This window comes from Bradyrhizobium sp. Arg816, assembly GCF_029989365.1.
Lineage (GTDB): Bacteria > Pseudomonadota > Alphaproteobacteria > Rhizobiales > Xanthobacteraceae > Bradyrhizobium.
On sequence record NZ_JAPRAQ010000023.1, the window covers coordinates 54837 to 137986 of the forward strand.

Here is an 83150-nt window from a genome sequence, read left to right on the forward strand (position 1 = left end):
TCGCGACCATCGCCAACATCGTGCGCTACATCACCGCGCCCGACGGCACGCATCACATCGTGTGCCAGGGCGTGCAGCGCGCCCGCATCCTCGACTTCCTGCCGGGGACGCCGTTCCTGGCCGCGCGTTTCCAGCAGATCCCCGAGCCGACCACGAGTTCGCCCGAGATCGAGGCGCGCGCGCTGAACCTGCAGCGCCAGGCCATCGAGGCGATCGAGCTGCTGCCGCAGGCGCCGCCCGAGCTGGTCGCGATGTTCCAGAGCACCACCGCGCCCGGCGCGCTGGCGGACCTGGCGACCTCGTTCATGGACATCAAGCCGCAGGACAAGCAGGAGGTGCTGGAGACCATCGACCTCGCCTTGCGCGTCGAGAAGGTGTCGAAGCACCTGGCCGAGCGGCTGGAGGTGCTGCGCATCTCCAACGAGATCGGCCAGAAGACCAAGGCCTCTTTCGACGAGCGGCAGCGCGAGGCGATCCTGCGCGAGCAAATGGCGACCATCCAGCGCCAGCTCGGCGAAGGCGACGGCAAGGCGGCCGAAGTCGCCGAGCTGACGGCTGCCATCGCCAAGGCCAACATGCCGCCGGAAGCGGAGGCGCACGCCAAGAAGGAGCTGCGCCGCTACGAGCGCATGCCCGAGGCCGCCGGTGAGTCCGGGATGGTCCGCACCTATCTCGACTGGCTGATCGAGCTGCCCTGGGCGCTGCCCGCGGAGAAGCCGATCGACATCAAGGAAGCACGCCGCATCCTCGACGCCGATCACTTTGGCCTGGAGAAGATCAAGGGACGGATCATCGAATATCTGGCGGTGCGCAAGCTCGCTCCGCAGGGCAAGGCGCCGATCCTGTGCTTCGTCGGCCCGCCCGGCGTCGGCAAGACCTCGCTCGGCCAATCCATCGCACGCGCGATGGATCGCCCCTTCGTGCGCGTCAGCCTCGGCGGCGTGCATGACGAGGCCGAGATCCGCGGTCACCGGCGCACCTATATCGGCGCGCTGCCCGGCAACATCATCCAGGGCATCAAGAAGGCGGGCACGCGGAACTGCGTCATGATGCTGGACGAGATCGACAAGATGGGCCGTGGGGTGCAGGGCGATCCCTCGGCCGCCATGCTGGAGGTGCTCGACCCCGAGCAGAACGGGACGTTCCGGGACAACTATCTGGCCGTGCCGTTCGACCTGTCGCGCGTGGTGTTCATCGCGACCGCCAACATGCTGGACCAGATTCCGGGTCCGCTGCTGGACCGCATGGAGCTGATCAGCCTCGCCGGCTACACCGAAGAGGAGAAGCTGGAGATCGCGAAGCGCTATCTGGTGCGGCGGCAGTTGGAGGCCAACGGCCTGACGGCCGAGCAGGCCGAGATCGAGCCGGAGGCGTTGAAGCTGGTGGTCAAGGGCTACACCCGCGAGGCCGGTGTGCGTAACCTCGAGCGCGAGATCGGCAAGCTGTTCCGCCATGCCGCGGTGCAGGTCGCGGAGGGCACGGCTGCCAAGGTCGTGGTGAGCCCGAAGGACATCGCCACCGTGCTCGGCCAGCCGCGCTTCGAGGGCGAGATCGCGCAGCGCACCAGCATTCCGGGCGTGGCCACCGGGCTCGCCTGGACGCCGGTCGGCGGTGACATCCTGTTCATCGAGGCTTCGCGCGTGCCCGGCCGGGGCGGCATGATCCTGACCGGCCAGCTCGGCGACGTCATGCGCGAGAGCGTGCAGGCTGCCATGACGCTGGTGAAGAGCAAGGCGACACAGCTCGGCATCGATCCGTCGGTGTTCGAGAAGAACGACATCCACGTTCACGTGCCGGCGGGCGCAACCCCGAAGGACGGACCGAGCGCGGGCGTTGCCATGTTCACGGCGTTGACGTCCCTGCTCACCAATCGCACGGTGCGCAGCGACACCGCGATGACCGGCGAGATCTCGCTGCGCGGTCTGGTGCTGCCGGTCGGCGGCATCAAGGAGAAGGTGGTGGCTGCGGCCGCCGCCGGATTGAAGCGGGTGATGCTGCCGGCGCGCAACAAGCGGGACTACGACGACATCCCGAAGAGCGCACGGGACAACCTCGAATTCATCTGGCTGGAGCGCGTCGACGAGGCCATCGCCGCAGCGCTCGAGCCGGCTGATGCCAAGGTCGAAGCAGCGGAGTGAAGGCGATGAAGAAGTTGCTGGAAAAAGCGAAGCGATCGCGGAAGACGCAGCGGCTGCGTCAGCTGCTCGACCGTGCGATCGACCGGGTTCGCGATGCGCTGGCGGCACCAGGGCCGCGGCTTCAGCCCGTTCCGGTCCGGGTGAAGCGCCGCAAGGGTTGAGCCCTCCGTCTCAAGCCCTCGCGGCAGCCCCGAACAAAAGGCCCCCTCCTAGCCGAGGGGGCCTTTGCGTTGTTAGCCCACCGCGTCCTTGGCGGCCTTGACCGGGCGGGCGCGGACGATCTTCCGGGCCGGCTTGGCCTTGAACATCATCTCTTCACCCGTGAACGGGTTGGTACCCTTGCGCGCCTTGGTCGCGGGCTTCTTGATGACCACGAACTTGGCGAAGCCCGGCACCAGGAACAGGCCGTTCTTCTTGAGCTCCTTGTGACCGACGTCGGTCAGCGTCTCCATGACGCTCTTGACGTCGCGCTTGGAAAGCTCGGTGGCGGTCGCAATCTTTTCGATCAGCTGCGATTTGGACATTTGGGTTGGCATCGTGTCTCCTCTGATTCGTTGCCGGTTGCATATTAGACCAACCGTTGAAGGCCCAGAGCCTTCTGCACAGTTTTGTCGCGATTTTACGGGCTTTTTTGGCCCTCTGTGGCAAAAAACCCTGCTTTTCAGCGGCTTCCAGAGCGGAAGGAGCCTCCGGCAGCGGTTTTTGCCTTGTTTCAAAGGCCCGCACGCCGCCTTGCTAAAGCTGATTCGCTGCTTTCGACAAGCGACGACCGGCCTCTTTGTGGGAGGCCGGTCGCGATTCACCCTGAAAAATAAGGCTAGATCGTCGTGTTGCGGCGCCTCAGCTGCTCTCTCACCCCGTTCCTACAGGGGCGCGACGAGCTTCGCTCGCGCTAGATACGCTCGATGATGACCGCGGGAGCCATGCCGCCGGCGGCGCACATGGTGACGAGACCGCGCTTCAGGTCGCGCCGTTCGAGCTCGTCAAGCACGGTGCCGATCAGGATCGAGCCGGTGGCGCCGATGGGATGGCCGAGTGCGATCGAGCCGCCATTGACGTTGACCTTGGCGCGGTCGAGCTTGAGGTCGCGGATGTACTTTTCCGCCACCACCGCAAAGGCCTCGTTGATCTCGAACAGGTCGATGTCGTCGATCGAGAGCCCCGCCTTCGCCAGTACCTTGCGCGTGGCCGGCACCGGCGCATTCAGCATCAGGGTCGGCGAGTCCCCCATGTTGGCCATCGCGACGACGCGAGCGCGCGGCTTCAGGCCGTGCGCGCTGGCATAGGCGGGCGATGCCAGCAGGATCGCGGCGGCGCCGTCGACGACGCCGGACGAGTTGCCGGCGTGATGCATGAAGTCGATGTTCAGGTCCGGATATTTCTGCAGGATGAGGCCGCGATAGGTCGTGCCCTTGTCGTCGAGCGCATAGTCGGCGATCGCGGGGAATGCGGGCTTCAATGCGCTCAGCCCCTCCATCGTGGTCTGCGGCCGCGGATACTCTTCATGGTCGAGCGCGAGGCTGCCGTCATCGCGATGCACGGGCACGAGGCTCTTCTCGAAGTGGCCGCCGGCAATCGCCTGCGCTGCGCGCTTCTGGCTTTCGAGACCGAGCGCGTCGACGTCGCTTCGCGTGATGCCTTCCAGCGTCGCGATCGCGTCGGCGCAGACGCCCTGATGCGACTGCGGATGCCGCGCACGCAGGCGCAGATTGCCGGAGTCCATCATCATCGGACCGCCGCCGCGGCGTCCTTCCATCGACATCATCTCGCAGCCGCCGGCGACGACGAGGTCTTCGGTGCCCGACATGATCGAGGCGGCCGCCATGTTGACGCTGGTGATGCCGGAGCCGCAAAAGCGATCCAGCGTCACCGCGCTGGCGCGCACGTCGTAGCCGGCATCGAGCGCCGACATGCGGCCGAGGTCGCCGCCTTGGGTCGCGACCTGCGCGCTGCAGCCCCAGACGATGTCGTCGACATCGGCGGTGTCGATGCCGGTGCGGTCGGCGAGCGCGCGCAGCACGGTCGCGCCGAGCTGCTGCGGATGAATGCCCGAGAGTGCTCCCTTGCCGGCCTTGCCGACGCCCCGCGGGGTCCGGCAGGCATCGATGATCAGCGCGTCAGCCATTGGCGTTGTCCTCTTGTTTATGGGTGTTGATGTCGTTTCTGAATCAGGGGAAGAGTGGAGTCAACGTGCGGTGCCGCGCGGCCTCCTTGCAAAAAACTGAAAAACAACCCCATGCACAGTAGAAGCGCGGGTTCCGCATGAGGCGCGGTGATACCGGTGAAGCGATTGGCTTGTCAGGCTAAACGGCCGTGGCCGCGCGATCTTGCGTCACCTCGCCCCGCCTGCGGGAAGAGGTCGGATTTTACGCGCGGCGGAAAATCCGGGAGAGGGAGAGAAAGCTACGCCCCCGCCGCGTTCTTCGCGATCACGTTGCGGTAGAAGGTCGCGCTGAGCTTCGGCGTGCGCACCTGGGTGTCGAAATTGACGTGATAGAGCCCGAAACGCTTGTTGAGCCCGAACACCCATTCAAAATTGTCCAGCAGGCTCCAGAGGAAGTAGCCGCGCACCGGCACGCCTTCGGCGGTGGCGCGCTGGAGCTGGGCGAGATAGTTTCGCAGGTACATGATGCGATCGGTGTCGTAGATCTTGCCGTCGGGCGTCACCACGTCATCGCCGGAGGTGCCGTTCTCGCTGATGTAGATCGCATCCGTCTTCCAGATCTTTGCGGCCAGCTTCGGCACCCAGTAGATCGTCTCCGGCGCGACGCGGAGCCAGTTCGAGTTCATGTGTGGGAACGATTTCGGGATCGGCAGCGGCATGAAGCCCGCGCCCTGGTCGGAGGGCACCACATAGTTCTGCGGCGCATAGATATTGAGACCGAGGAAGTCGACCGGCGAGGAGATGACCTTCAGCTCGGCGTCGGTGTATTTCGGCGCATCGGCGCCCGCGTATTTCAGGAAGGCGTCGGTATACCGGCCGGTCATGATGACGTTGAGATAGCCGGCATTCATCTCGCGCAGCGCGATCTCGGCTGCACGGACATGCTCGGGCGTGTCGATGGCGGGAACGCAGACGTCGATATTCTCGGCCGGCCCGACCCTGGTGCCGCGGCGGCCGTGCGCCCGCACCGCCTGCACCGCGAGCCCGTGCGCGAGCGCGCTGTTATGCCTGACCTGGTTGACTTCCGCTTGCGGCAGCGTCACGCCGGGCGCGTCGATGCCGAGGCCATAGCCGAACTGGACGAAACGTCCGCTCTCGTTCAGCGTGAACACGTTCTTGACGCGATCGGTCAGGCGCTCGGCGACATAGCCCGCATAGTCGCCAAAGATCTTGCAGGTCTCGGTCGAGCGCCAGCCGCCGAAGCGATCCTGGAGCGATTGCGGCAGGTCCCAGTGATAGAGCGTCAGCCACGGCTCGATGCCGTTCCTGAGGAGCTCGTCGACGAGACGATTGTAGAAGTCGAGCCCCTTCGGGTTCGGCTTGCCGTCGCCGTCCGGAAACACCCGCGGCCATGCCACCGAGAAGCGGTAGGCCTTGCAGCCGAGCTCCTTGATGAGCGCGATGTCCTCCTTGTAGCGGTGATAATGCTCGACGGCGCGATCGCCGGTGGTGCCGTCCTCGATCTTGCCGGGGATGCGCACGAACTTGTCCCAGATCGAAGCCCCCCGCCCGTCGACGTCGACCGCACCCTCGACCTGATAGGACGAGGTCGCCGTGCCCCAGACAAAGCCCGCCGGAAAGCCGTCCACGCCCCGCGGCGCCGGCGCCGGCTTTATCTCGGCGGCCTCCAGCGGATTTGCGATACCGGCTGCGGACAATCCCGCCAGCTTGGCAAACTGGCGACGCGAGACCTTGTCCGACATTGATACTGCCCCTTGAGACGATTGTTGCGGCGGCACAATGGCGTGTCGGAAGCTGCTTGAAAAGCGGGAGTTCCGGGACTTGCGGATGCAAAAATGCAGAAGAACGCCCGGATTTGCCCCTGCCCTTCGTTTTGCCTTTCAGGCCCTGAGCCGCATCGAAGCACGCCAGCAGCGAATTGATCACAGCTCGCGCGCCCAGACCATCCACCACGAAGTCGCGGTCCTTGCCGTTGGGCGGTATGATCTTCAGCTTCGCGCTGCGAACGCTGGAGCGATCGTCCGAAAACATCGAATTTCTGGACGATAGAATGATCCAGCGCCGGCCTGACAAGCTGGCGACGCGAAGTCTTGTCCGACATGATGCTGCATTGAACTGAGCACGCCGAGCGACCCGGCTCCCTCGATCAGCGCGAGCGCTTGGGCAACTTCGGAAGCTTGTCAGGATTGAACGCTGATACCTGCCCGGTTTGCTCAAGTGCCGGCGACGGCTGTTCCGCCAGAATGAGCGTTCCCCGAAGGACGACGCCTGGCGCCTGTCCTGCCGTCGCGGTGTAAGTCGCGATCTTGCCGGGGCACGTCCCCTCGATCTCCAGCGTGAGCTCATCATCGACACCGAAGACCGTTGCACGTCCATCGGTATGACGCTTCGTCGACACGGTAGCGGTGAAGCGATCGCCGTCGACCTTACAGGAGCCGTGATAGGTCATCAGGCTATCGCGGCCCCAAATCTGGCCATCTGCGACATGGACGATCCCGGTGCCCTGGTCCAGTGGCGTCTTGTACCACGCCGCGTAGGTGCCGTCCTTCAGCATGGGAGCAGTCTCCCTTGACATTCCCTCGCGAATAATCCGCATGATCAGCGCTAAGAAACGGTTAATCGCGCGGCCCGTGCGAATCCGGTCTGTCTCTTCGCAACTCGGCTTCCAGTTCCTCGATGATGCTGTGAAGCAGGCACGCGGCAAGCGGATCGGTGACTTCGCGCTCCAGAAGCCTGTAACGCGCGATCTGGAATTCCTGCTCTCGCAACTGGTGCTCTGTCATCGGACGGGCCCTCCGGCAAACCTACCCGCAAACAGCCAAGTCGTTTCGTTACAATTTTCAGATCATTTGCTATGGTTTCTGATCGGTAAAGGAACGCGGCGCCAAGCAGGTCGCGGGGTTTGCAATGTCGATCGTTCAAAGCTATCGCGCCTTCGCCTACAACAATGCTTGGGCGAACCACCGGTTGCTCCGCGCGTGCGCCGAGCTGAGCCAAGGCGAATTTGAGGTCGAGCGGACGGGCTTCTTCCTGAGCTTGCAGCGGACGTTGAACCATATTTATGTCGTTGACCTCTTTTACGTCGATGCACTCGAGGGCGGATGGCTTGGGCCGAAGGCCTGGGAGGATCCGATCCCATTTCCATCTCTTGCAGGGCTCTCGGAAGCTCAAGCATCGATGGACCGCCGCTTCATCGGCGTCTGCGCTGCTCTGACACCCGCCTCGTTGAACGAAGACGTGCGGATCAATCGAGATCCCAGTGTCCAGATAGAGCGACGTGACCGGCTGCTGATGCATCTCATTCAGCATCAAATTCACCACCGTGGGCAGGCGCACACGATGTTATCGGGAACGCGCATCAAGCCGCCGCAGCTCGACGAGTTCTTTTCAGCTGCCGAAGCGCCGTTGAGGGCATCCGAGTTTGCCGATCTGGGCTGGACGGAGGAAACGGTTTGGGGGCCGCCCAGCTCCTAGGTCGCCTATGGCTTATCAGCCCTCCCCCCGGGGAGAGGGCAAAACCTGCGCCGGTGCCCGACGCTGGTGGCTCAACGGAGCTACACTCAGAACGTCATCCGCATGCCTGCATAGAACGCGCGCGGCCTTGCCGGGCTCAGCGATCGCGGGTCGGTGAATTGCGCACCGCCATTGGTGAAGTTGGGCAAGGCCTCCCTATCGAAGAAGGTGCCAAGGGTCGAGTAGCGGTTGTCGAAGATGTTGTTGACGCGACCGTAAATCTGCAGGTTCTTGGTGATCTGGTAGGAGGTGTGGAGATTGAACACCGCGTAGGATGGCAACTGCGGAAACTGGTTGGACTCGTCGCCGACGAAATACTGGCTCGAGACAAAGAGCGCGTCACCCCCGACCTTCCAAACATCGGTCACTGCATATTCGACGCTGGCCTTGAGGAGATGGCGCGGCAGGCGCGGAATCTGGTTACCCGGCAAGACCTGGATATGGCGGTCGGCGTCGGCGAACGGGCTCTCTGATCCAAGCGTCAGCGCGTCGAGGAAGCGCGCGTCCAGGAACGCATAGCTCGCCTGGAACTGAAGCACATTCGACTTCAGGCTCACCTCAGCTTCGACACCTTGCCTGCGTGTTCGGCCGACGTTCTGGAAAAAACCGAAGCCGGTCAATCCAGGAATCGGAGTCGCGAGGATGTCGTCGTAGTTGGTGGCACGGTAGGCACCGATCTTCCAGCCGAGCGAACCGATGTTCAATTCCTTGGTACCGCGGAAGCCCGCTTCGAAGGTCTTGGATACGACTTGCTGCAGTGGGGGGTCAGCGATCAGGAACTGTCCGATGATGCATGGCCTCGCCGGATCGGCGCAGCCGAGTTCGAGCGGCGTCGGCACCCGGTTGGCTTCGGAATAGCCCGCATAGGCTGTCACTTCAGAGGTGATCTTGTAGGTGCCACCGATGATCGGATTGAATCGATCATAGGTATGATCGCCATTGAGTGCGGTGCCGAGCTGGTCCATCAGCGTGACACGGGCCGCATTGAACCGGCCGCCTGCCGTCACCGCAAAGCGATCGTCCACGTTGAACGTGTCGAGCGCATAGAGCCCCTGATATTGGTTGACGGTGCGAAGCGACACGGGACCAACCGATGTCGGGTCGCCGGAGGGACCCAGGAATATGCCGCTGCCCGTGACGACATAGTTCGTGCCTATGGTACCCAGCTCGGCGCTACCGGTGAAGCGAGTGCTGCTGACGTCATAGCTTGCGCCGATCACGAGGCGGTTCTCATGACCGAACAGCTGATCGCTGTTGGTCGCCTGCCCGGATATTCCAAAGGTGGTCGATTTCGTGCTGGTGCGATCGATCTCGCTGAGGATGGCATCCGGCGCAAAGGTATTGGCGAGCTGAGCGCCATTCAGGCCGTTGGCCGGCGCTTGGAGACCAGTCAAAGGGTTGACCTCGCCAAAACAAAGGAGCGTCGCATCAGCGTCGCAGGGCTGCGTATTGGTCGGGTTTCCGTCCACGGTGCTCTGTTTGAAGCTCCGCACATGCGCTGTGCCCTCAAAGGTCCAGGTCGGCGTCGCCTCCACCTTGCCGGTCAGATTGAGATAGCCGACCTTGTTGGAGATGGTTTGCGGCGTTGTGTAGGTCGCCCCCCAATATTGCTGGAGCAATTCGGCCGGAACGGTGCTGGGGCCTGCCAGGGAATTGTTGGCGACGCCGCCATTGAGGTGGAACTCGTTGCCTTCGAAGCGATACCCGACATCGCCATAGAAGCGCCGGACATCCGATTGCGAGAAATTGCGGAAACCATTGTCGTGAACGCCTTCGAGCGCTCCGTAGACTGCCCAGTTATTGTCGACCTTCTTGCCCCATTGTGCAGAGCCCTGGATGCGGCCGAACGAACCGCCCATGATGTCGATTTCGGCACCTTGATAGTTGAAGCCGTTCTTCATCTGCAGATCGATGGCGCCGCCGAGCGCGTTAAGGCCGTATGCCGGATTGTTAGTTACGACCACTGCCGATCGGATCGCAGCCGTCGGGATCAGATCCCAATTAACAGTGTCGGAAAACGCCTCGTTGATGCGTACGCCGTTCTGGTAGACGGCGAGGCCCTGCGGCGTGCCGGCCAGAGGTGAAGCGACGAAGCCGCGAAACTGCACATCGGGCTGGAATGGATTGCCGGTCACTTCATTGATGCTGAGACCAGGCACGTACTGCTGCAGGGCAATGGCGATATCTGGCGAGCCGGTACGCCTGATCTGGCTGGCATCAACCGCATTGATCGCGGACGGGACCTTGTCGACATCGAGACCTCGGCCGGTGCCCGGCGAGGTCGGGTAGACGTAAAGGCGCGTCTTGGGGCTGGCAGACGCCGGCGCTCCTATGCGCGCGACCGGCCGCGTTGGCGCACTACGCCTCACGGCCGTCGGCGGAGGTGCCGTCACCTCGACCGGCGGCAGGTTCTGGACGTTAATTTCCTCGTCCTGCGCGGCTGCGGCGGGGCCTGCAAGGACCAAGCCCGACACCAGCCCCGTCGACACCGAGGCCATCAACAAACGACGCTTGAACCAAAGAGGCTTGCCCATCCCTGCCTTCCCATCCGTGACCACCGGCTGTTTTGATTTTCGCCGTTTGGTTGAGATGAGTGTATTCGGCGGCAGTGAGTCCGCCAGCCACAAAAGGTCTGGCACTATCCGCACCCGTTTTCCCGACAAAATCGGGAATTTTTCCCGATGCAATCAGGACGCCGCCGTCGGAACCAGCGCCTCCACGGTCAGGCCGCCGTCGCCGGAGACGACGTTGAGCGAGCCGCCTAGCGCCAGAATGCGCTCGCGCATGCCGACGAGGCCGAAGCCGAGCTTCTGGCCCGGCTCCATGCCGCGGCCGTTGTCGCTGACCCGCACGCGCGCGTAGCCGCGGCCGCCGGCCTGCTCGACGGGCTCGATCACGACATTGACCGAGGTCGCGCCGGCGTGGCGGAACACGTTGGTGAGCGCCTCCTGCACGATGCGGTAGATGGTGAGGTCGGCCGTCTCGCCGGTGACCCCGAGCGTGGTGGAGATCACGGTTTCGATCGCGACGTCGGGATGCGACTCCCGCCACAGCCGCGAGAGCGATTCCAGCGCCTGGCGCAGGCCGAGCTCGGCAAGGCCGACGGGCCGGAGCCGCTCCAGCACCCGGCGCGTGAACTGCTGGAGCGCGTTGATCTGTTCCAGCAAGGCGCTGCCGTGTTTCCGGACCGAGTCGGCATTCGGCGCGCGCCCGTCCGCGAGCTTCGCCAGCGCGCTCGCATGCGCGCGCAGCGAGAACAGATACGGCCCGAATTCGTCATGCAGCTCGCGCGCGATCTCCTTGCGCTCGACGTCCTGGAGCGACACCGCACGCTCGGCCAGGAGCCGCTTTTCCTCCACCGCCTCGCCGAGCGCCGCCGCGAGATGATTGAGCTTGCCGCAGATCGCGGCCAGCTCGGGCGCACCGCCCGGCGTGGCGCGCGCGTCATAATGCCCGCCCTCGATCGCGGTCATCGTCTGCGCCAACGACTGCAGCGGCGCCAGAGCGCGGCCGACCACCGTCATCATCACCAGGAACAGCGCGAGCGCGATCACCGAGCCGACCTCGAGCTGGGTCACGATGGCGTCCCAGATCTCGGCGATCTCGTCGTCGGGATGCGCGGTGATCACCAGCGAGCCCGGCTTGCCATGGACCGAGACCGGCACGCTCACCGCGGTCTGTTCGGGATGAACCAGGCTGACGAACCAGGCCGGCGGTCCACGCGCGTCGTCGTCGGAAGGCCGGGGCGGCGTCAGCGGGTTACCGCCGGCGTCCTGCAGCGCGATGCTGACATGGCGCAGGCGGCTCAGATCGCGCGCGATCTGGTTCAGCCTGGCATCCGGGTCGGGTGCCTCGTTCAGATCCGCGACGATCATCTCGATGAATTCGCGCGCAAGCCGGATCACGCTCTGGTCCTCGGCCTGCACGCGAGGCCCGGCTTCCGCGGCTTGGCGGCCGATATTGACGGCGAGCCCCAGCGCCAGCAGCAGCGCCAGCAGAAGGTTGATGCGCGCGCGCAACGATAGATTTTGCCACATTGGTGCCGCCCGTGCCTCGCGAAGGTTGGCCCGCGCCTGTCCGATGACGTTGACAGAGGCGAAGCGCCCGATATCTAATCGAAACCGTACAGCAATCCCGGCCGGGTTGCATGAGGCGACATGAGACGCGCGCAGCGTTCTTGTTCCGATCATGCGGCGGAAAAGCAGGCCGAGGCTGTCACGGGGAACGCCTATGCGCATTCTGATCGTCGACGATCATCCCATTGTCGCCTCCGGCTGCCGTGCCGTGCTGGCCGACGAAGGCGAGATCGAGATTTTGGAGGCCGCCGACGCCGAAGACGGCGAATGCGTCTTCATTGTCGAGCGCCCCGACCTCTGCATCATCGACATCAACCTGCCGACCGTCTCCGGCTTCGAGCTCGCGCGCCGCATCCTCGAACGTGCGCCCGAGGCCCGCATCATCATGTTCAGCATGAACGACGACCCTGCGTTCGCCGCGCGCGCGATCGAGTGCGGGGCCAAGGGCTACGTCTCCAAGACCGGCGACCCGGACGACCTCGTCGAGGCGATCCGCGCCGTCGGGGGCGGCGGCACCTATCTGCCGACCGCGATCGCGCGCAGCATCGCGTTTGCAGGACCGACGCTGGCGCAAAGCCCGCTGTCGAAGCTGAACGCGCGCGAGATGGAAATCCTGCGACTGCTCAGCGCCGGAAAGAGCCTGTCCGAGATCGCCTGGCTGGTGCAGTCGTCCTACAAGACTGTCGCCAACACCTCCTCGATCATGCGACAGAAGCTCGGCGTGAAGACCTCGGTCGAGCTGGTGCGGCTGGCGATCGACAGCGGCGTCGCCTGACGCGCACACCGCCACGAGTTCGGTCACACAAGCGTTGCAATCTTGATGTGGTTAGATGCCACGGAGCATATCGGCATGACGATCCAGACTGTCTCGACCAACACTTCCTATGGCGGCGTGCAGGGCGTGTACCGCCATGCCAGCCAGGCGACCGGAACCGACATGGTGTTCTCGGTGTATGTTCCCCCACATGCCGCCGACGCAAAGCTGCCCGTGGTCTGGTATCTCTCCGGCCTCACCTGCACGCATGCCAACGTCACCGAAAAGGGCGAATTCCGCAAAGCCTGCGCCGAGCTCGGCCTGATCTTCGTCGCGCCGGACACCAGCCCGCGCGGGCCCGACGTGCCGGGCGACGCCAACAATGCCTATGATTTCGGCCTCGGCGCCGGCTTCTATCTCGACGCGACGCAAGAGCCGTTTGCGCGCAACTATCGCATGTGGAGCTATGTCACCGACGAACTGCCCAAGCTCGTGGCAGAGAACTTTCCCGTCGATGCCAAGCGGCAATCGGTGATGGGCCATTCGATGGGCGGCCACGGCGCGCTGACGGTCGCGCTGCGCAATCCGCACCGCTATCGCGCGGCCAGCGCGTTCGCGCCGATCGTGGCGCCCTCGCTCGTGCCCTGGGGCATCAAGGCGCTGACCGGCTATCTCGGACCGAACAAGGAGACCTGGCGCAACCACGACACCGTGGCGCTGATCGAGGACGGCGCGAAATATTCCGGCTTCCTCGTCGACGTCGGCGAGGCCGACAATTTCCTGAAAGAACAGCTCAGGCCCGAGCTGCTGCAGGCCGCCTGCACCAGGGCGGGCATCCCGCTGACGCTGCGGCGGCAGGCGGGATATGACCACAGCTATTATTTCATCTCGACCTTCATGGGCGATCATCTGCACTGGCATGCGGAAAGATTGAAGGGGTGATTTTCTTCTTACCCTCCCCTGGAGGGGGAGGGTCGATCGCGCGAAGCGCGAGCGGGGTGGGGTGACAGTCTCTCCGACGAGGCGGTGCCCGAGTGGAGAGATCACCCCACCCCGCTTCGCATTGCGCTTCGCTCCATGCGAAGCGACCCTCCCCCTCCAGGGGAGGGTAAGAGCGCCCTACTCCGGCTTCCCGTAATTCGGCGCCAGCAATCGATTGCGGATCAGGTAGCTCATGGTGCGCGACCACGATTCGTCCGTGTTGCCACGCATGTCGGCGCTGGCGGCGGCGATCATGTCGCCGGTCTTCACGTCGCGCAGATAGATGTTGAGATTGATGATCAGGTTCGAGACCTTCTGCACCATGCCGGTGATCTCGAGGTCGGCGCCAAGCTGGCCGGCAAGCTTGAGGTCGCAGCCGCCGCAGGCCTGAAGATTGGCGTGGCGGGCGGCATCCCTGACCGGCGCGATATCGAGCAGCTGGAACCTTCCTGACTCCGCCAGTTCCTTGCGCAGCTGCTCGCCGATGCGCTCGAGCCGCACCTCTTCCGGCTTGGAGCCGTAGAACTCGCCGGGAAGGCTGGTGTCGATCAGCTCGAAATCGAACACCGCGAGCTTGGGCGGATCGGCCAACGCGACCGAACCCGTCAACAGCAAAGCTGCGAAACAAATCAGCGCTCGCATGATCGTGATTCCGTGCCTCGCGCGCGCGGGGACGAAATGCGGGGTTGCAAGCCGGGCCAAATCGGTCATGCTTTAGCAGAGACAATTCTCCACCGGCGGTCAAGCCAGGGAGAACATCTGGAGGAAACATGATCCGATGGTTGGTCGGCCTGATCGGCCTGGGTCTTGCCGCGACGAGCGCGCTCGCGGCCGACCCGGTCCAGATCGGCGTCGGCTATCTCGGCGTCGCCGGCACCAGATCGACGCTGTCGCTGGTCGAGCAGCCCGCGGACAATGACGGCGTCGCCGGCGCGCGCCTCGCCATCGAGGACAACAACACCACGGGAAAATTCCTCAACCAGCGTTTCACGCTGGAGGAGCGCCGCATTAGGGAAGGCGAAGATCCGGTCGAGGCTGCGGCTGCGCTCGCCGAGAAAAACGGCTTCATCATCGCCGACCTGCCGGCCGACGCGCTGTTGAAGGTCTCGGATGCCCTGCGCGAGCGTAGCACGCTGCTGTTCAATGCCGGCGCGATCGACGAGCGCCTGCGCGAGGCTGATTGCCGCGCCAATGTCATCCACACCGCGCCGACGCGCGCGATGCTGGCCGATGCGCTCGGCCAATATCTGGTGTGGAAGCAGTGGAAGCGCTGGCTGCTCGTGGTCGGCTCGCATGACGAGGACAAGCTGTTCGCCGATGCACTGCGGCGCACCGCCACGCGGTTCGGCGCCAAGATCGTGCAGGAGCGTACGTTCGAGGACAAGGGCGGCGCGCGCCGCACCGATAGCGGCGTGACGCTGATCCAGCGCCAGATGCCGGTGTTTACCCAGCAAGCCCCAGCCTATGATGTGCTGGTCGCCGCCGACGAGAGCGAAGTGTTCGGCGCCTATCTGCCCTATCGCACCTGGGATCCGCGCCCCGTCGCGGGCTCGGCCGGCCTCGTGCCGCGCAGCTGGGACGCGGCGCAGGATCAATGGGGCGCGATCCAGATGCAGAACCGCTTCATCAAGCTGAATTCGCGGCGCATGACCCCGCTCGACATGCAGGCCTGGACGGCGGTGCGCATGATCGGCGAGGCCACCTCGCGCACCAATTCCGGCGACGTCAAGAAAGTCACCGACTTCATCAAGGGGCCGGACTTCTCGGTCGCGGCCTTCAAGGGCACAAAACTGACCCTGCGCGACTGGAACCTGCAGCTGCGCCAGCCGATCCTGCTGGTCGACGGCCGCATGGTGGTGTCGGTGTCGCCGCAGGAGGGATTTCTGCACCAGGTCTCCGAGCTCGACACACTCGGCTACGACCGCCCGGAGAGCAAATGCAAGCTGAAATGAGGACGCGAATGTTGCGCATGTGGCGTGTGGGGTTGCTGTCCGGACTGGCGCTTGCGGCCGCGCCCGCGCATGCGTTCATTGCCTATGTCTCGAACGAGAAGAGCAACACGGTCTCGGTGATCGACACCGACAGCTGGACCGTGACCAAGACCATCAAGGTCGGCCAGCGCCCGCGCGGCATCGACTTCACGCGCGACGGCAAGTTCGTGATGGTCGCGGTCGGCGACGACGACACCATCCAGGTGATCGACGCCAAGACGCAAGCGATCGTGGACAGCCTGCCCTCCGGGCCCGACCCGGAATTGTTCGCGCAGGATGCGGCCGGAAAAATCCTCTATGTCGCCAACGAGAACGACAACACGGTGACCGTGATCGATCTGGAGAAGCGCGCGCGGCTCGGCGACATCCAGGTCGGCGTCGAGCCCGAGGGCATGACCATCAGCCCGGACGGCAAGACGCTGATCAACACGTCCGAGACGACCAACATGGCGCATTTCATCGACACCTCGTCGCGCCAGATCGTCGCCAACGTGCTGGTCGACGCGCGGCCGCGCTTTGCCGAATTCAAGCACGACAGTTCGGAGCTGTGGGTATCCTCGGAGATCGGCGGCACGGTCTCGATCATCGATCCCAAAAAGCACGAGGTGACCGGCAAGGTCACGTTCGAGATTCCGGGGTTGCGGAAAGAGGCGATCCAGCCGGTCGGCATCGGCATGACCAGGGACGACAAGACCGCCTTCGTTGCGCTCGGCCCCGCCAATCGCGTCGCCGTGGTCGACGTCGCCTCGCGCAAGGTGACGAAATACCTGCTGGTGGGACAGCGCGTCTGGCACATGGCGTTCACGCCGGACGAGAAATATCTGCTCACGACCAACGGCGTCTCGAACGACGTCTCCGTCATCGACGTCGCCGCGCAAAAGGTGATCAAGACCATTCAGGTGGGCGAACTGCCCTGGGGCATTACGATCGCGCCATGACCAGCCCTGCTCCCATCGCCGAGCCACAGGGGATGCCGAGGCTGGAAGCGGCCGCGGTGCCGGCGATGTCGATCGACGGCGTCAGCCATTCCTATGGGCCGCGCCGGGCGTTGATGGACGTCTCCTTCAATGTACAGCCTGCGAGCTTCACTGCGCTGCTCGGGCTCAACGGCGCCGGCAAGAGCACATTGTTCTCGCTGATCACGCGCCTGTTCGGCATCCAGTCCGGCCGCGTCGGCATTTTCGGCCACGACATCAGCAAGAGCCCCGGCGAGGCGCTGCGGCTGCTCGGCGTCGTATTCCAGCCGCGCACGCTCGATCTCGATCTGTCGCTGACGCAGAACCTGCTCTATCACGCCGCACTCCACGGCATCAGCCGGCGCGAGGCGGCCGCGCGCAGCGGCGAGCTGCTCGGCCGCATCGGCCTCTCGGAGCGCGCCGGCAGCAAGGTGCGCGATCTCTCGGGCGGCCAGATGCGGCGGCTGGAGATCGCCCGCGCCCTGCTGCACCGGCCGCGCCTGCTGCTGCTGGACGAGCCGACCGTCGGCCTCGACGTCAAGGCGCGCGCCGACATCATCAGCCATGTCCGCCAGCTCGTGACCGAGCAAGGCATCGGCGTGCTCTGGGCCACACATCTGTTCGACGAGATCACGGCCGGTGACGACCTCGTGGTGCTGCACCAGGGCAAGGTGCTGGCGCAGGGGCCGATGAGCCGCGTCATCACGGATGCCGGCGCGCAGGACGTCAACACCGCCTTCATGCGCCTGACCGGTGCGCAGACGATGCCGGGAGGCGGCGCATGAGCAGCATCACGACGCGGGATTCACCGCGCGGTTTCTCGGCCGCGGAATACATGACCTGCCTCACCGGCATCGTCTGGCGCGAGGGGCTGCGCTTCCTGCATCAGCGTGAGCGCTTCATCTCGGCGCTGGTGCGGCCGCTGGTATGGCTGTTCATCTTCGCCGCCGGCTTCCGCCAGGTGCTCGGCATCTCGATCATCCCGCCTTACGAGACCTACATCCTCTACGAGGTCTATATCGCGCCCGGGCTGATGGCGATGATCCAGCTCTTCAACGGCATGCAGTCCTCGCTCTCGATGGTCTATGACCGCGAGATGGGCAATATGCGGACGCTGCTGGTGAGCCCGCTGCCGCGCGGATTCCTCTTGTTCTGCAAGCTGCTGGCGGGCACCGCGGTGTCGCTGCTCCAGGTCTATGCGTTCCTGCTGATCGCCTGGTTCTGGGACATCACCCCTCCCGCGATCGGCTATCTCACCGTGCTGCCGGCGCTGATCCTGTCCGGGCTGATGCTGGGCTCGCTCGGCATGCTGATCTCCTCGGGCATCAAGCAGCTCGAAAGCTTCGCCGGCGTGATGAACTTCGTGATCTTTCCGATGTTCTTCGCCTCCTCCGCGCTCTACCCGCTCTGGCGGGTGCAGGAGGGCAGCCCCTATCTCTACTATCTCTGCCAGGCCAACCCATTCACCCATGCGGTCGAGCTGATACGTTTTGCATTCTACGGGCAAATCAACTGGATCTCGCTGGCGGTCGTGGCGGCCTGCACAATCGTCTTCATGATCGGCGCGATTCTGGCCTATGATCCCTCGCGCGGGCTGGCGCGACGGGGCCCTGCGGGAGGCGAATGATGAGATCAGGGATCGTGATCGTAGGCGCTGTGGCGCTCGCTGTTGCGGGCACGGCCGCACGCGCGGCCGATCCGCGCTATCCCGACTGGCCCTGCACGCAGGCAAAAGTGCCGGTGATTTCTCTCGCCGCGGTGTGGGCCGGCCCGGCGCTCGACGACGCCGAGACCAAGTGGAAGGACGACGCCAAGATCAGCGCGCTGGTCTCAAAGCTGTCGGCGCGCAAGACGCCGCTCGACGAGGCGGAGAAGTCGGTCAAGGAATTTCTGGCGGGCTCCGCCACTGACAAGACCGCGAACGCAAAACTCCTGTTCGCCGGCCTGTTCGACACACTCAACGCGCAGCGCTCCCAGGTCATGAGCGGGCTCGAACGCGTCAGCCGCAAGCAGCGCGAGGCCGCCGACAAGATTCGCGAGGAGACCCTGGCGCTGCAGACGCTCCAGAGCGCAACGCCGCGCGACGAGGCCAAGGTCGAGGCGCTCAGCAACGAGCTGATCTGGAAGACCCGCATCTTCGAGGACCGCCACAAGGTGGTGCGGTTCGTTTGTGAAGTTCCGACCACGATCGACCAGCGCCTGTTCGCTCTCGGACGCGTGATCCAGCAGGGAATGGAATAGCGTCAGCCTCGCTGACAGCTCACCAAAAGTTCCCGCGATCGCCTCGGGATCGTTAACCTTTTGCCGCGCTATCTGCCGGAACTAAATCCATTCAAGATGGCTTGTCGAAGTGGACTTCAAGACGTCGGGAGGCCTCGATGGGAACAACAAAATTCATCTTCGCATGCGCTGCAGCCATCAGCACGCTCGCGTCCCCCGCTTTTGCTGACGACATGACCGGGATGGTCACCAGAATCGACCGGCTCAACAGCACGATCTCGATCCAGCAGACACAGAAAGGCACGGTCGGCGGCAGCGCGGGCGGCGCCGGCGCGCTTCAGGAGTACAAGGCCAAGGACGCCGCGATGCTGGATGCCGTCCATGCCGGCGACAGGGTGACGTACTCGGCGACCGACAACAACGGTACGGGCACGCTGACCAAGCTGCAGAAGCAGTAGGCCGAAATCTTCAGCCTCATTGCGGCCATCCTTCGAGACGCCCGCCTTGGCGGGCTCCTCAGGATGAGGTCTGGTTTCGCGGCGAGATCCTAGGACCCTCATGGTGGGAGACCGCGAAGCGGTCGTCTCGAACCACGAGGCCACGCTGTTGCGACTTGCTTGAACTACTGCTCCGGCCGCGGCTGCGGCTGCGTCTCCTCGGTCGGTAACTTCGCGCGCTCCCAACCGTCGGTGCCGTCGGGGTACCAGGCTACGTTGGCATAACCGTAAGCCAAGGCGCGCTTGGCGGCGTTCCAGGACATCCAGCAGTCGGCCAGACAGTAGATCACGAGCAGCGCAGCCTTGTCGCCGCGCGCGGCGCGGGCGAGGCCGCGCTGAAAATAATCGTCCATGGCGGGCGCCAGCACGCCGTAGCCGCTGTCCGGCAGCCAGATGCTGCCCGGAATGTTTTTCCGCGGCTCATCCCGCCACACCGTGCCTTCGGGAAGGTTCTTCGGCTTCGGCGCGCGCGGCAGCACGTCGATGAATGCGCCGCTCTTCGTACGCCAGATCGCTTCGGCCTCCGCAGTCGTCAGCACGCGCGCGCCAGTGAGCGTCGCCGGCACCGGCGCGCGGTAATTGTCGGCGCGATATCCCTCGGGCTCGAACGGCTCCTGCTGCTGCGCCAACGCCGGCACCACCAGAATGGCGGCGAGCAGCGCGGCGGCAACGCGCCGCCTCATGGCGTCTTCTTGGCCGTCTCCGCGCCGAGCGGCTTGTCGCTCTCGTCGAGCAGCGGCACACCAAAGTCGATCAGGATCTTGTTGATCTCGCCCTGGTTCTCCTGGATCAGCTTGTTGAGCTGCCGCTTCCAGTTCTGGTCGGCGGGGCGCACGCCCATGCCGATGCGATAGACCAGCTTCGGCCCGGTCGTTTCCTTCACCAGCGGCGTGACGTGCAGCGATCCGGCTTTCTTGGCATAGAACCCGGCCATCGGCCCCCACAGCACGCCGGCGTCGATCTTGCCGACGACGAGGTCGTCGACCATTGCCTGCGCGGAGTTGTCGAAGCGCGTGTCGATCATCAGCGGATAGGGCTTTGCATCGCCCATCAGGCCGGCGATCGCCATGTTGGTGGCCGGCGGCGTGCCGGCGACGATGCCGACATGCTTGCCCTTCAGGCGCGCGTCTTCGAGCGTATCGACGTCCTCGAGCCCGCTGCCGGTCTTGGCGACCAGCGCATAGGTCGTGCGGTAATAGGGATTGGTGCCCTGCACGAGGTCATCACCTTGCGGAAATCCCATGATGACGTCGCAGCGATGCGCGCCCAGCGTCATGCGCACGAAGCCGGTGGCTTGCGGGAAGAAGACGTAGTCGAGTTTCTTCTGGAGCTTGTCCGCGAGCAGCTCGGCGAGCTTGTTCTCGAACCCCTCGCCCTTCTCGTTCGAGAACGGCAGATTGCGCGGGTCGGCACAGACGCGCAGCACTTTCGGGTCGACCAGCTCGAACGAGAGGTCGCCGGTCTCGCTGGTCTGCGCGATGGCGACGTCGCCGAACGCGCAGGATGCCACCAGGATCCACAGTGAAAACAACCAGCGACGATGTCGTCCGGCCTCCGTCATCGCGCTTCCTCCTCGGTTTGTTTGAATGCTAGCCATGCAACGCATGACACGCCATGTTTTGCTAAACTTTGTGCTGGCTTTGCTTTGTTGCAGTGCAATGCGCGCAACCCTTTGAACTGAGGCGGAAAAGTGTCTCGCATCGCTCTCGTGATCGCAGCCTTGTCCCTGCTGGGGATAGCAACGCTAGCACGCGCTGCGGCGGCCGAATTGCCTGTGAGCGAAGTCGCGCCGGGAATCTTCGTACACTCCGGGACCATCGCGCTCATGACCCGCGAGAACGAAGGGGACATGGCCAATGTCGGCTTCATCGTCGGCGAGGACGCGGTGGCCGTGATCGACACCGGCGGCAGCCTGCGTGAGGGCGAGGCGCTGCTGGCGGCGGTGCGGGCTCGCACATCAAAGCCGATCCGCTACGTCATCAACACCCATGGCCATCCCGACCATGTCTTCGGCAATGCGGCCTTTGCCGCAGAGGGAACCAGCTTCGTCGGCCACAGCAAGCTGCCGCAGGCGCTGGCGACGCGCGGGCCGTATTATCTCGACAATTTTAGACGCCTCATGGGTAGCGAATTGATCGATCCCGTGAAGATCGTGCCGCCCACCCTGCTCGTCGTTGATACCCTGACGCTCGATCTCGGGTCGCGCCGCCTCACCTTGCGGGCCTGGCCGGCCGGGCACAGCGACAACGATCTGACCGTGTTCGACGAGACAAGCAAGACGCTGTTCGCGGGCGACCTGGTCTTCCTCCGCCATATCCCGGTGATGGACGGTAGCATCCGCGGCTGGCTCGGCACGCTCGGGGAACTCGACAAGATTCCCGCGCAGCGCGTCGTGCCCGGTCACGGGCCTGTGAGCGACTGGCCTGCCGCGCTCGGCGACGAGCGGCGTTATCTCACGACGCTGCTGGCGGACGTCCGGGCGTCGAACAAGAAGGGTGAGCCGATCCGGACTGCCGCCGACAAGGCGGCCGCATCGGAACGGCCGCATTGGCAATTGTTCGACGACTACAATGCCCGCAACGCAACCGCAGCATTTTCGGAAATTGAATGGGAGTAGTGGACGCGCTACGCTGGACGGGGATCGGCTATGCCGCCCCAGAGAAAACTGCTTCGTCCGCACGGGACCACGACCATGACGGGATGCACACGCCGCCTGCCCCTGATCGCCGCATTGCTTGGCATCGCCTTCGCTGTGCCGGCGAGTGCCGAGGAGGCTTACGATCCCTGGCCGGGCCTGGTCCAGGACATCTTCAGCAACCGTCCGATCAACGACGGCAACGACGTCATCGGCATCGAGATGCCCTATCGCGCCGAGGACGCGGCGATCGTGCCGGTGACCCTGCGCAGCAAACTGTCGCCGGCGGATAGCCGCCGCATCCGTTCGATCACGCTGGTGATCGACCGCAACCCCGCGCCGATGGCGGCAAAGTTCGAGCTCGGCGCAGATGCCAACGTCACCGAGATCTCCACGCGCGTGCGCGTCAACAACTACACCGACGTCCACGCGGTCGCCGAGCTCAGCGACGGCCAGCTCTACGTCGCCAAGACCTATGTGAAGGCCTCGGGCGGCTGCTCGGCGCCGGCAGGAAAGAACATCGAGGAAGCCAGGAACCGGCTCGGCCAGATGCGCTACCGGCAATTCGCGCGCGAGGAGGCACCTGCGAGCCGCGTCCGCGAGGCGCAGATCATGATCGGCCATCCCAACAATTCCGGCCTGCAGATGGACCAGGTCACGCAGCTCTACATCCCCGCCTTCTTCGTCAACCAGCTGAAGCTGACGCAGGACGACAGTCCCGTGCTGTCGATGGAGGGCGGCATCTCGATCTCGGAGGATCCCAATCTGCGCTTCACCTACGTCTCCAACGGCGCCAGGCGTTTCCGTGCGGAAGCGAAGGACACGGATGGGCACGTGTTCCGCAATGAATGGGATGTGGAGAAGCCGGGGACGTGAGGCGCTGCCTTCCCTCCCCCTTCAAAGTCAAACGCGGTGCGGATGACTGTGCCCTCGCCCCTTGTGGGAGAGGGCAGCACCGCTGGTAGACAAAAATTCGCTTGGGTGAGGGGTTTGTCTCCGCGAGCTACTCTCTTGCGATAGTATTCGCGGAGACATACCCTTCATCCGGCGCCATAGCCGAAGCTTTGCTTCGGCGTTCTTAAGAACGGCGGCCCTAGGCCGCCTATGCCACCTTCTCCCGCATCCGCCTTCGCCAAGGCTTCGGCGGACATGAGGGGAGAAGGAAGAAAGAGTCAGAAACACCTCACCTCGGCTTCCGCCTGCGCGCGCCTGAGATCGTTCACCGCTGAGTTCGCCTGCTCCGACGTACGAAACTGGACGCCGAGATTGCCGCGCACCTGGGACATGCTCAGCGCCGTCTCGGCGGTGACGTAACGGTCATAGGACACGATCGAGGCCACCACGTCGATCGAGCAGGAGCATTGCTCGATCGACTGCCGGCTCTCGCCATTGGCCTTCATGCAGCCATAGACGTATTCGGCACGCGCCGAGGTCGGATAATCATTGGCCTCCTCGGCACGCGCGGCGTAGACGGTCGCAGCCCACACCGCCAATGCGGCGACAATCGGTCGTAGCTGTCCCGCCAGATTCATGAGCGTCCTCCCGCTGGTTGCGACGAAAGCTATGCTATGCGTATTGTCATGAAAAGCACTCTATCTGAGGAAACGGCTCACAAGGTGATGAGAGCACTTGGTTCGAGAGCGCCTGGACGAACATTGGCGCTCGCGATGACGCTGGCGCTGTCGCTGGCCGCACCCGGCCGCGCGGCGGATACGATCCGCCTTGCAGTGCAGAAGACCGGAACATTCTCCTGGGAGCTGGCCGCGATCCGCGCCGGCGGGCTCGACAAGGAAGCCGACCTGTCGCTCGACGTCGCCGAGCTCGCGAGCCCCGAGGCCGGCAAGATCGCGCTGCGCGCCGGGAGTGCCGACATCATCCTGTCGGACTGGCTGTGGGTGTCGCGCGAGCGCGTGCTCGGCGCCAAGCTCACCTTCTATCCGTATTCCAGCGCGCTCGGCGCGGTGATGGTGCCCGCATCCTCGCCGATCAGGACGCTCGCCGACCTGAAGGGACGGAAGCTTGGCGTCGGCGGCGGCGCGATCGACAAGAGCTGGCTGCTGCTGCAGGCGCGGATGAAACAGGACGGCATCGATCTGAAGTCAGATGCGAGCATCGTCTACGGCGCGCCGCCTTTGATCGCCGCCAAGGCCCTCGACGGCGAGATGGATGCGAGCCTCAACTTCTGGAATTTCTGTGCGCAGCTCGAGGCCAAGGGTTTTCGCCGCCTCGCCGGCATCGAGGACATTTTGCCGAAGCTGGGGGCCAAGGGCGCGGTGTCCGCGGTCGGTTATGTCTTCGACGAGAGCTGGGCCGCAAGCCATCGCGATGCGGTGGCGCGCTTCATTGCGATGACCCGCAAGGCCAAGCAGCTGCTGGTCACCTCGGACGCCGCCTGGGACAAGATCGCGCCGCTCACCGGCGCGAGCGATCCGGCCATCCTCAAGACCTACCGCGACCACTATCGCGACGGCATTCCGCGCCGGAGCATCGTGGACGAGGAGGCGGATGCGCGCGTGCTCTATCGCGTGCTCGCCGAGATCGGCGGACGCGACCTGGTCGGGCCGGCGACCGAGCTCGATCCCGGCACCTTCTATCACGCAGTCCCCGGAGACTGAGGTGCTGCGTCTTCTCTCGTTTTCCCTATTCCTCGCGACCTGGTGGATTGCGGCGCTGTTCGTCGGCGGCGCAAAGCTGCCCTCCCCGCCTGCCGTGCTCAACGTCATCATCGCGGAAGCAACGAGCGGCGCCCTGTTCCTGCATCTCGGCGCTACGCTGGCGCGCGTCGCGCTCGCCTTCGTGCTGGCGATGTCGCTCGGCAGTGCTATCGGCTATTTGATGGGACGGGTGAAGCTCGCCGACCGGCTCGGCGATCCCTGGTTGATCCTGCTCCTGAACCTGCCGGCGCTGGTCGTGATCGTGCTCGCCTATATCTGGGCCGGCCTGACCGAAGCGGCCGCGATCGCGGCGATCGCCATCAACAAGCTGCCGACCGCCATCGTCACCTTGCGCGAGGGCACGCGCGCGCTCGACCGTTCGCTGGACGAGATGGCCACCGTGTTCGCGATGCCGCGCTGGCGCGCGTTCCGCCACGTCGTGCTGCCGCAGCTTGCGCCCTATATCGCAGCCTCGGCCCGCTCCGGATTGTCGCTGGTATGGAAGATCGTGCTGGTGGCCGAACTGCTGGGACGGCCGAACGGCGTCGGCTTCGAGATCGGCGTCGCCTTCCAGCTGTTCGACACGCCGCGACTGCTGGCCTATTCGCTCACCTTCGCGGCCGTCGTGCTCGTCATCGAAACCTTGCTGGTGCAGCCGTTCGAAGCCCGCGCAACACGGTGGCGGCCCCGTGCGGCTTGAAGTCGATATCTCCGGAAAGACATTCAGGAGTGCCGCGGGCGAAACGCACGAGGTACTGGCCCCGGTCAGCTTCGCGCTTCAATCCGGTGAGGTCGGCGTTTTGATCGGCCCCTCCGGCTGCGGCAAGAGCACGATGCTGCGCATCATCCTCGGGCTCGACCGCGATTTCCACGGGACCATCGCGCGTCCACCGGAAGCGCGGATCGGGATGGTGTTCCAGGAGCCGCGGCTGTTGCCGTGGCGCTCGGTCGAACAGAATGTGCGGCTTGCGGCTCCTGATATCTCCGAAGCGAAGCTGTCGGAACTGTTCAGGATCCTGGAGCTGGAAGCGCATCGCAGCCACTTTCCCGGCGAATTGTCGCTGGGTCTTGCCCGGCGCGTCGCGCTGGCCCGCGCCTTCGCGGTCGAGCCCGATCTGCTCGTGCTCGACGAGCCCCTCGCCTCGCTCGACGACGCGCTCGCGGGCCGCCTGCGCGACGAGATCGCGACGCTGGTCGCAAGCCGCCCCATGATGACGCTGCTCGTCACCCACAGCCTCGACGATGCGGTCCGCCTCGGTGACCGCCTGTTCTTCCTGTCGCCGCAGCCGGCGCGAATTCTGGCAGAAGTGCCCATCAGCATCCCGCGTGGCGCACGCGGCGACGCAGAGATAGCCACGATTAGGGCGGGCCTCTTGGCGAGGACCTAAGGTGAACATGGCGGCGAACATGCCGGGCGTGATGCCTCATAGGCAGCCAGGCAAAGCGCGTGCTAAACAGGACCCGTAGCGGAGCCTGACGATGAAGCGAATGGTCGCCCTCATGACGCTTGGCCTCGCTCTCGTCGCGACCATGGCGAGCGCGCAGGACATGATGCGTGACGTCGACCTCACGTCACCCGCGATGGTCTCCGCGGAAATGAGCCGGCAGGAGGTCGAGACCATCCTGGCCAAAGCCAGCGCCGGGGCGCCGGCCGATTTCACCGGCAAGCGGTTGTCGGGGCTTGATCTCTCGGGTCTCGACCTTTCCGCGGCTATTCTCCGTGCGGCACGACTCAACAAGACAAAACTCGCCGGTGCCCATCTTGATCATGCGATCCTCGATCAGGCGTGGCTGCTGGACGCTGATCTCGCGGGCGCGAGCCTGAAGGGCGCCAATCTGTTCGCCTCGCAGATGGCGCGCGCGCGTCTGGACGGCGCGGACCTGACCGGTGCTCGCATCGCGGCCGACCTCACCGGCGCAAGCCTGGTCGGCGCCTCGATCGCGGACGCGCATCTTGGCGCCGATATGCGCAACCAGTCGATGGGGCTGATGCGCGCGGTGCTGAGATCCGCCAATCTGGAACGGGTGAACGCGCGCAACGCCGACCTGTCGCGCGTCGATCTCGAATTTGCCTCCCTCAAGGGAGCCGATCTGAGCGGTGCATCGCTGAAAAACGCCCAACTCGGCGGCGCCGACCTGACCGGAGCCACCGTCACTGACGCCGATTTCGAGGGCGCCGATCTCGTCTCGGCGAAGCTGATCGCGCCGATCGGCCTTGACCGCGCCAGAAATTTCGACAAGGCAAAGAACCGCGAGCGCCTGATCAGGGAATAACGGGGCGCCTTTGGGAGGATCGGCTGATGCGTTGGTTTCTGGCTTTGATCGCGTTGTTGACGTTGGCCGGCGAAGCCGCAGCCCAAAGCAAGGGCAAGGGCATCCGGCTCTGGAATCTGACGACGGAGACGATCTCCGGCTTCCAGCTCGCGCCCGCCGGCAAGACCGAGTGGGGACCGAACCAGTGCCTGAACGACAAGGACAAGGAGGTCGACCACGACGAGCGGCTGCGCATCACCGGCGTCGAGCCCGGCCGCTACGACGCCAGGGTCAGCTATCCCAACGCGCGGCAGTGCATCGTCCGCGACATCGAGATCAAGGCAGACGCGGTGTTCTCGATCGCCGACAAGGACCTGAAGGACTGCACGAAATAGTTATGAGACCCTCATGGTGAGGAGCGCGAAGCGCGTCTCCGGACGATGCTTCGCATCGCCGGGCGAACTATGAAGGCCCGGCCGATTCAGCTCGGCCTCGATCCTTCGAGACGCCGCTTCGCGGCTCCTCAGGATGAGGGGTTAGAGCACTCAAGACCCGGCAGCGCGAGCGCTTCATGCCTTGTCGTTCGGGTGCGGATATTCGCAGCGCCACCGCACCGCCTGCCACTTCGGATGGTCGCCGACCCATTGCGCGATATAGGGCGGCGCAGCCATCACGCATTGCCTGGGCGACCCCGCAAAGTTGAACACCAGGTGCTGCTCCTCGCAGGTCGCAGGCGAGAGCACCGCACACACAGTCACCACCAGGTCAATCGGGTTCATGCCGGGATCCTGTCGCAAGGGGACAATGGAGATTAGCACGAAAGATTACGTTCCGAGGAGCGGGAAGTTTCAAACGGACGGGATGTTCCCGCTCCCAGCGCGCAGGCAGAGGCGGAACAAACACCCTAGAAGTTTACCCCGAACACCAATCGCGCCTGATGACGCTCGAAATTGACGAGGTCGAGATTGCCGCCCGATCCGGCCGGGCGACCCCAGGCCTGCATGCTCCAGCTCAGGGTGAGCCGCGACTTCTCCGATAGCTGGAAATAGGCGGTCGGACCGACAAACAGCGCCTGCCCCGAGAACTCGCCGAGGCCGATGCCCTCATACTGGCGGAAGTAGCGCATCTCCCCACCGAGCAGAAAATTGGGGCGCACGCGCACCAAGCCGCCAAACGCCGCCCCGATCGTCGAACTCTTCTCGGACAGACCTGCCACCTCGAAGCGCGCCCATTCCGGCTGATAGATCAGGTTGAGCGCGCCGATGACGAAGTTCGGGACCAGCTCGCGGTCGAAAGCGAGCGTGAAATCGGTGCCGTACATCCGCCCCTTCGCGCCGCTGGTCTCGTCGATGCGATCGCCATGGAGTTCGGCGGCGACAGTCAATCCGAATGGCGCGCGCTCGCGGTCGAGCAGGCGGTAACGCAGGTCGAGCGAGGCGCCCTGGAAATTGAACTGGCGGCGGTCGCCGATATCAGGGACGCCGGTGATGTCATGCAGCGTGGCGGTGCCGCCGACCTCGATACGGAAGTTCGGCAGCGGCACGACTTCGATCTCGACCTCCTGCTGGAGGGCGCGATAGGTGCCGCCCTTGCCGAAGCGCCCTGTCGTTTGGGTCTGGAATTCGCGCTCACCGGGATTGCCGACGTCGGTGCCGATCATGAAGCCGAAGATGTGCTCGGTATCAAAGCTCTCTTCGGCACTGACACACGCCGGTGCAAGCGCAACACCGAACGCAATTGCCGTCCAGATCGTGTGGGCTCCAATGGGCATTGCGAACACTACCACGGCTTCGACGGCGTTCGCCATCGAAGCCGCGGCAGGTCGTCAGTCTTACTTGCGCGCAGCGCAGGCGTACATGTTGATTTCCATGCCGACCGGCACTTCCACGATCTTCGGAGCTTTCCAAGCCATTCGGGTCTCCCAAGGGTATTGAGCGCGACATCGCGCGGGGCAAAACCTAGGGCTGCGTCAGGTGCAGCGCAAGTCTGGAATCGAAGCGCAAACACAGCGAACTGTCGCATTATGCTCGCGAATTTCCCTCTCGGGCAAATCACCTTCGCTCCCAGTCAAGCGCCGCGTCTCTCACCGCAACAAGCGCAGCAGCGCGCGGCCGGCGCGCGAGTTCAGCTCCTTCGCATCCAGCGTTCCGTCCTTGTCGGGATTCGCTGCGTTGAAGCGCTGCTCCACCACCGCGAGATATTCGTCGAGCGTGAGAGTCCCGTCGCGATCGGGATCGGCGGCGGCGAGTTCTTTCGCCGTTAACCGTCCGCGCAATTCACGCGCGTCCAGCGTGCCGTCGTGATCGGGATCGAGCTTTGCGAACAGCGCGGCGGCCGCCTTCTTCACCTCGGCGAGATCGAGCGTGCCGTCATTGTCGGTATCGAACATCTTTACGGCGTTGCCGGAAGCAGCCCACGCGGGACCGGACAGCACTGCAATCGTGAGCGCAAGCGCAACTGAGCGACGTGAAATCATCAAACCCTCCTGACCAGACCCCGATTCGCACGGGATCGAAACGACATAAGTCTACAAGCGAGCCCCGGTTCAAGTCCGGAATTGCAACCTGCGCACCGCACAACTCGCGGAACCCGACTGCCCGAGCAGAGCGGCCGAAGCCGGCACCGCTTCATGCCACGGAATTTTTTCAGCGTCTGCGCACAAGTGAAAGTCGGTTGTCAGGTTTCCGTCAGGTGACCGGCATCTGGCATCCAACATATCGTCAGCGCGTTTACGACTTTCGTATTGACGGTTTTTGCAATCGGGCGGAGTGTTGCTACCGCAGCGTCAAAAGGCGCGCATATTGGGAGGAACGGATGAAACGCTTTGCGATGGCCGCGAGCCTCGTCATGCTTGCATCGACGTGTGCAAACGCCCAGACTACCGAGCAGCTGGTCAAGGGTGCGACCGATACATCGAACGTTCTCAACTACGGGATGGGCTACAATCTGCAGCGCTTCTCGACGCTGAACCAGGTCAACAAGGACACCGTCAAGAATCTCGTCCCGGTCTGGAACTACAGTTTCAACGACGATCGCAGCGAGGAATCGCAGCCGCTGGTGTACCAGGGCGTGATCTACGTGACCTCGCACAACGCCACCATGGCGGTCGACGCCAAGACCGGCAAGCAGATCTGGAAATCCAAGATCGAGTATCCCGCCGAGACGCCGCGTATCGTCTGCTGCGGCATCATCAACCGCGGCGCCGCCCTCTATGACGGCAAGGTCTTCCGCACCACGCTCGACGCCAACGTGATCGCGCTCGATGCCAAGGACGGCAAGGAGCTGTGGCGGCAGAAGGCCGCCGACATCAAGGAAGGCTATTCGATGACGGTGGCGCCGCTGGTCGCCGACGGCGTCGTCATCACCGGCATCTCCGGCGCCGAGTTCGGCACCCGCGGCTTCATCGACGGCTGGGATCCGGCGACGGGCAAGCATCTCTGGCGTACCCATTCGATCCCCTCGCCCGACGAGCCCGGTGGCGACACCTGGAAGGGCGACACCTGGAAGCTCGGCGGCGGCTCGACCTGGATCACCGGCTCCTACGACCCCGAGCTCAACACGGTCTATTGGGGCATCGGCAATCCCGGACCGTTCAACTCGGCGGTGCGTCCCGGCGACAACCTCTACACCTGCTCCGTGCTGGCGATGGATCCCAAGACCGGCAAGATCAAGTGGCACTACCAGTTCTCGCCGAACAATCCGTTCGACTATGACTCGGTGGCCGAGATGGTCCTCGCCGACATGAATGTCGAGGGCAAGCCGACCAAGGTGCTGATGGACGCCAACCGCAACGGCTTCTTCTACGTGCTCGACCGCACCAACGGAAAGCTGCTCGCGGCCAATCCTTACGTGAAGGTGAACTGGGCGACCGGCGTCGACATGAAGACCGGCAAGCCGATCGAGACCGACGTCACGAAGGACGCGCGCGACGGCAAGAAGGTCACCGTCTATCCGTCGATCCTCGGCGGCAAGAACTGGGAGCCGATGTCGTTCAATCCGCAGACCGGCCTCGCCTATGCCAACACGCTCGCCTTCGGCGGCAGGTACAAGACCGAGCCTGTCACCTTCAAGCAGGGCGAATGGTATCTCGGCATGGACCTCACCGACCTCTGGGAGTGGGGTGACGGCCCGCGCGGTCATCTGAAGGCGATCGATCCCATGACCGGCAAGGCCAAGTGGGAAGCGCCAAGCGACATCCCGCGCTTCTCGGGCGTGCTGTCGACCGCGGGCGGCGTCGTGTTCTCGGGCGCGCTGACCGGCGAGTTCGAGGCCTTCGATGCCGACACCGGCAAGAAGCTCTGGCAGTTCCAGACCGGCTCGGGCATCGAGGGACAGCCGGTGACCTGGCAGCAGGATGGCGTGCAGTACATTGCCGTCACCTCCGGCTATGGCGGCGTCTACTCGCTGTTCTCCGGCGACGAGCGGCTTGCCAAGGTGCCGCCTGGCGGCTCGCTGTGGGTTTTTGCGGTCAAGCAATAACCACGGCCCGATGCTGAAAGACATATCTCACAAGACGGTGGCGACGATCGCCACCGTCGCGGTGCTGACGGTCGCGCTTGCGGCGACCGTTCGTGCCGCGGACGATGCAACCGGCAATCCCGTGCAGGCACAGATCGACCATGGCAAGTCGACCTATGCTTCGAAATGCTCGCACTGCCACGGCCCCAACATGATGAATTCCGGCACCATCACGCCGGACCTGCGCGCCTTTCCCGACGACAAGACGCGCTTCGTCACCACGGTGAAGAACGGCAAGAACAACAAGATGCCGCCCTGGGCCGACATTTTGAGCGACGACGAGATCGGCAATCTCTGGGCCTTCGTCTCGAGCCGGAGGAAGCCATGAGACGCTGGCTGATCGCGTGGAGCGTTGCCGCGATCCTCGCGGCGGCGACCACCGCCGCGCGCGCGGCCGACGAGCCGCTGAAGGTCTGCCTCGATGAGGATCGGCCTCCGCTCTCGGTGCATCACAAGGGCAAGCCGGATTCAGGCTTCGACGTGCTGCTGGCGCAGGCGATCGCGGACCGGATCGGCCGGCCGCTGAAGATCCAGTGGTTCGAGAGCAAGCTGGACGAGGATTCGAGCCCGCAGCTCGAGGCCAACGCCTTGCTCTCGGACGGGCGCTGCTCGCTGGTCGGTGGCTATGCGCTGACGACGGATTCCCTCGTCAAGCCCGGCATGAAGACGGCACGCTTGCCGGATTTCACCGGGGCCACGCGCGACGACCGGCGCCGCCGCGTCGCGCTCGGCGTGCTCGCGCCGAGCCAGCCTTACGTCTATTCGCCGATGACGGTGGTACTCGGGCCGAAAGCGCAGGGCCGCAAGATCGGCGACATCGGCGATCTCGCCGGCCTTCGCCTTGCGATCGAGAGCGGCTCGCTGGGCGATGCCATCCTGATGACCTTCGACAAGGGCCGCCTGATCGACAGCATCACCCATCTCGTCACCGGCCGCGACGATCTCCTCGGCGCGCTCCAGCGCGGCGACTATGACGCGACGCTGATCGACCTCGGCCGCTTCGATGCCCACCGCGCCGCGCATCCCGACACGACGATCACCGCGTCGGGCTATTATTATCCGATCGGCGCCAATCGCGGCTATGTCGGGCTCGCCAGCGACGGCGCACTGATCGACGCGGTCAACAAGGCGCTGACCAGCCTTGCCGCCGAGGGCAAGATCGCCGAATTCGGCAAGCAGGCCGGCCTCACCTATCTGCCGCCGCGCGAGCCTGCGGTGCTCGGCGATGTCTGGGCGAAGATCATTCAAAGGTGACGGTCGTCCGACGCGGGGAGCGGTGGCGGGCGAGCGTATCCATTTACTCCGCTGTCATGCCCGCGACGCGGGCGATGACAGCGAGGGTGTGGCGTGGCCGTCGCCTCACGCGCTAAGGTGCGGGCGTTGTCCGGCGCTACGCGTCATGCTTCATCCGCCCCTTTGGTGCCCCGTGAATTCCCCGACCATCCCTTCTGCCACAAACTTGCGCGATCTCCTCTCCCGCGAAGTCAAGACCAGCGAGCTCCTGCGCGCGCTGATCGTCGTCGGCCCGATGGTCGCCGCCTATTTCATCTCGCGCGAGACGGCGCTGCTGAACCTGGGGCTCGTCGCGGTCTCGCTGCTTATTCCGGCGCTCAGGCAGCACTTTCCGCCAAAAGTCGTCGCGTGGCATTATCTCGCCATTCTCGTCACCTTTGCCGCGCTATTCCTTGCAGCTCCGGTCAAGCCGCTATTCGTGGTGCTGACGGCACTCGCCGGCTTCCTTGCGGTGGCGGGGACGCGCTATGGCGAACATTTCCGTACGCTCGGGAATTGGGTGTTCATCCCCGCTGTCTATCTCGCCTGCGAGGTGCGGGAGGGCGTGAGCGCCGCGGAAGCGATACGTCATGCCGGCGTGATCGTCGCCTCCTCTCCGATCGCGCTGGCGCTCGTCTGCGCTATCCAGATTTACGACCAGCGGCTGCGCGGCAATGCCGCGACCTCGTTCGGACCGCCCGCGGCCGAATGGTTTCTGCCCGCAGCAGCAACCGCCATGGCGGTCTTTGCCGCAGCCGCCCTGGTCGAGATCTTCAACCTCGCGCAGGGGCAATGGGTGATGTGGTCGGCCGCAAGCGTCGTGGTCGGCGACCTCACAGCGTCCACCGGCAAGCTGAAGCAGCGGGCGATCGGCGCCTTCGTCGGCGTGCCGCTCGGCTTTCTCGCGGGCCTTGCCCTGCCGCAAAGCCGCGTCGGCTACGCCATCGCGATTCTCGCGGCCACGCTCACGCTGATCTCGTTCTCCCGCTACATCGTCGGCTTCGGCCTTCGCTGCTTCTTCATCGCGCTCGCCGCGTCCTTTGCCGGCGGCGCCAGCGGCATCGCCGAGGAGCGCATCGTCAACGTGCTGATCGGTGGCACGTTCGGCCTGATTGCGGTGGCCCTGACCGAGATCGTCTGGCTGCGCGTCATGCGGAAGACCCGATCGCCCGGATGACGCGCAAATGGGCACCGCGCGGCCTTGTCGAATGCGCCAATCTGTCTCGCCTACCACCTCAGCCTGATGCAGTAGGGTCGGCAAAAATCAGGAGGGAATCATGCCCGCAAAATTCGATCGCCGCCACTTCATCGCCGCCGGTACCAGTGCACTCGCGATGCCCTTCGTCGCGCGCGGCGCCTTGGCGCAGGCCGCGTGGCCGTCCCGTCAGATTCGTATGATCTGCAGCTATCCCGCCGGCGGACAGACCGATTTGCTCGCGCGCGCCTATGGCGAATTCATCTCCAAGCAGGTCGGCAAGACCGTCGTCGTCGAGAACAAGCCCGGCGCCTCCGGCGCGATCGGCACCGCCGAGGTCGCACGCGCCGAGCCCGACGGCCACACCATTCTGTGCTCGATCTCGACCACCTACATCATGAACCGGGTCGTGATGAAGAATCCCGGCTACGACATGGACAAGGATCTGACGCTGGTCAGCGTCATTCCGGGCGCCGGCCTGTTGCTGGTCGCGAACCCCAAGACCGGGGTCAAGACGCTGGAGGATTTCGTCGCCTTCGCGCGCAAGAGTGGCAAGGTCAACTTCGGCACCTATAGCGCGGGCTCGGCCCCGCACATGACGATCAACGAGCTCAACAAGCAGTACGGTCTTTCCATCGAGCCGGTTCACTACCGCGGCGAAGCGCCGATGTGGACAGGGATGCTGGAAGGCACGCTCGATGCCGCAATGGGCAGCTACACGGCGGCGCAGTCCGTCCTGCAAAGCGACCGTGGCACCGTGTTCGCCGTGCATTCGAAGAAGGTCGACGCGATCCCCGCCATCAAGACCCTCCCGGAGCAGGGCGCAACGTCAAAATTCTTCACCGTGAGCGGCTTCTCCGGCTGGGCCGTGCCGAAGGCGACGCCGCAGCCGGTGGTCGACCGCCTGGCGGAGCTCTGCGTCGCCGCCAACAGCGATCCGAAGGTGAAGGAGGTTCTCGCGACCTTCGTGCTCGAGCCGGCCATCGGCTTCAAGGAGACCAATGCCCTGTATCAGCGCGAGTTGCCGATCTGGATCGAGAGCGCGCGGTCGCTCGGCCTCGAGCCGGCCTGAACCTTGCGCGGCGCGCGGGGCCGTCCCATCGCAACCCGGCATCCGACCAAAGCCTAGTGTCGGAACCGCATTTTCCCGCTATGATTGTGCGCCGGTGCCGGCCCCCCTCACCGGCGGACAAGAAAGGCCGATCGCATGACACCGGATGGCGTCGCCGTTGCCGTCATGATCATCCTGCTCTTTCCGATGGGCTATTTCACGCTGGCCTCGCCCGCCTTCCTGCTGGTGAAGCTCGATATCCAGCCCGTCACCCAGCTATTGCGTGGGATGTTCAACGCCCATTTTCTGGTGATGCGCGTGGCCGGCGTGATCGGGACGCTGGCTTTCCTGCTCGACGGCCGCCTGGTCGCCGCGATCGGCGTTGGCCTGCTTACAGCCTTGGCCATATGGGGGCGCGGCTGGTTCATGCAACGGATCGACGACCAGCTCAGAGCGAGGGACGCTGGCGATACTGAAGCCCTGCACCGGCTGCGCCGGCTGCATTGGAGCGGCATGCTGGGCAACGCGGTGCTGCTCGTCGCTCTCGTGACCAGCATTCCCTACGTCGCCATATCGGCCTGAGAGATATCGCCCCGCGGCCTGCGCCGGCTGTGGCGCTCGCCTAATGCTCGCCCGAGGCGGCGGCGCCCTGCTGGGCCTTGTGGATCGAGGACGGCACCACGCCAAAATATTTCCGGAACACGCGGCTGAAATGCGATGAGCTGGAGAAGCCCCAGGAGAAGGCGACGTCGGTGATGGTCTTGCCGCCGTGCGCCTCGAGCTCCTGGCGGCAATTCTGCAAGCGCGCCTGCCAGATGTAGTCGCTCACCGTGGTGCCGCGCTCGGAGAACAGCATGTGCAGATAGCGCTTGGAGCAGCCGAGCTCGGCGGAGATCTGGTCGATGCACAGATCCGGATCGCGCAGGTGCTCGCGGATGAAGAATTGCGCGCGCACATACATCGCCTCGGGCCCGACGCGATCGAACATCGTGTCCGCTTCGCGCAACGGCAGCAGCAAGAGGTCGATCAGCGAATCGGCGACACCGACCGCGCTGTTCGCCGAGAGCTTGGCCGCCTCGTCGAAGGTGGCATGGACGAAATCATGGGCGATCCTCCCCGTCCCGGTCTTCGCCGACAATTTGCAGGCCGGCATCCGCTGCGACGGGAATCCGCGGTCGCGCAGCAAGGCCTTCGGCACGATCACCACGTCGTGGCGGGTGAAGGCGGGGCTGATGATCGAATGCGGACAGGAGACGTCATAGGCGATGATGTCGCCCGGGTTCAGCTCGATATGGCGGCCCTCCTGCTCGAAATAGGACACGCCGTAGGTCTGGAAGTGGATCTTGATGTACGGGTGTTCATTGGCCTTGGCGCGCGCCAGCGTGTGCGCGATGCGATGCTGGCTGACCTCGATCTGGCAGAGCTTCAGACGCGAGACGCTTGTGTAGTCGATGCGGCCCTCGAGCGAGGACGCCTCGAGCGGATCGACGTCGAAATGCCCACACAGGCTTGTCAGCCCGTCGATCCAGCTCTGGATCTGCCGCTTCGGCGTCAAACCGGTCGTCGAGAGCGTGTGAATGGTGTCGGACATTAATCCAGCCGCTGGTTTCATCTGGAGATTCGACGCGAATCGCAACCAGCGCTGCCGGAGCCCTCAGCCATGATTGCGTGACGTTTACCTCGAATTTGAGCGGTCTGTTGAAACGAGCGCGATCGTTCCATTGCCACCCTTGACGGTTAATCCTCCGCCTTAGTTGCAGCGCCGTCAAGGGGAACCTGAGCGCCAAGGCAGTCGCGAAGCCGCGCGGAAGCCGCTGAATTCGCTACTGCAAAATCAAAAACTTCGCGTCCGTGCGCTGTCGAGCAAACCGGCTTCCCTCTTGGGCAAGTTTCCCGATGACGAAGTCGTTAGGGATTGCGGCAGGAACAACAAGAACGGGCCTCTCCTGCACGTGGACCCGTAGCTCTCATCCGGAGGAGGACACAGCACAGCATCGTTTCTGGTCCCAAACGTGACCGCCCTGCACGAGCAGACGCCGGACGAGAAGCCCGGTGATTAAGCAATGCTTCGGAAACAATAAACGAGACCAACGGAGGAATGACTATGCGCAAGGTGCTACTGGCGACCTTTCTTGGCTCCGCGGCGGCTCTCGCCGTCGGGAGCGCGTCAGCCAATGACGAAGTGCTCAAAATGTCCCAGAATCCCAAGGATTGGGTCATTCCGGCAGGCGACTATGCCAGCACTCGCTATTCCAAGCTGAACCAGATCAACGCACAAAACGTCGGCAAGCTCCAGGTTGCCTGGACCTTCTCGACCGGCGTGCTGCGCGGCCACGAAGGCGGCCCGCTGATCATCGGCAACACGATGTACGTCCACACGCCGTTCCCGAACAAGGTCTACGCTCTTGACCTTTCCAACGAGAACAAGATCATCTGGAAGTACGAGCCGAAGCAGGATCCGAACGTCATCCCGGTGATGTGCTGCGACACGGTCAACCGCGGCCTCGCTTATGGCGACGGCAAGATCATCCTGCACCAGGCCGACACCACTCTGGTTGCGCTCGACGCCAAGACCGGCCAGGTCGCCTGGTCTGTGAAGAACGGCGATCCTACTAAGGGCGAAACCGGAACCTCTGCGGCGCTCGTCGTCAAGGACAAGGTCCTGGTTGGCATTTCCGGTGGCGAGTTTGGCGTCCAGGCTCACATGACGGCTTACGATCTCAAAACGGGCAAGTTGGCTTGGCGCGGTTACTCGGAAGGCCCTGATGATCAAATCTTGGTCGATGCCGAGAAGACCACCGCTCTCGGCAAGCCGGTCGGCAAGGACTCCAGCCTCAAGACCTGGCAGGGTGATCAGTGGAAGATTGGCGGCGGCGCCACCTGGGGCTGGATCTCCTATGATCCTGAGCTGAACCTGATCTATTACGGATCAGGCAATCCCTCGACCTGGAATCCGAAGCAACGTCCGGGCGACAACAAATGGTCGATGACGATTTGGGCCCGCAATCCCGACACCGGCATGGCCAAGTGGGTCTACCAGATGACGCCGCACGATGAGTGGGACTATGACGGCGTCAACGAGATGATCCTCTCGGATCAGCAGATCAACGGCCAGCCCCGCAAGCTGCTGACGCATTTCGATCGTAACGGCCTCGGCTACACGATGGATCGCGCCACCGGCGAGCTGCTGGTTGCCGAGAAGTTCGATCCGAAGGTGAACTGGACCTCCGGCGTCGACATGGACAAGAACTCACCGACCTATGGCCGCCCGAAGGTTCTCGACGCGGCCTCGACCGAAAAGGGCGGCGAGGATCATAACACCAAGGGCATCTGCCCGGCCGCGCTCGGTACCAAGGACGAGCAGCCGGCAGCCTACTCGCCGGACACGCAGCTGTTCTACGTTCCGACCAACCACGTCTGCATGGACTACGAACCGTTCAAGGTGAGCTACACCGCGGGCCAGCCCTATGTGGGTGCGACGCTCTCGATGTATCCGCCGCAGGGTGAAACCCACATGGGTAATTTCATCGCCTGGGACGGCAAGACCGGCAAGATCGTCTGGTCGAACAAGGAGCAGTTCTCGGTCTGGTCGGGCGCGCTCGCAACCGCCGGCGGCGTGGTGTTCTACGGCACGCTCGAAGGCTACCTGAAGGCGGTCGACGCCAAGTCCGGCAAGGAGCTTTACAAGTTCAAGACTCCCTCCGGCATCATCGGCAACGTCACGACCTATGAGAACGGCGGCAAGCAGTACGTCGCAGTGCTCTCCGGCGTGGGCGGCTGGGCCGGCATCGGTCTGGCAGCGGGTCTGACCGATCCGACCGCCGGTCTCGGCGCAGTCGGTGGCTACGCGGCCCTCAGCAACTACACGGCACTCGGCGGTACGCTGACCGTGTTCTCGCTGCCCGCGGCGAACTAGCCCACCCTTCGTGTCGCTCCGGCGCGTGGATCAAATCCACGCGCCGGCTCGTCTCCGCCGAACGCCTTCGAGGATCATCTCTTGCGTAAAATCTGCTTTGTCATCGCTGCGACTATCTTCGTGACTTCGGGAGGAATTGCCGTTGCGGAAGGTCCGGGCGACCCGACCGCCGTCAAGAAGGAAGACGACGGAAAGTGGCTCGATAAGGAAGGAAACCCGACCTACAAGATTTCGGCCGACGGCACCGTGGACTGGTTCACCTATTCCGGATATCGCCGCTATCACTCCGACTGCCACGTCTGCCATGGCCCCGACGGCATGGGATCCACCTACGCACCGGCGTTGAAGGATTCGGTCAAGACCATGAGCTATGGCGACTTCCTCGGCGTCGTCGCCTCCGGTCGCAAGAACATCTCGACCGCGCAGGAGAATGTCATGCCTGCCTTCGGCGACAACCCCAACGTCGCCTGCTACATGGACGATCTCTACGTCTATCTGCGCGCACGCTCCGACGAGGCGTGGGGTCGTCAACGTCCCTCCAAGAAGGAGGAGAAGAACGAGGCCTACACCAAGGCGGAAGACGCCTGCATGGGCAAGAAATGAAGGTTACCAGGACCGATACCACCTCGTGGCGTCCTGCGAGAATTTGAGGAGTTTACGATGAAGACACGTGCCGCCGTTGCTTTCGAAGCCAAGAAGCCACTCGAGATCGTCGAAGTCGATCTGGAAGGACCGAAGGCCGGTGAAGTCCTGGTCGAGATCAAGGCGACGGGCATCTGCCATACCGACGCCTACACGCTCGACGGCTTCGACAGCGAAGGAATCTTCCCGTCGATCCTGGGTCATGAGGGCGCCGGCATCATCCGCGAGATCGGACCGGGCGTGACCTCGGTGAAACCGGGCGACCACGTCATCCCGCTCTACACGCCGGAGTGCCGGCAGTGCAAAAGCTGCCTGAGCCAGAAGACCAATCTCTGCACTGCGATCCGCGCGACGCAGGGCAAGGGCGTGATGCCTGACGGCACCAGCCGCTTCTCCTACAAGGGCAAGCCGGTCTACCACTACATGGGCTGCTCGACCTTCTCGAACTTCACCGTGCTGCCGGAGATCGCCGTCGCCAAGATCCGCGAGGACGCGCCGTTCGACAAGAGCTGCTACATCGGCTGCGGCGTCACCACTGGCGTCGGCGCCGTCGTCAACACCGCGAAGGTCACGCCGGGCTCCAACGTGGTCGTGTTCGGCCTCGGCGGCATCGGCCTCAACGTGATCCAGGGCGCCAAGATGGCCGGCGCCGACAAGATCATCGGCGTCGACATCAACGACTCCAAGGAGGATTGGGGCCGCCGGTTCGGCATGACCGAGTTCGTCAACCCCAAGAAGATCACCGGCGACATCGTCGCGCATCTGGTCAACCTGACCGACGGTGGCGCCGACTACACCTTCGATTGCACCGGCAACACCACCGTGATGCGCCAGGCGCTGGAAGCCTGCCATCGCGGCTGGGGCACCTCGATCATCATCGGCGTTGCCGAATCCGGCAAGGAGATCGCCACCCGCCCGTTCCAGCTCGTCACCGGGCGCAACTGGCGCGGCACGGCCTTCGGCGGCGCACGTGGCCGCACCGACGTGCCCAAGATCGTCGACTGGTACATGAACGGAAAGATCCAGATCGATCCGATGATCACCCACGTGCTCAAGCTCGAGGAGATCAACAAGGGCTTTGACCTCATGCACGAGGGCAAATCCATCCGTTCAGTCGTCGTGTTCTAGCTCGAAAGCGTCACACCCAAGGAGGATCGACCCATGACTGTTGCACTCCATCCCTCGATCGATAACGGCGTCAAACAGGGCAGCGGCAGCTTTGCCGGCGGCACGCTGGTCTGCAAATGCACGGACCACCCGGTCAAGGTTGCGGTGAAGGGCGACGTCGCCCATAACCACGCCTGCGGCTGCACCAAGTGCTGGAAGCCGCAAGGCGCGAACTTCTCGGTGGTCGCCGTGGTGCCGCGCCAGAACGTCAGCGTGACCGAGAACGGCGACAAGCTCCAGATCGTCGATGCCTCGGCGGTGATCCAGCGCCACGCCTGCAAGGCCTGCGGCACGCACATGTACGGCCGCATCGAGAACAAGGGCCACCCGTTCTACGGCCTCGACTTCATCCATCCCGAGCTGTTCCAGGAGCAGGGCTCGCAGGCGCCGCAATTCGCCGCCTTCGTCTCCTCCGTGATCGAATCCGGCGTGAAGCCGGAACAGATGGCAGGCATCCGCTCGCGACTGAAGGAAATCGGGCTCGAGCCCTATGACTGCCTGTCGCCGGCGCTGATGGACGCGATCGCGACCCACGTCGCGAAAGCCAAGGCTGCCTGAACAAGGCCGCCAGACCTTCGCCGTGCCCGTCCGCTCGCTGGCCCCGACCATCGCCAGCGAGTCGGACCGTGCGGCCGCCGACCAAATCGCTACGATGCCTCCGCTTCGCACATCGCAAGATGCGAGGGCCATGAGTTCCTCAGATGAGCTCCTCAGTCCTGGTCTCTGAATGACTGCGCAGTGCCGCCCACTTCCCCCTCGAAGTCCGCGGCTCTGCGTTTCTCCCTCCCTCGACTGAGGCATCCTGCTTCGTCCGCGCAGTCTCTGCCGGACGAAGCTTTTTTCGTCGTGCACATTTCGCAGGCGCAGGCGCGTGAAGCCGCGCCCTGCTTTTGACAACCTTCGTTGCAATCTTTTCCCTTCAAGAACACCCGGCTGTGAACGCCGGGCCGACGCGGTCTCTGCTACGATCGCGTCGTCACGATGCCGCGCGAATTCAATCAATCAAGAATAAGACGGGAGGTATCGAGCACATCCGGACATCACGATTCGCATTCCTGCTTGCTGCCGGGATCTGCCCGCGCAGGAGAACAGGCCGGGATGCGACGACACGACGAAACGGGCAGTGCGCCGACCTGTGTCGGCAATGTTGAAATCGACATGCTTATGAAGAGCGAGGGACCATCATGATCAAGGTGAAGATCAACGGCCAGGAACAGAGCTGGGACGGCGACCCGGATCTCCCGCTACTCTGGTTCCTGCGTGACGAGGCCGGGCTCACCGGCACCAAGTTCGGCTGCGGCCAGGCCCTGTGCGGCGCCTGCACCGTCATCGTCGACAAGGAGGCCGTGCGCTCTTGCATCACGTCGATCAACGACGTCGCCGGGCGCGAGGTGACCACCATCGAAGGGCTGCATCCGAACGGCGACCACCCCGTCCAGAAGGCCTGGCGCCAGGTCAACGTGCCCCAATGCGGCTTCTGCCAGGCTGGCCAGATCATGCAGGCCGCCGCGCTGCTGATGGAGAACCCCAAGCCGTCGCACGACCAGATCCGCGAAGCGATGGCCGGCAACATCTGCCGCTGCGGCTGCTACCAGCGCATCGAGAACGCGGTCCATCTCGCATCGACGGGAGTGTGACATGAATTTCATCGACAAACCCGGGAAGCTTCGTGGCTTCGAGAAGAACATTCGGGTCGAAAAGGTCTCGCGCCGAAGCATCCTGAAGGGGCTCGGCATCACCGGCGGCTTCGTGCTCGCGGCGCCCGTGATGTCGCGTCAGGCGTTTGCCTATGAGACCGGCGCTGGCAAGATGCCGCACGGCGTCGTGGTTGATCCGCGCGTCTTCGTTGCCGTTGCGCCCGACGGCACCGTCACCATCCTCGCCCACCGCGCGGAGATGGGCACCGGCGTGCGCACCAGCCTGCCGCTGATCGTCGCCGAGGAGATGGAGGCCGACTGGTCCAGGGTGAAGGTGCAGCAGGCCCATGGCGACGAGGTCAAGTTCGGCAACCAGGACACTGACGGCTCCCGCAGCACGCGGCATTATCTGATTCCGATGCGCCAGATCGGCGCCTCCGCCCGCACCATGCTGGAGCAGGCCGCGGCCAAGCGCTGGGGCGTGCCGGCGACCGAGGTCAAGGCCGTCAACCACGAGGTCGTCCATAGCGCCAGCGGCCGCAAGCTCGGCTTCGGCGAGCTCGCCGCGGACGCAGCCAAGCAATCGGTGCCGAGCATCGAAGGCCTCAAGCTGAAGGACCCCAAGGACTTCCGCTATCTCGGCAAGGGTCAGATCGGCATCGTCGATCTCCACGACATCACAACCGGCAAGGCGCGCTACGGCGCCGACGTGCGACTATCAGGCATGAAATACGCCGTCATCGCACGCCCGCCGGTGACCGGCGGCAAGCTGGTCTCGTTCGATCCGGACGCGGCGCTGAAGGTCCCCGGCGTCGAGAAGGTGATGCAGGTGCGCGGCTGGCCGTGGCCGTCGAAATTCCAGCCGCTCGGCGGCGTCGCGGTGATCGCGCGCAACACCGGCGCGGCGATCAAGGGCCGCGACGCGCTGAAGCTGACCTGGGACGACGGCGCCAACGGCAAATACGACTCCGTCGCTTATCGCAAGGAGCTCGAGGAAGCCTCGCGCAAGCCGGGCCTCGTCGTACGCCAGGAGGGTGACGCAGACGCTGCGCTGAAGGGCGCCGACAAGGTCGTCGTCGGCGAATACTATCTGCCGCACCTCGCCCATGTCAGCATGGAGCCGCCGGTGGCGGTCGCCGACGTCAAGGGTGACAAGGCGGAGATCTGGGCGCCGGTGCAGAGTCCCGGCGGCACCCGCGAGGACGTCGCCAAGACGCTCGGCATTCCCGAGGACAACGTCACGGTCAACGTCACGCTGCTCGGCGGCGGTTTCGGCCGCAAGTCGAAATGCGACTTCGCGCTCGAGGCCGCACTGCTGTCGAAGGAGCTCGGCGCGCCGGTGAAGGTGCAATGGACGCGCGAGGACGACGTCCGTCACGACTTCCTGCACACCGTCTCGGTCGAGCGGATCGAGGCGGGACTCGACAAGAACGGCAAGGTGATCGCCTGGCGCCACCGCAGCGTGGCCCCGACCATCGCCTCGACCTTCGCCGCCGGCGCAAATCATGCCGCACCGTTCGAGCTCGGCATGGGCCTCGTCGACATGCCGTTCGAGATCGCCAACATCTCCTGCGAGAACCCGGAGGCTGCGGCGTTCACCCGCATCGGCTGGTTCCGTTCGGTCTCGAACATCCCGCGCGCGTTCGCGGTGCAGTCGATGGTCGGCGAGATCGCGCAGGCGACCGGGCGCGACCAGAAGGAGACGCTGCTCGCGCTGATCGGCAGCCCCCGCATCGTCAAGCCGGCGGTGAAGGACTTGTGGAACTACGGCGAGCCCTATGACAGCTACCCGATCGACACCGCGCGCCTGCGCAAGGTGGTCGAGCTGGCCGCCGAGAAGGGCGAATGGGGCCGTCAGGTGCCGAAAGGCCACGGCCTCGGCATTGCCGTGCACCGCAGCTTCGTCAGCTACATCGCGACCATCGTCGAGGTGGCCGTCGACGAGAAGGGCAAGCTGACGGTGCCGCGGGTCGACACCGCGATCGACTGCGGCACCTATGTCAATCCCGAGCGCATCGCCTCGCAGATGGAGGGCGCGGCGATCATGGGGCTGAGTGTCGCCAAATACGGCGCGATCACCTTCAAGGACGGCAAGGTGGAGCAGAAGAACTTCGACGACTTCCAGGTCCTCAGGATGGATGAATCTCCTCTTGTCACCAACGTCTACATCGTCCCGCCCGGACCCGACACGCTGCCGAGCGGCGTCGGAGAGCCCGGCGTTCCGCCGTTCGCACCCGCGCTGATGAACGCGATCTTCGCCGCGACCGGAAAGCGTATCCGCAGCCTTCCGCTCGGCAAGCAATTGGAGGCTTAAGACGGAACATTGAGCGGCCTCGCGCCGTTTCTATCGATCTGACAGGAGCAGATCGATGATCAACATCTCAAAGGCGCTCGCAGTCTCGTTGCTGTCGGGCGCCTTTTTCATGACGACCACTTGTGCGTTCGCCCAAAGCAACACTGCCCCGCCGACCACCGCCACGCGCCCCACCGCACCGGACCAGAACTCGCTTCCCAACGCCGGCGCTCCGCCGCCTTCGACCACGCAGACCACCGGGCAGACCAGCTCCGATCCGAAGGTTCAGGAGATGAACCAGAAGGAAAAGGACAAGGTTGATCGGCAGGGGAAGTAGCGGTTCGGCGCCTGCGCCCACAAACCGCCGCTCGCCGTCATGGCCGGGATTGTCCCGGCCACCCACGACCTCCGCCGCGGCACGAAGAACATGGATGGCCGGGACAAGCCCGGGCATGACGAGTTCGTGGCGCGAGTGACAATCCTGACCGCAAACGCAAAATGCGGCGGACGTTGCCGTCCGCCGCATTTGCCCCCTGACGCTCCGCTTTGCGATCCGCCCGCGGAGCTTATTTTTTCAGCGCGAACACCCAGATGACGCCGCCCTGCGGCACATTGGATTCGATGCCGATATTGTTGGTCGCGAGCGCATCCTGGATGCGCTGCGCGTCGACGCCCCATCCCGACTGGATCGCGATGTATTGCGTGCCGTCGATCTCATAGGACGACGGCATGCCCATGATGCCGGAGTTTGTCTTCTGCTCCCACAGCAGCTCGCCGGTCTTGGCATTGAAGGCGCGGAAGTTGCGGTCGTTGGTGCCGCCGACGAAGACGAGATCGCCTGCGGTCGCCGTCACCGAGCCGAACAACTGCGACTTCGGGAAATTGTGCTGCCACACCTTCTTGCCGGTGACGGGATCCCAGGCCTGGAGCTCGCCGAAATGATCCGCGCCGGGCTTGGTCTTCAGGCCGATGTCTTCCGGCTTGGTGCCAAGCCAGAGCTCGCCGGGCTTGAGCGGAAGCTTCTCGCCGGTAAAGCCGCCGCAGAAATTCTCGTTGGCGGGCACGTAGACGAGGCCTGTCTTCTGGCTATAGGCCGCCGACGGCCAGTCCTTGCCACCCCACAGCGACGGACAGAACTCGACGCGCTTGCCGACGGCCGGCTTGTGATCGGGATCGACGATCGGCCGTCCGCTCTCGGCATCAATGCCCTTCCAGACGTCGGTGGAGACGAATGGCCAGCCGGCGACATAGTTGATCTTGCTCGGCGTGCGCTCGAGCACCCAGAAGATCGCGTCGCGGCCGGGATGGACCAGGCTCTTGATGTTGCGCCCATTGCGTTGCAGGTCGATCAGCATCGGCGCTTCGACCTCGTCCCAGTCCCAGGAATCGTTCTGGTGATACTGGTGATAGGTCTTGATCTTGCCGTTGCTGGGATCGAGCGCGAGCACCGACGAGGTGTAGAGATTGTCGCCGGGGTGCATCTCACCGGGCCACGGCGCGGCATTGCCGACGCCCCAATAGATCGTCTTGGTGTCCTTGTCGTAATTGCCGGTCATCCAGGCCGAGCCGCCGCCGTTCTTCCAGTCGTCGCCCTGCCAGGTGTCGTGACCGGGCTCGCCTTCGCCCGGAATGGTGTAGATCCGCCACAGCTCCTTGCCGTCTTTGGCATCGTAGGCGGCGACATAGCCGCGCACGCCGAACTCGCCGCCGGAGCCGCCGACGATGACCTTGCCGTCGATGATCAACGGCATCAGGGTCATGTACTGGCCCTTCTTGTAATCCTGGACCTTGGTGTCCCACACCACCTTGCCGGTCTTGGCGTCGAGTGCCACGACGTGGTCGTCGGTGGTGGCGAGATAGAGCTTGTCCTCCCAGAGGCCGACACCGCGGCTGGTCGGGTGCAATTGGAATAGATCGTCGGGGAGCTGCCGCTTGTAGCGCCAGTACTCGTCGCCGGTCTTCGCGTTCAGCGCGATCACCTGGCCCATCGGGGTCGCCACGAACATCACGCCGTTGTTGACGATCGGCGGCGCCTCGTGGCCTTCGACCACGCCGGTGGCAAACGTCCAGACCGGCGTGAGATTCTTGACGTTCGAGGTGTTGATCTGGTCGAGCGGGCTATAGCCCTGCCCGTCATAGGTGCGCCGATAGAGCATCCAGTTGCTGGGTTCCGGATTTTCCAGCCGCTGCGCGGTGACGGGAGAATAATTCTCGATCGGGCCGGCGCCGGCGGCGGTCGAGGCAAGACACGTGAAGGCGACGAAGCCGGACAGTAACCATTGCTTCCTGGTCATGGAAGTTTTCATGGACGTTCCCCTTTTTCATCCGTTTGAATTCTTGTTTTGAATTCTTGTCGTTCGTCCCGTCGTCCGCCCCTCGGCGGATGCGGCCTCTCGTGACGCGGGCATAACCCGCACCGTCCATCATCCTGGCTGCACGCCACCTACCTTTCCGATGAAGTTGCCGGCGACGCTGAGCGAACCGTCAGCCAGCGCGAGCGGCAGGGCGGCGAGACGCCGCGGCGCCGGGCCGAACACGACCTGCGCGCCCTCGCGGGGATCGTATTCGGAGTTGTGACACATGCACTTGAACACATCCTTGTCGCCGACATCGCTCTTGACCCAGGCGGTGACGGGACATCCGGCATGCGAGCAGATCGCCGAATAGGCCAGGATGCCGTCGACGGCACGCGCGCGGGTCTTCTCGTCGAGCTCGGCGGGATCGAGTCTGACGATCAGGATTTCGTTGAGGCGCGAGGCGCTGCGCACCACCGATGTGTTGGGATCCTTCGGCCACGCATGGACCGGCGGTCCACCGGCCGGGAGATCGGCCGCGGTGATGAGCTTTCCCCCCTGGTCGCCTTCGGAGAAGACGAGGAGATCACCCTTCTGCGGACGTTCGTCGGAGCCTGGCGGATCCTCGCCCGCGCGCGCCTGCGTGGAACAACCAAGGCAGGCGGTCGTGGCGAGCGCGCCAAGCAGCAGCGTTCGCCGCGTCTGTTCTATGCCCGCGTCGACTTCAGGTTCCGCGGTGCTCTCGGAGGACGATGAGGAAGTGGTGTTGAATGATGCGCGCGACATGCACGTTAGCAGGCGCTGGAACTCTGCCGAAAAAAAGGCGGAGAATTGGCGCCGCAGCACATCAATATGTCTTTGCTCGCTTTGGTTGAACGCAAATGAATGCGTTCCAGCGCATATTTGCAATTGCAACGTCGCGTCGCGCGATCGGCATGATGATTTTGCAGATCAGACCGATGATGCCGGAATTGGTGCAACGCGTTATTGGTCGCGCAGCGCAACCTCGGAGCGATACAACTGCACGTTTTGCAGGCAGACTTGCTGTCGTCAGGACCGGAGCACGTGACGCGGCGCAGCGATGCGGCCGGCGATGGTCGCCGACGCCATCTCAAAACTGTCGGCGATGCGACGCGCCTTGTCGATGAAGAGCGCGGCCGCCGGCGGCGGACAGACCTCGCGCGCGGTCTGTTCGAACAGATCGAGCCAGCGGTCGAAATGATCGCCGACCAGCCTGAGCGGCACATGCGCCCGCATCGGCGAACCATGATAGCGGCCGCTCATCAGCACGACCGACGACCAGAAATCCCTAAGTTTGGCGAGATGCTCGTCCCAATTCTGCACGATCGCAAAGACCGGCCCCAGCAGCGCATCCTCGCGCACGCGTCCGTAGAAGCGGGTGACGAGCTCCCCGATCATCTCCTCGGTGATCCCGGTGCGCTCGATCGCATCCTGGGTCAGCAGGTTCCGCCGCGCGGCCGCCGCCTCGCGCTCGGCCTTCAGTCGATCCGACATGTCCTTCGTTATCCGTTCCGTTGTTCCCGCGGGCCGCCCGTTCGACATTGTCGGGCCAATTGCGCGCGGCGTCTTTGTCGCAGCGCAAATTGCGGGATCGAGCGGCGGGCGTTTCGAGTCCGGCGCCCGCACCTTGATCAGAATCGTAGGGTGGGCAAAGGCGCACTTGCGCCATGCCCACCCTCTCTCTCCAATCGCGACAATGGTGGGCACGCTTCGCTTTGCCCACCCTACGGCACCGCGGGTCCTTAGCACCCGGCTCCGTGATTAAGTACCGTAGCTGTAAAAGCCCTGCCCGGTCTTGCGGCCGAGATGGCCGGCATCGACCATTTCCTTGAGCAAGGGGGCCGGACGGTATTTGGGGTCGTTGAAGCCCTTATAGAAGACCTCCATCACCGAGAGCATGGTGTCGAGCCCGACGAGATCGGCGAGCGCCAGCGGCCCGATCGGATGGTTGCAGCCGAGCTTCATGCCGGCGTCGATCTCCTCGGCGGTCGCGATCCCTTCCTGGAGCGCAAAGATCGCCTCGTTGATCATCGGGCACAGGATGCGATTGACGGCGAAGCCGGGGCTGTTCTTGGCCGTGATCGCCACCTTGCCGACCCGCTTGGCGAAATCCAGCGCCTTGGCGTGGGTGTCGTCGGAGGTCTGCAAGCCGCGGATGAGTTCCAGCAGCGCCATCACCGGCACCGGGTTGAAGAAGTGCATGCCGATGAAGCGATCGGGACGATCGGTTGCGGCGGCAAGCTTCGTGATCGAGATCGAGGAGGTGTTGGTCGCGAGCAGCGTGCGCGGCGACAGCGTGGCGCAGAGGTCCTTCAGTATCTTGACCTTGAGCTCCTCGTTCTCGGTCGCGGCCTCGATGACCAGGTCGCAATCGGCGAGCTTCGCGCGATCGGTGGTGCCGGTGATGCGCTTGAGAGCCGCCTCGCGATCGGCCGCCGACATCTTCTCCTTCTTGACCAGGCGCTCGAGGCTGCCGCCGACGGTCGACAGCCCGCGGTTCACCGCCGCATCGGAGATGTCGACCATCACGACCGAGAGCCCGGCCGCGGCACAAATCTGCGCGATGCCGTTCCCCATGGTCCCTGCCCCGATGATGCCAACCGTGTTGATCATTGCCGCGTATCCTTCATCCTTGCGGGCGTGCCAGACGGCCCGGCCCCATTGTTCCTGCATCAGGGTCTAGCACCGCCGCCGGGCGGGTGCGACCTGATCCTGCCCTTCCATAAAGCATCCGAGGCGGGAATAAAGCCGCTCTTCCGTCGCTAAAGCGTACGATTTGGCATTCCTGCGGGCCACGTGGGCCCGGTTTTGCGTCAGGTCCCGCCCCCGGGACGAGGCCCGCGGCGCAAAGAGGACCCGGGCGCCGGCCCTGGGGCATTCCGGCCTCGGCCACACAATGGCCCTTTAGCAAAAATAGAATTTCGGCTAAATGGCAATAGGATGCACCGTTACACTCTTGTGACATAGGCCACACCGGCTTCGTGCCCAGCCTGCTAGCGTCGCGCACATGAAGAAACATATTGCGCTACCAATCATCTTCACCGCTCTGCTCGTCGCCACGGAAAGCCTGGCGGCCGAGACCAAGGGAGCCGGCTCAACCTTCGTTTCGCCTGTGATGGCGAAATGGATCGACGCATACAAGACGAAGACCGGCAACACCGTCAGCTATCAAGCGGTCGGCTCCAGCATCGGCGTCAGCCTGATCAAGAAAGAGGCCGTCGACTTCGGCGCAAGCGACATGCCGCTCGATCCCAAGGAGCTGGACAGGCTCGGCATGATGCAATTCCCGATCGTGATCGGGGGCGTCGTGCCGGTCGTCAATATCGATGGGGTCAAGCCCGGCCAGATCCGCTTCACCGGCCAGATGCTCGCCGACATCTATCTCGGCAAGCTGAAATCATGGAACGATCCGGCCATTCGCGCGATCAACCCCGACATCAGGCTGCCGAACACTGCAATCACGGTGGTTCATCGCACGGACGGATCCGGCACGACGTTCAACTGGTCGAACTACCTCTCGAAGGTCAGCCCGCAGTGGAAGTCGAGCGTGGGCGAAGGCACCTCGGTCGAGTGGCCGCTTGGTCTCGGCGGCAAGGGCAATGATGGCGTCGCCTCGCTCGTCAGCCTCGTTCCGGGCTCGATCGGCTATCTCGAATACACTTACGCCCTGCAACGGCTCGACAAGATTTCTTTCGGCGTCGTGCAGAACAGCGCCGGCAATTTCGTCGTCCCCGACGCCGCATCGTTCCAGGCGGCGGCCTCGAGCGCGGACTGGAGGGCGGAGAAAGGTTTCCATCTCGTGCTGACCAACGCGCCCGGCGAAGACGCCTACCCCATCACAGCCACGACGTTCGTGCTGATGCCGAAGGCGCCGAAATCCGAGGAACGATCGGCAGCCACCATCGACTTCATGCGCTGGTCGCTGGAGAACGGAAAGGCCCAGGCCGAGACGCTCAATTACGTGCCGCTGCCGGCCGCCCTGGTCGACCAGATCGAGCGTTACTGGGAGCAGAGCCTTGGTGCGTCCACGATCTCGGCATCGGCTGCGGTCAAGCGCTGAGGCTCGAAGCAAGCCTGGTCAGAGATCAATCGCCGGCAGGCCATTCCCCGCTGGAACCTTGCGCGCGTCGAGCACGTTGAGCTGGCACCGGGCCTGAACTCGGCCGGTTGGAGGCCTTGCGATCTTTTCCGACGATGAAGACATCGACCACGGTGACCTCAGGAGTTCGGTAACCCCCTGGGTCACGAGCGGCGGACCAGACGTTCGACCCGTCATCGGAAGCTTCGCATGCGACGTCCTGGTTATCGGTGCGGGGATCACCGGCGCTATGATCGCCGAAAGCTTCACCCGTCGCGGGCACGAGGTCGTCGTCATCGACCGGGAAACTCCCGGACATGGCAGTACCGGCGCAAGCACCGCGATGTTGCTCTGGGAAATCGATCGACCGTTGTCCGAGCTTACCCAGGCCTACGGATTCGAACGCGCGGCGCGTTGCTACACGGCGAGCCTCCGCGCCGTCCAGGGCTTGTTGTCGTTGACGCGCCACTATCGCATCCCATGCCACATCAGAGATCGGCTTTCACTCTACCTTGTAGTTGATGACAGCGGAAAATCCCTGAAAGAGGAGTCTGATCTGAGAGCGCGCGCCGATCTGCCCGGCGTATTTCTCGATCACGCGTCACTGCTCCGCCGGTTTGAGGTTGCCCGCGCGGGTGCGATCCTGTCGCCGCTTGCCGCAGATGCCGATCCTGTCGAGCTCACTCACGGACTTCTGAAGATTTCCATCGGACGGGGGGCCCTTGTCCGGCAAGCCAACGCGACGGCTTTTGAAAGTGCCGGCGCCAAGGTCGCCGTTGGCCTCGACGGCGGCCACGAGATCGAGGCGAACCGCGTGGTGTTGTGTACGGGTTACGTGATGCCCAGCATCGTGCGTCCGACCATCCAGCGCCCGGCCTCGAGCTGGGCCATTGCCACAGAGCCTCAACCCCAAAATCTGTGGCCCGAAGACGCGCTGATCTGGGAAGCGAGCCATGACTACCACTATGCCCGCAGCACATCGGACGGCCGGATCATTTTCGGCGGTGAGGATGATGATTCCGCGATCGAACCGCAGGCGCGCGAGGCGCTCACCCCTGCCAAGCGGGAACGCCTGAGGCAGACGCTTGGGGCGCTTTGGCCTCGATCATCCCACAAGATCGACTATTGCTGGTCGGGGGCGTTCGACACGACGCAGGACGGATTGCCGCTCATCGGCGCGGTGCCCGGCCAGAAGAACATTTTCGCCGCCTATGGTTACGGCGGCAACGGCATTACGTTCAGTTATCTTGCGGCTGAACTGCTCGCGACGTTTTGCTCCGGAGGCAACTCTCCGCTACTTGACGACTTCGCGATCGATCGCACCGCCTGAGCAGACCGACCATCGAAGCGCTCCATATGGGACATCTCGGGGCGGAGCCACCGAAGAGCGAAGCACGGCTCAGATCACGTCCCGGAAGCCTGCATAACACGGCACCGACGTTCTTTTTTTGGATGAATCGCGTTTTCAAATCGTTCCTGCCCGGTATTCTGTCGTTGAACAAGACTCGCAGGGACCAGTCCGTGAAGCGATTGCGCGGCCTCGACATCGACGAACCCGAGGCATTCTGCCCGACGCCAAAGCGTCCGGCCGGATGAACGATTTCGCGCGATCCGTCGGCGCCGCGCTCACGCTGATCGGCGAGGCCGACGCCGAGCTGCTCGGCATCGTCGCACTGTCGGTTCGTGTCAGCCTGACCGCCGGCATCGTCGCGCTGCTGATCGGCGCGCCCTTCGGGGCCCTGCTCGCGATCACCCGATTCCGCGGGCGACAGGTCGTCATCGTGCTGACCAACGCGCTGCTCGGCCTTCCGCCGGTCGTGGTCGGGCTTGCGCTCTATCTTCTGCTGTCGCGGTCCGGCCCGCTTGGGGCAGCCGGACTGTTGTTCACGGCAACCGCCATGGTGATCGCGCAGACCCTGCTCGCGACCCCGATCGTGGTCGCGCTGGTGCACCGGCCGGCGAGCCTGCTCTGGGCCGAGTATGGCGACCTCGCGCGGATCGACGGACTATCGACACTGCGCAGCATCGGCCTGCTGTTCGCGCTCGGCCGAACGTCCCTGCTGACGGCCTTTCTCGCGGCTTTCGGACGCGCGATCGCCGAGGTCGGCGCGATCATCATCGTCGGTGGCAACATCCGCGGCTTCACGCGCACGATGACGACCGCGATCGCGCTGGAGACCAGCAAGGGCGACCTGCCGCTGGCCCTCGGGCTCGGGCTGATCCTGCTCGCGCTCAGTGTGGCGGTGTCGACCGTCGCCTTCCTGCTAGTGGGACGCGTTGGGGAAAAATAGCTGCTCGCCGCCGACCTTGTAGCCGGCGATCGCATCCTGCCCCTTCGGCGAGACCAGCCAGTCGATGAAGGCCTGTGCGTCCTTCGCCTTCACGTTCGCATGCGTGGCCGGATTCACCAGCATGACGCCGTACTGGTTGAACAGCCGCTTGTCGCCCTCGGTCAGGACGGCAAGCTCGCCCCGGTTCTTGAACGACAGCCAGGTGCCGCGGTCCGACAGAAGATAGGCATTCGACGACGAGGCCATGTTCAACGCCGGACCCATGCCCTGGCCGATCTCGCGATACCAACTGTCCTTGCCGGCGCCGATATCGACGCCCGCCTCCTTCCACAATCTCAGCTCGGCCGCATGGGTGCCGGACTTGTCGCCGCGCGAGATGAAGGTTGCCTTTGCCGCCGCGATCTTGCGCAGCGCATCCGTGACGTCCTTGCCGCCGGCGATCTTTGCGGGATCGCTCTTCGGACCGACGATGATGAAGTCATTGTACATGACATCGAAGCGCTTCACGCCCTGCCCCTCGGACATGAACTTGTCCTCGGCAGGCCTGTCATGCACGAACACCACGTCGGCATCGCCGCGCCGCCCGATATCGAGCGCCTGGCCGGTGCCGACGGCAACGACCTTCACCTCGATGCCCTCCGCCTTCGAGAACAACGGCAGCAGGTAACCAAACAGGCCCGACTGTTCCGTCGACGTCGTCGAGGCCACGGTGATGGTGCGATCCTGCGCGAATGCGCATGTCGACCAGGCCAGAACCGCTGCGATGGCGGCAAGCTTCTTCATGCGTCGTCCCCACTTTCCAGACGTTTCAAATTACGCCAGGAAGGACGACGCCGGGAAGCCCCGACGTTCGGCTCAGGATCAGCGGTCGGGGCAGTACCGCATGACGGCGCGGATCGCCTGTGGCCCCGGCTCCTTCACCCAATCGTCTTCGTGCAGCCAAAGCTTGTCGTCATCGATGACATACGCGAGCGTCACGGTGTCGAAGCCTCTGGGATTGCGGACCCTGACCTCGCACCGATGTTCTGCAATTGGTCCCACCTACATTGACATTGATGTGACGGCCGGGGCAGTTTTTTGCATTGCTGGCGAATCAGCGATTGCTTCACGCCGAGTACCTCTTGGACAACTCCCTGTGCTTTCGAGACTGATATCGTTGCTGCGCCGCATTCCTGCGGTGAAATGGGCGTTCACCCGGCTTAGGCCCTTGCCGCACGGCGGCAGCATCGACGTCGTGCCGATCGCGGCAAGCGAGTCGCCGGCAATCGTTGCCGACATCGCAGAAGCTGTTGCGGCTCCCGACAGCACCAGCACGAGCCCGCTGCGCAGTGACACCGAAATCGCCGTTGCTAGTCCGCTCGCCGAGGATCGCGCGGCTATCTCTGTCATCCCGGAGATCCCCTCCGCAGCGCCAACTGATATCAGCATCGCCAACGATTCATCCTTGGAAGCGCCGACAGAGGTCGAGTCGGTCGTCCTCGAAGAGGTTTCGGTCTCGCCAGTCGAAGTGGAGAGCGAGGCCATCGATGCTCATGATCTCGTCACCAACGATCCACCTGCGGAACTCCAGACCAACGTCGCACCCGTCGTCGTAGAAGAGACACCGGTCCCGGTTGTCGAGATCGAGAGCGGCCGGGTCGATGCTCCCGAGCTCGTCAGCAGCGACCCATCTGTGGAACTTCCGGAGATCGTTGAACCCATCATCGTTGAAGAGGCGCGGCTGTCGCCTGTCGAGGCCGAGAGCCGGCAGGCCAACGTTTCCGAGCCCGTTATCGGCAGCGATCCATCTCCCGAACTCTCAGCCGAGGTGGAGCTTGTCGTCGTAGAGGAGGCGCTGGTCTCATCTTTCGACATCGAGACCGCTCCGGTTGATGCCCCCGTTCCCGCCGTCAACGACGATACCTCCGCCGACGTCGCCGATGTTGAGCCGTCTGCCGTGGAAGACTCGTGTGTCGCGCTTGCGGACAGCGACGCCTCGGCGGAGGAAGCCTCCGAGAGCAGCATCGACAGCGCTCCCTTGCCGATCGTCGCAATGGAGATCGAGCCGGTCCCGGCCAACGATTCCGCCCCGGTCGCAGCGGAGGGTCCCTCTGCCGACACAGCGAGCGTCGTCACGCATGTCGCGCCGGAGCCGGTCTCCGAGTCCCCCGCTCCGGTGATCCCCAGCGCGCCGAAGACGCGCGCAAAGGTCGTGGAACCCATAGACCGCGCCACGTTGATCCGGCAGCGCTGGGCGGAGACCGGGATCAGGATGTGGAATCCGCGGCTTCACGGCGCCGGCGACGCCGCGCTGAACATCCAGGGCCGCGTCGAGCTGCTGCCGCCCGCGCCCGGCGAGACCATGCCACGTTACGACAAGCTCGAATTCAGGATGTCGGGCGGGCAGATCGTCTGCGAGGGCGTCGTCGTCGAGGCGCCCGCGTCGGCGGGTCACCGCAGCTTTACCCAGCTCGCCGAGCCGCGTAACCCCGACCGGACCCGCGAACCGATACGGGAACGCCAGGCCGCACTCGCCTGACCCTTGTCCTCTGCGACCATGCCCGCCATATGCTAGGCTGACGCCTTGGACATGGGAGGCCGCATGCCAGCAAGATCATTGCGCCTGGTCGTGATCGCCGCCCTCTGCATCTCGCAAGGGGCCTTTGCGGCGTCCAGCAAACGCCCGCACCATGCGCCCGCCACCGATCCGGCCGCGCCCTACAAGGCCGACCGGCTCTCCACCTCGCGCGGCCAGACGATCCTCAACACGCCCGGCCAGACCACCGTGCTGACGCGTCAGATCCTTGACGACATGAACGCGACGACCCTCCGGGACGCCATGCGCTCGACCGCCGGCGTGACGATTGGGATTGGCCGCTAGATTTCGCGCGACTTCGCGTTCAGGGGATCGGATAGCCCTTCCAGACCCACTCCAGCGCCGACGGCAGCGTTTGCGCGATCGTCGGCCGGTCGACGTGCTTGGCGTTGCGCACGAACAGGAACTGGTAGTGGTAGCCCTTCTCCGCCAGCACCTTCGCCATCAGCGCGTTCGACAAAGTCCAGTCGTGCATGCCGTCGGGAATGGTGGGGTTCGGATAGAACAGGTCCTGATCGCCGCCGAAGAACCAGAAGCGGATCGGCTTCGCCGGCGCGGCGACGATCAGGGGCACGCCGGGCGGCTCGGCCGGCGTCAGCACGCCGGCCTTTGATATGAGGTTGGGACCCGCCGGCCCTGTCCATGCGCTGTGATACTCCCAGGCGCCGCCACGCAGCGACGGATCGTGCGGCCATTGCTGGTTGACCATCGTCGGCGAGAAGGCCAGCACGCGGTGATAGAGATCGGGATAGAACCACGCCATGGTGAAGGCCGCAGCCCCGCTTGAGCTCAGCCCCATGGTCGCGCGCCCGTCCGGATTTCTGGTCAGCCTGACGTCGGCACTCCTTTCGACCAGAGGCAGCACCTCGCGCTCGACGAATTGCGCATACGCGCCTGACACCGCGTCGTATTCGCGGCCACGCTGGCTGCCCTGCGCGTCCTGGCCGCCGTTGCCGATCTGGATCGCGATCATCGGCGGCACGCGGCGCTGCGCGATCAGATTATCGAGCGTCGTGGCGAGATCCTTGTAGGCGTTGGAGCCGCCGTCGCCGACCACGATGAACGGCGCCTCGGTGCCGCGGACATATTGCGCGGGCACGTAGACGTCGATCGTGCGCGACCAGATTCCAGGATGGCTGGTGGTGACGATCATGTGCGACTTGTCATCCGGCGCGGTGACGGTCGTCATGATCGAAGAATTGGTGCAGCCGGCGACGTCGTCGCGGATCAGGCCGGGATTGTAGATCGTGCTCTCCTTCGACGTCAGCGTGAAGGATTTTGTCATGCCGCGTGGTACGCCTTCCTTCGCAATCGTCTCCGGCGCGGGATTGTGGGTAGGCCCGATGATGAAATTGCCCTCGGCGCCGGACGGCGGCAGCGTTCCGTCGGGCAGTTCGGTCGCGCGCGGATAGTTGGGGTTCGAGGGATCGCGCGTCGGCGGCGCCGTCTTGAAATCGAGGCCCGTCGTGTCAATGAAGAACGGTGCCGCCTTGTCGGTGGTGTTGGCCCCGGGCGGCACAGCCATGTTCTGAGTGACGCAGGCCGGCTGCGACAGTGCAATTGAAGTGAAGGAGACGAGGGAAATCAGCGTCCCCGCGAGGACGGAGAATGAATGGGTCATTTCAGCTCCCGGTGCCGACAAGTCTTTCTGGCTCGCCTTGACGCAAAGTATGGCGGGCCGCCTGCACGCGGTCAAACCGCAAGGGTCCGCATTCCAGCGATAGCCGCCATGCTCAAACCGAACGGCGACCGTTATTCCGTGCATGCTTCATGAATTTTTCCGGATGCGAGGCCGTTGCTGCCGCAGCTCGTACGACGCAGCTTGCGCAAGCACGCGCGTCGGCTGACCGCACAGCAATGCGCCGTCGCTGACGTGAAATAGCCAAGGTCTCGCATGGTTAGCAGATCGTACCTGCGGCTGGCTGCGGGCGAGGCGTGCCTGAGACACGCGCCTCCGCCGCCGGATATCCTTAACACGATCTCACCAATGCACGCGGCTGGAAAATCCCGTGGCAGCGCGCAACCTGCGCTGGTTTTTCGTACAGCCCCCACCTAACGCGACCTTTACCCCCGTCGTGCAAGATCGCCGCCGTTTTGAAGGGATCCGGGGCGCGTATTGCAATGCCTGTCGCCAGTTTGACGTCTCAGCTCGCCGCCACGATGCGGCTGTTTCGCGTGCCGGCCGATAACCCGGACCTGACGCGCGCGCAGTTCGACGCCTTCTCCAAGCAGATCCCGTTGCTCTATTTCATCCTGATGAGCAACACGATCGCCGTCGCCTACACCTATGTCAACGTGGCGCCGGACTGGCTGACGTTGATCGTGCCGAGCGTGCTCACCGTGCTCGCCGCGCTTCGGACCGCCTGGTGGCTGCGCCAGCGGCACCTTGTGCGGAGCGATGCCGATATCCTGCGCAATCTGCGCGCCACCAACTGGATGACATTGCCAATCGGCGCCGGCTTCACCGCATGGTCTTTTGCGCTGTACCCTTACGGCGATGCCTTCGCCAAGAGCCAGGTCGCCTTCTACATGGCGGTGACCGTGATCGGCTGCATCTTTTCGCTGATGCATCTGCGTTCCGCGGCGTTGATCGTGACGCTCGTCGTCGACGTTCCCTATGTGCTATTCTTCTGGGCCACCGGCGAACCGACGCTGAAGGCGATCGCGGTCAATAACCTTCTCGTCTCCGGCGCGATGGTGACGGTGCTCTTCATCTACTATCGCGACTTCGCCGATCTCGTCTCGAGCCGCAAATCGCTGCTGGCGCAGCAGGCGGCGACGCAAGCGCTGTCGGACGAGAACTTCCGCCTCGCCAATCTCGATTCCCTCACCGAGCTGCCGAACCGCCGCCGCTTCTTCGCCGAGCTGTCGAGCGCCTTCACCGACGCCGAGCGCAGGCGCGTTCGTGTCGCGGTGGGGATCATCGACCTCGACGGCTTCAAGCCGATCAACGACAATTACGGCCACTCGGTCGGCGATCGCGTCCTGATCGAAGCCGGGCGCCGCATCCGCGAAGTTTGCGAGGGCTTCGGCCCGCAGCGGGTGGAATTTGCCCGGCTCGGCGGCGACGAGTTCGGCCTCGTGGTCTGCGGCGATCCCGAAGATGACGATTTGATGCGGCTGGGCCAGCGCATCGGCGAACAGGTCAAGCTCCCCTACCAGCTCGACACCGCCCATACCGGGCTGTCCTGCTCGATCGGCTTCGCGCTGTTCCCGAGCTCGGCGACCAGCGCCGAAGCGCTCTATGAATGCGCTGATTACTCGCTCTATCACGCCAAGCGCCATCTCCGCGGCCGCACAGTGATCTTCTCGAGTGAGCTCGAGGCCGAGATCCGCAGCCGCGGCGTCATCGAGAACTTGCTCCGCACCGCCGATTTCAGCACCGAGATGGACCTGGTGTTCCAGCCGATCGTGGACGCCATGAGCGAGCACACCGCCGGCTTCGAAGTCCTGGCGCGCTGGCACAGCTCCCGCCTCGGCCTTGTCTCACCGGCCGACTTCATTCCGGCCGCGGAGCGGATCGGCTTGATCCGGCCGTTGACGCAGGCGCTGCTGGTCCGCGCGCTCGCGACGGCAAGGACCTGGCCCGACCACATCCGCCTGTCGTTCAACCTCTCCGCTCACGATGTCTGCGCAGCCGAGGGGATTTTGCCGCTGATCTCGATCATCGAGAAGAGCGGGTTGCCGCCGCACCGGATCGACTTCGAGATCACCGAGACCGCCGTCACCTTCGACTTCGTGCGCGCCCAGCAGTCGATCGCGACGCTGAAGGCCATGGGCTGCGGCATTTCACTGGACGATTTCGGCACCGGTTATTCCTCGCTGAGCCACGTGCATCGGCTGCCGCTCGACAAGATCAAGATCGACCGCAGCTTCGTCGCCGACATCAACGAAAATCCGGTGAGTCACAAGATCATCAAGTCTCTCGCCGGCCTGTGCGACGACATGGAGATCGCCTGCGTCGCCGAGGGCGTCGAAACTCGCGCGCAGCTCGACAGCCTGCGCCGCCTCGGATGCGACTTCATCCAGGGCTACTACTTCGCAAAGCCGATGTCGGGCGATGCGATCGGTGACTATCTCGCAAAGGAACGCCAGCGTCTCGGCGACGCCGGCGCCAAGGTCGTGGCCTGAGAGGCCAGATCTCAATCCGCACGCGTAGCGCTGACAAATTAAATTGCTGCCTGTCAATCGTCCGCATCACATGCGTCGAAACGCCCTCCGGAGTCGTCACACCGCGCAATAGCGCTCCTGGATGTCCTTGTCCGCCAGCAGCGCCGCCGCGCTGCTCTCGTGCACCACCTCACCCTGGTCGATGATCACGGCGCGGTCGGCCAGCCGCAGGGCCCATTCGACGTTCTGCTCGACCAGCAGCAGTGTCTTGCCCTCGTCGCGCAGGCGGCGGAACAGCACGCCCATCTCCTCGACCAGGACGGGCATGATGCCTTCCGAGGGCTCGTCGAGCAGGATCATCTTGGGCTTTGCGATCAGCGCGCGGGCGATCGCGAGCATCTGTTGCTCGCCGCCCGAAAGCGTGACGCCCTCCTGATCGAGGCGTTCCTTCAGGCGCGGAAAGGTTTCGGCGATCTCGTCGATCGCGGCGCGCTCCTCGATCTCGCTTCCGGCCGCGACCAGGCCGAGCCGCAAGTTCTCGCGCACGGAGAGCCCGGGAACGATGCGGCGCTCCTCCGGCACATAGGCCAAACCGAGGTGGAATCGCTGATGAGCGCGGAGCGGCAGTAGCTCCCTGCCCGCAAAGCGCACGCGGCCGGTGGCCTTCGGCATCAGACCCATCATCGAGCGCAAGGTCGTGGTTTTGCCGGCGCCGTTGCGGCCGACGAGAGCGACCACCTCGCCCTCCTTCACGTGCAGGGAAATGCCGTGCAGGATATGGCTTGCGCCATACCAGGCGTGGAGATCATTGATTTCGAGCAGCGGGGTCTCAGCCATAGCCTTCACTCTGTCCGAGGTAGACCCGACGGACTTCCGGATTGCTCCTGATCTCATCGGGCGCGCCGTCGGCGAGCAAGCGGCCGTGGTGCAGCACCACGACGCGCTTGGACAGGCCCAGCACCATCTTCATCTTGTGCTCCACCAGCAGCACGGTGCGCTTCTCCGCGAGCCGCTCGAGCAGCGCGACCATGTCCTTGGTCTCTTCCGGACCCATGCCGGCGGTGGGCTCGTCGAGCAGCAGCAGCTCGGGCTCGGAGACCAGCGCGATCGCGATCTCCAGCGCGCGCTGCTGGCCGTGCGAGAGGAATTTTGCCAATTCACCGCGCTTGCCGAGCAGTCCGACCGCCTCAAGCGCCGCGTCGGCGCGCGCGTTCAGCTCCGTCAGCCGGGCGCGGTTGCGCCAGATGTCGTAGCTCACGGTCAGCGCCTGCGCCGCCACGCGCACATTCTCGTGCACGGACAAGTCCGGAAAGATGTTCGTGATCTGGTAGGAGCGCGAGATGCCCTGATGCACGAAGCGGTGCTGCGGCAGGCCGTTCAGCTCGCGTCCCCTGAAGTGCAGCGTACCCGATGTCGGGGTCAGCGCGCCGGAGAGGATGTTGAAGAAGGTGCTCTTGCCGGCGCCGTTCGGTCCGATGATCGAGGTGAGCTGTCCCGCCGCAAAGGACACGGTAATGTCTTCGAGCGCGACAAAGCCGCCAAAACGCTTGCCGACCCCCTCGATGCGAAGCAGTTCGCCGCTCATGGCCGCGCCTTTCCGATGCCGAGCGTGTCGAGCAGCGTTCCCCAGATCCCCTTGGGCAGGAACAGCACGAACAGCACGAAGATCGCGCCGACGAAGATCTGCCAATGCGGCGTCCAGAGCGAGATGACATCCTCCAGGATCAGAAAGCTCGCCGCGCCGACGAAGGGCCCGAAGAAGCTGCGGGCGCCGCCGAGCAGCACCATCATCACGATCATGCCCGAGGTCTGGTAGTGCAAAAGGTCCAGCGGCACGATCGACAGGTGCAGCGCCAGCATGCAGCCGCCGAGCGAGGAGATCGCACCCGACAGCATGAACACGATCAGCTTGCTGCGCTCGACGTCATAGCCGCACGCTCGTGCCCGCTGCTCGTTTTCGCGGATGGCCTCGATGACGGCGCCGAACGGCGAGTTCAGGATCCGCGACTGGAACCACATCGCGAGCGCCGCGAAGGCCATCAGCACATAATATTTGTTGACGGGGTCGAGGAAATTGACGGGGAAGCCGAACAGGTTGATGCGGTCGACGGTGAAGCCGCGCAGGCCGTTTTCGCCGCCCGTGAAGGACGAGGCCTGCAGCGCGACGTAGTAGACGAGCTGCGCCAGCGCCAGCGTCACCATGGAAAAATAGATGCCGCGGGTGCGCGTCGAGACGATGCCGATTGCGGCGGCAAGGCCGGTGCTCAGGAGGACGGCGATCGGCACCGCGGCGAACCAGGGCACGCCGTAGCGGCCGATCGCAATGCCGGTGAAGTAGGCGCCCGCGCCGAAGAACGCCGCCTGCCCGAACGACAGCAGCCCGGTGTAGCCGAACAGCAGGTTGTAGCCCATCACCACGACGCCGTAGATCAGGACGTTGACGGCCAGTGCCTGGGACGGCAGCAGCCATGGCAGCACGGCCAGCACCGCGATGGAGAGCAGGACGCGCTGCTCGAGAATCCAGCCGAGCCCGCTGGACGAGGGCTTGGCGACCGCTTCGCCGCTCGATGGTGACGTCACGCGGTCCTCCCTCTCACGCCGAACAGGCCTTGCGGGCGGATCAGCAGCACAATCGCCATCAGCGCGAACATGACGATGGTCGCCATTTCAGGTGCGAACAGCGCCACCAGGCTGATGGAGATGCCGACCATGAGGCCGGCGACCACCGCGCCGACGATCGAACCGAGCCCGCCGATCACGGTCACGACGAAGGCCTCCGCCAGTACCAGCGAGCCCATCTCCGGATTGACGCTGCGCATGGGACCCGCGAGCACACCGCCCAGCGCGGCAAGTCCGACGCCAAGGCCAAAAATCGCGAGCCAGACCCGGCCGATATCGACGCCGAGCACCTGCATGATGGTGGGATCGCGGGCGCCCGCGCGCACAATGAGGCCGATGCGGGTCTTCTCCAGCGTCAGCCAGAGCACCAGCAGCACCACCGCCACCAGCGCGATGACGAACAGGCGGTAGCGCGGGAAGAAGCCGATGCCGAGATCGAGCACGCCGACGAGCTGCGGCGGGGTCGGAAACGGAATGCCATCGCTGCCGAACACGATACGCACGCCCTCGACCAGGATGTAGCTGAGGCCGAAGGTGAGCAGCAGCGGATCGTCGATCGAGCGTCCATAGAGCCTGCGGATCAGGACGAGCTCGATCAGCATGCCGAACGCGCCGATCAAGATGGGAGCGAGCAGCAACCCCCACCAGAAGCTGCCGGTGAGCGACGCCAGATACAGCCCCGCATAGGCTCCGATCATGAACAGCGCGCCGTGGGCGAAATTGACCACCCCGAGCATGCCGAACACGATCGTCAGTCCAAGCGCAGTGATCACCAGGACCGCCCCAAGGGCGATCCCGGAAAGAAGCTGCATGATGATCAGCGACAGGTCCATCGTGACAGGCTTCAGATCGCGTGGCCGAGCTCGCTGCAGCTGCGCAGCATATCGTCGGAGCCCGAATCGTTGGCGAGAATCGCAAACAGGTCGTTGTCGTTCGCCATGGCGGATTTCTTCTTGGACTCCAGCACCAGCACCGACTGCACCGACTGGTGGTCGCATTTGCGGTAGTGCTGCGGGCCCTTGGTCAGATCATATTGCAGCTTCTCGAGAGCATCGATGACTTTGTCGGTGTCGGTGCCGCCGGCGGCCTGCATGGCCGCCAGCAGCGAACCGACGCCGGAATAGCCGTAGGCGCCGTAGTCGGTCGGGATCGCACCGCCATTGGCGGCCTTGAACGCCGCGTTGAAGGCTGCTGCCGACTTGCTCTGCGGCTCCAGCCCCCAATAATAGTTGGCCCCGCCGACCACGCCCTCGAACACATCAGGACCGACCGCGAGCCGCTGGTTGTGCAGGATGACGGGTACGACGATCTTCATCTGCTGCTTGACGCCGAAATCCACCGCCTGCTTGATCGCGTTGGCCTGGTCGCGGCCGAAATTGGAGATGCAGAGCACGTCCGGCCGCATCGACATCAGGCGCGGCATGAAGGTGGAATAGTCGGCCGCTCCGAACGGATGCAGGATCTCGCCGACATTGTCCGCGCCGATCGCTGCCTGCGCGCGCTTGAAGCCGCGCAGCATCTCGTGGCCGTAGGCATAGTCCGCGACGAGATGAGCGACCTTCATCCCCTTCTTCAAGGTCTGCCGCGCCACGGCAGCCGTCGTCATGTGCGGGTTCAGCGCCTCATGGAAGGTGTATTTGCTGAAATCCTTGGCCTCGTTGATGGTGTCGGACTGGCTGATCGAGACGTAGATCACGCCGCGCGCGCGGGTGACCTCGTTGACGGCGAGCTGCACCGCGCTGGAGAGCGCGCCGACCACGGCGTGGACCTTGTCCTTCTCGATCAGCTCCAGCGTGCGAGTCGCGGCTTCGCCGGCATTGAGCTTGTCGTCACGCACCAAGAGCTCGACCTTGCGGCCGCCGATGCCGCCCTTGTCGTTGACGAGCTTGACGGCAAGCTCGGCGCATTTGACCTGATCGCGCGCCTCAGCAGCGAACGGGCCGGTCAGCGGCGTCGGGAAGCCAATGCGAATCGTCTCGTCCGCGGCGCGGCCGAGCCGCGGCATGGCGAGCAGAGCGGCGCCGGCGGAGATGCCGGCGAGCGCGGCGCGGCGGGATATGGTCGAGGTCGAACCGGATTTTGGCATGATTTCCTCCAACTGTCTTTTTTTAGAAACGTTTCAGGGCTTTCAGGACTTTTGTGGGCGTGATCGGGATCGAATTGATCGTCGCACCGAACGGCGTGAGCGCGTCGTTGACGGCGTTGAGCACGCAGGCGGAGGCCGCCGCCGTGCCGGCCTCGCCAACCCCCTTGGCGCCGAGCACGGTGTCGGCGGTCGGCGTCTCGACATGGCCGATGACGATGTCGGGCATCTCCATCGGCATTGGAACGAGGTAGTCGGCGAGCGAGCCGTTCATGAGCTGGCCAGTCTCGCTGTAGCGGCACTCCTCGAACAGCGCCGCACCCAACCCCTGGACGATGCCGCCGCGAAGCTGCTCGTCCACCAGCATCGGATTGATGACGCGGCCGCAATCCTCGACGATGAAGTGCTTCAGCACTTTGATGAAGCCGGTCTCGACATCGACCTCCAGCGAACAGCCCTGGATGCCGTTGGTGAAGGCGAACGGATAGCCCTGCGGCGCGAAATGATGACTGACGGTGAGCTGCGCCTGTGTGCCGGGCGGCAAGGTGTCGGAGCGGAAATAGGCGATCCGCGCGATCTCGGAGATCGGCATCCGCTGGTTCCGGGTCACGGCGTCGACGACCTCGCCATCGATGATGTCGAGTGCCGACGGCTGCTCCTGAAGAATGAGAGCGGCAATCTCCAGAATATTGCGCTTGAGCACGCGCGTTGCCTGCAGCGCGGTCTCGCCGCCGATGCCCGCGCCACGGCAGGCCCAGGTCGCTCCACCATGTGGCGTCACCTCGGTATCTCCGGTGATGACCTTGACGTGCTCCTGCGCAAGGCCGAGCTGATCGGCCACGATCTGGCTGATGATCGCCTCGGTGCCCTGCCCCTGCTCGGTGACCGAGATCAGGCAGCGGATCTCGCCCGATGGCGTCAGGCTGAGGATCGCGCCGTCCTGCGACGAAATGCGCGCGCCGCCGACGCCGTAGAAGGCCGGGCTGGGATTGGTGATCTCAACGAAGGCCGCAATGCCGATGCCGCGATAGATGCCGCGCTCGCGCAAGTCGGCCTGCTCGGCGCGCAACGCCTCATAACCCATCATCTCGTGCAGGCGCTTCAGGCAGGCCTGATGCGACAGCGCCTCGAAGCGATAGCCGGTCGGCGAGGTCTGCGGATAGGCATCGTCCGCGATGACGTTCTGCGCGCGGATGGCGAAGGGATCGAGGCCAACCTTGGCCGCCGCCATGTCCACCAGCCGCTCGGTGACGGCGCAGGCGATGGGATGGCCGACGGCGCGATACTGGCTGGTCTGCACCTTGTTCTGGAAGATCACCTCCAGCGTGGCGCGGTAGTTCTTGAAACGGTAGGGCGCCCCCATCAAGCGGATCACCTGGTTGCCCTCGACCACGCTGGTGCGCGGATAGGTCGAGAACGCCCCGATCGCGGTCAGGTCCAGCACGTCCATCGCCAGGATCTCGCCCTTGGCATCCAGCGCCATGCGGGCGCGAACGCGATGGTCGCGCGCATGGATGTCGGAGACAAAGGACTCGATGCGGTCGGCAACGTACTTCACGGGACGGCCGAGCAGGATCGACAGGCCGACCACCGCCATATCCTCGTGATAGACATGCAGCTTCATCCCGAAGGAGCCGCCGATGTCGGTCGCGATGACGCGAACGCGGGCCTCGGGGATACCGTAGTGGCGCGAATAGAGATCCTGGAACTGGTAGGGCGTCTGCGTCGCGTGATGCACGGTCAACGCATCGGCGGCGGGATCGTAGTCGGAGACGATGGCGCGCGGCTCCAGCGTCACCGCGGTGTGGCGGCCGAAGGAGAACTCTTCTTCCACCACGTGCGCGGCATGCGCAAAGGCGTCGTCAACGGCGCCATTGTCGAGCTGGGCCCGGAAACAGGTGTTATTGACACTGCCGGGATTGATCAGCGGGCCACCAGCCTCTCGTGCACGGTCGATATCGACGACGACAGGGAGGTCCTCGTAATCGATCTCGATCAGCTCCAGCGCGTCTTCCGCGATGGCCCGGCTCTCGGCAACGACGGCCACCACAGCCTGCCCGGCCCAGACCACGCGGTCGAGCGGCAATGGCAATTGCGGAGCCGACGTCATGCCCTTGAAGTGGTCGAGCGTGCCGGTCCAGGGCGTACAGATCTTTGCGAGGTCCTCGCCGGTGGCAACGAGATGCACCCCTTCGAGCGCGCGCGCTTGCTCGGTATTGATGGCGACGATCTTCGCGTGCGCATGCGGACTGCGCAGGAACGCAGCATCGAGCATGCGCGGCAGTCGGAGGTCGCTGACATAGCGACCGCGGCCGACGAGCAGCCGCTTGGCGTTCGGGCGCGGCACGGAGCGGCCGATATAGGAATTCGGGCGATCGAGCGAGGTCAGCGGCGCGCTCATGTCCCGCCTCCGCTTTCTTTGCGCGCTTTGGCCACCGCATCGATGGCGTCGACGATCGCCTCATAGCCGGTGCAGCGGCAGTAATTACCAGACAGCGCGTCGCGGATTTCGTCGCGGCTGGGCCGCGCGATCTGCGAGAGCAACTCGTGGGCATTGACCAACATGCCCGGCGTGCAGAAGCCGCATTGCAGCGCGTTGCGGTGGTGGAATTCGGCCTGGAGATCGGCGATCACGCCGCTCTCGGTAAGACCTTCGATGGTATTGATCTTGGCGCCATCGGCCTGCACCGCGAACATCAAGCAGGAATGCACGGCGCGGCCGTCGAGCTGCACCAGGCAGGCGCCGCAGGCCCCCATCTCGCAGCCCGCATGCGTGCCGGTCAGCTCCAGCGCGTTGCGCAGGCAATCGACCAGCGTCTCGCGCGGCGCCACCTCGCAGGCGACCTTGCGGCCATTGACGACGAAGCGGACCCGCACGGTCTCGTCCGCGTCGTCCAAAAGGGTTTCGTCAAAACCGCTCATGCGCCCTCACCCAGACGTCCGAGCAGGCGGCCGAGCAGCACGCGGGCGAGATGCAGCCGCATCGCCGGCGGCACATCGTCGCTGTCAGGCGGCGCGAGATCGCCTTCGAGCGCCGCTTGTGCGGCGGCGATACGTTCCGCATCCAAGCGCGAGCCAATGAGGGTCGCCTCAGCCCCCTTCACGCGCGTCGGCGTATTGCCGACGGAGAAGAAGGAGATGCGGATGTCGTCGATGCGCTCGCCGGTGCAGGTCGCAAGCATGCCGCATCCGACCAGAGCATAGTCCCCGCGCCGGCGCGCCAGCTCGTCGAATGCAAAGCGCTGATCGGCCTTGAACAGCGGAACGTAGATCGCGGTGATCAGCTCACCGGGCTGCAACGCGGTTTCGAACAGCTCGACGAAGAAGTCGTCGGCTTTCACACGCCGGCTGCCGGAAGGGCCGGCGATCTCGATCTCGGCATCGAGCGCCAGGGTCATCGCCGGGAATTCGGAGGCAGGATCGGCGAGCGCGACGCTGCCGCCAAAGGTGCCGCGGTTGCGGATCGCGGGATGGGCGACGAAGGGGGCGGCCGCATGCAGCAGCGGCGCGAACTCGGCGATCAGCGGCTCGCTCAGCATCTCGCAGTGACGCGTCAGCGCGCCGATACGCAAATAACCGCCCTCGCGCCGGACGCCGCGCAGCTCCTCAATATGGGTGATGTCGATCAGCAACCGCGGCGCTTGTAGCCGCAGCGATAACGCCGGCACGAGGCTCTGGCCCCCGGCAATGAAGCGCGCGTCATCGCCGGCGCGGGCATGAGCATCCAGCGCCTGGTCGATCGTCGCAGCACGAAAATAGCTGAAAGCCCTCGCCTTCACCGCCGTTTCCTCGAGATCCGTCGGCTCATCAGCCGGGATGCCAGATTTGTAACCATCTGGTCTCAAAATCCTGACATGCCGCCGGGAGGCGGTCAACAGGAAATGACCATTTGGTTACAAATGCACCTTTGGGCTAAGAAGGCAGCCGGAGATTGCTAAACAGCGACGAAATGGCCCGAAAAGCGCAGAAGTCAGCGAAGCGACCGGTTCGGAGGCGGACCGAAGCAGGCAGCAAGGCCGCGCCAAAGCGCCGCAACATGCGCGCGGCCGACCGCGAGCGCGCGATCGTGGACGAGGCGATCCGTTTCTTTGCCGAGCATGGCTTCGAAGGCCAGACCCGCGAGCTGGCCAAACGCATGGGCATTACGCATTCGGCGATCTATCGCCACTTCCCCAGCAAGGAAGCGCTGATCGAGCGGGTCTACCAGGAGGTCTATCTCAGCCGCTGGTCGCCCGATTGGGGGCCGATGATCCGCGACCGAACCTTGCCGCTCGAGGCGCGGCTGACGCGCTTCTATCTCGACTATGTCGAACGCGTGTTCGAGTACAATTGGGTTCGGATCTTCGTCTTCTCCGGCATGAAGTCGTTCGGCATCACCGGCCGTTATCTCGACATTGTCCGACGCGAGATCATCGAGCCCGCGGCGGCCGAGCTGCGCCACGACCTGAAGCTGCCCGACGCGAAATCCCATCCGCTCAGCGAACGCGAGACCGAGCTGTTCTGGGGCCTGCACGGCCGCATTTTCTATCTCGCCATCCGCAAGTTCATCTACGAGACGCCGATCCCGCCCGATCTCGACGCGATCGTCCGCGACGCCGTCCAGACCTTCATGGACGGCGCGAAGATGACGATGCCGAAGCTGCTGGTGAGCGGCTAGTTACTTCGCAAGGCTAGGCAGATCGAGGCCCTTGTCACGGGCACAATCGATCGCAGTCTCATAGCCCGCATCGGCGTGGCGCATGACGCCGCTGGCGGGATCATTCCACAGCACACGCTCAATGCGCTTCGCGGCTTCCGGCGTGCCGTCGGCGACGATCACCATGCCCGCATGCTGCGAGTAGCCGATGCCGACGCCGCCGCCGTGATGCAGCGAGACCCAGGTCGCGCCGCTGGCGCAATTGAGCAGCGCGTTGAGCAGCGGCCAGTCGGACACCGCATCCGATCCGTCCTTCATCGCCTCGGTCTCACGGTTGGGGCTTGCCACCGAGCCGCTGTCGAGATGATCGCGGCCGATCACGATCGGCGCCTTCAATTCGCCACGCGCCACCATCTCGTTGAAGGCAAGGCCCAGGCGATCTCGGTCGCCAAGGCCGACCCAGCAGATTCGCGCCGGCAGGCCCTGGAACTTGATGCGTTCCTTGGCCATGTCGAGCCAGTTGTGCAGATGCTTATCGTCAGGCATCAGCTCCTTGACCTTGGCGTCGGTCTTGAAGATGTCCTCGGGGTCGCCCGACAGCGCAGCCCAGCGAAACGGCCCGACGCCGCGGCAGAACAGAGGGCGGATATAGGCGGGAACGAAGCCCGGGAAATCGAAGGCGTTCTTCAGGCCCATGTCCAGCGCCATCTGGCGGATGTTGTTGCCGTAGTCGAGCGTCGGAATGCCTTGCGCATGGAAATCCAGCATGGCCTGGACGTGCTCGACCATCGACGTTTTTGAGGCGCGCTCGACAGCTTTCGGATCGGACGCGCGCTTGGCTTCCCAATCGGCGAGCGTCCAGCCCTTTGGCAAGTACCCGTTGATCGGATCATGTGCGCTGGTCTGGTCGGTGACGATGTCGGGCTTGACGCCGCGGCGCACCAGCTCGGGGAAAATCTCCGCGGCATTGCCGAGCAGACCCACCGATACCGCCTTCTTGGTCTTTGCTGCCTCTTCCATGATCGCGAGCGCCTCGTCGAGCGTCGCGGCCTGCCGGTCGAGATAGCCGGTGCGCAGCCGCATCTCGATGCGGCTCGGCTGGCATTCGACCGCGAGCATCGAGGCGCCGGCCATGGTCGCCGCCAACGGTTGCGCGCCGCCCATGCCGCCGAGACCGGCGGTGAGAATCCATCTTCCCGCGAGGCTGCCGCCATAGTGGCGCCGGCCGACCTCGACGAAGGTCTCGTAGGTGCCCTGCACGATGCCCTGGCTGCCGATATAGATCCAGGAGCCCGCCGTCATCTGGCCGTACATCATCAGGCCCTTGCGGTCGAGCTCGTTGAAATGATCGAGCGTGGCCCAATGCGGCACGATGTTGGAGTTCGCGATCAGCACACGCGGAGCATCGGCATGGGTACGGAAGACGCCGACCGGCTTGCCGGACTGGACCAGCAGCGTCTCGTCATTTTCGAGCTTGCGCAAGGCCGCCGTGATGCGGTCAAAGCTCTCCCAGTCGCGCGCGGCGCGGCCGATGCCGCCATAGACGACGAGCTCGCTCGGGCGCTCCGCGACATCAGGGTCGAGATTGTTCATCAGCATGCGCAGGGGCGCTTCCGTCAGCCAGCTCTTGGCGCTGATGTCGCTGCCGCGGGGGGCGCGGATGGTGCGGTCATTGTCCAGTCGGCGGTTCATGCGGAGCACCTCTTTAGTCAAGTCTCGGGAACGGATCGGTTGGAAGCGCTGCGATCGCCACGGCCGGTAGCGCATCGGCTTCGATCAGCGCAGCCGCCTTGGCGAGATCGCCGGCCATGTAGCGGTCGGCGGCGAGTGCGGGCACATGCTCGCGAAGCGCGGCGATAACGGCTGCGAGCGGCGCGCTGGTCGCATGCGGCGCACGCAGCGTGATGCCTTGTGCGGCGACCAGCAACTCGATGCCGAGGATGGCGGCGAGATTGTCGGCCATGTCCGAGAGGCGACGCGCGGCGTGCGCGGCCATCGAGACATGGTCTTCCTGGTTGGCGCTGGTCGGGGTCGAGTCGATCGAGCAGGCCGCCGCGCGTTGCTTGTTCTCGGCATAGAGCGCGGCCGCCGTGACCTCGGCGATCATGAAGCCGGAATTGATGCCGGGATCGGGCGTGAGGAACGGCGGCAAGCCGAAATTGAGCGCGGGATCGACCAACGTCGCGATGCGCCGCTCGCTGATCGCGCCGATCTCCGACAGCGCCAGCGCGATCGTATCGGCGGCAAAGGCGACCGGCTCGGCGTGGAAATTGCCGCCGGAGATGATCTCGCCGGTCTCGACCAGGACGAGCGGATTGTCGGTGACGGCATTGGCTTCGACGATCAGGGTGCGTGCGGCCTGCGTGATCAGGTCGAGCGCAGCGCCCGCGACCTGCGGCTGGCAACGCAGGCAATAGGGATCCTGCACGCGCTCGTCACCTTCGAGATGCGACAACCTGATATCGCTGCCGTCGAGCAACGCGGTCAACGTCGCGGCGGCAGCGATCTGTCCTGCATGACCGCGCAGCGCCTGAATTTCCGGGCGGAACGGCGCTGTCGAAGCCATCGCAGCATCGACCGACAGCGCGCCGGTGACGAGCGCGGCGCGAGCCAGGCAAAACGCGCGCAGCACGCCGGAGACGGCATAGGCGGTCGAGAATTGAGTGCCGTTGATCAGCGCGAGCCCCTCCTTGGGGCCCAGCGTCAGCGGCGCAAGTCCGGCGACGGCGAGTGCCTCTCGGCCGGAGACAGTCTTGCCATCGACGATCGCCTGCCCCTCGCCGATCATCACCGCCGTCATGTGCGCGAGCGGCGCAAGATCGCCGGAGGCACCGACCGAGCCTTGCTGCGGCACCAGCGGATAGACGTCCTGCGCCAGCATGGCCTGCAATTGCTCGATCACCTCGCGGCGGACGCCGGAGGCACCACGCCCAAGCGAAACGATCTTCAGCGCCATCATCAGCCGGACGATCGGCTCCGGCGTGGCCGGGCCGACGCCGCAGCAATGCGAGACGATGAGATTGCGCTGGAGCAGCGCGGTCTGGTCGGGCGGGATGCGCTTCGAGGCCAGTTTTCCAAAACCGGTATTGATGCCGTAGACCGGCGCGGCGGCGTGTGCTGCCTTTGCGACGATCTCCGCGGCCGCCTCGACGCGCGGCCAGAATGACGGATCGAGTACGACAGGAGCGCCCACGAGCACGCGCGCGAGATCGTCGAGGCCGACCGTTCCCGGCTTGACGACGATGGCTGCGCCCTGCTCCGTCACTGTCCCCTCCACACCCGGCGATGCAGCGGATTGAAGCCGATGCGGTAGACGAGCTCGGCGGGCCGCTCGATGTCCCAGATCGCGAGATCGCACCACTTTCCAGCTTCCAGCGTGCCGGTTTCATTGAGCACGCCGAGCGCCCGCGCGCCTTCACGGGTGACACCAGCGAGGCATTCGGCCACCGTCATCCGGAACAGCGTCGCGCCCATGTTCATCGTGAGCAGGAGCGATGTCAGCGGCGAGCTGCCGGGATTGCAGTCGGTCGCGAGCGCCGTGTGGACGCCGTGCTTTCGGAACGCCTCGATCGGCGGCTTCTGCGTCTCGCGGATGAAATAGAAGGCGCCGGGCAGCAGCACAGCGACTGTTCCGGCCTTCGCCATCGCGGCGGCGCCGGCCTCGTCGGTGTGCTCGAGGTGATCGGCGGAGAGCGCGGAGAATTTTGCGGCGAGCGCAGCGCCGCCGAGGTTCGACAGCTGGTCGGCATGGAGCTTGACCGGCAGCCCAAGCCCCCTCGCCGTCTCGAACACCCGCGCGGTCTGCTCGGCCGAGAACGCGATGCCTTCCATGAAGGCATCGACGGCATCGGCAAGGCCGGCCTTTGCGACAGCCGGCAGCATTTCATGACACACGAGATCGATGTAGCGATCCTTGTCACCGCCGGCCTCCACAGGCAGCGCATGCGCCCCGAGAAACGAGGTGCGGATCGCAACCGGCCGCTGACGGCCGAGGATGCGCGCCGCTGAGAGCTGCCGCATCTCGGTCTCGACATCGAGGCCGTAACCGGACTTGATCTCGATGGTGGTGACGCCCTCGCCGATCAGCGCATCGAGCCGCGGCAGCGCGCTGGCAACGAGCTCGGCCTCGCTCGCTTTGCGCGTCGCGGCCACTGTCGAGACAATGCCGCCGCCGGCGCGCGCGATCTCCTCGTAGCTTGCGCCTTTCAGACGCAGCTCGAATTCGTGCGCGCGGTTGCCGCCATAGACGAGATGGGTGTGGCAATCGACGAGGCCGGGCGTGATCCAACGCCCCTCGCAATCGATCCGCTTGATCGCGTCGGCATCAACAGGGAAACCCGCCGCTGCGCCCGCATAGACGATATGGCCGTCGCGTGCAGCGATCACACCATGCTCGATCTCGCCGAGATCTGGACGGTCGGCCCGCATCGTGGCGAGCCGGGCATTGTGCCAGATCCGGTCGAAGCGCTCTGCCATGCAATGGTCCCTTCGTGGGATGCTTGACTTATATGTCTAGACATATAATCGTGGGGCGGTTCTGTCCAGCCGGCGTGTAATCATGACCCGACTGCATTTCGCTTCCGCGCTCCTGCCTTCGGGCTGGGCCAATGACGTGCAGATGGTGATCACCGCTGGCGCGATCGCCGAGGTGACGCCGGGCGTGGCGCCGGCCGGCGGCGACGAGCGTCACGGAATTGCGCTTCCGGGCTTGGCGAGCCTGCACAGCCACGCATTCCAGCGCGGCATGGCGGGGCTGGCCGAGCTGCGCGGCGATAGCACCGATACGTTCTGGACCTGGCGCGACACGATGTATCGCTTCGCGCTGGCGATGACCCCGGACGATGTCGCCGCCGTTGCGACGCTGCTGTATGTCGAGATGCTCGAACAGGGCTTTACCCGCGTCGGCGAATTCCACTACCTCCACCACGATCGCGACGGCTCTCCTTATGCCGACCTCGCGGAAATGGCTGTGCGCATTGCACAGGCTGCCGAAGCATCCGGCATTGCGCTGACGCTGCTGCCGAGTTTTTATGCGCATGGCTCCTTCGGCGGCGCAGCACCGCATGCCGGACAACGCCGCTTCATCTGTTCGGTCGATCAGTTCGCCGCGCTGATGGCTGCATCACGCAAGGCGATCAGCAGATTGCCGGGCGCCAATATCGGCATCGCGCCGCACAGCCTGCGCGCGGTGACGCCGGATGAGCTCGCGGCGATCATTCCGCTCGCGGATGGTGGACCGGTGCACATTCATGCCGCCGAGCAGGTGAAAGAGGTCGAGGATTGCCTGGCCTGGTCGGGACGACGGCCGGTGCAATGGCTGCTGGAGCACGCGCCGCTCGATCAACGCTGGTGCCTCATCCACGCGACCCATACGACGGATGCGGAAGTCACGGCGTTCGCGAAGACCGGTGTGGTGGCCGGTCTCTGCCCCATCACCGAGGCCAGTCTCGGCGACGGCATCTTTCCGGCGCGCGAATTCGTCGATGCCGGCGGCGCGTTCGGTGTGGGCACCGACTCCAACGTGCTGGTCGGCGCAGCCGACGAGCTGCGTCAGCTCGAATATGGCCAGCGTCTCAAGCATCGCGAGCGCAACGTGCTCTCCGGCGGCGCAGGCCGCTCGACGGGACGTACGCTGTTCGATCATGCGCTCGCCGGCGGTGCGCGCGCGCTGGCACAGGCCGCGGCTGGCCTCAGGCCCGGCGCACGCGCCGACATCGTCACGCTCGACACCGCACATCCGTCGCTCGCGGGACGTTTGCGCGACGCCGCCATCGACGGTTGGATTTTTGCCGGAGGGACCGGCGCGATCGATTGCGTCTGGGCCGGCGGCCACAAGGTCGTCGAAGGCGGACGACACAGACTGCGACAGACCGCGCGCGAGCGCTTCAACGCAGCGGTGCGGAGGCTCGTCGCATGAGCCTGGCCACCAATGCAGCCGACCAGCCGACGCTCTACAAGCGCATCCGCGCCGATATCGAGAAGCGCATCCTGACCGGCGAATGGCCACCCGGGCATCGCATCCCGTTCGAGCACGAATTGGTCGCACGTTACGGCTGCTCGCGCATGACGGTGAACAAGGCGCTGTCGGAGCTCGCGCAGGCCGACCTGATCGAACGGCGCCGGCGCGCCGGCTCCTTCGTACGCCGGCCGCAGCATCTGTCGGCGGTGCTGAAGATCGCAGACATTCGCGCCGAGATCACCGCGCTTGGCCGCGGCTACGGCTACGAGCTGATCGGGCGCAAGCTGCGCGCGGCGACCGCCGCCGACCGCGAGCGTCTTGGCGTCAAGAAGGCCGGCAAGGTGGTTGCGATCACCTGCCGGCACAGCGCCGACAAGGTGCCGTTTGCCGTCGAGGACCGACTGATCGATCTGTCGTCCGTGCCGGATGCGGCGACCGCGGATTTCTCGCGCGAGCCGCCCGGCTCGTGGCTGCTTCATCATGTCCCATGGACGGAAGCCGAGCATACGATCAGCGCCATCGTTGCGGACGATCGCACGGCGGAAGCGCTCGACATCGCCGTCGGCGCGCCTTGCCTCGTGATCGACCGCTATACCTGGCGCAGCGCGCGCACCATCACCGCGGTGCGCCTGCTCTATCCCGGTGACTCTCACCGCCTTGTCGCCCGATTCAAGGGAGGCTGAGAGGATATGTCGGCACAAATCGTGCAACGCTTCGGGCAACGGTCCATATGGGCCGGCAATGATCAACAGGACGTCAAACCATCGATCGGCAAGAGGACGACAATCATGCGTAGTTCAAAGGTATTTGCGACAATCATTGCGCTTACGGCCTGCACTCCCGTGCTCGCCGACGACGTCAAGGTCGGCGTCGGCATCTCCGGCTGGACCGGATTCGCGCCACTGACGCTGGCGAAGGAGACCGGCATCTTCAAGAAGAACGGTCTTGACGTGACGATCAAGAAGATCCCGCAGAAGGATCGCCACCTCGCGATCGCCTCCGGCGACGTCCAGTGCGCTGCCACGACCGTCGAGACCTGGATCTCCTGGAACGCCAATGGCGTTGCGACCAAGCAGATTTTCCAGCTCGACAAGAGCTATGGTGCCGACGGCATGGCCGTGCGCAACGATCTCGCATCGATCAAGGACCTCAAGGGCAAGACCGTTGCGGCCTCCGCGCCCGGCACCTCGCCCTATTTCGCGCTGGCCTGGATGCTCAAGAAGAACGGGCTCTCGGTGAAGGACGTCACCGTCGTGAACCTCGAGCCCGCCGCAGCCGCCCAGGCCTTCGTCTCCGGCCAGAACGATGCCGCGATGACCTACGAGCCGTATCTGTCGACGGTTCGCGCCGCGCCCGACAAGGGCAAGATCATCGCGACCACGCTCGACTATCCGATGGTCATGGACACCTTTGGCTGCACGCCGAAGTTCCTCACCGAGAACCCGAAGGCTGCCAAGGCGCTCGCCGACAGCTATTTCGAGGCGCTCGACATGATCGCCAAGGATCAGGCCAAGGCCTACGAGATCATGGGGGCCGATGTGAAGCAGACCGGCGAGGCGTTCGGCAACTCGGCAAAATATCTGCGCTGGCAGGACAAGGCCGCGAACCAGAAGTTCTTTGCCGGCGATTTCCTGACCTTCAACAAGGACGCCGCCGACCTCCTGCTCGAGATCGGCATCATCAAGGCCGCGCCGAAGGTCGAGGACCTCTTCGACGCGAGCTACATCAAGTAAACCCTTCAGGAACTGCCGGCCCCGTCTCTCGGCGGGGCCGGCAAACTCGTTCACCGCCGGGATAGATCGTTGATGCGTCCCCTGGATCCCGTGACATCGAAGCAGCGCGTGGCTTACGGCCTCGCGTTCTTCGTGCTGTTCGTCGCCCTCTGGTCATGGGCAACGCTCGGCGGCCATGTGTCGAAGACCTTTCTCGCCAACCCGCTGACCATGATGCAGGAAGGCTATGACCTGCTTGCCAAGCAGGGCTTCCTGTTCGACATCGGCATGACGATCTGGCGCGTCGTCGGCGGCTTCGCGCTCGCTGCGATCATCGCGGTTCCGCTCGGCGTGCTGATGGGTGCCTACAAGCCGGTCGAAGCATTCCTCGAACCGTTCGTTTCCTTTGCTCGCTATTTGCCCGCCTCGGCCTTCATCCCGCTGTTGATCCTGTGGGCCGGCATCGGCGAATTGCAGAAGCTGCTCGTCATCTTCATCGGCTCGGTGTTCCAGATCATCCTGATGATCGCCGTAACCGTGGGCACCACGCGGCGCGATCTGGTCGAGGCGGCCTATACGCTCGGGGCCAGCGACCGCGGCATCATCCGCCGCGTGCTGCTGCCCTCCTCCGCACCCGAGATCGCGGAGATTCTGCGGTTGGTGCTGGGCTGGGCCTGGACCTATGTCATCGTCGCCGAGCTGATCGGCTCGTCCTCGGGCATCGGCCACATGATCACCGACAGCCAGGCGCTGCTCAACACCGGCCAGATCATCTTCGGCATCATCGTGATCGGACTGATCGGTCTCCTCTCGGACTTCATGTTCAAGGCGTTCAACGCCTGGCTGTTTCCGTGGAGGCTCGCATGACCACGCTGAAGATCGAACAGGTCTCGCGAACCTTCCCCGCGCGCCACGGCAACGCGCCGACCAGGGCGCTGGAGCCGACCGACCTCACCATCGGCAACAACGATTTCGTCACCATCCTCGGCCCCTCCGGCTGCGGCAAGTCCACGCTGCTCCGCATCGTCGCCGGCCTCGACCGCCCGACCAGCGGGCGCGTCACGCTTGACGGGCGCGAGGTGACCGGCCCCGGCGCCGATCGCGGCATGGTGTTCCAGTCCTACACGCTGTTTCCGTGGCTGACCGTGCGGGAAAACATCGCCTTCGGCCTGCGCGAGCGCGGCGTGCCCGAGGCGGAGCGCAACAAGATCGCCGATGCCTTCATCCGCCAGGTCGGGCTGTCCGGCTTCGAGAACCACTGGCCGAAACAGCTCTCCGGCGGCATGCAGCAGCGCACCGCGATCGCCCGCGCGCTCGCCAATGATCCGAAGATCCTGCTGCTCGACGAGCCCTTCGGCGCGCTCGACAACCAGACCCGCGCCTTGATGCAGGAGATGCTGCTGGGCATCTGGGAGCGCGACCAGAAGACCGTGCTGTTCGTCACCCACGACATCGAGGAAGCCATCTTCCTCGGCAGCCGCGTCATCGTGATGAGCGCGCGCCCCGGCCGCATCAAGGCCGAGATCAATGTGGACCTGCCGCATCCGCGCTCCTACAAGATCAAGACCACGCCCGAATTCGTCCAGTTGAAGGAACGGCTGGTCGAGGAGATCCGCACCGAGGCGCTGAAGGTTGCCGAACATGCCTGACACCAAGCCGCGTGCCGATGGGCAACGCGTTCTCGCCGATCTCAATGCGCTGCGTGCCATCGGCGCCTACAAGACCGGCGTGCACAAGCCGACCTTCTCCGAGCCGCACAAGCAGTCACTGGACTGGCTGGTGCAGAAGCTGCCCGACGCCGGCCTTACCGCCGCGATCGACGGCATCGGCAATGTGTTCGGCACCAGCGCAAAGCCCGGACCGAAGCTGCTGGCGGGATCGCATCTGGAAAGCCAGAACTACGCCGGCTGGCTCGATGGCCCGCTCGGCGTCGTCTATGCGCTCGAAGCGGCGCGCGTGCTCAATGCCGATCCGTCCGTGAAGGGCGCGGTCGAAGTTGCCGCCTGGTGCGACGAGGAAGGACACTTTGGGCACTTCCTCGGCTCGCGCTCCTATGTCGGACAGGTGACCGAGGCCGACATCGATGCCGCCCGCGACCGCACCAGCGGCCGCACCATGCGCGACGCGCTCGCCGACATGCGGCTCTCGGGCCGTGCGCGCGTCTCGACCGAGCCTGGACGCCACGTCGGATATCTGGAGGCGCATATCGAGCAGGGCGACACGCTCGAAAGCGGCAAGCTGGCGATCGGCGTGGTGACCTCCATCGTCGGCATCTGGCAGTACCAGATCAATTTCGTCGGCGAGCAGAACCATGCCGGCACCACCCGCATGGCAGCGCGGAAGGATGCCGGCCTCGCGCTGGCCAAATTCTGCGTCGCGATCGACGAGCGGTTCCCAGGCGCCTGCGGGCCGCGCACGGTCTGGACCACCGGCCGCATCACGCTCGATCCCGGCGCGCCGAGCATCATCCCGGGCAAAGCCGAATTGCTGTTCCAGATCCGCGACGACGATCCGGCTGTGATCTCGCGGCTGGAGCAATTGCTGCGGAGCATGGCGGACGAGGCCAGCGCGAAGGGCCCTTGCGCCGTCACCGTGGAGAAGCTGCGCACCGGTGCTCCCGCGATGATGAACCCCGGCATTCAGGACGCAATCGAGGCCGCGAGCGAGGCCCTTGCTGGCGGACGGTCCGTCCGCATGCCGAGCGGCGCCGGCCATGACGCGCAGTTGCTTGCGACCGTTATGCCCGCGGGCATGCTGTTCGTGCCGTCGATCGGCGGCATCAGCCACCACTGGACCGAGAACACCGCCGACGCCGACATCGTCACCGGCGCGCAGGTGTACGTCGACGCCTGCCGCCGCATTCTGGGTGGTTAGAACGACGTCCCCCGCCGAACCTGAACTCCCGCAGACACACCTTCGCGTCCTCGCAGCGCATTTCGCCCGAGCTTTGCTTCGTCTTTCGCCCTCATATCCAAGAGGGCGCAGGGAAGGCCGGGTGCCGGCTGGCACCCGCGGTCCGCTGCGCGAAAAGCACACGCAGAGAAAACCGCACAACGGCATACAGGTGAGCCCAACACACGGCCTTCCCTGCGCAGGGGGAAAATAATTATGCGCATGGAGTTGCAGAGAAGCACGTGGAGTTTGTAAGCCATTGACCACGCACGAATTATCCCCAATTGATGCCATATACTTTCATTAGCATTCCCAGACACCATTGGGACAAAACCGGGGACACAAACGTGGCACGCAGGGTCCGTCATTCCAGCCTTGAGACGCGCACCGCTCGATTGAAGCTTGCCGTTCGTCGCAAGCCCTATAGCGGTCCCCCGCTGGGGCGCGGCGTGGCGCTCCTGTACCGGCGTAACAAGACGAACGGGACTTGGGTGCTGAAGGCTTCGGACGGCCACGGCAAGTACTGGACTAAAGCCGTCGCCGAGGCCGACGACTTTGACGAGAGCAATGGCAAGACCGTCCTGACTTTCTTCGAGGCACAGGATGTCGCCAAGAAACTCGCGCGCGCCGACAACGGTGGCGCCGACAGCGCGCCGATCACCGTGGACATCGCTCTGAAAGATTACAGCCGCGATCTGATCGCCCGGAATGCGAATCCGTACAACGCCGAGCATCCGCGCCTGCACCTCACCACCGTGCTGTTGTCGAAGCCAGTGGCATTGCTCACCGCCACCGAACTGAAGAAGTGGCGCGACAGCCTGCTGGGCACCATGGCGCCATCCACGATCAACCGGCTCTGCCGTTGCATATGCGCCGCTTTGGCGCTGGCGGCGCAGCACGACCAGCGCGTCAAGAACCGCGAGGCGTGGACGATCGGTCTCGCCGGTCTGCCGGACGCGCAGGAGGCGCGCAACGTGATCATCTCCGACGCCAAGGTGCGTGAGTTCGTCGCCACGGCCTATGTTCTCGATGCCAAGTTGGGGTTGCTCAGCGATGTGCTCGCCGTAACCGGCGCGCGGCCATCCCAGGTCGTCCGGCTGCGCGTCGAGGACCTGCACGATCATCCGGTGCGGCCGAAGCTGATGATGCCGAAGTCCGCCAAGGGCGGTGGCCGAAACCGTAGCCAGAAGAAGGTCGAACGATACTCCGTGCCGATCACCGTGCAACTGGCGGCAAAACTAAGGGCCGCGGCGACGGGCCGTGCCGATGACGCACCGTTGCTCATGCAAAGCGACGGACGCCCCTGGGACAAGAATCCGGGGCAGAACTATCACCGCGCAGTGGACAAGGTCGTGACCGCCATCGGGTCCGATCCTGCCGTGGTGACGATGTACTGCTTGAGACACAGCTCTATCGTCCGGATGCTGTTGCAGAATGTTCCAGTTCGATTAGTCGCGAGCCTGCACAACACCAGCGTCGCGATGATCGAAAAGCACTACTCGAAGCACATCGCTGAGTACGGCGATGAACATGCCCGAGCAGCGCTGTTGCAGCACGAGCCGCCAATCGGCGACAACGTCATTGCACTGGCGAGCTAATCACGGTTCTGAAAGCCGCGCTGACGTAACTTACGTCAGTCGGCGTCAGCTGACATTCGTTAGTTATCGAAAACGGATCGCTCGCCAGCGCCAAGGGCGAGGCGCTATTCGGCTCGCCCCGCGGAACCAATGCGAATTTCGTGGTTCACCGCGGAGAGAATTGATATGGAGTGATGTAGTCCCACCGAGCGCCGGAACGATGTCGAACGACAAAAGAAAGAGCAGCCCTTCGCCGCAAACTGAAGATGATTGGGGCATAGCTGAAGATGAGTCCGACCGCATCAAGTCCTTTCGGCCCGATCCCGAGCTGGCGAGAGCAGTTCTGAAGAGATATAAAGAGGGTCGCCGTCAGACCAAGGCGGGACCGCGCCCCGCGATGGCCCCCAAAGCCCAACCAGAGAAACGCGGTTGGCAGCTCGACCGGCTCAGGGACGTCTTGCGCATCGTGTTTCCGCCAGATGGTCGCGTTCCCGCCAACTTTACCCATGGTGCAGTCCAGGGCCTTATCGCGCCTGAGTATGAAAAAGAGAATTGGAAGTTGCCCTCTATCGACAGCATCGCGCGTGTGCGCGATCGTCGCAAGACCTAACCTCGGAACACGCAAACACGCAAACACGCATTTGCGCATGCGTGTACGCGCGCTGGCTCAGAAGACCACGCTGCTTCATCGTTCTCCATACGCTTTGCAAGCCTTGGAGAACCAAGAATGGCACGCCCCGAAGTTACCAGCCGTAAGCCGACCCACCTGAATGCCGCAGCCGACGCCGACGCCTATACTGTCGAAGAATTTTGCGCGCGTCATCGCATCAGCGTGCAGCTGTTTTACAAACTGCGCCCCCAGGGCTTGATGCCGGCGACGTTCAACGTCGGCGCTCGCGTGTTGATCTCGCGCGAGGCTGCCGCCGCGTGGCGTCGCGCGCGCGAGAACGCGACGAAGCAGACTGCGGCCTAGCCGAACAGAAAAAGGCGGCCCGCAACAGCCGCCCCCCTCATCAACTTTATGGATTCTAGATGCGTGCTTTTCTTAGCAGCGCGTGCGTTTGCGCGCGAGCTGGCGACGAGTTTCCCAAGCCGGAAACCGCCGTCTCTTTCTTCGATCCGCTTGTGGCGCACAGCTACGATCTGATCGTCATCGATCCCCCGTGGCCGTTCAAGACCTGGAGCCCCGCCGGAGAAGGTAAGTCTGCGTCGCAGCATTATCGCCTCATGACGCTCGCTGAAATCGAGGCGTTGCCCGTTCGCGGCTTGTTGAAAGCCAACGCCGTAGTCCTGCTCTGGACGACGGGCGCCATGCTTGCCCAGGCTGTAGCGGTCATGGAGGCATGGGGCATCACGTTCAAGACCGAGCTCGCTTGGCGGAAGATCACGCGCAACGGCAAGGTGCGCATGGGCTGCGGATACTGGGCGCGTAGCATGCATGAGCCCATTCTGCTGGGCACAGTCGGCAAGCCGCCCAAGGTTACCCTGCCGTCTTGCTTCGACGGACTCGCGCGCGAACATAGCCGCAAGCCTGATGAGTTCTACGAGATGATCGCGACGAAGACACCGGGCTTGCGCCGTGCCGACGTGTTCGCGCGTGAAAAGCGCGAAGGCTGGGATGCTTGGGGGAACGAGGTCGGGAAGTTTTCCCAGCCTCGTAGCACTCAGCAGAATGCAACGTTGCTTGGTGAGCACAAATTGCTCGGAGTGATGCCATGAGCGCGCTCCGGTTCCCGTTTAGCGCTCGCCAGATCGCCGCTGTCATGGGCGGCGATCTGACTGGTCGCGATTCCTGTAACGTCCCTGGCCCCGGGCACTC

General features: G+C 64.4%; 81 protein-coding genes (1 of these 81 only partly in view). 48 read left to right on the forward strand and 33 right to left on the reverse strand.

Annotated elements, in window-relative coordinates:
* Together lon and OWC48_RS36235 are read left to right on the forward strand one after the other, a co-directional pair.
* Positions 1-2138: the 3' portion of an endopeptidase La gene (lon, locus tag OWC48_RS36230; RefSeq protein WP_282524283.1), read on the forward strand. 256 nt of this gene lie to the left of the window's left edge; 2138 of the gene's 2394 nt are visible here — the last part of the coding sequence; its start codon lies beyond the left edge, outside the window; its stop codon occupies positions 2136-2138.
* Complete coding sequence (locus OWC48_RS36235) at positions 2135-2299, forward strand: hypothetical protein (protein ID WP_282524347.1); 165 nt, start codon at positions 2135-2137, stop codon at positions 2297-2299. Before lon ends, OWC48_RS36235 begins: the two co-directional genes overlap by 4 nt.
* Positions 2300-2371: 72 nt before the next feature.
* Here OWC48_RS36235 and OWC48_RS36240 read toward each other — a convergent pair whose 3' ends face one another.
* The 5 genes from OWC48_RS36240 to OWC48_RS36260 form a co-directional block, all read right to left on the reverse strand.
* Entirely contained in the window at positions 2372-2674 is a 303-nt protein-coding gene (locus OWC48_RS36240) for an HU family DNA-binding protein (RefSeq protein WP_014493658.1), read from the reverse strand.
* A gap of 356 nt (positions 2675-3030) precedes the next feature.
* On the reverse strand, positions 3031-4263 hold the full coding sequence (locus tag OWC48_RS36245) for an acetyl-CoA C-acetyltransferase (protein ID WP_282524284.1): 1233 nt from the start codon (positions 4261-4263) through the stop codon (positions 3031-3033).
* A gap of 278 nt (positions 4264-4541) precedes the next feature.
* Positions 4542-6005, reverse strand: coding sequence for a GH1 family beta-glucosidase (locus OWC48_RS36250; RefSeq protein WP_282524285.1), 1464 nt, complete (start codon positions 6003-6005; stop codon positions 4542-4544).
* 404 nt (positions 6006-6409) lie between these two features.
* On the reverse strand, positions 6410-6817 hold the full coding sequence (locus OWC48_RS36255) for a hypothetical protein (protein ID WP_282524286.1): 408 nt from the start codon (positions 6815-6817) through the stop codon (positions 6410-6412).
* Between the two features lie 61 nt (positions 6818-6878).
* Positions 6879-7046: a hypothetical protein gene (locus OWC48_RS36260; protein ID WP_282524287.1), complete on the reverse strand. Its 168-nt coding sequence runs from the start codon at positions 7044-7046 to the stop codon at positions 6879-6881.
* A 124-nt stretch (positions 7047-7170) separates the two neighbouring features.
* Here OWC48_RS36260 and OWC48_RS36265 point away from each other — a divergent pair, with 124 nt between their 5' ends.
* Complete coding sequence (locus OWC48_RS36265; protein ID WP_282524288.1) at positions 7171-7737, forward strand: DinB family protein; 567 nt, start codon at positions 7171-7173, stop codon at positions 7735-7737.
* An 86-nt stretch (positions 7738-7823) separates the two neighbouring features.
* On the opposite strand, the gene OWC48_RS36270 is transcribed toward OWC48_RS36265, so the two are convergent.
* Both OWC48_RS36270 and OWC48_RS36275 read right to left on the reverse strand, forming a co-directional pair.
* Entirely contained in the window at positions 7824-10310 is a 2487-nt protein-coding gene (locus tag OWC48_RS36270) for a TonB-dependent receptor (RefSeq protein ID WP_282524289.1), read from the reverse strand.
* Between the two features lie 153 nt (positions 10311-10463).
* Complete coding sequence (locus OWC48_RS36275) at positions 10464-11813, reverse strand: histidine kinase (RefSeq protein WP_282524290.1); 1350 nt, start codon at positions 11811-11813, stop codon at positions 10464-10466.
* A 193-nt stretch (positions 11814-12006) separates the two neighbouring features.
* Here OWC48_RS36275 and OWC48_RS36280 point away from each other — a divergent pair, with 193 nt between their 5' ends.
* Both OWC48_RS36280 and fghA read left to right on the forward strand, forming a co-directional pair.
* Positions 12007-12627, forward strand: a complete 621-nt coding sequence (locus tag OWC48_RS36280; protein WP_014493646.1) for a response regulator transcription factor — start codon at positions 12007-12009, stop codon at positions 12625-12627.
* Positions 12628-12702: 75 nt separating this feature from the next.
* Positions 12703-13548: an S-formylglutathione hydrolase gene (gene fghA, locus OWC48_RS36285; RefSeq protein ID WP_282524291.1), complete on the forward strand. Its 846-nt coding sequence runs from the start codon at positions 12703-12705 to the stop codon at positions 13546-13548.
* A 177-nt stretch (positions 13549-13725) separates the two neighbouring features.
* Here the strand turns inward: fghA and OWC48_RS36290 are convergent, their stop codons facing one another.
* Complete coding sequence (locus tag OWC48_RS36290) at positions 13726-14298, reverse strand: DUF3280 domain-containing protein (protein WP_282524292.1); 573 nt, start codon at positions 14296-14298, stop codon at positions 13726-13728.
* Between the two features lie 59 nt (positions 14299-14357).
* On the opposite strand from OWC48_RS36290, the gene OWC48_RS36295 reads away from it, so the two are divergent.
* From OWC48_RS36295 to OWC48_RS36320, 6 genes are all read left to right on the forward strand, one after another.
* Positions 14358-15539, forward strand: coding sequence for an ABC transporter substrate-binding protein (locus OWC48_RS36295; protein WP_282524293.1), 1182 nt, complete (start codon positions 14358-14360; stop codon positions 15537-15539).
* A gap of 8 nt (positions 15540-15547) precedes the next feature.
* Positions 15548-16516, forward strand: a complete 969-nt coding sequence (locus OWC48_RS36300; RefSeq protein WP_282524294.1) for a YVTN family beta-propeller repeat protein — start codon at positions 15548-15550, stop codon at positions 16514-16516.
* Positions 16513-17319, forward strand: a complete 807-nt coding sequence (locus tag OWC48_RS36305) for an ABC transporter ATP-binding protein (protein ID WP_282524295.1) — start codon at positions 16513-16515, stop codon at positions 17317-17319. The genes OWC48_RS36300 and OWC48_RS36305 overlap by 4 nt, the downstream gene beginning before the upstream one ends.
* Complete coding sequence (locus OWC48_RS36310) at positions 17316-18161, forward strand: ABC transporter permease (protein WP_282524296.1); 846 nt, start codon at positions 17316-17318, stop codon at positions 18159-18161. The genes OWC48_RS36305 and OWC48_RS36310 overlap by 4 nt, the downstream gene beginning before the upstream one ends.
* Complete coding sequence (locus OWC48_RS36315; RefSeq protein ID WP_282524297.1) at positions 18161-18775, forward strand: hypothetical protein; 615 nt, start codon at positions 18161-18163, stop codon at positions 18773-18775. The genes OWC48_RS36310 and OWC48_RS36315 overlap by 1 nt, the downstream gene beginning before the upstream one ends.
* Before the next feature lie 137 nt (positions 18776-18912).
* Positions 18913-19212, forward strand: coding sequence for a copper-binding protein (locus tag OWC48_RS36320; protein ID WP_028151296.1), 300 nt, complete (start codon positions 18913-18915; stop codon positions 19210-19212).
* 164 nt (positions 19213-19376) lie between these two features.
* Here the strand turns inward: OWC48_RS36320 and OWC48_RS36325 are convergent, their stop codons facing one another.
* Positions 19377-19934 (reverse strand): PQQ-dependent catabolism-associated CXXCW motif protein, encoded by a 558-nt coding sequence (locus OWC48_RS36325; RefSeq protein ID WP_282524298.1) that lies wholly within the window; start codon positions 19932-19934, stop codon positions 19377-19379.
* On the reverse strand, positions 19931-20812 hold the full coding sequence (locus OWC48_RS36330) for a substrate-binding domain-containing protein (RefSeq protein ID WP_282524299.1): 882 nt from the start codon (positions 20810-20812) through the stop codon (positions 19931-19933). Before OWC48_RS36330 ends, OWC48_RS36325 begins: the two co-directional genes overlap by 4 nt.
* A gap of 129 nt (positions 20813-20941) precedes the next feature.
* Between OWC48_RS36330 and OWC48_RS36335 the strand changes: the two genes are divergently transcribed.
* Complete coding sequence (locus OWC48_RS36335) at positions 20942-21868, forward strand: quinoprotein relay system zinc metallohydrolase 2 (protein WP_282524300.1); 927 nt, start codon at positions 20942-20944, stop codon at positions 21866-21868.
* A gap of 75 nt (positions 21869-21943) precedes the next feature.
* Positions 21944-22762, forward strand: coding sequence for a quinoprotein dehydrogenase-associated SoxYZ-like carrier (locus OWC48_RS36340; protein ID WP_282524301.1), 819 nt, complete (start codon positions 21944-21946; stop codon positions 22760-22762).
* Between the two features lie 296 nt (positions 22763-23058).
* On the opposite strand, the gene OWC48_RS36345 is transcribed toward OWC48_RS36340, so the two are convergent.
* Positions 23059-23418 carry a hypothetical protein gene (locus tag OWC48_RS36345; protein WP_014493633.1) on the reverse strand — a complete coding sequence of 120 codons (360 nt, stop codon included), beginning with the start codon at positions 23416-23418 and terminating at the stop codon, positions 23059-23061.
* A 135-nt stretch (positions 23419-23553) separates the two neighbouring features.
* Here OWC48_RS36345 and OWC48_RS36350 point away from each other — a divergent pair, with 135 nt between their 5' ends.
* The 5 genes from OWC48_RS36350 to OWC48_RS36370 all read left to right on the forward strand — a co-directional run bounded on the left by OWC48_RS36350 (position 23554) and on the right by OWC48_RS36370 (position 27188).
* Positions 23554-24501 carry an ABC transporter substrate-binding protein gene (locus tag OWC48_RS36350; protein WP_282524341.1) on the forward strand — a complete coding sequence of 316 codons (948 nt, stop codon included), beginning with the start codon at positions 23554-23556 and terminating at the stop codon, positions 24499-24501.
* Between the two features lies 1 nt (position 24502).
* The gene (locus OWC48_RS36355) at positions 24503-25240 is read left to right on the forward strand and encodes an ABC transporter permease subunit (RefSeq protein WP_282524302.1); all 738 of its coding nucleotides are present in this window, start codon (positions 24503-24505) and stop codon (positions 25238-25240) included.
* Positions 25230-25928 (forward strand): ABC transporter ATP-binding protein, encoded by a 699-nt coding sequence (locus OWC48_RS36360; protein WP_282524303.1) that lies wholly within the window; start codon positions 25230-25232, stop codon positions 25926-25928. Before OWC48_RS36355 ends, OWC48_RS36360 begins: the two co-directional genes overlap by 11 nt.
* A 100-nt stretch (positions 25929-26028) precedes the next feature.
* Positions 26029-26814, forward strand: a complete 786-nt coding sequence (locus tag OWC48_RS36365; protein ID WP_282524342.1) for a pentapeptide repeat-containing protein — start codon at positions 26029-26031, stop codon at positions 26812-26814.
* A 26-nt stretch (positions 26815-26840) separates the two neighbouring features.
* The gene (locus OWC48_RS36370; protein ID WP_282524304.1) at positions 26841-27188 is read left to right on the forward strand and encodes a hypothetical protein; all 348 of its coding nucleotides are present in this window, start codon (positions 26841-26843) and stop codon (positions 27186-27188) included.
* Between the two features lie 174 nt (positions 27189-27362).
* On the opposite strand, the gene OWC48_RS36375 is transcribed toward OWC48_RS36370, so the two are convergent.
* The 4 genes from OWC48_RS36375 to OWC48_RS36390 all read right to left on the reverse strand — a co-directional run bounded on the left by OWC48_RS36375 (position 27363) and on the right by OWC48_RS36390 (position 29269).
* Positions 27363-27572: a hypothetical protein gene (locus OWC48_RS36375; RefSeq protein ID WP_014493627.1), complete on the reverse strand. Its 210-nt coding sequence runs from the start codon at positions 27570-27572 to the stop codon at positions 27363-27365.
* Positions 27573-27697: 125 nt separating this feature from the next.
* Complete coding sequence (locus OWC48_RS36380) at positions 27698-28600, reverse strand: hypothetical protein (protein ID WP_282524305.1); 903 nt, start codon at positions 28598-28600, stop codon at positions 27698-27700.
* 24 nt (positions 28601-28624) lie between these two features.
* On the reverse strand, positions 28625-28705 hold the full coding sequence (gene pqqA / locus OWC48_RS36385) for a pyrroloquinoline quinone precursor peptide PqqA (protein ID WP_012029362.1): 81 nt from the start codon (positions 28703-28705) through the stop codon (positions 28625-28627).
* Between the two features lie 171 nt (positions 28706-28876).
* On the reverse strand, positions 28877-29269 hold the full coding sequence (locus tag OWC48_RS36390) for an EF-hand domain-containing protein (RefSeq protein ID WP_063981985.1): 393 nt from the start codon (positions 29267-29269) through the stop codon (positions 28877-28879).
* Between the two features lie 338 nt (positions 29270-29607).
* Between OWC48_RS36390 and OWC48_RS36395 the strand changes: the two genes are divergently transcribed.
* The 6 genes from OWC48_RS36395 to OWC48_RS36420 all read left to right on the forward strand — a co-directional run bounded on the left by OWC48_RS36395 (position 29608) and on the right by OWC48_RS36420 (position 35411).
* On the forward strand, positions 29608-31272 hold the full coding sequence (locus OWC48_RS36395; protein ID WP_282524306.1) for a methanol/ethanol family PQQ-dependent dehydrogenase: 1665 nt from the start codon (positions 29608-29610) through the stop codon (positions 31270-31272).
* 10 nt (positions 31273-31282) lie between these two features.
* The gene (locus OWC48_RS36400; protein ID WP_014493623.1) at positions 31283-31639 is read left to right on the forward strand and encodes a cytochrome c; all 357 of its coding nucleotides are present in this window, start codon (positions 31283-31285) and stop codon (positions 31637-31639) included.
* Positions 31636-32565: an ABC transporter substrate-binding protein gene (locus OWC48_RS36405; RefSeq protein WP_282524307.1), complete on the forward strand. Its 930-nt coding sequence runs from the start codon at positions 31636-31638 to the stop codon at positions 32563-32565. The genes OWC48_RS36400 and OWC48_RS36405 overlap by 4 nt, the downstream gene beginning before the upstream one ends.
* A 205-nt stretch (positions 32566-32770) precedes the next feature.
* Positions 32771-33760 carry an FUSC family protein gene (locus OWC48_RS36410; protein WP_282524308.1) on the forward strand — a complete coding sequence of 330 codons (990 nt, stop codon included), beginning with the start codon at positions 32771-32773 and terminating at the stop codon, positions 33758-33760.
* Positions 33761-33860: 100 nt separating this feature from the next.
* Positions 33861-34850 carry a tripartite tricarboxylate transporter substrate binding protein gene (locus tag OWC48_RS36415; RefSeq protein ID WP_282524309.1) on the forward strand — a complete coding sequence of 330 codons (990 nt, stop codon included), beginning with the start codon at positions 33861-33863 and terminating at the stop codon, positions 34848-34850.
* Between the two features lie 135 nt (positions 34851-34985).
* Positions 34986-35411 (forward strand): hypothetical protein, encoded by a 426-nt coding sequence (locus OWC48_RS36420; protein ID WP_282524310.1) that lies wholly within the window; start codon positions 34986-34988, stop codon positions 35409-35411.
* 40 nt (positions 35412-35451) lie between these two features.
* On the opposite strand, the gene OWC48_RS36425 is transcribed toward OWC48_RS36420, so the two are convergent.
* Positions 35452-36420: a helix-turn-helix domain-containing protein gene (locus tag OWC48_RS36425; RefSeq protein WP_014493617.1), complete on the reverse strand. Its 969-nt coding sequence runs from the start codon at positions 36418-36420 to the stop codon at positions 35452-35454.
* A gap of 513 nt (positions 36421-36933) precedes the next feature.
* Here OWC48_RS36425 and xoxF5 point away from each other — a divergent pair.
* The 7 genes from xoxF5 (at position 36934) to OWC48_RS36460 (ending at position 44821) form a co-directional block, all read left to right on the forward strand.
* Positions 36934-38745 carry a lanthanide-dependent methanol dehydrogenase XoxF5 gene (xoxF5, locus tag OWC48_RS36430; RefSeq protein WP_282524311.1) on the forward strand — a complete coding sequence of 604 codons (1812 nt, stop codon included), beginning with the start codon at positions 36934-36936 and terminating at the stop codon, positions 38743-38745.
* Between the two features lie 81 nt (positions 38746-38826).
* Positions 38827-39348, forward strand: a complete 522-nt coding sequence (locus tag OWC48_RS36435; protein WP_306664624.1) for a c-type cytochrome, methanol metabolism-related — start codon at positions 38827-38829, stop codon at positions 39346-39348.
* A gap of 57 nt (positions 39349-39405) precedes the next feature.
* Positions 39406-40515 carry an S-(hydroxymethyl)glutathione dehydrogenase/class III alcohol dehydrogenase gene (locus tag OWC48_RS36440; RefSeq protein ID WP_014493614.1) on the forward strand — a complete coding sequence of 370 codons (1110 nt, stop codon included), beginning with the start codon at positions 39406-39408 and terminating at the stop codon, positions 40513-40515.
* 33 nt (positions 40516-40548) lie between these two features.
* A complete protein-coding gene (gene gfa / locus OWC48_RS36445) occupies positions 40549-41112 on the forward strand; it encodes an S-(hydroxymethyl)glutathione synthase (protein WP_282524312.1) in 564 nt (187 codons plus the stop codon).
* 626 nt (positions 41113-41738) lie between these two features.
* Positions 41739-42191 (forward strand): (2Fe-2S)-binding protein, encoded by a 453-nt coding sequence (locus OWC48_RS36450; RefSeq protein WP_014493612.1) that lies wholly within the window; start codon positions 41739-41741, stop codon positions 42189-42191.
* Position 42192: 1 nt separating this feature from the next.
* A complete protein-coding gene (locus tag OWC48_RS36455) occupies positions 42193-44505 on the forward strand; it encodes a molybdopterin cofactor-binding domain-containing protein (protein ID WP_282524313.1) in 2313 nt (770 codons plus the stop codon).
* Between the two features lie 55 nt (positions 44506-44560).
* Complete coding sequence (locus OWC48_RS36460; RefSeq protein ID WP_282524314.1) at positions 44561-44821, forward strand: hypothetical protein; 261 nt, start codon at positions 44561-44563, stop codon at positions 44819-44821.
* Positions 44822-45050: 229 nt separating this feature from the next.
* Here the strand turns inward: OWC48_RS36460 and OWC48_RS36465 are convergent, their stop codons facing one another.
* The 4 genes from OWC48_RS36465 to OWC48_RS36480 all read right to left on the reverse strand — a co-directional run bounded on the left by OWC48_RS36465 (position 45051) and on the right by OWC48_RS36480 (position 49412).
* Positions 45051-46778, reverse strand: a complete 1728-nt coding sequence (locus OWC48_RS36465; RefSeq protein ID WP_282524344.1) for a methanol/ethanol family PQQ-dependent dehydrogenase — start codon at positions 46776-46778, stop codon at positions 45051-45053.
* A 129-nt stretch (positions 46779-46907) separates the two neighbouring features.
* Entirely contained in the window at positions 46908-47564 is a 657-nt protein-coding gene (locus OWC48_RS36470) for a ubiquinol-cytochrome c reductase iron-sulfur subunit (RefSeq protein WP_282524315.1), read from the reverse strand.
* 264 nt (positions 47565-47828) lie between these two features.
* Entirely contained in the window at positions 47829-48293 is a 465-nt protein-coding gene (locus OWC48_RS36475) for a group III truncated hemoglobin (RefSeq protein ID WP_282524316.1), read from the reverse strand.
* 267 nt (positions 48294-48560) lie between these two features.
* Positions 48561-49412, reverse strand: coding sequence for a 3-hydroxybutyryl-CoA dehydrogenase (locus OWC48_RS36480; RefSeq protein ID WP_282524317.1), 852 nt, complete (start codon positions 49410-49412; stop codon positions 48561-48563).
* A gap of 394 nt (positions 49413-49806) precedes the next feature.
* Here OWC48_RS36480 and pstS point away from each other — a divergent pair, with 394 nt between their 5' ends.
* From pstS to OWC48_RS36495, 3 genes are all read left to right on the forward strand, one after another.
* The gene (gene pstS, locus OWC48_RS36485) at positions 49807-50859 is read left to right on the forward strand and encodes a phosphate ABC transporter substrate-binding protein PstS (protein WP_282524318.1); all 1053 of its coding nucleotides are present in this window, start codon (positions 49807-49809) and stop codon (positions 50857-50859) included.
* A 214-nt stretch (positions 50860-51073) separates the two neighbouring features.
* The gene (locus OWC48_RS36490) at positions 51074-52207 is read left to right on the forward strand and encodes an NAD(P)/FAD-dependent oxidoreductase (RefSeq protein ID WP_404979861.1); all 1134 of its coding nucleotides are present in this window, start codon (positions 51074-51076) and stop codon (positions 52205-52207) included.
* 262 nt (positions 52208-52469) lie between these two features.
* Entirely contained in the window at positions 52470-53168 is a 699-nt protein-coding gene (locus OWC48_RS36495) for an ABC transporter permease (protein WP_282524319.1), read from the forward strand.
* On the opposite strand, the gene OWC48_RS36500 is transcribed toward OWC48_RS36495, so the two are convergent.
* The gene (locus tag OWC48_RS36500; RefSeq protein ID WP_282524320.1) at positions 53142-53951 is read right to left on the reverse strand and encodes an extracellular solute-binding protein; all 810 of its coding nucleotides are present in this window, start codon (positions 53949-53951) and stop codon (positions 53142-53144) included. The genes OWC48_RS36495 and OWC48_RS36500 overlap by 27 nt on opposite strands.
* 373 nt (positions 53952-54324) lie before the next feature.
* On the opposite strand from OWC48_RS36500, the gene OWC48_RS36505 reads away from it, so the two are divergent.
* Positions 54325-55686, forward strand: coding sequence for a hypothetical protein (locus tag OWC48_RS36505; RefSeq protein ID WP_282524346.1), 1362 nt, complete (start codon positions 54325-54327; stop codon positions 55684-55686).
* A gap of 63 nt (positions 55687-55749) precedes the next feature.
* Positions 55750-56028, forward strand: coding sequence for a Plug domain-containing protein (locus OWC48_RS36510; RefSeq protein ID WP_175618126.1), 279 nt, complete (start codon positions 55750-55752; stop codon positions 56026-56028).
* Between the two features lie 19 nt (positions 56029-56047).
* On the opposite strand, the gene OWC48_RS36515 is transcribed toward OWC48_RS36510, so the two are convergent.
* Complete coding sequence (locus OWC48_RS36515; protein WP_282524321.1) at positions 56048-57364, reverse strand: esterase family protein; 1317 nt, start codon at positions 57362-57364, stop codon at positions 56048-56050.
* Between the two features lie 500 nt (positions 57365-57864).
* Here OWC48_RS36515 and OWC48_RS36520 point away from each other — a divergent pair, with 500 nt between their 5' ends.
* Positions 57865-59874, forward strand: coding sequence for a bifunctional diguanylate cyclase/phosphodiesterase (locus OWC48_RS36520; protein WP_282524322.1), 2010 nt, complete (start codon positions 57865-57867; stop codon positions 59872-59874).
* A 96-nt stretch (positions 59875-59970) separates the two neighbouring features.
* Here OWC48_RS36520 and OWC48_RS36525 read toward each other — a convergent pair whose 3' ends face one another.
* From OWC48_RS36525 to OWC48_RS36560, 8 genes are read right to left on the reverse strand one after another with little or no spacing between them, the layout of a single operon-like run.
* Complete coding sequence (locus OWC48_RS36525; protein ID WP_282524323.1) at positions 59971-60690, reverse strand: ABC transporter ATP-binding protein; 720 nt, start codon at positions 60688-60690, stop codon at positions 59971-59973.
* The gene (locus OWC48_RS36530; protein ID WP_282524324.1) at positions 60683-61438 is read right to left on the reverse strand and encodes an ABC transporter ATP-binding protein; all 756 of its coding nucleotides are present in this window, start codon (positions 61436-61438) and stop codon (positions 60683-60685) included. Before OWC48_RS36530 ends, OWC48_RS36525 begins: the two co-directional genes overlap by 8 nt.
* Positions 61435-62433 (reverse strand): branched-chain amino acid ABC transporter permease, encoded by a 999-nt coding sequence (locus OWC48_RS36535; RefSeq protein WP_282524325.1) that lies wholly within the window; start codon positions 62431-62433, stop codon positions 61435-61437. The genes OWC48_RS36530 and OWC48_RS36535 overlap by 4 nt, the downstream gene beginning before the upstream one ends.
* Positions 62430-63305 (reverse strand): branched-chain amino acid ABC transporter permease, encoded by an 876-nt coding sequence (locus OWC48_RS36540; RefSeq protein ID WP_028152185.1) that lies wholly within the window; start codon positions 63303-63305, stop codon positions 62430-62432. The genes OWC48_RS36535 and OWC48_RS36540 overlap by 4 nt, the downstream gene beginning before the upstream one ends.
* An 11-nt stretch (positions 63306-63316) precedes the next feature.
* On the reverse strand, positions 63317-64558 hold the full coding sequence (locus tag OWC48_RS36545; protein ID WP_282524326.1) for an ABC transporter substrate-binding protein: 1242 nt from the start codon (positions 64556-64558) through the stop codon (positions 63317-63319).
* 22 nt (positions 64559-64580) lie between these two features.
* A complete protein-coding gene (locus OWC48_RS36550; RefSeq protein WP_282524327.1) occupies positions 64581-66956 on the reverse strand; it encodes a xanthine dehydrogenase family protein molybdopterin-binding subunit in 2376 nt (791 codons plus the stop codon).
* Positions 66953-67477, reverse strand: a complete 525-nt coding sequence (locus OWC48_RS36555; RefSeq protein ID WP_282524328.1) for a (2Fe-2S)-binding protein — start codon at positions 67475-67477, stop codon at positions 66953-66955. The genes OWC48_RS36550 and OWC48_RS36555 overlap by 4 nt, the downstream gene beginning before the upstream one ends.
* A complete protein-coding gene (locus OWC48_RS36560; protein WP_282524329.1) occupies positions 67474-68334 on the reverse strand; it encodes a xanthine dehydrogenase family protein subunit M in 861 nt (286 codons plus the stop codon). The genes OWC48_RS36555 and OWC48_RS36560 overlap by 4 nt, the downstream gene beginning before the upstream one ends.
* A gap of 257 nt (positions 68335-68591) precedes the next feature.
* Between OWC48_RS36560 and OWC48_RS36565 the strand changes: the two genes are divergently transcribed.
* On the forward strand, positions 68592-69212 hold the full coding sequence (locus OWC48_RS36565) for a TetR/AcrR family transcriptional regulator (RefSeq protein WP_028170512.1): 621 nt from the start codon (positions 68592-68594) through the stop codon (positions 69210-69212).
* On the opposite strand, the gene hutU is transcribed toward OWC48_RS36565, so the two are convergent.
* The 3 genes from hutU to hutI are packed head-to-tail and all read right to left on the reverse strand — an operon-like array spanning position 69213 to position 73667.
* Positions 69213-70883 carry a urocanate hydratase gene (gene hutU, locus OWC48_RS36570; RefSeq protein WP_282524330.1) on the reverse strand — a complete coding sequence of 557 codons (1671 nt, stop codon included), beginning with the start codon at positions 70881-70883 and terminating at the stop codon, positions 69213-69215.
* Between the two features lie 13 nt (positions 70884-70896).
* On the reverse strand, positions 70897-72456 hold the full coding sequence (hutH, locus tag OWC48_RS36575) for a histidine ammonia-lyase (protein ID WP_282524331.1): 1560 nt from the start codon (positions 72454-72456) through the stop codon (positions 70897-70899).
* Positions 72453-73667 carry an imidazolonepropionase gene (gene hutI / locus OWC48_RS36580; RefSeq protein WP_282524332.1) on the reverse strand — a complete coding sequence of 405 codons (1215 nt, stop codon included), beginning with the start codon at positions 73665-73667 and terminating at the stop codon, positions 72453-72455. Before hutI ends, hutH begins: the two co-directional genes overlap by 4 nt.
* 82 nt (positions 73668-73749) lie before the next feature.
* Between hutI and OWC48_RS36585 the strand changes: the two genes are divergently transcribed.
* The 10 genes from OWC48_RS36585 to OWC48_RS36630 all read left to right on the forward strand — a co-directional run bounded on the left by OWC48_RS36585 (position 73750) and on the right by OWC48_RS36630 (position 83050).
* On the forward strand, positions 73750-75108 hold the full coding sequence (locus OWC48_RS36585; protein WP_282524333.1) for a formimidoylglutamate deiminase: 1359 nt from the start codon (positions 73750-73752) through the stop codon (positions 75106-75108).
* Entirely contained in the window at positions 75105-75833 is a 729-nt protein-coding gene (gene hutC / locus OWC48_RS36590; protein WP_259256555.1) for a histidine utilization repressor, read from the forward strand. Before OWC48_RS36585 ends, hutC begins: the two co-directional genes overlap by 4 nt.
* A gap of 105 nt (positions 75834-75938) precedes the next feature.
* Positions 75939-76883, forward strand: coding sequence for an ABC transporter substrate-binding protein (locus tag OWC48_RS36595; protein ID WP_282524334.1), 945 nt, complete (start codon positions 75939-75941; stop codon positions 76881-76883).
* Between the two features lie 72 nt (positions 76884-76955).
* Positions 76956-77729: an ABC transporter permease gene (locus tag OWC48_RS36600; RefSeq protein WP_028156759.1), complete on the forward strand. Its 774-nt coding sequence runs from the start codon at positions 76956-76958 to the stop codon at positions 77727-77729.
* Entirely contained in the window at positions 77726-78511 is a 786-nt protein-coding gene (locus tag OWC48_RS36605) for an ABC transporter ATP-binding protein (protein ID WP_282524335.1), read from the forward strand. Before OWC48_RS36600 ends, OWC48_RS36605 begins: the two co-directional genes overlap by 4 nt.
* A complete protein-coding gene (locus tag OWC48_RS36610; RefSeq protein WP_282524336.1) occupies positions 78504-79736 on the forward strand; it encodes a Zn-dependent hydrolase in 1233 nt (410 codons plus the stop codon). The genes OWC48_RS36605 and OWC48_RS36610 overlap by 8 nt, the downstream gene beginning before the upstream one ends.
* Before the next feature lie 365 nt (positions 79737-80101).
* Positions 80102-81352, forward strand: a complete 1251-nt coding sequence (locus OWC48_RS36615) for a site-specific integrase (protein WP_282524337.1) — start codon at positions 80102-80104, stop codon at positions 81350-81352.
* Positions 81353-81551: 199 nt separating this feature from the next.
* Complete coding sequence (locus tag OWC48_RS36620; RefSeq protein WP_085405606.1) at positions 81552-81941, forward strand: hypothetical protein; 390 nt, start codon at positions 81552-81554, stop codon at positions 81939-81941.
* A 117-nt stretch (positions 81942-82058) separates the two neighbouring features.
* Entirely contained in the window at positions 82059-82304 is a 246-nt protein-coding gene (locus tag OWC48_RS36625) for a hypothetical protein (RefSeq protein ID WP_208070661.1), read from the forward strand.
* Positions 82305-82363: 59 nt separating this feature from the next.
* Positions 82364-83050, forward strand: a complete 687-nt coding sequence (locus tag OWC48_RS36630; RefSeq protein ID WP_282524338.1) for an MT-A70 family methyltransferase — start codon at positions 82364-82366, stop codon at positions 83048-83050.
* Positions 83051-83150: the final 100 nt, after the last annotated feature.

Bases quoted from the DNA above. Each gene is read 5' to 3' on its own strand.
- OWC48_RS36550 (WP_282524327.1), bottom strand. From the start codon at position 66,956: ATGAGCGCGCCGCTGACCTCGCTCGATCGCCCGAATTCCTATATCGGC.
- hutI (WP_282524332.1), bottom strand. From the start codon at position 73,667: ATGGCAGAGCGCTTCGACCGGATCTGGCACAATGCCCGGCTCGCCACG.
- OWC48_RS36440 (WP_014493614.1), top strand. From the start codon at position 39,406: ATGAAGACACGTGCCGCCGTTGCTTTCGAAGCCAAGAAGCCACTCGAG.
- OWC48_RS36270 (WP_282524289.1), bottom strand. From the start codon at position 10,310: ATGGGCAAGCCTCTTTGGTTCAAGCGTCGTTTGTTGATGGCCTCGGTG.
- OWC48_RS36605 (WP_282524335.1), top strand. From the start codon at position 77,726: ATGACCACGCTGAAGATCGAACAGGTCTCGCGAACCTTCCCCGCGCGC.
- pqqA (WP_012029362.1), bottom strand. From the start codon at position 28,705: ATGGCTTGGAAAGCTCCGAAGATCGTGGAAGTGCCGGTCGGCATGGAA.
- fghA (WP_282524291.1), top strand. From the start codon at position 12,703: ATGACGATCCAGACTGTCTCGACCAACACTTCCTATGGCGGCGTGCAG.
- OWC48_RS36405 (WP_282524307.1), top strand. From the start codon at position 31,636: ATGAGACGCTGGCTGATCGCGTGGAGCGTTGCCGCGATCCTCGCGGCG.
- OWC48_RS36340 (WP_282524301.1), top strand. From the start codon at position 21,944: ATGACGGGATGCACACGCCGCCTGCCCCTGATCGCCGCATTGCTTGGC.
- OWC48_RS36380 (WP_282524305.1), bottom strand. From the start codon at position 28,600: ATGGCGAACGCCGTCGAAGCCGTGGTAGTGTTCGCAATGCCCATTGGA.
- OWC48_RS36350 (WP_282524341.1), top strand. From the start codon at position 23,554: ATGACGCTGGCGCTGTCGCTGGCCGCACCCGGCCGCGCGGCGGATACG.
- OWC48_RS36450 (WP_014493612.1), top strand. From the start codon at position 41,739: ATGATCAAGGTGAAGATCAACGGCCAGGAACAGAGCTGGGACGGCGAC.
- OWC48_RS36290 (WP_282524292.1), bottom strand. From the start codon at position 14,298: ATGACCGATTTGGCCCGGCTTGCAACCCCGCATTTCGTCCCCGCGCGC.
- OWC48_RS36555 (WP_282524328.1), bottom strand. From the start codon at position 67,477: ATGAGCGGTTTTGACGAAACCCTTTTGGACGACGCGGACGAGACCGTG.
- xoxF5 (WP_282524311.1), top strand. From the start codon at position 36,934: ATGCGCAAGGTGCTACTGGCGACCTTTCTTGGCTCCGCGGCGGCTCTC.
- OWC48_RS36495 (WP_282524319.1), top strand. From the start codon at position 52,470: ATGAACGATTTCGCGCGATCCGTCGGCGCCGCGCTCACGCTGATCGGC.
- OWC48_RS36375 (WP_014493627.1), bottom strand. From the start codon at position 27,572: ATGAACCCGATTGACCTGGTGGTGACTGTGTGTGCGGTGCTCTCGCCT.
- OWC48_RS36600 (WP_028156759.1), top strand. From the start codon at position 76,956: ATGCGTCCCCTGGATCCCGTGACATCGAAGCAGCGCGTGGCTTACGGC.
- pstS (WP_282524318.1), top strand. From the start codon at position 49,807: ATGAAGAAACATATTGCGCTACCAATCATCTTCACCGCTCTGCTCGTC.
- OWC48_RS36545 (WP_282524326.1), bottom strand. From the start codon at position 64,558: ATGCCAAAATCCGGTTCGACCTCGACCATATCCCGCCGCGCCGCGCTC.
- OWC48_RS36540 (WP_028152185.1), bottom strand. From the start codon at position 63,305: ATGGACCTGTCGCTGATCATCATGCAGCTTCTTTCCGGGATCGCCCTT.
- OWC48_RS36365 (WP_282524342.1), top strand. From the start codon at position 26,029: ATGGTCGCCCTCATGACGCTTGGCCTCGCTCTCGTCGCGACCATGGCG.
- OWC48_RS36620 (WP_085405606.1), top strand. From the start codon at position 81,552: ATGTCGAACGACAAAAGAAAGAGCAGCCCTTCGCCGCAAACTGAAGAT.
- OWC48_RS36475 (WP_282524316.1), bottom strand. From the start codon at position 48,293: ATGTCGGATCGACTGAAGGCCGAGCGCGAGGCGGCGGCCGCGCGGCGG.
- OWC48_RS36305 (WP_282524295.1), top strand. From the start codon at position 16,513: ATGACCAGCCCTGCTCCCATCGCCGAGCCACAGGGGATGCCGAGGCTG.
- OWC48_RS36610 (WP_282524336.1), top strand. From the start codon at position 78,504: ATGCCTGACACCAAGCCGCGTGCCGATGGGCAACGCGTTCTCGCCGAT.
- OWC48_RS36400 (WP_014493623.1), top strand. From the start codon at position 31,283: ATGCTGAAAGACATATCTCACAAGACGGTGGCGACGATCGCCACCGTC.
- OWC48_RS36265 (WP_282524288.1), top strand. From the start codon at position 7,171: ATGTCGATCGTTCAAAGCTATCGCGCCTTCGCCTACAACAATGCTTGG.
- OWC48_RS36240 (WP_014493658.1), bottom strand. From the start codon at position 2,674: ATGCCAACCCAAATGTCCAAATCGCAGCTGATCGAAAAGATTGCGACC.
- OWC48_RS36525 (WP_282524323.1), bottom strand. From the start codon at position 60,690: ATGGCTGAGACCCCGCTGCTCGAAATCAATGATCTCCACGCCTGGTAT.
- OWC48_RS36630 (WP_282524338.1), top strand. From the start codon at position 82,364: ATGCGTGCTTTTCTTAGCAGCGCGTGCGTTTGCGCGCGAGCTGGCGAC.
- hutU (WP_282524330.1), bottom strand. From the start codon at position 70,883: ATGAACCGCCGACTGGACAATGACCGCACCATCCGCGCCCCCCGCGGC.
- OWC48_RS36345 (WP_014493633.1), bottom strand. From the start codon at position 23,418: ATGAATCTGGCGGGACAGCTACGACCGATTGTCGCCGCATTGGCGGTG.
- OWC48_RS36460 (WP_282524314.1), top strand. From the start codon at position 44,561: ATGATCAACATCTCAAAGGCGCTCGCAGTCTCGTTGCTGTCGGGCGCC.
- OWC48_RS36425 (WP_014493617.1), bottom strand. From the start codon at position 36,420: ATGTCCGACACCATTCACACGCTCTCGACGACCGGTTTGACGCCGAAG.
- OWC48_RS36275 (WP_282524290.1), bottom strand. From the start codon at position 11,813: ATGTGGCAAAATCTATCGTTGCGCGCGCGCATCAACCTTCTGCTGGCG.
- OWC48_RS36515 (WP_282524321.1), bottom strand. From the start codon at position 57,364: ATGACCCATTCATTCTCCGTCCTCGCGGGGACGCTGATTTCCCTCGTC.
- OWC48_RS36510 (WP_175618126.1), top strand. From the start codon at position 55,750: ATGCCAGCAAGATCATTGCGCCTGGTCGTGATCGCCGCCCTCTGCATC.
- OWC48_RS36330 (WP_282524299.1), bottom strand. From the start codon at position 20,812: ATGACGGAGGCCGGACGACATCGTCGCTGGTTGTTTTCACTGTGGATC.
- OWC48_RS36455 (WP_282524313.1), top strand. From the start codon at position 42,193: ATGAATTTCATCGACAAACCCGGGAAGCTTCGTGGCTTCGAGAAGAAC.
- OWC48_RS36260 (WP_282524287.1), bottom strand. From the start codon at position 7,046: ATGACAGAGCACCAGTTGCGAGAGCAGGAATTCCAGATCGCGCGTTAC.
- OWC48_RS36625 (WP_208070661.1), top strand. From the start codon at position 82,059: ATGGCACGCCCCGAAGTTACCAGCCGTAAGCCGACCCACCTGAATGCC.
- OWC48_RS36295 (WP_282524293.1), top strand. From the start codon at position 14,358: ATGATCCGATGGTTGGTCGGCCTGATCGGCCTGGGTCTTGCCGCGACG.
- OWC48_RS36565 (WP_028170512.1), top strand. From the start codon at position 68,592: ATGCGCGCGGCCGACCGCGAGCGCGCGATCGTGGACGAGGCGATCCGT.
- OWC48_RS36595 (WP_282524334.1), top strand. From the start codon at position 75,939: ATGCGTAGTTCAAAGGTATTTGCGACAATCATTGCGCTTACGGCCTGC.
- OWC48_RS36390 (WP_063981985.1), bottom strand. From the start codon at position 29,269: ATGATTTCACGTCGCTCAGTTGCGCTTGCGCTCACGATTGCAGTGCTG.
- OWC48_RS36530 (WP_282524324.1), bottom strand. From the start codon at position 61,438: ATGAGCGGCGAACTGCTTCGCATCGAGGGGGTCGGCAAGCGTTTTGGC.
- OWC48_RS36315 (WP_282524297.1), top strand. From the start codon at position 18,161: ATGAGATCAGGGATCGTGATCGTAGGCGCTGTGGCGCTCGCTGTTGCG.
- OWC48_RS36420 (WP_282524310.1), top strand. From the start codon at position 34,986: ATGACACCGGATGGCGTCGCCGTTGCCGTCATGATCATCCTGCTCTTT.
- OWC48_RS36250 (WP_282524285.1), bottom strand. From the start codon at position 6,005: ATGTCGGACAAGGTCTCGCGTCGCCAGTTTGCCAAGCTGGCGGGATTG.
- OWC48_RS36245 (WP_282524284.1), bottom strand. From the start codon at position 4,263: ATGGCTGACGCGCTGATCATCGATGCCTGCCGGACCCCGCGGGGCGTC.
- OWC48_RS36500 (WP_282524320.1), bottom strand. From the start codon at position 53,951: ATGAAGAAGCTTGCCGCCATCGCAGCGGTTCTGGCCTGGTCGACATGC.
- OWC48_RS36470 (WP_282524315.1), bottom strand. From the start codon at position 47,564: ATGTCGCGCGCATCATTCAACACCACTTCCTCATCGTCCTCCGAGAGC.
- OWC48_RS36255 (WP_282524286.1), bottom strand. From the start codon at position 6,817: ATGCTGAAGGACGGCACCTACGCGGCGTGGTACAAGACGCCACTGGAC.
- OWC48_RS36395 (WP_282524306.1), top strand. From the start codon at position 29,608: ATGAAACGCTTTGCGATGGCCGCGAGCCTCGTCATGCTTGCATCGACG.
- OWC48_RS36300 (WP_282524294.1), top strand. From the start codon at position 15,548: ATGTTGCGCATGTGGCGTGTGGGGTTGCTGTCCGGACTGGCGCTTGCG.
- OWC48_RS36370 (WP_282524304.1), top strand. From the start codon at position 26,841: ATGCGTTGGTTTCTGGCTTTGATCGCGTTGTTGACGTTGGCCGGCGAA.
- OWC48_RS36585 (WP_282524333.1), top strand. From the start codon at position 73,750: ATGACCCGACTGCATTTCGCTTCCGCGCTCCTGCCTTCGGGCTGGGCC.
- OWC48_RS36415 (WP_282524309.1), top strand. From the start codon at position 33,861: ATGCCCGCAAAATTCGATCGCCGCCACTTCATCGCCGCCGGTACCAGT.
- OWC48_RS36465 (WP_282524344.1), bottom strand. From the start codon at position 46,778: ATGACCAGGAAGCAATGGTTACTGTCCGGCTTCGTCGCCTTCACGTGT.
- OWC48_RS36320 (WP_028151296.1), top strand. From the start codon at position 18,913: ATGGGAACAACAAAATTCATCTTCGCATGCGCTGCAGCCATCAGCACG.
- OWC48_RS36325 (WP_282524298.1), bottom strand. From the start codon at position 19,934: ATGAGGCGGCGCGTTGCCGCCGCGCTGCTCGCCGCCATTCTGGTGGTG.
- OWC48_RS36280 (WP_014493646.1), top strand. From the start codon at position 12,007: ATGCGCATTCTGATCGTCGACGATCATCCCATTGTCGCCTCCGGCTGC.
- hutC (WP_259256555.1), top strand. From the start codon at position 75,105: ATGAGCCTGGCCACCAATGCAGCCGACCAGCCGACGCTCTACAAGCGC.
- OWC48_RS36480 (WP_282524317.1), bottom strand. From the start codon at position 49,412: ATGATCAACACGGTTGGCATCATCGGGGCAGGGACCATGGGGAACGGC.
- OWC48_RS36520 (WP_282524322.1), top strand. From the start codon at position 57,865: ATGCCTGTCGCCAGTTTGACGTCTCAGCTCGCCGCCACGATGCGGCTG.
- gfa (WP_282524312.1), top strand. From the start codon at position 40,549: ATGACTGTTGCACTCCATCCCTCGATCGATAACGGCGTCAAACAGGGC.
- OWC48_RS36310 (WP_282524296.1), top strand. From the start codon at position 17,316: ATGAGCAGCATCACGACGCGGGATTCACCGCGCGGTTTCTCGGCCGCG.